The sequence below is a fragment of the Pedobacter sp. B4419 genome (assembly GCF_059693725.1).
This window is the reverse complement of the sequence record NZ_JCASSL010000002.1, coordinates 1-115,343: the sequence shown is the minus strand read 5'-3', so window position 1 is coordinate 115,343 and position 115,343 is coordinate 1. Positions and strand designations below refer to the sequence as shown.

Genomic DNA, 115,343 nt, shown 5'->3' with positions numbered 1-115,343 from the left:
TCCATTTTGTAAACTCGTTAAAATCGGCAATGTTTTTGTAAATCACCGTATCTGGTGCATTAATTACCGTACTGCGGGTTACGGTATAGGTTTTTGGCAGAAACAAACCGCCAACAACAATGATAATAATGAATACGGCGATAATCGCCACAAGAACTTTAAGAAATTTCATATTTGTATTTGTTTGGTTTACTTAAAGTTAATGATAATGCAATTTAAAATGCAATCTTTTTTCGAAGCAGATAAAGCCGTTTATTTCTTTACAGGAGCGCCTTTTAAATTTAAATCTTCAAGTTCGGTTCTTATGTTTTTCATGAAAGTTCGGCCTGGATCTCGTTTGTCTGAATGATAATAAGGATCGGATTCTCGCCAAACAGGAGTGTTCTTAAACCAGGTATGCTCATAATGGCCAATGAGGTATTGGATCTTGTATTTCTTGCAAAGATAGCGCACCAGGCTTTCATTTGCCTTTAATTGGGCTGCGGTGAGCGGGTGATTATCGCTTCCCACATTTTCTACCCCAATTGCACAGTAGTTGAGGCCAATAACATGGCGTGCAAAAACGGTATCTGGCAATAATTGATAAATAGTGCCGTCGCGATCTACGAGGTAATGCGAAGAAACATTAAGCCTACTGGCATTTGCTAAGGCCTTACGTCCAGTTAAGATAGACTTATTGAATGCATTATAAGTGCCCATTAGGCTGGTAGAGGCCGTCCAATGAAGCACGATCATGCTGGGCTTGATGCTTGGCGTAATCTGGTTTAGCAGATGTCTTTTCTTGAGGTATTCCAATGACAGCTGCGTCCGTGTCTGATCAAATACAATTGGCTTTTGGATGATCTTGATCTGTTGGCCAAAAGCCAAAAAAGGCGTTAAAAAGAAAAAGAATAAAAGTCTTCGGATAAGTTGCATGCAGAATTTGGGAGCGGTTTATTTGTAAAACCTCAATAGTCTTTTTTGGTAGTCGATTTTGGTTTGGTACTCCATTAAAATATCGCCACCAATAATGCCTACAATAGCAGGATGCCCTAATTGCAGGTAAGTATCATTTACGCTTTGCAGGTCTAAAGCTACGCTTGGATAGGATTTTAAGGTAAGTCCACCAATTTTAAGTTTTGGAATAACTCCCAACAGCGTAGTAGAGGTGCTAAATATAGTAGCGGCCTGCGTCTCTTCGCTAACCGATAGGTCTTTGATGTTTTTTTCCATCAGGCCTTTATCAAACACGCTTCGCGAGGCGCCGGTATCTACTACGGCAAATTGCTTTTCTCCAAAAACAACAATTTCCACCAAAAGGTGGAAACCGTCGTCTTGTAAATTGATTAAGGTCAAGGGAACCGTGATTGTTCTCATATTTTTGTTTGTCATTCAGCGCGAAGAACCTATAGAGATAGGTTCCTCGTTCCTCGGAATGACAAAATGTTGGTGACGGTAAAAAATTAGATCAAATTCATTTCTGCCAATACATTGTTCATGTTGCGAACGGCATCGGCACTTTTGTTAAAAGCGGCTTGCTCGGCATCGTTTAGTTTGTAATCGATGATTTTTTCCCAGCCATTACGGCCAACAATTACCGGAACACCTAAACAAATATCTTTCTGGCCATACTCGCCATCTAAAGCTACGCAGCAAGTGAATAGTTTTTTCTCGTCGCGTACAATGGCCTCTACTAAAGCTGCACCTGCCGCACCTGGAGCATACCAGGCTGAAGTACCCAATAAGCCGGTTAAGGTAGCGCCGCCCACCATGGTATCGGCAGCCACTTTGGCTAAGGTAGCCTCATCCAATAATTCGCTAACTGGCAAACTTTGGTAAGTGGCGTAACGGGTTAGGGGGATCATAGTCGTATCGCCATGGCCACCAATTACAAAGCCTTGCAAATCGTTAGAATTGCAGCCTAAGGCAACGCTTAAATAATATTTGAAACGTGAGCTATCTAAGGTGCCGCCCATACCGATGATACGGTTTTTAGGAAGTCCCAAAGATTTGAGCGCCAAGTAGGTCATGGTATCCATTGGATTGCTGATCACCACAATAATGGCATCAGGAGAGTATTTTAAGATATTCTCAGCTACACCTTTTACAATGCCCGCATTAATGCCGATCAGCTCTTCGCGGGTCATCCCAGGTTTGCGGGGCAAGCCCGAAGTGATTACGGCAACTGCCGAACCAGCTGTTTGGCTGTAATCGTTGGTTACTCCTTTAATTTTAGTGTCGAAACCTAATAAAGTCGCAGTTTGCATCATGTCGATGGCCTTGCCTTCTGCAAATCCTTCTTTGATGTCTAATAATACTAACTCTTCGGCTAATTCTTTTCTCGCAATGTTGTCTGCACAGGTGGCCCCAACGGCGCCAGCACCTACTACCGTTATCTTCATTTTTTTATTTATATTTTGGATAGAAAATGTTTATATGCCGAAGTTATAGAATTGCATCAGTTTAAAAAAGGCTTTAATGAATTTAGTTGCGTTTTGATGAGGTATTAATGTGGGAATAATTTAATTTTAGTTAACGAATATTTTAGGTCTTAATCTATTGCGAACGATTGATCACCAACAAAAATTCGGCCTTAATGCTTAGGTATATGATTTTAAAAAGAATTGCTTGGTTAAGTTTTTGGTCTATCTGCTGTTTTGGCATCATCACCCTTGCAACCGCTAGTTTAGAGGCTGATGTTGATGGAACCGACGATTATGGCTTTCCTTTGCAGTTTTCAAGAACCGGAGGGAACTTTCGGAATGAAATAACCGGAGAACATCAAGGTGCTAATGATTTTAACCTATTGCCTTTAATTGTGGACGTATTGTTTGCTGTTTTTCTAGTCTTAATCATTCGGTTCATTGTGATCAGATACAAGCGCTCCAGAAAAGTAAAGGACGCCTAAAGAAAGTAAATTTCTAAAACTTCTGTACATCCCAATGGTTAAACTTACATGGAAAATGTAACAGAAAATCAGCCGATTACTCGGATCGACTATTCGGCTTATGCTGGAAAATGGTATTCATTGTATTCTATTCCAACCATGTTAGACAAACATTGGAAGCAGACCATAGAAAATTACACCTTGGTAGACGATGAACATTTTGAAGTGCTCACCACATATCATAAAGACGGAAAGCCGGAAGAAAAATCAATCACTTCGAAATTGTTCTTCGATGTGCACAAGCCAGATGGCGATATGAAGGCGCAGTTTTGGTGGCCCTTTAAAATCGGCTATTGGGTAATAGAACTGGCCGATGATTACAGTTATGTGGTGGTAGGACACCCCGATAAAAAGTATCTCTTTATCATGAGCAGGGAGCCTCAGATAGATGAAGACTTACTGGCTGCTATCGTTGAGCGCTGCAGGCAAATGGGCTATGAAACCGATAAATTGGTGAGTCAGGAGCATTCCTAAGAGTCTTTAAGTGCGCAGTTAGGTAATCATTGCCATCAATATTTAATTAGCCCATTTGTGTACTTACCGCCCAATAATTGCCGGCAACATCTTCAAAAGCACCACGTTTGTCAGGGTCACCGTCCTTGTTCAGTGGTTCTTCAATGGCTTCGCAACCATTTTCAAGGGCTAGTTGATAGGTTTTCAGCACATCGGGTACATATAGATGTAACATCGTGGTATGTGCCGGATAATCTTCGGTACTGTCTGAAATCATAATTACACTGTCGTCAATGCGCAGTTCTGCATGCATGATGCTACCATCAAGACGCTCGTATTTTCTAAGTTCTTTGGCATTGAAAATCGCTTTCAGCTGAGCAATCAATTTTTGGGCATCATCTACAATTAAGTAGGGCGATAGGCTATTGTAGTGTTGTGGCTTAAATTCCATGGCTTGTTTTTTAGGTTCGAGCTTGCCTTGCCCAAAGATAAAGAACCGCGCAGCCGTATCCAATTAATATTTTGGCTGTCCCATCTCCCCAAAACCTGATTGAAACGAAAAGCCCGCATCCCAAATTGCGATTGCTATCAGGAATCTCAGGAGAGGACTTGCTTAGGCTCAACCCTCAACTCCCTCTGCCATTTTACCTCTTCCATCTTCCATTTTTCTATGGATGTTGATAATTACCTGACACGTTAGGCCGTTAAATTTTCTTATTTTTGATGTCCACCATTTCCCCAACTATGTACCTTATTTTTGATACCGAAACAACGGGTTTGCCACGTAATTACAATGCGCCAATTACTGATACGGATAATTGGCCGCGCTGTATCCAAATTGCATGGCAATTGCATGATGAAATGGGGCGCTTGATAGAGCACCAGGATTATTTGGTGAAGCCAGAAGGTTTTAACATTCCCTATGATGCAGAGCGCATCCACGGTATTTCTACAGAATTAGCCGCTGAGCAGGGCATTGGCTTGGCCGAGGTTTTAGAGAAATTTAATATTGCCCTAAGCAAAGCCAAGTTTGTAGTTGGACAGAATATTGGTTTCGATATCAATATTATGGGCTGCGAGTTTCACCGCTTTGGGGTAGAGAGTACGATGGCTTCTTTGCCAGTGCTCGATACTTGTACGGAAATTACGGCCGATTTATTGAAAATACCTGGTGGCAGGGGTGGCAGATTCAAGTTGCCAACCTTAACCGAACTGCACCAATACCTGTTTGGGGTTCCTTTTGCAGAGGCGCATAATGCCACTGCCGATGTGGAAGCGACCACGCGTTGCTTTTTAGAGCTGATCAGGAAAGGCGTTTTTACCAAAGAAGAACTATTAGTAGATACCGATTATTACCTGCGTTTTCAGGAAATTAATCCAGGTATGGTTGAAACTGCTGGGTTAAGGCACATTAACCTTAAAGCGGCTTCAGACGAGATCAGGAAAAAACAGCAGGGCAGCGGCGGTATTACCAAGGTATCAACAGCAGCCAAAGAAGAGCTGGCCAACGCCGTTTTTGTACACCTGCACAACCACACGCAATTTTCGGTACTGCAAAGTACCATCAGTATACCCGATTTGGTAAAGGCGGCAGCCGCGCAAAACATGCCGGCCGTGGCCTTAACCGATCATGCCAACATGATGGGGGCCTTTCACTTTGTAAACCAGGTTTTGAACCATAACAAAGGTGCCGAGGCAAAAATTGCTGAAGCTTTAGAAAAGGGCGAAACCCCAACTGCAAGCATTATCAAGCCCATTGTAGGGGTAGAGTTTTTTGTATGCGATAACCATACCGATAAAACCCGCAAAGACGATGGCTACCAAGTGGTGTTGTTGGCCAAAAACAAAAAAGGCTATCATAACTTAGCCAAAATGTCGTCTATTGCCTATACCAAGGGCTTTTACTACGTGCCAAGGATTGATAGGCAGGTAATAGAGCAGTATAAAGATGATATCATGGTGCTCTCTGGAAACCTTTACGGGGAAATTCCGAGCAAGCTCCTTAACATGGGTGAAAAGCAGGCAGAAGATGCCCTCATTTGGTGGAAGGAAAAATTCGGTGACGATTTTTATATCGAGCTGATGCGCCATAACCAGGAAAATGAGGACCGTGTAAACGTAAACCTGATCGAGCTAGCCAGAAAGCACAATGTTAAACTCATTGCGACCAACAATACCTATTACATTAATAAGAAAGATGCCAATGCGCACGATATTTTACTTTGCGTAAAAGACGGCGAGAAGCAGGCTACACCAATTGGCCGTGGCCGTGGTTTTAGGTATGGCATGCCGAATCAGGAATATTATTTCAAGTCGGGTGAAGAGATGAAGGCGCTTTTTGCCGATTTGCCAGAAGCCATTATTAATATTCAGGAAATTGTAGACAAGATAGAAATCTATAAACTGGCCCGTGAGGTGCTTTTGCCTAAGTTCGATATTCCAGAAGAATTTATGGTAGCCGAAGACGAGCAGGACGGCGGCAAACGCGGAGAGAACAAATACCTGAAGCACCTGAGCTATGAAGGAGCCAAACGCAGGTATGGAGAACTTAGCCAAGAAGTAATAGATCGTTTAGATTTTGAACTGGCTACCATCGAGCGTACGGGTTATCCGGGTTATTTCTTAATTGTACAGGATTTTATTGCCGAAGCGCGCAACCGCGATGTATCGGTAGGGCCGGGCAGGGGTTCGGCAGCGGGATCGGTAGTAGCCTATTGCTTGGGCATTACCAACATCGACCCGATGAAATACGACTTGCTTTTTGAGCGTTTTCTTAACCCAGACCGTGTTTCCATGCCCGATATCGATATCGATTTCGATGATGAGGGCCGTGGCCGGGTAATGGATTACGTAATTAACAAGTACGGATCAAGCCAAGTGGCGCAGATCATCACCTATGGTACCATGGCCGCCAAATCGTCTATCCGCGATACGGCAAGGGTACTTGATTTGCCACTTTTTGAAGCAGACAAAATTGCCAAGCTCATTCCCAACATGAAGCTGGCCAAAATATTTAACCTCGAAGAAAAAGCATTAAAATCGGCTTTAAGGCCTGATGAATACGAACGGGTTAACGAACTAAAGGCCATGGCATTGGCCAAAAACCTGAGTGCCGAAACTATTGAACAGGCTATCGTTTTAGAAGGATCCTTGCGCAATACGGGTATCCATGCCTGTGGGGTAATTATTACGCCAGACGATATTACTAATTTCGTTCCGGTAGCTACGGCTAAGGATTCTGATCTGTATGTTACCCAGTTCGACAACTCGGTGGTAGAAAGCGCCGGTTTGCTCAAAATGGACTTTTTGGGGCTAAAAACACTGACCCTGATTAAAGATACCGTCAAGCTGGTGAAGAAAAGACATGGCATCACCCTCGATCCGGATGCATTTCCGATTGATGACGTGAAGACTTATGAGCTCTTCCAACGAGGCGAAACGGTTGGTATTTTCCAGTACGAGAGTCCGGGTATGCAGAAATACATGAAAGAGCTGAAGCCTACGGTTTTTGGTGATTTGATTGCGATGAATGCGCTGTACCGTCCAGGCCCGATTGCCTACATCCCGAGTTTTGTACGCAGGAAAAACGGCGATGAAGAAATTAAATACGATTTAGAGGCCTGCGAAGAGCTGTTAAAGGAAACTTACGGAATTACCGTTTACCAAGAGCAGGTGATGCTTTTGTCGCAGAAACTGGCCGATTTTACCAAAGGCGAGGCCGATGTTTTGCGTAAGGCAATGGGTAAGAAACAGCGCGACGTACTGGACAAGATGAAGCCTAAATTCATCAGCCAGGCGGCCGCAAAAGGTCATGATGCCCAGGTTTTGGAAAAAATCTGGAAAGACTGGGAAGCTTTTGCCGAATATGCCTTCAACAAATCGCACTCTACCTGTTATGCATGGATTGCCTACCAAACAGCTTATTTAAAAGCCAATTATCCAGCCGAATATATGGCTGCGGTACTTTCCAACAACATGAGCGACATCAAACAGGTAGCCTTCTTTATGGAAGAGTGCCGGCAAATGGGTGTGACCGTTCTGGGCCCAGATGTAAATGAGTCTGAACTCAAATTCTCGGTAAATGCCAAAGGCGAAGTTCGTTTTGGGATGAATGCCGTAAAAGGAGTAGGTGAGAAAGCGGTAGAAAGCATTATCGAAGAAAGAGAGGCCAATGGTCCTTTTGTGAGCGTATACGATTTTGCCAAGCGCTCTAATACCCGTATCGTTAATAAAAAAGCCTACGAAAGCTTTGTTTACAGTGGTGCTTTTGATGCTTTTGGCAACCACAGGGCACAGTATTTTTATATCGGACCTAATGATAAGCTGAACGGTATTGAGAAGCTGATCAAATATGCCAACGACTTTCAGAACAACCAAAATTCATCACAGTCATCATTGTTTGGAGGCTCAAAGGCCGATTTGATCCTCGAACCTGCCTTCCCTGTTTCGCCGGAATGGGGTTTGATCGACAGGCTGAAATACGAAAAAGATGCAATCGGGATTTTCTTATCGGGACACCCTTTGGATGATTACCGTTTTGAACTGAAAAACTTCTGCCAACATGCCGTAAAACACCTAAGTGTGGTGAATAAAATACGCAGCGGCGACAGTAATGAAGAACTTTTGGCAGAGTTCGAAACCATTAAAAACCGCGACTTGGTGGTGGGTGGCTTGGTGGTAAGTGCTGCACAGCGGATCACCAAAACAGGTAAGCCGTTTGGAGTATTCGTTTTTGAAGATTACGACGACAGTTGCGAGATTGCCTTGTTTGGCGACGACTTTATGAAGTTTAAACAGTACTTAACCGAAGGCTATTTCCTGCAGATTAGAGGCAGGGTAGGCGAACGCTTCAAAAAAGAAGGAGATTGGGAGTTTAAGGTAACTTCTATTGATTTATTGGCCGAATTGCGCGATAAACTGACTAAATGCATTACCATTCAGGTTCCAATCGAAGAAATAAACGAGGAATTGATGCAAAAGATAAATATGATTTTGCAGGAAAACCAAGAAAATAGCGAGCGCCATAATTGTAAATTGAACTTTGAGGTTTATGATCGGGAAGAAAACCTGAAACTGGATTTGCCTTCCAAATCGTTAAAAATAAATCCGAACAATGTGTTTTTAGAACAATTAGCTAGTTTAAATGTTGTAGATTACAAACTCAATTAAGGTAGGAGGAAAGAGGTTTAAGGCATAAGGTAAATAATCCCCAAACCTTAGGCCAGCGGTCTTCAACCATAAAAGTGTCAAATTGACAGCACGCTATTGATGGCATCACAATTGATAATATATTTGTATATAAATTAAATTTTAAGTTATGGCTGTAGAAATAACAGATGCAAACTTCGAGGAAGTTGTATTAAAATCAGATAAACCAGTTTTGGTAGATTTTTGGGCTGAATGGTGTGGTCCATGTCGTATGGTAGGTCCTGTTGTAGACGAGATCTCTAAAGAGTACGAAGGAAAAGCACTGGTAGGTAAAGTTAACGTAGATAACAACCCTCAAATTTCAACGCAATTTGGTATCCGCAACATCCCTGCTTTGTTGTATTTCAAAAACGGAGAAGTTGTTGACAAACAAGTTGGTGCAGTTCCAAAATCAATTTTGGCTGGCAAGCTAGATAAACAATTGTAAAATTGAAGCCATTTATAATGGCAAACACATATAAACAAAGCCCTGAAATCATAACGATTTCAGGGCTTTGCGTTTTAAAGGGTATTTTTTGCTCTTTAAAGACCTTTTTGTTTACGTTGTTGAGGGCGATGCCTGTACAACTATTAAAAGCAAGATGTTTTTTGGGATAGTGCAACCGGGCCTAGCAGCAGAGGCTTTTATGCGCTAAACCTGATGGAAGCGGACACGAAGTAAAGCGGACAGCAGGAAACATTGCCAAAGCACTCCAACCGCTGCTTTCCTTCCCATCTTCACTCTTCCATCCTCCCTCTTCCATTTTCCCTCTACCATTAAATACCATCCGTTGGTAGGCTTATCAGCATCTTTGTTTCTCGTTGGATTGAACGCCTCTGCAAAATCCTTTGCAGTCGAAAAACGCGAAGCCCACAAACACTACCTTAAACGAATGGCATGCTGTTAACAGTTTGTTTGATTAATCAATGAAAAAGACAGGAAAGATCACCTAACGTTGCACAGCGCATAGGATAAGTCTATGCTTGTAAAAAGAGAGATTTTTTAAATGACTGATAGCCAAATATATGTGTGTTGGTTATTGCAATGGGTAACACCTTTGTGATAAAGCTTTTCAAAACCAATTATCACTGGTTTGTGTTTTTGATTACAGATATTTTTTCGTTTTTTTAAACAAACAAAACAATTCACATGAACCTTTCCACTCGTCAAGTGCGTAACCTGCTGTTAGTGGGTCTCCTCATTAATGGTTTAAGCAGTACAGCGCTTTTTGCGCAAAATTCTGTAGAAACACAAAAGCCATCGGCTGATTACAAGCCTGCTTTTGCCGGACAAACCCGAATTAGTGCCGTAAAAACAAAAACACCTTTAAACATTGCAGTGATCAACAGCAAGCTCGAAAATCCATGGGGAATTTCGGTAATGCCTGATGGCCGCTTTTTTATCACCCAAAAAGCTGGAGATATGGTTATCCTTCAGGCAAATGGTACGCTTGCAAAGAAAATTACTGGTTTGCCTAAGGTTGACGATTCTGGTCAGGGTGGCTTATTGGATGTAACCCTTGCTCCAGATTTTGCAAAGAGCAGAATGGTGTATTGGGCTTATTCGGAACCTCAAGACAAAGGCGTGTTATTGGCAATTGCCAAAGGAAAGCTTTCGGCCAGTGAAACGGCTATCGAAAACCAAACGATCATTTATAGGGCAACACCGGCTTATGGGGGCAAACTGCAATATGGATCGAGGATTGTATTTGACAAAAACGGAAACTTGTTTGTAAGTACAGGAGAACGCTCAGGAAACGATATCAGGATCCAGGCTCAATACCTTAATTCTTCTTTAGGTAAGATCCTGCATTTAACTCCAGCCGGAAAGCCAGTACCAAATGGCCCTTTCGCCAAGCAGGCCAATGCCCGACCAGAAATCTATGCCTATGGGCTGCGTAATCCAGATGGTTTAGCTATCAATCCTTTAACAGGTGAGTTATGGGAGGCCGAATTTGGGCCTAAAGGCGGCGATGAAGTAAATATTATCAAACCTGGAAAAAACTATGGCTGGCCAATTATTACCTATGGTACCGAGTACAGTGGCAAAAAAGTTGGTGATGGCATTCAGCAGAAAGAAGGAATGGAACAGCCGGTGTACTATTGGAACCCAAGTATTTCGCCAGGCAGCATCGCCTTTTATAACAGCGCTAAAATTGCCGAGTGGAAGGGAAATTTATTTGTAGGCGCCCTAAGTGGTTCACACATTATCCGTTTGGTGATTAAAGGCAATAAAATTGTAGGCGAAGAAAGGTTATTGGCCGATAAAGGCGAGCGTTTTAGAGACTTGGTTGAAGGCAAGGATGGTGCATTGTATGCTGTTACCGATGGCGGAAACCTCTATCGCATCAGCAAGAAATAAACGATAATTTCAAATGAAAAGCCCTAGTTCGATCAAACTAGGGCTTTTTTGTTTAGTACTTTTAAATGTCGGTTTGGGTTTAGCTAAGATCTTGCCCAAATGCTTCGATGGGCTCAGCATGACAATAAATTCTAGGGTTTTTTCAATACCCTTTTTTAGAGAGGGTGGTCGGGGGAAGGAAATTTCTAATATTTTCCAAACTTGTAGGTTAAACCAACACCTAAGGTTTCCTTTAACTGTAATTTGCCAATCTGGTTGTCGTCATAAAACAAATCTGCTGTAATCTGGGTAGAAATAAACTTGTTTACTTTCATGTCTAAAATAGCAGAATAGGCCAATACCATATTTTGAGGTTTCTCTAAATAATTGGTAAAGACACCAAACCGATTGTCGAGCAGTATGTTTTCCATCAACTTTACTTTGTACCGGCCACCCACATAGGCACCAAACTGATACACAAAATTTTCTCCGGGTTTTGCACCAAAGGCTTCGGTTAAAACGCCATCGTGATCTGGATCGAAAACAGCTTTGTCGCCTATAAAGGTTAAACGAGAGGTGAGGGGATGAAAGCTGACCTGAAAGTTATCGTTCGGAATATAATCTACTCCAAAGCCAATGGTTACGTAGCCAGGAGCCATAAAATTGGAGATATAGCCCTGTTCGGGTTTGCTGTAGTCATAACCCTTGCTGAACTGGGTTTTTAAATTCAATGCCGCCGCCGCGTACCAGTTGCTTTGTTTAATCTGATGGCCGTATTTAGAGGTAAGGTCTATCACGTCTTCTACTTTGGTTACATCGCTTTTTTGCTCCGATCTTAAGCCATAGCCCATTAAAATGCGGTTTTCCCAAAGTGTTTTGCCTCTTTTAAGGTTAAATTCATAATCGCCACGGGCGGTTAAGGCTACAGAGTTGATGCCGCCGGCAACCCAATTGGAAAAGGCAGCCTGGTTTAATAACAGCACGTTGGTACCTCTAACCGTCCAGCCTTCCTGCTTTTTGGCGGTGTCGAGCTTGTTGAGGATTTTGTTGCTTTCGGTATTTACCTTGCCACCTTGTACGGTTTGTGCGTGGCCATAAAGGCCGATTAATACTAATACAGCCGGTAAAAAGGATCGTTTTTTCATAATCAGGATTTAGTGTAGACTAAAAATAATAAAAAATCTTTTGTTAGCTTTACGCTATGGCAACAATTAATCCGTACGAAAACCTGCAGCTGCATACCAACCTCGAGCTATTGGCACGTCAGGTGGTAGAAGGTTTTATTACCGGGCTGCACAAGAGTCCCTTTCACGGATTTTCGGTCGAATTTGCCGAACATCGCCTGTACAACAGCGGCGATACCGTAAAAAACATCGACTGGAAGCTGTTTGCCAAAACCGATAAGCTGTTTAGCAAGCGCTACGAAGAAGAAACCAATTTGCGTTGCCAGTTTGTGATCGATACTTCGTCGTCTATGTATTTTCCCGACGAGCAATACAACAAGCTAACTTTTGCGGTGCAAAGCACAGCCGTACTTATGCAGTTGCTCAAACAGCAGCGAGATGCCTTTGGCTTAAGTTTGTTTACCGATCAGTTGGGCTTGAATACCCAAGCCAAATCGACCAATACACACCAGAAATATCTGTTTGCGCAACTGGAACAGGTATTAAAAGCGCCAAAAATGAATATAACTACCAATTTGGCTGTGGCATTGCATCAAGTGGCCGATTTAATCCATAAACGTTCTTTGGTTATTGTTTTTAGCGATATGTTGCAAACGGTACATGATGAAGACAAGGTTTCGGCGCTGTTTTCGGCATTGCAACACCTTAAATTCAATAAGCACGAAGTGGTAGTTTTTAACGTGACCGATAAAAGCAAGGAAGTGGCCTTCGATTTTGCGAACAGGCCTTATGAATTTATCGACATGGAGACCGGTGCAACTTTAAAAGCACATACCTCACGCGTAAAAGAGGCTTACCTGGAACAAATGGGTAGTTACCGTCAGCAGCTCGCCCTCAGGTGCGCCCAATATAAAATTGATATGGTTGATGCGGATATCAAAGCTGGATTCGACCAGGTACTGGAGGCCTATCTCATCAAGCGGCAAAAGATGGGTTAATACACCAACACGTCATGCTGAACCTCATAAGTTTAGTGATCATTTCTTTTGAAGCGCAATAGCCCTACCACAAATTAAAGGCAGTCCGGCTTTCCGCTGTATCTTTTTTGCTTTTGGCAAAAAAGGATGACGCTTCAATCCGGGCTATTTTACTTGGACCGCGGTGCAACGGAACCTTCATTTCTAAACCTGATTGAAACGGAAAACCCGCATCCCGAACTTGTTTCGGGAGAGGATTTGTAGTGGAAAGCAGGACTAACAATCAAATGGAATGCCTTCTTTGCTTTTCTGTTAAAAACAGAGAAATCTTCTTGAGAATAAAAGATGTATTCCGTTTAAAAGAAAAAACCTTCATGTATTTTACAATACATAAAGGTTCAGATAAGGGTAACCGGAAAACTAAAAAACTATTGATGAGTTTTTAGATAACAAAACGGAAATCGCTTCTGGTGTTTTGTTATTCAAAGATGCCTTTCGATTATGAAGATTTTATGAAGAATTTGTTTCGCTGGCCAAAACTGTTTATCAAGGTTAGGCAATTGGAAATTGAATGGTAAAAACTGTGCCTTTGCCTTTTTCAGATTGGATGTTGATCTCAAGCTGGTGGAACTTGGCGATACTGTTTACAATGGCCAATCCCAGTCCAAAACCTTCTTCATTATCATCGTTTTCTCTTTCAAAGCGCTTGAAGGCATTGTCGATGATCTTTTTATCCATGCCTATTCCCGTATCGGCAATGCTGAGCAAATAGTGCTGGCCCTCAAATCTGTCCTTAATGGTAATTGCACCCTTGGATACATTATACTTAATGGCATTGTTAATGATGTTGATGAGCAGGGTGTGAAACAAGGCCTGGTTGCCGATCAATTTGAAATTTTCCCTTACTTCATTCGAGTAGCTGAGTTGCTTGGCCTGTATACGGTCTTCCAGATCCTCATAGATCTCCTCCAGTTCATCTTTAACACTGATCTGGTCTGTTTTAAGGTACTGTTCGTTTTCGACCTTAGAGATGAGCAAAAGGCTATTGATAATTACTTTTAGCCGATTGAGGGTTTTTAGCGAAGCCAATAATTTATTTTCATGCTCTTGTGGCAGGTTATCTGCAGTTAGGATATTCTCTAGCCTTCCCGTCAAAATGGAGATGGGGGTAAGCAATTCGTGCGAAACATTGGCGATAAACTGCTTTTCGAGCGAAAACAAGGTCGCAATTTTACGCATCAGCGAGTTGATGCTGTTGTCTAGGAACTTGAAATCGGTGGTATGGGTAGGAATATTCTGGTAATTATAGGAGGTGGGATCGTTTACCTTGTTCAGCTTCTGGTCTATGATCTTATAGAATGGCTTTAAAATGAACTTGGTAAAGGCAAAATCGGTAATTAGGGTAACCAGCAAGGCAATAACCAGCACAATGAGCATGTAGAACCTGATGGTGGTCTTTACGGATTCCATGGCTGTCATGGTTTCGCCCAGCTCGAGTTTGTAGCGCTTGTTGTTGTATTCGAATTGCTCGTTTAAAATGCGGTAGATTTCAATGTCGCCTTCAATTTCCCTACGTTCAGTCGTAAACGAAAGGGTAGTATCCAGCTTATTTGTTTTGGGAATGGCGTTGAGCACCACAAATTCGTCTTTTAAAATATTGTAATCGGTAAAAGAATGCTGGATTCTCAATAAGCTGTCGATCTCGCTGTCGCTGATGTTATTGAGCACCTTGAACCTTTTTTTGGTTAATCGGCTGTCTAGGTGATGAGAAGAAATGGTTTCTAGCGAAAGCAAGATAATAAGCCCCAACACCAAAATGACTGCGATCTTGGTAATGGCATTATAAAGGGCAAATTTTGCTTGAAGGTTCATTTTTATGGAGTAAAGATAAAGGATCAGAGAACAAAGAGGCAGGTCTTTTATCTTTGTTCCTTAGTCCTTGTTCTAAGCTAGCAATTGATCCTATACCCAATGCTTCTTACGGTTTCGAACCAATCGGTTTTGGTGCATTGGCTCAATTTTTTTCGCAGGTTTTTAACGTGTACATCTACAAAATTCGAATCAGAGTTCACTTCTAAAATATCACCCCATACATGTTCTGTCAGGCTCATTCTGGATACAACCCTGTTTTTATTAAGAACCAGGTAGTTAAAGATCTCAAATTCTTTTTTGGTGAGTGGCACTCTCTCTTCCTTATAGGAAACGGTACGGTTTTGGATGTTGAGCACGAACTCGTGGATACTGAATTCGTTCTTTTCGAGCTTATGTTTGCGGCGAATGATGGCATGCATCCTGGCCAACAATTCGTTTAGCGAAAACGGTTTGGGCAGGTAATCGTCGGCGCCACCATCTAAGCCTTTGATACGATCGTCAACAGCGCTTCTGGCAGTTAAAATAATTACCGCATCATCACGGTCTTTCAGGTTTTTCAGCTGTTTGAGTACTTCAAAGCCATCGCCATCTGGCAAGCCTAAATCCAATAGAATAAAATCATACTGGTTCACAAAGATTTTTTCTTCGGCAGACGATTTTTTCCATGCATGCTCTACAATATACCCCTCCCTGCTTAGGAATTCGTCCATTTCGAGGGCTAGGCCTTTTTCGTCTTCTACGATCAATACGTTCATTTCAGTTATCAGTTGTTCGTTATCAGTTGGCAGTTGTCAGTTACTAGTTACTCGTTGTTCGTTATCAGTTGTTCGTTACTGGTTGACTAGTCGGCACTTATCATTTAGCTCCTTGTTACCAAGTTAATGTTTTTTATAATAATTGCGCAGGCTTCTTCAATTTCGGCATTGCTGATGATTAATGGAGGGGCGATACGCATGGAATTGCTGCAGTGCAGAAACCAATCGGTAATGATGCCATCGGCAATACAAGCATCGATAATGGCTTTATTGGTTTCGTAGCTGTCAAACTCAACAGCCAACATTAATCCCTTGCCCCTAATTTCCTTAATGGCCGGATGGTTTAACAATTTTTTGAAGAGCTGGCCCTTTGCTTCCACATCGGCAACCAGGTTTTCTTCCAAAATGGTGTTCAGGGTAGCCAAACCTGCGGCACAGCTTACCGGATGGCCACCAAATGTGGTTATGTGTCCCAAAATTGGATTGTCTGTAAACACCGACATGATTTCTTGCGAAGACACAAAAGCACCAATTGGCATGCCGCCGCCAATGCCTTTGGCCAAAAGCAAAATATCAGGAACTACGTTATAGTGTTCGAAGCCAAACATTTTGCCCGTTCGGCCAAATCCACATTGGATCTCATCAAAAACCAATAAGGTTCCTGTTTGGTTACATTTCTCCCGAAGAGCTTGGAGATAAGTCGCTTCCGGTACGCGAATTCCGGCCTCGCCCTGTATCGTTTCAATAAAAACGGCTGCGGTTTGCCGGTCTATCTTTTCTAAATCAGCAAGTTGGTTAAATTCGATGAATTCGATGGTTGGCAATAAGGGACGATAAGCCTGCTTAAACTCTTCGTTGCCCATTAAGCTTAATGCGCCTTGTGTACTGCCATGATAGCTGTTTTTGCAGGCTACCAGTTTTGTTCTTCCAGTGTAACGTTTGGCGAGTTTCATGGCGCCTTCTACTGCCTCTGCACCTGAGTTTACAAAATAGGTACAGTTGAGGTTGGCAGGCAGCACTTTTGCTAAAGCCTCGGCAAAATTTACCTGTGGACTTTGCACATATTCGCCATAAACCATGAGATGCATATAGGTTTCGGCTTGTTGCTGAATGGCTTTCACTACAGCCGGATGGCAGTGGCCAACGTTGCTTACGCCAATTCCGGCAATGAGGTCCATGTATTTTTTGTCGGCGACATCATACATATAAAGGCCTTTTGCCTTTACAAATTCTAATAAAAGGGGGGTAGCGGAAGTTTGTGCATTGTGCTTTAAAAAAAGCTCACGTTGTGTTAACATGATGCAAAAATACGGAAAAAACGAATTGGAAAACCTGAATAAAAATTACTAAAAATCAGGATCGAATTTATTTGTAAATTACGATAATGTCGTATATTTACGTCGGTTTAGTAATTTTTTCCGAAATGAAGACCAAGCACCACTAAGCAAAAAAAATCCCATGGAACTGGTGCGCCATGGGATTTTTAAAAAAATTATTAATTATTTACTGTTTTTGTGGTTGTTGCTGTCCCCGGTAACGGTTAAGCAATTCTTTTTTGAAGGCTTCTTGGGCCCTGTAGAATTTACCTACTATTTTTATGGGCAGGCTGGTTTTGAACTTATTGTAGTATTTGCGTTCGATGTTCAGGTCTTTTTGCTTGAAGTCGAAGTCGTTTAAAATAAGGCTTTGGATTTCGGTATCAGAAAGGTCATCTATTTCCTTGATTTTCCTGAAGCTGATCATCTGTTGCATGCGTTCTTTTCTGAGCGTATTTTGCTCTCTGGTGTAATCGTTATAGATTGGCCAGAAGATTTTTGCCTCATCAGCCGAAAGATCTAGCTTGGTGGTAAGCCAGGTTACTTTGTAAGCCTCCATTTTCTCATCCATTCTTGGCCCTCCTTGTGCAAAGGCTAATGTTGGTAGGATAAATAAAGCGATAAATAGGTTTTTCATCTGTTATATTTTGTTTTTTCAGTAGCTTCTTCAGGGCTACCTTTGGCGTTAAGTGGCGATGAAACACAGGCTGCAGCTGCAGGTATCATGGTCTAAGGATCAATTTCCTTCGATCCAAGTAACCAAGATGGGTTTCATCCTTAATTTTTATAAGTTATTCGATAAATCACTCGATGAAAAATGATTTAAGATATAGTTTTCCATTTCTGTATCTGACGCAGAAGTGTTGGCAGTTTGGCCTTCTTGCAAATGCTCGATGATTACACTTTCATCAATGTCATACAGCATCTGTTCGCTGGCTAATTCAATTTTACGGTCTTGCTTAAGGGTATACTGTTGGTTCAGATATAATCCAGAAGCGGTTAATACGATAAAGCAGGCGGCCGAAACATATTTCATGAAATCAGACTGCCATAACTTGAATACTTTTGGCTTTGGTTGGCTTGCTCCTGTAGTTTGACTCAGGATATTGGCCTGCAGTTTTTCAAAATAGCCTTCTGGTGTTTTAAAGCCATCTGCTGCTGCCAAGGTTTGGAGCTGATCTACTGCAATACGATCTTCGATCTGCATGGCCAAATCCTCAAAATAATTTTGAGGAACGGTAAAGCCCTGATCTTCTTTTTGCATCAAACCATCTACAAAAACCGATTGGTTGATATGCAATTGCAAGTGGTCAAAATAATTATCCGGCACACGATATGGCGTAGTTCTAGGCAAGCTGGCTAAAAATGCTGCTTCCTTTTCCCATTCCATATTTTCATTGTCTTTCATTGTCTTTTCTCGGTTATGAATCTATCATGTGTTTTAATCGAAATTCATGATAATTTCATCATTTTTATTCATCACGTATTATTGATGGTTTTTATTGCAAAAGGTTTAATGCCTTAATCTTCATTTAATAAAATAGTTTCTATTTTTTTTACGGCGATGTGGAAAGATGCTTTCAAAGCCCCAACGCTGGTGCCCAAAACTTCCGATATTTCGTCGTATTTCATGTCATCGAAATACTTCATGTTAAAAATAAGGCGTTGTTTTTCTGGTAGTCTTAAAACGGCTTCCTGTAGCTTGCGCTGGATTTTATCGCCATCAAAATAACTAGATGAGGCCAGGCTTTCTGCCAATTCGCTGCCCACTTCGTCTAAAGAGACGTTGTTTTTCAGTTTTTTCTTATTCAGAAAGGTAATGCATTCGTTGGTAGCAATTCTGTAGATCCAAGTGTAGAGCTGGGAATCGCTGCGGAAGTTGCCCAGGTTCTTCCATACCTTTACAAAGGATTCCTGTACCAGGTCATCGGCATCATCATGGTCTATAATCAGTCTGCGGATGTGCCAGTATATTTTTTGCTGATATTTTTGGAGGAGCAAGTTGAAAGCCTCATTCCGTGTTTTTTCAACACCAAACTTTTGCAGTATTTCTGAGTCTTCAACTTGTTTCATTCAATGCTATAATTGACGGTTCGGTATTTGGCAAATGTGTTAATTTGTTTAATTTACCATAAAGGCACAAAGTTCACAAAGATTATTTTCTTTATGCGCTTTGTGCCTTCACCAAATCTTTATAATTAGGCTTTTCTTTTGATTACTTTTTGAGCAGCAGCTACGATATCAGCTGGATCCAATTTGTACTTGGTCATTAACTGATCTGGCGTAGCACTTTCGCCAAAACTATCGTTTACGGCAACAAACTCTTGTGGCGTTGGCAACTCGGTAGTTAACAAACGGGCAACGCTTTCGCCTAAGCCTCCATATTTGTTGTGTTCTTCGCAGGTTACCACACATCCGGTTTTCTTTACCGATTTTAGAATGGCTTCTTCGTCTAAAGGTTTAATGGTGTGGATATTTATAATTTCCGCATCAATGCCCAATTCGGCCAATTTCTCGCCAGCTTCAATTGCTCTCCAAACCATATGGCCGGTAGCGATGATCGTAACGTCTGTACCTTCGTTTACCATCCAGGCTTTTCCGATTTCGAATTTCTGATCGGCAGGAGTAAAAACAGGAATAACCGGACGACCGAAACGCAGGTAAACCGGACCTTCATGCTCCATGATGGCTAAAGTTGCTGCTTTGGTTTGGTTGTAATCGCAAGGATTGATCACGACCATGCCCGGCAACATTTTCATCAGGCCAATATCTTCTAAAATCTGGTGGGTTGCGCCGTCTTCGCCTAAAGTTAGGCCAGCGTGCGAAGCACAGATTTTTACGTTTTTACCCGAATAGGCAATAGATTGACGAATTTGGTCGTAAACCCTGCCGGTAGAAAAGTTGGCAAAAGTGCCGGTAAAAGGAATTTTGCCTCCAATGGTCATGCCTGCGGCAATGCCCATCATATTGGCTTCTGCAATACCTACTTGTACAAATCGCTCAGGGAAATCATTGGCGAAATCGTCCATTTTTAGCGAGCCTTTTAAATCGGCACAAAGGGCAACTACATTTTCATTGCGTTTGCCTGCTTCATGCAGTCCTGCTCCAAAACCTGAACGTGTATCTTTTTTTTCGGTGTATGTGTATTTTTTCATTTTATGAGTATAGTGTTCGGCGTATTGCGTATTGCGATTTAATCTCTCTACGCATTTCTCAATACGCCATACGAATTAATAATCTCCAAGAGTTTCTTTTAACTGGGCCAAAGCAACTTCTAACTGTGCATCGCTTGGCGCAGAACCGTGCCATTTGTGGGTGCCCACCATAAAATCAACGCCATAGCCCATTTGGGTACTCATTAAGTTTAAGATTGGCTTGCCTTTTCCGGTTAGGGATTTGGCATAATGCAAGGCTTTGGTAATCTGCTCCATGTCGTTGCCGTCGGAAGTAATTACATGCCAGCCAAAGGCTTCGAATTTTGCTTGAAGATTTTCTAATGAAAGTACTTTCTCGGTCGGACCATCAATTTGTTGGCCGTTGTAATCGATACTGGCAATCAGGTTGTCTACTTTGTGGAAAGGAGCAAACATGAACGCTTCCCAGTTTTGTCCCTCTTGAAGCTCGCCATCGCCTTGCAACGTGTAAACCAATGATTTATCGCCATCTAGTTTTTTGCTTAGGGCTGCACCGATTGCTACAGATAAGCCTTGGCCTAAAGAGCCAGAAGCTACGCGAATGCCAGGCAGGCCTTCGTGGGTAGTGGGGTGACCTTGTAACCTAGAGTCTAGTTTTCTGAAAGTTGCCAGTTCGCTTACTTCAAAGTAACCAGATCTTGCCAACACGCTATACCAAACAGGCGAAATATGCCCGTTTGAAAGGAAAAATAAATCTTCGCCAGCACCATCCATGCTAAACTTTGGCGAGTGGTTCAATACCTCATAATATAATGCGGTAAAGAAATCGGCACAGCCCAATGAGGCGCCCGGGTGGCCAGATTGAACGGCATGTACCATTCTAAGCACATCTCTTCTTACTTGCGAGGCAATGTCTTCTAGTTCACTAATTGTATGTTTCATTAAAGTATAATTGTTATTGTAACAAAGGTAATGGGATTTATGGTTGCTAAGGTAAAAATCTTTAGCTAAATAACAGGAGTTGAGGGTTAAAAGTTAGGGGTTAAAAGTTTAAAGTTCAAAGTCGAAAATTTGAAACCGAGAACTGTAAACTATTTCTCTAGCAGGGCCAGCACTTGTGCTGTTGGACTCTTGGTATCTACCTTGGCAATCACATGTTCGATTTTGCCTTCTTCGTCTATTACAAAGGTAGTACGGTTGGTGCCCATATACTTTTTGCCGTACATGTTTTTCTCGCCCCAAACGCCATAAGCCTCTACAATTGCTTTGTCGGTATCGGCCAATAAGGTAAATGGCAGGCTGTGTTTGTTGATGAATTTTTGGTGCGATTTTTCATCGTCTACACTTACGCCAAGCACCTCGATGCCCTTGGCTTTTAAACCTTGGTAGTTGTCCCTAAAATCGCAGGCCTCGGCCGTACAGCCTGGCGTATCATCTTTCGGATAAAAATAAAGCACTACTTTTTGTCCTTTAAACTGATCTAGAGAAACCGTGTTTCCGTTTTGGTCTTTCGAAGTAAATTGTGGAGCTTGATCTCCAGTTTGAAGTGTAGCCATTTTTTTATTATTAGTTGTCAGTTACCAGTTGTGAATTTTTAGTTACTAGTTTTCAGTTACTAGTTATCAGTTACCAGTTTTCAGTTGTCAGTTGTGAGTTTTCGGTTAACAATTTAGCAATTAACCCATGCACTCACTTATCATCCTGAACGCAGTGAAGGATCTATATTCGAAACAGATTCCTCCTTCGTGGGAATGACAAACTTGCTATCTCGTAAATTCACTCGCATAACGTTTCACGTTGCCTTTCATATCTTCAACAAGCAGTTCGAAACTATGTTTGCCGGGAGCTGTTCTTTCGTCGAAGCTATGCCAGAGGCTTGCCGATTTGGTATCAAATTCCATCAATATCCATTTGCCGTCAATATAGCCATTAAAACTTTTAATTCCCGAAAGGTTGTCGCTAATCCTGAAGCTCATTTTACTTAACTCAGACATATTCTTGCCATTGGCGATATTTACCGGAATGATGTTAGGGGCAATGGTATCGATGGCGATAAAGAAGCTGCCAAAGTTGCGTGGCGTTGCTTTCACATAGCCGTTTTCAAAAAAGCCACCTTGCGATGAGCGGTTGGCGTTAACAATCAGGGCCTTGTTTTGGTATTTGTTCAGGCTGCTATCGGCTTTGATCCAAATTTCAAAACCAATATGCAATGGCGTTTGGTTATTCTGTACCTGATGAATAGCCGAGAATGCATTTTGCTGTGGCCTAGGCAGTTTTTTATAGCTAAAATTCAAGTCGTTATACAAGGTGCCTTTTGGCAGGATGATCTTCACTTCATCGCCATTGTATTCGTTTGTTTTGTTATAGGGAAACTGGATGCCAGCCGGCAGGGCAGGAGTGTTGATTACCGCTTTGGCATCGGCCAATACATTAAACAGCAAAGTGCTTTTATTGCCTTTCGAATCGGTAATGGTATACTTCATTTCGTGGAGTTTGCCATCATTAAAAGTAATACGACCATTGTTCACCAAGTTGCTATAAATCTGTAGCGGGTTTCCCGGATCGACAAAGCTTTTTTGGATGCTTTTCTTTAGGTTGAGAAATGCCGGATAGTCTATATGCGAATTAATGGCTTTACTGTTATCGAAGCTGAACCTTTCTAGGGCTGAAGTGTAGATCAGGCTGCCATCTAATTCCAGCTGGATGGAATAAACGCCATTAAGACCCGAAGCGCCATTGTGCTTGTCGGTGGTGATGATGCCAAAGCCTACTTCGCCATTGAGGTGGATGGTGCTTACTTTGTTGAGGTTATATTTGCCGTTGCCACCTACTACCTGAAAATATTGCTTGGGCGTAAATTCGTTAAAAGGCTTCCCGTTCAGGCGGTATACGTACATGGAATAGATTACCGGAGGGATGTCATCTGGGATTTGGATGCCCAGCAACTGGGGATTGATGGTGGCTTCGGTTTTGCTGTCGCGCAGCTCAAAATGCAGGTGAGGGCCTCCAGAGCTTCCGGTATTGCCAGAGTAGGCTATGATTTCGCCTTTGCGTACCGGAATGAAATCTGCATTAGGGAATTCGTCTATTTCGTAGGATTTGTTTTTGTATTGGATGGTTTTTACCTGTTGGGCAATTTTAGGGCTGAAACGCGACAAGTGTCCATAAACAGAAGTGAAGCCATTGGGATGGTTAATGTACAAGGCCAATCCAAAACCGCTGTTCTGCACACGCAACCTCGAAATGTAGCCATCGGCAGTGGCATAAACCGGATAGCCAATGCGTTGATTGGTGCGGAAATCGATGCCCGAATGAAAGTGGTTTGCCCTGAGCTCGCCAAAAGAACCTGCCAAAGCGGGAGGCACAATATCCAACGGTGGCCTGAAATCGGTTAAGGTATAAACGTTGTTGCTAAAAATCTGTTGCGCGTTAGTGTGTAGACCCAAACAACTGCATAAAAGTATAAAATAGAATGATTTGGGGCCATTCAGGCCAAATAGGTTTTTCAAAGGAAGCATCGGTCTTATTTGATTTGGAAATTGAGTAATTGTTTGCCTTGGAGCCAGGCTTCCAGCTGGTCGCCTTGCTTAACCTGGCCAACGCCCTCGGGTGTCCCCGTAAAAATCAGATCGCCTTTTTTGAGGGTAATGTACTGCGATACAAAGGAAATAATCCGCTCAAAAGAAAACAGCAAATTGCTGGTATGGCCATTTTGACGGGTTTCTTTGTTGATTTGCAACTCAAATTGCAATTGGTATAGGTCGCCAAAATCGGCTTTTGGCATAAATTGACTAATGGCTGCAGAGTTGTCGAAGGCTTTGGCCAATTCCCAAGGCAGTCCTTTTTCTTTATGTTCGCTTTGGATGTCGCGTGCAGTAAAATCAATACCCAAACCAATTTCGTCGTAATAGTTCGCCGCAAACTTTTCGGCAATGTGCTTGCCTTCCTTGCAGATTTTTAAAACCACTTCAAGCTCGTAATGGATGTCTGACGAAAAATCGGGAATATAAAATGGTTTATTGTCTTTTAAAACAGCCGTATCGGGTTTCAAGAATATAATGGGCTTTGTTGGAACGGCATTGTTCAATTCCTTGGCGTGTGCGGCATAATTGCGGCCAATGGCAATAATCTTCATAAAAATATGTTTTGTTTTATCGATTACAAATTTGCACAAGCATTTGATGGTAAACAGGTGCAAGTTTCACTTAATTTATTTTTGATGTCCAAATTTTGAGTTTCTCCAGGTTGCTAACAACGCTTTTTCCTTGGCGGTATCAATGGTTATGATATTAACAGTAAATGCTTTTTGGTCAAAAAGCCTGCTATAGATCAACCAATGCATAACGGTGCCATTTCGGTAGTCGACACTAATTTTGAAGGTATGAAATTTAAGTTCATCAATCGTTTCTTCAGTACTAGCCGAATCCAATATATTGCCTGGAGGATTTTTAAGGGTTTCAAATATCATTTTGTTCACTGCTGTAAATGATTTCGAATAATCGCCTTTAAGGGTATGGTCATATGGTTCGTAAAGCGCTTCAAAATAATTAAACTGGTCGTTTTTAAACAGGAAAATGTTTTCGCCTTTAAATTCAACCCCGTCTTTGTATTTTTCTCTGAGCTTGCTTGCGGCTTGTTCCTGCTTGCTCATTCTTTCAGTTTTGCCTACCTCCTCAAATTGATCAGGAATGGCAATGGTCCAGTCGAATTCTTTATTGTAGACTTCTCTCTTTTTGGCCTGTTCGGTTTGCTTAGGGGGCGGAGGCGATGGTTGGTTGCAGCTGAGCAGTACCAATGAAATTATAAGCAATGATAGAAGTTTCATTTTGTCGCTTTTGGATATAAGTATATGATTAGACCAGCGAGAACGGCTATTGCTTCAAAAGTAAGAAAGAATAGAGAATTATAATACCGAAATCTTTTTAACAACCTGTTCGCCGCTAACCACTATCCTCAAAAAATAGATGCCGGCATTTAATTTGTTCGGAATGGTATAGGTTTTGGTCTGTTCGCCAGCAGTGGTACGTTCATTGGCCAATACCAATACATCATTGCCCAAAAGGTCGGTAATCTTAATCGAAAGCATGGTTTCGCGGTCTAAACGCAAGCTGATGTTCAATTGTTCATTAACCGGATTTGGATATACTTTGAGTACCGTCAGGATTTTTCCGCCCGATTTTATAGCGGCAGCTGGACTTGAATTGTTACTTGAAATGTTGAAAGATGGCTTGTAAGGCTGGATATTAGCCTTGATTTGGGGTACACGGCTTACCGCTTTGGTTTTAGGCTTTAGCGTAATTCGGGTGCTGTCTATTTTTTGGGCAAAAGCAGCATTACTCATCAACGCTACTATGCAAAAGGTACATAGTACGCTCAGGGAGAACGCTATTTTTGTCTTCAAATTCATCTTAACTGCTGGCAAAAATATAAATAATTAAACAAAGAAATCAAACATTTTGTTGAGTAAATCAATATTTAACAATATTTAACACCCTTGTTTTTTGATATTTTTTTGACTTTTCACTGTGTGGGATTTGGCTGAAAAATATTATGGAGTTAATCACAATTATTTAATTAATTTTGCGTCTCAATTTTGCAAGTATCAAGTCATAAAATTTAGCAAGTGTCAAGTCATAAAAATGTGAATGCCCTTACCGCGGGCGGTGTTTTGGTTAGTTTAGGGATTGTGTTCGGCGATATAGGAACGTCTCCATTATATACCCTAAAAGCTATTTTTAAAATCGCAAAGGAAATTGCAACAAGACAGGAGACACCGTTTGTAATCGATTCGGGCCTGGTGCTGGGCGCTCTGTCCTGTATCATTTGGACATTGACCTTGCAAACTACCATAAAGTATGTAATCATTACCTTAAGGGCAGACAATAAAGGGGAGGGTGGTATATTTTCGCTCTACTCGTTGGTAAGGAAAAAGGCCAAATGGCTGGTTATTCCGGCCATTATCGGAGGAGCAGCATTGTTGGCCGATGGGATGATTACACCCAGTATTACGGTAACGTCGGCCATCGAAGGATTGAAACTCCAGTTTCCTTCCGTTCAGGTCGTTCCTATTGTATTGGCCATTATTACCGCACTTTTTATCATTCAGCAATTTGGAACCAACCTGGTAGGCAGGCTTTTCGGACCTATTATGTTTTTATGGTTCGCTGCCTTGGGCGTATGTGGCTTGGGACAAATTATCCACGATCCCACCATTTTTAAGGCTTTAAATCCTTATTATGCCATCAGGTTATTAATTGACCATCCAGAGGCCTTGGCATTGCTAGGTGGTGTATTTCTGTGTACAACTGGGGCCGAAGCCTTGTATTCTGATTTGGGCCATTGTGGCAAGAACAATATTCGTGTGAGCTGGATTTTTGTGAAGCTGATGCTCATTTTTAACTATTTGGGACAAGGCGTATGGATCTTGAAAAACCCTAATTACGATCCTCATATCATCAACCCGTTTTTCCAGTTGGTACCAGAAAGCCTGGTCATTTATATGGTGGCATTGGCAACAACCGCTGCCGTAATTGCTTCGCAGGCCATGATCAGTGGCTCTTTTACGCTGATATCAGAAGCTGTGAGGCTAAACTTATGGCCGAAAGTGAGGATCAACTATCCAAGTGTACAAAAAGGGCAGTTGTACGTTCCTTCTATCAATTGGTTGCTTTGCGTTGGTTGTATCGTCATTGTGTTGGTTTTCCGAAGATCGGATGATATGGAAGGTGCCTATGGTTTGGCCATTAACCTCACCTTTTTAATGACCACCGTTTTGGTTGCCGTTTACATGCTAAGGAAGAAGTTTCCTAAATATATCATTGTGATATTTGTTTCGGTTTATGCCTTGATTGAGCTGTCGTTCCTAGTGGGCAACATGTCTAAATTTATACATGGAGGTTGGGTAACCTTGTTAATCAGTATGGCATTGCTCAGCGTAATGTGGACTTGGTACAACTCTAGAAAAATCAAAAACAGATTTGTAAAATACGTTGAGATTGAGGATTACTATACCATCCTTAACGAGCTGAGCAATGACGAATCTGTTCCCAAATATTCATCGCAATTGGTGTACCTAACCAGTGCAAACTTCAAGACAGAAATCGAGTCGAAGATCATTTACTCCATCATCCAAAAAGAACCAAAACGTGCCGATGTGTATTGGCTGGTGCACGTTGACGTAATGGATGAGCCTTATACCATGGATTACAAGGTAGAGTTCTTGATCCCGGGTAAGCTGATCAGGATAGATTTCAAACTCGGATTTAGGATTGAGCAACGCGTAAATCTGCTTTACCGCAAAGTGGTAGAAGAATTGGTGAAGAATGGCGAGGTAGATATTACCAGCCAATACAAATCATTAAACAGGCATAAAATAGCGGGCGATTTCCGTTTCGTACTTTTAGAAAAACACTTGTCTAAATTCAGCAACTTGAGTTTTTACGAGCAAACCATTATGGATTACTACTTTATCCTAAAGCGTTTAAGCTTGTCGGAAGAAAGCAGTTTTGGTTTGGATTCAAGCTATGTAGATGTGGAAAAAGTACCGCTGATCTTTGTAACGCCAGATGACATCGAACTGAACCGATTGGCGGTTTAACGTTTTTCAGTTGTCAGTTTGCATGCGACCAGGCCTAACAGAAGAGGCAGTTGTTTATAAACCCGATAGGATTGATCCCGATTTTACATCGGGAGAAAGGACAGCGGGGACTAACAATCAAATGGAACACTGCCTTTGCTTTCCCATAAAACAACCTGGTGCAACTGTGCAAAAATACTTGTCTTTTTTTGAGCGCAATGTTTGCTGCCACTATTAAAGGCAGTCCAGCTTTTCGCTATATCTTTTTGGCCTTTGATGGGCAAAAAAGGATGTCGCTTCAATCTGGGCTATTTGACTTAGGCTTTGTGAACAAGTTGACAGGGACTAAGCCATTTTCCTTAAATATTTGCTGAAAACGTTGGTGTAGTTGTCGTCAAAGCCAACTGACGTGATCTCCTTGAACCTGATTTTTGTGGGTTCTTCATCAAGGTAGCCTTCAGGATTAAAATTATTGATGAGCACGCTCTTCTTTTTTACTTTGATGACGGGGCCAATTTTAAAGAAGAAATGTTTATCACTTTCGTTCTCCACCTTACAGTTCAAGCCAATTTCTCGAATAGAATTAAAGATGGTTTGCAAACTGTCTAGGTCTATTTTAAATGTATTTTTAACTTGGTCTTTCAGCCCCTCTGCCTCTAACATGTAATCCATGTATTTATCGTAATCATTATTCCTTATTTTGACGATCGATCTGATTGGAAGTACGCATAGGCCATCTAACGTAATATCTCCAACTTCTCTTACCAATACAAAATCGTCTGAATAGTCTAAAACATAACCATCGGTCAGCTGGTAGGGCTTTTTGTCAATTAGTCTTTTGATCCTGCAAAGGGCTTTTTCTTTTTTATGAAAGGCAAGTTTTTCAAAGATGGTCATAGGCTAGGTGGTTGTGGCTTTGCCCAATTTACTGTGCCTAAAGCCATAAGCAAAATACACGATTAACCCTACTACCAACCAAATTCCAAAGCCAATCCAGTTAGAGATACCCAGCTCGCACATCATGTACAAACAGCTGATCAGTCCCAATACGGGGATAAGGGAAAGGTTTTTGGTTACGCAAAGATAAGCGATAACAACGCAGATGATCAAGAAAATCCACATCGGAATCTTATGCTTGAACAATGACCAGCCGCTTTCGTATTTCTTCTCGAAAGAAATAGAAGATTTGGCCATAAAATCGGTGTATTGTGCAGGCGTTAAACTGTTTAAATAAGCTTCGGCATCAATTTTTTTACCCTGCAATACTACTGGGCTTGCGCTGATTTCTTTTTTAACCGTCTCTAGTTCCTGTTCGGTTAATGAGGTAATAAAGGCAACAGGCCCGTTTACTTTTGTTTCATTGGTTACAAAAGCCATGGTTTCTGGCTTAAACTTGGTAAAAGCCAAAGCCAAAACGGCAATAAAAGCCAAAGGGATAATAAATTTAGAGTTCACATAAGGAATTCTGAATTTGCCACGCTGTACATCGGGTTTATTCTGCAATACCAAAACACCTGCACAAACCAACACAAAGGCAAACAACGTACCTATAGAGCACAGATCGGTTACGATAGTGAGGTTCATGAACAAGGATGGAATGGCTACCACAAAACCTACTACAATAGTGGCAAACGAAGGCGTTTTATATTTAGGGTGGATTTTAGAAAATGATTTTGGCAACAAGCCGTCGCGGCTCATGCTCATCCAGATGCGTGGCTGGCCCATTTGAAATACCAACAGCACACTCGCCATGGCAAAAACAGCACTTACGGCAATGATTCCGCTCATGAGCTTCAGGTCGATCTGATCAAAAACAAAGGCCAGAGGATCGCCAACGGCTAAAGTATCAGACCTTACAATACCGGTGAGCACCAAGGCAATGGCAATGTAAAGAATGGTACAGATGATGATGGCCCACATCATGCCTCGCGGCAAATCCCGTTGCGGATTTTTGCATTCTTCAGCCGTGGTTGAAATGGCATCGAAACCTATATAGGCAAAGAAAACCGCCGAAACACCTTTCAATACGCCCGATACGCCATTAGGTGCAAAAGGGTTCCAATTTTTAGTATCGACATAAAACACGCCTACGGCTAAAACCAATAAGATAACAGCTAGTTTAACTACCACCATGGCATTGCTGGCGTTTCTTGATTCTTTCATACCGCGGTAAATCAGCCAGGTGATGAAGATGATAATGCCTAATGCCGGTAAATCAGCTACCAAATGAAAACCTCCGATTTGTGGCGCTGTAGTCCATGCATGGCTGGCAATACGGGTGGCATCGTCTAAATTGGCCAAGCTTTTGCCTGCTCCCAAGAGCGCCTCGGCATGTTTGTGGCCATTCAAAGCTGATAGGTAATCCATAGTAGCCCAATCTGGAATATTGATGCCGTTTTCTATGCCCAAGGCCGGTATTCGTATGGAGGAGAGGAGACCCGTAAAATAATCTGACCAGGAAATGGCTACGGTAATATTGCCAATGGCATATTCCATAATGAGCGACCAGCCGATGATCCAAGCGACCAGCTCGCCAAAAGCTACGTAAGAATAAGTATAAGCGCTGCCCGAAACCGGCACCATCGAAGCGAACTCGGCATAGGCAAAAGCTGCAAAACTACAGGCAACTGCGGTAAAAATAAACAAGAAGATCACTGCGGGACCACCATCGGCACTAGCCTTGCCAATGGTACTAAAAATGCCTGCACCAATAATGGCTGCGATACCAAAGGCAGTTAAATCTCTTACACCTAAGGTTTTGTGGAGCGAATCGCCATGATCGCCGTAGCCTTTTGCCGCATCTTCTAGAATTTTACTAATAGACTTCTTCCTGAATAGTTTTTCGAACATTTGTTGCTAGTTGTTTTCCCAAACATAAAAAAATATGCCTTAAATAAGAAGGGTTTGTACAATAAGGTTACACTAAACCTTTGCCTTGCTATTTTATGTTGCCTTTCTGTGGTACAGATGCCCTATTTGAGGCATAGCTCTGGTTTATTAATGCGAATAAATACAATTGGTTTAAAAGGGCCGACTATAAATTTTCTGGTAAAAAAATTAGTTAATTTAAAGTATTGTTATAACTTTATAAGAACAAAAATTATCCGATAATTAAAGTCTTAGGGTAAAATGGGCCTAACTGCGGGTATGGCACTTCATAACCAATTTAAATTATAGCACATAGATGACTTAGCAAGCTGATATGTAACATAATTGTTTATTGTTTATAAAACCAAATTTAAAAAAGATGAGAAAATCGGATTCAAAATTCCATGCCTTGAAGCAAGGCGAATTACTTACCCGCAATCAAATGAAAAACGTATTAGGTGGAGCCAACAACGAATCGGTGATTTGCATGATTGCCCTATGCTCAGGCACCGATCAAAATGGTGACTATTTTGACGGATTATGCGAGAGGAACTGCGACTGTGTATCTGGAAGCCAGGTTGCGCCTAATGCATGCGGTGGATGGTAATCCTACTTAAAATCCAACCAACAAAAATCTAAAACATTAAGAAAGCAGCGTGAGTAATCATGTTGCTTTTTTCATTGGCTTATTGAGGATTAGTTGATTGTCAAATTGAATTGCTAACTCATAACAGACAGCTCACAACTGGTAACTAAAAACTCACCTGATCCTGCCTTCTTCTGCAGTAGCGCCAGTCTGCCTGTCTCTGGCCGATTTCACGTTGCTATTGCCAAAAACATAGTTCAAACTCAACCTGAATATATTGCTTTCCTATTTTTAACAAGATTTTGCAAATGACCAATTTGGCTTTGTGTTGCAGGGCTATTTTGTAAACTGGTAAAGCTGATGACGCAACAAGTAGCTCGCCGATTGATAGTAGGAAATGGCTTCGTTGGTTAAAACGGGCGAAGACTTTAATGGAGTGGTAGCAAAGGTAACAGTATCTACTTTAAATGCTTCTACCTTTTGCTGAGGCGATAAGATGATCAGTTGGTCTCCCTTTAAATAGCCCAGGTTCTGATAAGTGCTGATAAATGCCCTGCGCTGTTCGGTGGGTGTATGGAATAGGTCAAAGCCAAAGAATTTAGAGGTGTAGCTTACATTTAAAAGCCCCAACAAGGTTGGCGGAATATCTATTTGTGAACTTAGTCCCTTAAAAGTAGCAGGTTTGATGATGGCAGGTGCATAAACGATCATCGGAATGCGGTAATTTTTAATGGGAAGTTCGGTTTTTCCGGCACTTGAGGCACAATGGTCGGCCACGATTACAAATATGGTATTCTTGAACCAAGGCTTGTTTCTGCTGTCGTTAATGAACTTACCAATGGCATAATCGGTATATTTTACCGCACCTTCTCTACCTATATGTGATGGAATATCGATCCTGCCGTCAGGATAGGTAAAGGGCCTGTGGTTGGAGGTCGTCATCACCTGACTAAAGAATGGTTTATGGAGCTTGTAATCGGCATCGAAGGTTTTGCCAGCTAGGGTAAAAAGATCTTCATCGGCAACACCCCAGATGTTTTCGTAATGAATGTCTTTTTTATTGGTAATGGCCGAACGATCGATCACCTGATAGCCATTGTTACCAAAGAAATAGTTCATATTGTCGAAATAGCCATAACCGCCATAAATAAATTGCGTAGTGTAGCCTTTGCTTTTGAGGATGCTGCCCAAAGAAAACTTATCCTCGTTATTGGGCCTTTTTACTACCGATTGGCCTGGAGTAGGAGGCAAACTGATAGATAATGCTTCTAGCCCACGCACGGTTCTGGTACCGGTTGCAAAAAGATGATCGAAAAATAGCCCTCGATTGGCCAAGCTGTCGAGGTTTGGGGTAATGTGTTGGGTATTGCCAAACCTGGATAAGAAATCGCCACTTAGGCTCTCTACGCTGATCAAAACCAGGTTGTAGTTGTTAGGCACGCCCGGGTAATTGATTTTTCTGGTAACGGATACTGTCGAATCATTCAAGAATTGGCTGTTTTCGCTAGCCAATGCTTTTCTCACCGTGCTGAAGATTTCTTTAACCGATTCCTTGGCATAGAACTGATCATAATCCAATTCGTTATGGAAAAAGGCGGCGCCAAAATCATAAATCCCATTGCCCGAAAGCTCTGAAGCATATTGGTTTTTGCTGAATTTTTTAGCGCCATTGCTCCCCAGCAACCAAACAAATACTGGTAATAGCAATAAAATAAGTGTAATCAGGCTTCTTTTTTTAAAGCGATAGCTTTCGGTACCGTTGTTTTTGATGTGTTTCTTGTTAAAAATCAGTACCAAGCTGCTGCAAACAAAAATGCCGATGAGCAAAGGAACGATTGGGTAGGATTGCCAGATGTTACCGATCACCTCTGTGGTATAGATGAGGTAATCTACCGCAATAAAATTGTAACGGGTTGAAAACTCGTCCCAAAAAAGCCATTCAGAAACCGCATTGAACAATAATAAGTTAATGGTTAAGAAACAGAGACCATAATTGATCAAACGGAACCACTTTTTAGAATAGAGCTTATTCGGAACCAGCCAAAGGTAAAGCACGAAAGGAATTAAAAAGAAGGTGCTCATTAGCGTGTCGTTCAGCCATCCGATTATGAAAATCCCCAAAAACTGAAAAGGATTGGCATCTAATTGGCGAAAGGACGCAATCAGCAAAGCCAATCGGGTTAAAAACGAAACAGAAAGGATAAACAGGTAAATAAAAACCAATAGTCGGTACCGACTGGCCAACAGCTTTTTAAGCATGAATACAATGCATTTGGTAATTGATGCATCAAAACTACCTTTCAATTCTGAAGAAATTCTGAACATAAAAAAGCAGGACGGTCAATCGCCCTGCTTTTTTTTTGATACAATCGTCCTGCTGAATCCAGTCAGGATGACGCGTCGTTATTATCCCAGCTTATTCAATTCGTCTTTTACAAAATTGGCCAATTCCTTCACGTAGCTTGCGCTAAAGTCGAATTTAATACCAGCGGTTTCGTAAATCTCGTTCATCGGTTTGGTATAGCCCAAAGCCAATGCATCGAGGTATTGTGCTAAAGCCTTTTCTGGATTTTCCTTGTAGTTTTTCCAAACGGCAATGGCACCTAATTGGGCAATAGCGTATTCGATGTAGTAAAATGGCACTTCGAACAAATGTAATTGCTTTTGCCACAGGTTGCCAAACTGCTGATCGAAACCTGTCCAATCGGCAAAACCGGCACCAAAGCGGGCATAAATTTGTTTAAAGGCAGTTTCTCTATCGGCAGCATTATGACCCGGATTGGTATAGATCCAATGCTGAAACTGATCGATTACCGCAACCCAAGGCAAGGTTTTCAATACATCGGCTAATTGTTCTTTCTTGGCACGAAGTAGGTCTTCTTCATTGTCGAAATAAACGTCCCAATTGTCCATAGAAATCAATTCCATGCTCATCGATGCCAGTTCGGCCACCTCTGCCGGACAATGCTTAAAATCGTTCAGTTCTAAATCGGCTGTTAAAAAGGTATGGATGGCATGGCCACCTTCGTGTACCATCGTTGTCAAATCTCTCAGCGAGTTGGCCGAGTTCATGAAGATAAACGGCGCCCCAGTTTCGGCCAAAGGATAGTTGTAGCCACCTGGAGCCTTGCCCATTCTGCTTTCAACATCAAAAAGCTTGTTGGCTTTCATAATAGCCAATTTTTCGCCCAGTGATGGGTTGATGGCTGCAAAACAGTCGATACTTTTGTCAATGAGCTCCTGGCCATTGTTGAACGGCTTAAGCGCAGGCTTGCCACTGGTGCTTACCTCCATATCCCATGGCTTAAGTTCGTCTAAACCTAGGGCATCGCGTCTTTTATCGGCCTGTTCTCTCAAAACAGGCACCACTTCTTGCTCAATGGCTTCGGCAAAATCGTAGCAGTCTTTTGGCGTATAGTCAAAACGTCCCAAAGCTTGGAACATGTAGTCGCGGTAGTTTTCAAAACCAGCATTCAGCGCTACCTTATGACGCATGGCTACCAGTTCGTCAAAAAGAATGTTCAACTCGTCTTTGGCTACCAGGCGACGTTGCTGGATAGTTTCCCAGGCATTTTGCCTCACCTCGCGGTTAGTGTCTTTCAAGAAATTGGCCGCTTGCTCCAACGTATACTCCTGATCGTTGATCTGTACGCTCATCGCTCCGGTAATGCCTTGATATTTTTGTTGCGTTACCTGCAATTGGGTAAAAAGCTCGATATTTTCTTCTCTAAAAAGCTCAAGCGCCTTTTTTACCGCACGGATGTAAACGAAGTACTTGTCTTTATCTAATTGATCAATAAAAGGGCTGTCGTTAAATTTTTTGTTCAGCTCGTTGGCAATAGGCGAAATCTTAGGCTCGATTTCGGTGGCAAAATATTGGAAATCCTTCACCAGGCCTTCATTGGCCGTATCGCAGCTCATTTTAATGTAGCGCCAGGCAAAATCTTCTTCCAAAGCGGCCTCAAGCTCGCTTTTATCGCGCAGCCACTGCTCCAATTCCTCTTCATTGTTGATTTCCCTTTTTAAAAGTTCATCAAATAGGGGTGCAAGATTGTCCCATTCGATTTTTAAATCTTGGGGAATATATGTTCTAGTTTTTTTGTTTATTGTTAAATCTTTCATTTCAGATTTGATTAGGTAATGTTGTGGTTTCTATTTAAGCCCGAAAATATTTTCATAGCTCACATAGTCTTTTCGGCCAATTGCAAATAGCAGATTGCCGTTTTCGTCTTTGATCACGCCCAGGCTTTCGTTGCTTGCTATCGGAAAATGGATTTCGTATTTCCTGCCGTCGCCAAGTACGATGCCATAGGTTTCTACTCCGTTTTCGGTTTTAACCGAGTTTTGGGTATAGTCGAACTTTTTGCTTTTTCCGGTACTGTCGCTTATCGTGAAACTTTTGGCTTCAAAATTTATTTTAGCTTTTTCTCCTTGTGTATCAGTGGCTTTCCATTCGCCTCTGTAGGTATCAGATCCGCTGCAGGCAATCAGTATGCTTACAAAGAATGCGATCGATAAAAGAACAAGTTTTTTCATGTTTTAGTATGGCTTATTTTAGAAGGCTGCGTTATGATCTGGTTCTCAAAAATGCGTCAAGCAAAAAGCAAAGCGCAAAAATTACCGATGCAAATCCATTGGTAGTGGCAAATGCACGGTCTACCTTGCTGATATCCGTTGGCTTAACCAACAGGTGCTGATAGATGAGCATCGCACAGAAAAACACAACGCCAATGTAATATACCCAGCTCAGCTCAGCATAAAACAAAGGCATAATTACACAGGCAGCCGATAGCACATGCAGTACCACCGATAAACTCAATGCATTTTTGATGCCAATTGCGGCAGGGATGGAGTGTAGTTTTTGTTCGCGGTCGAAATCTTCGTCTTGCAGGGCATAAATAATGTCGAATCCGCTTACCCAAAACAATACAGCAAACGAATAAAACAAGGGTACGATATTAAATTGACCGGTTACTGCAATATAGGCGCCAATAGGGGCGAGGGATAGGCCTAAACCCAAAACCAAGTGGCACAAGGCCGTAAAACGCTTGGTATAGCTATAAAAAAGCACCACAAATAAAGCTACTGGCGATAAATAGAAGCACAATTTATTGATGAAAAACGTAGCTGCGATAAAGAGCACGCAATTGATGATCACAAACAAGAAAGCTTCGTTTGCCGAAACACGTCCGGCAGGGATGTCCCGCATTTGCGTACGTGGATTTTTGGCATCGATGTTTCTGTCGAGGTAACGGTTAAAGGCCATGGCCGCGTTGCGGGCAAATACCATGCATAAGATAACCAATGCCAACAAGTACCAGTGAAATGGATTTTGGGTGGTAGTTACGCCCAAAAAGAAGCCGATCATGGCAAAAGGCATTGCAAAAATAGAGTGGGCAAATAAAACAAGCGAAAAATATTTTTTCATTTTTAGGGTATACTTGTAAAGTCAGGCGATTAATCTAGCCGTTAATTATTGGTTTTTTTAAGGTTAATTTTTAGTAATTTGTTGAATTTCAATTAGTTGATTTTTAATTAAAATCTATTCAAAAATAAGGTTTTATTTTCGAAGAATGCAGAAAATTATCTTCCGAAATGACTGAGGTAATTTTAATATCTTTGCTTTCGTTTCTGCTGCTGATTAAAATGAATTTAATAAGAAAAACCCTAAGCTTTGGCTTGCTTGCTGTGCTATTGTTGACCAGCTGTACAAAAAAAATCGACTTCAGTGTAATTGATGGATCTAAGAAACCTGAAAACGGAGACAAGGAGCCCACTGTAACCTATTACCTTACTTATAAGGTAGATGGCGTTGCAGTTAGTGCCAAAGAAGTTACGGCTGTTCGAGACATCGCTTCAACACCTCGAGCATTGGTCATCACCGCAAATGCAGGGAGCGGAAAGAATCCAAAATTTAAGTTCAGCTCTAAGGAATCGTTTATTGGATTTGTAGCTGGATTGAATATGGGCCTTGACTCTTACAGCTATGATACAAACTATATAGAATTTACTGATGCATCAGGTAAGCTTTTTTCAACAGAAAATGAAGATGAAGGAATGCATCTTTTCTTTTCAAGTGTGTCCTATACCAATGGGGGGACGATCACTGGTATATTCAGTGGCCAAGTCAAAAACGACAAAGGTTCAATTGTACAGCTTACCGAAGGAAAATTTAATGTGAAATTCAGCAATTAATATTTAGCCTTCCTTAGGTTCAAATATTGGCATCACAAAATCCTGGTTCACTTCGTCTATAAAGCCCAGCACCATTTCCCTGCCCTGTTTTTTCTCTGATGAGGTAATAAAAAACGAAGGCAGTTCTTCGAACCATTGCTGCAAAGCCTTGTTGAACTTGGCTACATTTTGATCTGTTTTTGGTGCAGATTGCTTATCGGCCTTGGTATAAACCAATGCAAACGGAATGCCACACTCGCCCAGCCAGCAACAGAATTCAAGATCGATCTGTTGTGGATCCAACCTGCTGTCTATCAGTACAAAAACACATTGCAGGTTTTCTCTTTTGGTCAAGTAGTTCCTGATGAATTTTTCCCATTTTTCCCTGCTGCTTTTCGATACTTTGGCATAGCCGTAACCCGGTAAATCTACAATATACCATTTCTCATTAATCAAAAAGTGGTTGATGAGTTGGGTTTTTCCTGGTCTTTGAGAGGTTTTGGCAAGTCCGGGTTGGCTTACCAGCATATTGATCAATGACGATTTGCCTACGTTAGAACGCCCAATAAAAGCATATTCGGGTCTATCTGGAGCAGGCAGGGCCGAAACCTTGGTATTGCTAACAACAAATGTGGCTGATTTTATAATCATGCTACAAAGGTAAGAATTAAAGATTGGAGTTGATGCGTTTTGTGTTTGGCGTTTGGATTCATCGCCATAAGCTATACCCAATGCGCCCTACGCTATGTTGATGTAAGATTTCAATCTTCAACTTTAAAACCTAGGAACATTACACTATCTTTGGGGCAATGACAAATCAAGAAGTTACTCCTTACGCTGGTACCGCTACCAAAAAAGAACAGGTAGCTACCATGTTCAACAATATTTCGCATACCTACGATTTTCTGAACCATTTTCTTTCGTTGGGCATTGATATCATTTGGAGGCGCAAGGCGATCAGAGAACTATCGAGTATCCAGCCCAGAAAAATTTTGGATGTGGCTACCGGAACAGGCGATTTTGCATTCGAATCCATTAAAATCCTTCATCCCGATAAGATCATTGGGGTTGATATTTCTGAAGGAATGCTAGACGTTGCCCGCAAAAAGATTGCAGAACGCAACCTGGGCCATGTTTTTACGGTGCAGTTGGGCGATTCTGAAGGCCTTCACTTCGAAGACAATACTTTTGATGCGATTACCGTTGCTTTTGGCGTAAGAAACTACGAGAACCTGGAAAAAGGATTGGCAGATATGCTTCGCGTGTTAAAGCCCGAAGGAAAAATCGTCATTTTGGAATTTTCTAAACCAAAAGCTTTTCCTGTTAAGCAGGGCTATAACTTTTACTTTAAATACATTACCCCGTTTTTCGGCCGACTTTTTTCTAAAGACAAGAGAGCATATACCTATTTGCCTGAATCGGTAGCCGCTTTTCCCGATGGCAAATCTTTTACCCAGCTGATGGAAAAAGTAGGCTATAAAAATACCAAACACCGATCTTTAACGTTTGGTATTAGTGCTATTTACACCGGTATTAAATGAGACCGTCGTGAGCAAACATTTAAGCATTGTGCTCATGATAGCTTCATAACAGAAGAAAACAAATAGATATTGATGAAAAAAAAATTAACTCTCTTTATCACGCTAATTCTATCTACGTTCAGTTTGGCAAAAGCCCAAAACTGGGGTGGTGGCATTGATGAAGAGCGTTTCAATTGGGGATTTAGTTTTCAATACATTTCTTCGGAGCTGAAGCTTTGGAAGAACCAAAACTGGCGGGCACCTTATTACGATCCAACGTTGCCAGGTTATGCTACCGATCAGCTAGCTTCCATTTCATCACCAACTTCGGTCGGGTTTGGTATTGGCTTCGTAGTTAATGGCCAAATTACCAGCAATGTTGATGCACGTTTTACCCCAACCTTGGTTTTTAACGACCGATTGATCCAATACACCTATGTACAGCCTGCAGTATATAATGTAGGTACAAGCATGATCGAAAAAAAGGTACAGGCAACCGTAATTGATCTGCCTATTGGATTAAAAATAAAATCAGACCGTTTGAAGAACTTCAGGGGCTATATGATTGGCGGCCTTAAATATTCGATGGATTTGGCATCAGGCAAGAAAACCAACGACGAAGCGGCAGCGCCGATAGACAAACTGATCAAAAACAAGAAGAGCTTCCTTTCTTATGAAGCAGGCATTGGCTTCGATATTTATTTCGAGTACTTCAAAATGTCGCCAGAATTTAAGCTATCTTACTCTTTTAAAGATATTATGAAGCATGAAAGCAATCCTTTCATGGACCCTATACAAAAGGCGAAACTGAGACATTTTACTTTCAGCTTATTTTTTGAATAGCTAGGGGCGTAAAAAAATAATACCTTTGTTGATCATCATCACTTCATACAATGGCTAAAATCGCATTAATTACAGGTGCAAGCTCAGGTATTGGCGAGGCTTGTGCACATACTTTTGCCCAGCAGGGATATCACCTCATCCTGATAGGGCGCCGAGAAAATCTACTGGAAAAAATAGCCCATCACTTGGCAGATAAATATGCCATTGAGGTGAAAAAGATCCAGGCTGATGTGCGCGACAAGGAAAATATCAACTACGTGCTCGAAACCTTGCCAAACCATTGGAAAAATGTAGATGTACTGGTTAACAATGCCGGATTGAGCCAAGGCTTGGATCCGATTGACAAAGGCAACACCGACGATTGGGATACCATGATCGATACCAATGTAAAAGGACTTTTATATGTTTCTAAAGTGGTTTCGGGCTGGATGGTTGAACAAAAGAAAGGCCATATCATCAACATCGGTTCTATTGCGGGAAAGGAAGTGTATGCCAACGGAAATGTGTATTGTGCCACCAAACATGCGGTTGATGCCCTTAATAAAGGCATGCGCATTGACCTGTTGCCTCATGGCATTAAGGTTACTGCCATAAATCCGGGTATGGTAGAAACAGAGTTTTCTGTGGTGCGTTTTAAGGGAGACGAAGCCAGGGCAAAAAAGGTTTATGATGGATTGGAGCCTTTAATGGCGCAGGATATTGCAGAAGCGATTTGGTTTGTAGTAAGCCGTCCGCCACATGTGAACATCAACGATATGCTGATTATGCCTACAGCACAGGCTACCGCAACGATGGTAAACAGGAAATAAGCTGGCTAGTCCGAAGTCTAAGAGTTTGAAGTAGCAGTTAGCAGTGGCAGTTAATTCAACAGTATAACAATTAAGCAATACAACAATTGGGCATTTAAGAATAGGCACAATTGAACAATAAGGAAATAAAATGATAGCAAACACGATAGATCAAGAAATCAAACAAGCCATGTTGGCTAAAGATCAGGCCAAATTAAGAGGGCTGAGGGCAATTAAAGCCGCATTGTTGTTGGCAAAAACAGAAAAGGGACATGCCGAAGAAATCAATGAAGAGGCAGAGATCAAAATCCTTCAAAAGTTGGTGAAACAACGTAAGGAATCTGCTACGATCTACAAAGAACAAGGTCGCGAAGATTTATATGCGGTAGAACAAGAAGAGATTGATGTGATCAGCCAATTTTTGCCAAAGCAGTTAGACCGTGCCGATATCGAAACGATCGTATCCCGTATTATATCAGAATCAGGAGCTACTTCTGTGAAAGAGATGGGCAAAGTAATGGGCTTGGCCAATAAGGAACTGGCTGGCAAAGCAGACGGTAAGCTGATCGGAGAGATTGTAAAAGCGCAGTTGGGCCAATAAAAAAGAGCCCTGTTTTTGCATTATCACCGAAAAAAAATGATATTAATTACGGTAATTTAATTTTACTCTATTAACTTAGTAGCACATACCAAACAGCACAATATACTATATGAATTACGAAGTAATTGAAGAAGATGGGTTTAAATACATTGAGGCGGGTGAAGGTGAACCGTTGGTATTACTTCATGGGCTAATGGGCGAACTGAGCAATTGGGAGCCTACTTTAGATCATTTTAAGGCGAGTTATAGGGTTATCGTGCCTATCTTGCCTATTTACGATCTGCCTTTGCTAACCTTGGGCGTAAAGAGCTTGTCTAAATACCTGCTCCGTTTCCTTAAGTTTAAAAAACTAAATCAAGCCGTGCTTATTGGTAACTCTTTGGGTGGCCATGTGGGATTGGTATTTACCGTTGCACACCAGGAATATGTAAAAGCCTTGGTGCTAACCGGTAGTTCTGGTCTCTATGAAAATGCATTTGGTGGCTCTTTCCCACGAAGAGAGAGTTATGACTATGTACGCGAGAAAGTAGAATTTACATTTTACGATCCAGCTACAGCCACTAAAGAACTGGTTGACGAAGTGTTCAAGTCAATTAACGACCGCTCTAAAGTAATCCGTATCCTGGCTTTGGCTAAATCGGCTATTCGCCACAACATGTCTAAGGAGTTGCCGAAGATTACCATACCTGTTTCATTGATTTGGGGCAAACAAGATAAGATTACCCCTCCAGATGTGGCTGAAGAGTTCCATCAGTTGTTGCCTAATTCTGAACTGAACTGGGTTGATCAATGTGGCCATGCCCCAATGATGGAAAGACCAGCCGTTTTTAACGAATTTTTGAATACATTTTTAAATAGGATTTTATTAAAGTAATGTTTGCTTCAGAGCTCATATCGAACGTAATACCACCGCTAAAGACTTCAGACACCGCGCAGAAGGCTTTGGAGCGTATGAGCGAGTTCAAGCTTTACCATTTGCCTATCGTAAACGAAACCCAGTTTTTGGGTTTGATATCTGAAGACGAACTGATAGAAGTAAGGGATCAGCAGACGCCAATAGGCAGTTTGTCTTTAACCATCTTAAATCCGTTCGTTTTCGAAAATGCGCACATATACGATGTGATCCGCTTGTTTAACCAATTGCAATTGTCGTTGGTGCCGGTACTCGATGCCAATAAAAATTACCTAGGGGTAATTTCGATCAACAATCTCTTGGAATATGCCGCAGAAACCTATGCGGTGAAGGAACCTGGAGGCATTATCGTATTGTCGATCAGCAACAGAAACAATTCTTTGGCACACATGGCGCAGATTGTAGAGGCAGACAACGCACAAATTCTTTCTTCCTACGTAAGTTCTTTCCCAGATTCTACTCGTTTGGAAGTTACCCTCAAGATCAACAAAACCGAGCTTTCGAGTATCATCGCTTCTTTTGAGCGTTATGATTACGAAGTTAAAGCTGTTTTTAACAATACACAGGATGATAACGGTACCGAAGATAGGTTCAATTCTTTTATGAACTATTTAAACGTATAAAACCTGCATGAAAATAGCAATTTACGGTAGAGATTTTAACGATAGTGTTTTGCCTTTTGTGCAAGAGGTATTTGATGCCTTGGTACAGCACCCCGTTGAAATCTCGGTGTTTTTAAAGTTCAACAACTTTATCAAGCACAAAATCAATATCCCACACCATGTCCAAACCTTTAGCACCCATGCAGAGCTGGTTAACCAGGTTGATGTATTGCTGAGTTTAGGTGGCGATGGTACATTGTTGGATACCTTGTCGCTGGTGCGCGATTCTCAAATCCCCGTAATCGGGATCAACTTTGGTCGACTGGGTTTTTTGGCCAGTATCAATAAAAACGAAATCAAAACGGCCATCGAGGCCTTGGTAAACGGCAATTATTCGCTGGATAAAAGGGGAGTGCTCAATCTCGAATCAAAGAACAATTTGTTCGACGAGGAAAATTTTGCACTGAACGATATCACGATCCACCGCAGGGACAACTCTGCCATGATGATTATTCATGCCTATCTGAATGGCGAATTCCTAAACTCATACTGGGCTGATGGATTGATCATTGCAACCCCAACAGGTTCTACGGCCTATTCGCTCAGCTGTGGCGGCCCAATTATCTCGCCCAATGCACAAAACTTTGTCATTACACCAGTAGCCCCACATAACCTCAATGTGAGGCCTATTATTGTGCCTGATGACGTAGAGCTTACCTTTGAAGTAGAAGCAAGAAGCACCAAGTTCCTGCTCACTTGCGACTCGAGGACAGAAACCGTAGACAGGTCGGTAAAAATCACCATCAATAAAGCCAAGTTTAATATTAATCTGATCCGCCTTAACAATGAAAGTTACCTAACAACGTTAAGGAATAAATTACTCTGGGGCATAGATACACGGAACTACTAAAATGAGGTACAAAAAGACATTCCTGCTTCTTGTTGGTCTACTATCTTTTGGCTTTGCCTCTTTTGCCCAGCGCTTTGAGGTGGGTGGGCACGTTGGCGGTTCGTCCTATCTGGGCGATTTAAACCAGTACAACCCTTTAAAAATCAGTGGTATCGAAGCTGGAGCTTTTGTAAAACTCAATTTTAATCCGCATTGGGCCCTCGGCCTCCATTATAACTATGGAAAAGTAAAGGGCAATGATGCCAGCTCCAACAATGCACAATTAAGGGAACGTAACCTGAGCTTTTTTACGCCTTTGAACGAAATTAGCCTAATGGTCGATTTCAATCTCTTCGATATGTTTGCCTACAATGGCAGAAGGCGGTTTTCGCCCTTTTTATTTGCTGGGGTAGGTACCGTATTGTTCGAACCAAAGGCAAAGTATGAAGGCGAAACCTACAAATTAAGGCTCTATGACACAGAAGGACAGAGCCAAAACTATAAAGGCTACACCCTTACCTTTCCATATGGAGCAGGTACAAAATACAAGATCAACGACAGTTGGACCTTTTTCTCGCAGATAGGTTTCAGAACTCCTTTAACGGATTATATCGATGATGTAAGCGGTCTTTATCCAGATCCCAGTGTGTGGACCCGAAACCAGGGGCTAAGCAGCGCACTTTCAGATCGCTCTGGAGAAAAAACAGGGACATATATCGGCGAACCTGGTACCCAAAGAGGCGATTTTAGAAAAAGGGATACATACATGTTTGTAGGTATTGGTATATCTTATACCTTTGTGAGCCAAAAATGTTTTACTTTTTAGGGCGCCGACAAAGCAGAAATGGGATTTAAAGAACAAATTGATATCAACCGCTTGCCTCAACACATCGCTATTATTATGGATGGCAATGGTCGTTGGGCAAAAAATCAGGGTAAGTTTCGTGTTTTCGGTCACGAAAGCGGAGTACTGTCTGTAAAAGATATTGTAGAAGGATGTGTAGAGATTGGAATTAAGCACCTTACCGTTTATGCCTTCTCTACCGAAAACTGGAACCGCCCCATAGAAGAAGTAAATGCCCTAATGGAGCTGCTCATTGCAACCATTAACCAGGAAGTAGAAACGCTTAACAAGAACAACGTAAGGTTAAATGCCATTGGCGATCTGAAGTCTTTGCCGCAAAAATGCATCGACGATTTGGCCAATGCAATGGAAATAACCAGTAAGAATAATAAATGTACGCTCACCCTTGCCCTCAGCTACAGCGCCAAATGGGAAATTGTAGAAGCTGCAAAAAAAATAGCAGCCGAGGTAAAGGAAGGAAAAATAAATATTGATGAAATTAACGAAACCAGTTTTGCTGCTCAGCTGACCACTACCAATATTCCTGATCCCGAACTGATGATACGCACCAGCGGCGAACATCGGATCAGTAATTTCCTGCTTTGGCAGATGGCTTATACCGAATTGTATTTTACCGAAACGCTGTGGCCGGACTTCAGAAGAGAAGATCTTTTTGAGGCCATAGTTGACTACCAAAAACGCGAACGTCGCTTCGGAAAAATTAGTGAACAATTGAACTAATTTTACTTTTAACACTTTTTAACATGTGTTTAAATTAACTTAGCAACGTTTTTTAGATTGTAAATGAAAAGAATATACCAACTTATTTTCTTGCTGTTGATCGGCTTGCCAACAATGGCACAAATTCGTAACCAACCCACGCAAGCAACACCTTCCTTAAAAGTTAACGGTTCAAGTTTAGACTATTTCAACCCCAAAGAATACATCATTGGCGGAACAACTTTGTCTGGTGCCAAATACCTGATCGAAGATGTAATTATCACCTTGTCTAAATTGACCAAGGGCGAACGTATCGTGCTTCCTGGAGAGGCTACTTCAAATGCAATCAAAAACTTATGGGCACAAGGCCTTTTTGATGATGTGCAACTGAACATCACCAAAATTGATTTGGATACCGTTTACTTTGACATCCACGTAGTAGAGCGCCCTCGTTTGAGCGCTTTCGAAATTGTGGGTGTAAGCAAGTCGCAAAAGACAGATTTGAATGAGAAATTGGCCGATAAAGCGGGCAGGACCATCATTAACGACAATCTTTATAACACTACAAGATCAATTATCAACAAGTATATGTATGATAAGGGGTTTTTCTATACGGCTATCGATTTCGTATCGAAACCAGATCCTAACCAGGAGAACAGCGTAATCTTGCAGGTCAACATCAATAAAGGAAAACGTGTAAAGGTTCACGAAATCAATTTTACCGGCAACAAGGAATTCAAATCGGCCAAGCTGAGAAAATTCCTTAAAAAGACCAAGCAACAAGCTTTCTACAAGATTTTCGGCAGTGGCAAGTTCAACAAGGAAAAATACGAAGAAGACAAGCTCAAACTGGTTGCTAAAATGCAGGAGAAAGGTTACAGAGATGCAACCATTTTAAAAGACAGCGTTTACAGGTATAGCGATAAGGCCATTGGCATCAAGATCGATCTTTACGAAGGCCCTAAATATTACTTCGGCAACATCAACTGGATTGGTAATGCCAGGTATACGACCGAATTCTTGGAAAAAGTTTTTGGTATCGAAAAAGGCGAAGTATTTAGTGAAGAAAAACTAGAAAAGAAATTAAGAGGCAGTGCCAACGGCGATGACGTTTCAAGTGTTTACCTAAACGATGGTTACCTTACTTTTAACATCGATCCGGTACAGACCAAAATCCATAACGATACCGTAGACGTAGAGATGCGTATCTATGAAGGTCCACAGTACACCAATAACAAAATCACCGTTGTAGGTAACACCATTACCAACGATAGGGTAGTATTGCGCGAGATCCGTACCAAACCGGGAGATAAATTCTCTAAAGAGCTTTTGGTACGAAGCGTACGTGAGATTGGTGCATTAGGTAACTTCGACGAATCTAAAACCAATCCAATTCCTAAGCCAAACCCGGCAGATGGAACAGTGGATATCGAATATCACGTAGAAGAGAAGCCTTCAGATCAGATTGAACTATCGGGTGGTTTTGGTGGTGGCCGTGTAATCGGTACCCTAGGTTTAACCTTTAACAACTTCTCGCTAAAAAATATTTTCAACGGCGACGCTTATAAACCACTGCCAAAAGGCGATGGTCAAAAACTGAGCCTACGCGGACAGACCAATGGTAAATACTACCAGTCTTACAGTTTCTCTTTCTCTGAACCTTGGTTCGGCGGTAAAAAACCAGTAAGCTTTGGCTTGAGTGCATTTACCTCTTTGCAGTCTAACGGTTTATCGGCAAGCGATGGCGATAGGTTCCAAAAAATTCGTTTAAATGGTGTTTCGGTTAGTTTGGGTAGAAAACTAAACTGGCCTGATAACTGGTTCTCTTTGGTACATACCATTAACTTAAACCAGTACATCTTAAATAACTACCCAGGCTACTTGTTTAGCACAGGTACTTCTTACAACTTGAACTTAACCCAAGAGATTGCCCGAGATTCGAGAAATCACAATATTTTCCCTACTGGCGGTTCATACATCAGGTTTACCATTCAGGCTACGCCACCCTACTCGTTGCTGAACAAGATCAACTACTCTACCGCATCTGATAAGCAACGCTATAAATTTACCGAGTACCACAAATGGAAATTCGAAGCGCAATGGTTCGAAACCGTGGTTGGCAAATTGGTATTTAAAGGTCAGGCCCAGTTCGGTTTCTTAGGCCAATACAACAAAGCAGTTGGTCAATCGGCATTCGAGCGTTTTAAATTGGGTGGTGATGGTATGCAAGGCTTCGACTTTTTACAAGGCTCTGAGCTGATTGCCATGCGCGGTTACTCAAACAACTCGGTTGTTCCGGTAGGTGCAAACGTAAATATTGCGCAAAGCTCAGGTAGTCCGATCTTTAACAAATATGTAATGGAGCTAAGGTATCCGGTGATCTCTAAACAAGAAGCTACTGCATTTGTTACGGCATTTGCCGAGGGTGGTAACACTTGGAATAAGTTTAGCGAATTTAATCCGTTTAATATTAGGCGCTCGGTAGGTGTTGGAGCTAAGATATTTTTACCGATATTTGGTCTATTGGGAATCGATTATGGTTATGGATTTGATAAAATCCCAGGTCTTCCTGATGCCAACAAAGGTCAGTTCCACTTTAGTATTGCCCAACAGCTTGGCGGATTTAACTAAATTAGAAACACACAAACAGATGAGAAAATATATTTTAATCAGCTTTTTGCTCCTCCTAGGTTTGGGAGCATCAGCACAAAGGTTTGCCTACGTAGATACCGAATATATTCTAAAGCATTTGCCCGAATATAAATCGGCACTAAGCCAAGTTGACGGCTTATCTAAGCAATACCAGGCACAGATTGATGAAAGCTTTAGCGAAATCGACAAAATGTACAAGGCCTATCAGGCAGATCAGGTTTTGTTGACAGACGATATGCGTAAGCGTAGAGAAAACGACATCATCGAAAAAGAGAAAAAAGCAAAAGAATTGCAAAGACAAAAGTTTGGTCCAGAGGGAGAGCTTTTCCAAATGCGTAACAAGCTGTTAAAGCCTATCCAAGAAAAAGTAACTACAGTAGTTGGAGAAACGGCAAAGAATAAAACAATAGATTTTGTTTTCGATAAAAGCAGCGAATCGACGATGATGATTTACGCCAGTAGCAATTATGACATCAGTAACGACGTTATCATTAGACTAGGCTATAAACCAGGAACGCTAGTTAAATAAACACATATAGATTTTAAAAACAATTATTAAGTAAAATAGAAAAATGAGAAAGTTAATTAACGTATTTTTTGTTGCGGCGGGATTAGTGCTCACTGCCAATGTTGCAAATGCGCAGCAAAAATTAGGTCACCTGAATTCAGATGACATTTTTGCTAATCTACCTGAAGCAAAAACTGTTTCGGCAACTATCGAAAGTTTGGCTAAAACTAAACAAGCTGAAATCGATAAAATGATTGGCGAATACCAAACTAAACTTAAAGCTGCTCAAGACAAAGAAAAAACTTTAAGTGAGGCTAATAAAGAAGTGGTTGGTAAAGAATTGCAAACAGCTGCCCAAGAGATCCAAGATTTACAAAAAAGAATTGAGGATGCACGTAATAAAGCAACTAAAGATGTAACCGATAAACAAAATGAGCTTTTCCCTCCATTGCAACAAAAAGTAGGCAATGCAATTTCGGCTGTTGCCAAAGAAAAAGGATTGGCTTATGTATTCGATACTTCTGTAAACCAAGGTTTCAATAATCTGGTTTATTCTGAAGGTGGCGAAGATATCACAGCTTCGGTTAAAACCAAATTAGGTATTTCTGCTACGGCTACTCCAGCAGCTAATAAACCAGCAGCAGGCGGTGCAAAACCTAAACAATAATTTAAGATAATTACTATCTTGTGCGGAATTGGAAGATAAATCCAATTCCGCTTTTTTTTTGCCATGAATAATCAACCAGCCATAGGTGTATTCGATTCTGGTTACGGCGGATTGACCGTTTTCAAATCGATAGCCCAAAAATTGCCCCAATACGATTACCTGTATTTGGGAGATAATGCCCGCTCGCCCTATGGCGACCATTCTTTCGAAACGGTTTACCAATATACCTTAGAATGTGTAGAATGGTTGTTTGCCCAAGGTTGTCCATTGGTTATTTTGGCCTGCAATACTGCATCGGCAAAAGCATTGCGAAGCATCCAGCAATTGGATTTGCCAAAAAAATATCCTGATAGGAGGGTGTTGGGCGTGATCAGGCCCACTGCAGAAGTGGTAGGCAATTATACCAAAAGCAAAAACATTGGTGTAATGGGCACTAGGGGAACGGTTAATTCTCAATCTTACCTGATGGAGATCGGCCATTTTTTTCCTGAAGTAAAAGTGCACCAGCAAAGCTGCCCGATGTGGGTACCGCTGATCGAAAACGGAGAGCATTTAGACGCAGGGGCTGATTTTTTTGTAGATAAATACATCAAACAGCTGATGCAACAAGCGCCAGCTATAGATTGCATATTGCTGGCCTGTACACATTACCCCTTATTGATCCCTAAGATGCAACAATACCTGAGTAGCGATGTCGAGTTGCTTTCGCAGGGAGAAATCGTGGCTGACAGCCTGATTGATTACCTGAGCAGGCATCCAGAGATGGAAAGCCGATTAGCGAAAAACGGATCGAGGGCCTATTACACTTCTGGGGATGTAAGATCTTTTAACGAGCATGCTTCTTTGTTTTTGGGAGAAGAAGTGAGCTCGAAGAAGGTTGGTCTTTAGTCAGTAGTTATCAATTGCTAGTTTTTAGTTGCCAGTTATCAGTTTCCAGTGGGCAGTTGCTAGTTATCAGTTGCCAGTTGCTAGTTATCAATTTGCAGCAATTTTACAATTAGCAAATCCTCTAATCAGCTAATAAACCAATGCCAGCAATAAACTAATGAGCTAATAAACGAGTTCCCGAACCATTTTTCCTCTTCCATTTTACCTCTTCCATCATCCGTCTTAGATATTACGATAATCTGTCAATTCATACCATTTCTTTCTAGGTTTTGAATTTTTAAAAGGGTAAATTTGCGGCTCAATCACAATCAATGAGCGATCAGATCAAGCACGAATGTGGGATAGCCTTTATCCGCCTGTTAAAACCTCTCTCATACTACCAAGAAAAATACGGTACTGCACTCTACGGCCTCAACAAATTATACTTGTTGATGGAAAAGCAGCACAATCGCGGTCAGGATGGAGCTGGTATTGCAACTATTAAACTCGACATGAAACCAGGGAGCCGCTACATCAGCCGCTACCGTTCTATGGCGCAAAATGCAGTTGCAGATATCTTTGGGTATGTCCAAAACAAATTTGTCGACATTCAGAACGAAACGCCTGAGTTGATGAAAGACACAGAGTTTCTGAAACAGAACGTAAGCTTTATCGGCGAAGTTTTGTTAGGTCACCTGCGTTACGGTACACATGGCAAAAACAGCATCGAAAACTGTCACCCGTTTTTGCGCCAAAACAACTGGATGACCAGGAACCTGGTGATTGCCGGGAACTTTAACATGACCAACGTTGACGAGTTGCTGGAGCAATTGTACGAGTTGGGCCAGCATCCGAAAGAGAAGGCAGATACGGTAACGGTGTTGGAAAAAATTGGTCATTTCTTAGACGATGAGAACCAAGAGTTGTTCGACGAGTACAAGAAAGAAGGTTTAAGCAATGTAGAGATCACTCAAAAAATCTCGAAGAACTTGAATATGGCTAATATTCTTCGTCGTTCTGCCAAAAACTGGGATGGTGGTTATGCCATTTCGGGTATTGTAGGCAATGGCGATGCTTTTGTATTGCGCGATCCTTCGGGCATTCGTCCAGCATTTTATTATGCGGATGATGAGATTGTGGTGGCCGCTTCAGAAAGGCCAGCTATTCAAACGGCATTCAATGTGCAAATTAAACAGGTAAAGGAAATTGAGCCTGGCCATGCCCTAATTGTAAAGAAAGACGGCACGGTAACCCAAGAAATGTTCCGCGAACCTGCAGAAAAGAGAGCCTGTTCATTTGAACGCATCTATTTCTCGAGAGGCAGCGATGCAGATATTTATAAAGAACGCAAAAAACTAGGTCATTTGCTTATTCCGCAAGTATTGGAATCGGTTAAGAAAGACCTGAAAAATACAGTATTCTCTTTTATACCTAATACAGCTGAGGTTTCTTTCTACGGAATGGTAGAAGGCCTGCACGATTATATCAGGGAAGTACAAAAAGATACCTTGCTGAACCGCAAAGAGCAGTTAAACGATACAGAGCTAGACGAACTATTGTCCATGGCGCCTCGTGTAGAAAAACTCGCCATTAAAGATGTAAAGCTGCGTACGTTTATTACGCAAGATGCAGACAGGGGAGAAATGGTGGCTCACGTTTACGACACCACTTATGGTGTAATCAAAAACCATACTGATACGCTGATTGCAGTAGATGATTCTATTGTTCGAGGCACCACCTTAAAGCAAAGCATTATCAAGATCATTGATAGGTTGCACCCTAAAAAAATTGTGATCGTTTCATCGGCTCCACAAATACGTTATCCGGATTGCTATGGGATCGACATGTCTAAAATGGGACAATTCGTTGCCTTTGATGCAGCCATACAACTGTTAAAGGAGCGTGGCATGGATCATATCATTGAAGAAGTATACCAAAAATGTAAAGCTTCGTTGCTCTTGCCTAAAGAAGAAATCATTAATCATGTTAAAGAAATCTACAGGCCGTTTAAGCAACAGGAGATTTCAGATAAAATTGCAGAAATCATCACGCCAAAAGGCACGGTGGCAGAAGTGGAGGTCATCTATCAAACTTTAGATAACCTGCATGTAGCCTGTCCTAACCACAGCGGCGATTGGTATTTCTCAGGAAACTATCCAACCCCAGGAGGAAACAAGGTCGTTAACAAGGCTTTCGTTAACTGGAAAGAAGGAAATAATCAAAGGGCTTACTAGAAATAGTAGGCCTTTTGGCTTTTAGGGCCACGTTGATCGGGATCTGCAACCTAGATTCCAATTGCGTTGCGGACAAATAGCAAAATCAGAAAGCATTTCCGACTAAATGAGATTTTAGAAAACAGTGCTAATACTTATCGGCAATTGTGGTCCTTCTTTCGGCTTTACTTCATTGCATTTCGTGTTCGCTCCAATAAGGTTTAAGGAACTTCGGTCTCTACAGCTAGGTTAGGTTGCATTGTCTCGGGTTTATAGCCCAGATTGGAGCGGCATCCTTTTTTGCCGCTATAGGCAAAAAAGATACAGCGCAAAGCTGGACTGCCTTTAAACTATGGCAGGAACACTGCGCTTCAAAAGCAATTCGCAAACCCAATACGCGCTACGCAATACTCACTACGTAATACCCAATACGCGCTACGCAATACTCACTACGTAATACCTAATACGCACTACGCTCTACGCAAGACCCTATACTAATAAAACTTGATATAAGTCTTCGTAACCAGCCAAATGGCAAAAAGGATAATAATGACGCCGGCAATCTTGTTGAGCTTAATCAAGGAACTCTCTTTGATCCTATAGCGCAGCTTGCTCGAATAATAGCTTTTCAATCCATCAATGGTAAGCTGGGTAGCCATGGCGATAAAGAAGCACAACAGCTTCTCGTTAAACCTGTTGTTGAGCTTGATGGAGATGATATTGGTTACGATAATCCAGAACATGAGTGTTGATGGTGTTAAAATACACATCAAAAAGCCTTTGAGGAGGTAGCCCCGTTTGCTTACCTTAACCAGTTTATTTTCTTCGTAATTGATAGAAACCTTGGCAAAAAGATAGTAGATGCCCACGGCAAATAGAAAAATGCCCCCAATTATGCCAACATATTTGTCAAAGCTGGCTTGGTATTCTAAAAACTGGCTACCAAAAAGCACCAGTCCTATTAAGATTACATCACTAAAAATTACACCTACCGCTAATGAAAACCCTGCTTTAAATCCACGTTCGATACTGGTCTTTATCATCGCAAAAAAAACGGGACCAGTTAAGAATGAGGAAATTAGCCCGGCACCCATGCCCAATAAAATCGCTTCAAACATTAGCCTATCATATATTTTACGCTAATATGCGATTTTTATAGTTAAATTCTTATCATTTTTACCTTAGTTTTTCGCCAATTGGCAGCACTATTTACTTAATTCAGACAGCTGTTTTTGGTGTGTAAAAATTACACTTTAGTAAGCAATAAATTTTATTTATGTTTAACAAACTAAATTTAAATTGAATTAATCCTAACCAAACTCATGGAACAACAATCGCAAAAAAACTACGGAACAGCACTGTACACAATCATCACTGTGTTCTTTTTCTGGGGTTTCGTAGCTGCATCGAATGGTATTTTCATCCCATTCTGTAAAACGCACTTTAACCTTACACAATTCGAATCCCAATTAGTCGATTTTACCTTTTATGGTGGCTATTTTATCGGCTCGCTGATTTTGTATTTTTTATCTCAGGCAAGTAAGGTCGATATCCTAAATAAAATCGGTTATAAAAAGGGTATTATAGCAGGTTTGGTTATTTCGGCCGGGGGTGCTTTATTAATGATCCCTGCAGTGCATTCTGGTTCATTTGGGTTTATTTTATTGGTGTTCTTTGTAATTGCGATTGGTTTTTCGCTGCAACAAACCGCTGCACAGCCTTTTGTGGTGGCTTTAGGTGCGCCAGAAAGCGGTACGCACCGTTTGAACCTGGCGGGTGGTATCAATAACTTTGGCGGTTTGATGGGCCCTGTAATTGTAAGTGTGCTTCTTTTTGGTACTGCTGCGGGCGCTGATGCTTCAAAAGTTGAAATTACTTCTATTAATAACCTATATTATATCCTGGCTGGCTTGTTCTTAGCCGTAGCTGTTTTCTTTGCTATCTCTAAATTGCCAGATGTGACCAGCAACGAAAAGATCGAATCCAGCTCTAAATCAAATGGTCCATTGGTGATTATGATCATCGGGTTCTTAATGATTTTGGCCGCGCCTTCGTTAACCAAATGGACTGGCATATCGGAAGAGATTTTTGTATATTCTTCTTTGGCCATCATTTTAGTTGCACTGATCTATGCCTATTCTGCTAAAAAAGAGGTTCCGGCTAAATGGGGCGCAATGCAATACCCGCAATTGATTTTAGGTATGCTGGCTATCTTTGTATATGTAGGTACAGAGGTAACTATTCAGAGTAATTTAGGTGCATTATTGAAATTGCCTTCTTTTGGCGGCTTTGAAGAATCTGCCATCAAGCAATATATCTCTCTATACTGGGGCAGCATGATGATTGGTAGATGGACGGGTGCTGTAAGTGCTTTTAATTTAACAAAAACTGCCCGCAACATTCTGACTATTGTTGTTCCTTTTGTTGCATTTGCCATTGTATTATTGGTTAATCACGCAACCGGAACCGATGTAAGCAATTTATATGTTTATGCAATTAGTATTGCCGTAATGGTAGTTGCATTTTATATTGGTCAGGAAAAGCCGGCAAAAACATTGGCTATTTTTGGCGCATTAGGCGTGATTGCCATGCTAGTTGGTCTATTTACTACTGGCGAGGTAGCGATATTTGCATTTGTGAGCGGTGGTTTATGCTGCTCAATTATGTGGCCGTCTATTTTTGCATTATCGATTACAGGTTTGGGCAAATATACTAGCCAAGGTTCTTCATTCTTGATCATGATGATTTTGGGTGGCGCAATTATTCCTCCAATCCAGGGTAAGTTAGCCGATAGTCAAGGTATCCACATGTCTTATATTGTGCCTGTTTTAGGTTTTGCTTACCTGATTTTCTTCGCATGGAGAGTAAGCGGTATTTTAAAAAGCCAAGGTATTGACGTTGAAAAGATAGAAGCCGAAGGCGGACACTAGTCGATAATCATCTTATAAAAAAGCTCCTCCATATTTATGGGGGAGCTTTTTCTGTTTAAAGTGCTTTAGCAAGCAAAATTTTACCTTAAATATGGCCCATTGGGTTGGCAGAGCAATTTATTAATTGCATATTAGGCGCCACAAACTAATCTACCTACCAATGACAAACAAAAACCAACAAGACAGCAATGTCAAGGCCATTGCTATTATCGGCGCCCTCTTCTTTATTTTTGGCTTCGTAACCTGGGCAAACAGTACCTTAATTCCCTTTCTTAAACTAGCTTGTGGCCTAAAAACCGATCTGGAGGCTTTCTTCGTAACCTTTGCTTCTTACATCGCCTATTTCTTTTTGGCGCTGCCCTCATCTTGGCTATTGAAAAAGATGGGCTTTAAAAACGGAATTGTAGTTGGCCTGCTCGTATTGGGCATCGGCTCACTTGTTTTTATTCCAGCAGCAAGCAGCAGAAGCTTTGGTCTATTTTTAACCGGCATTTTCATTCAGGGTGCAGCGTTGTCTTTGTTGCAAACGGCTTCAAACCCTTACATCAGCATTATTGGTCCAATAGAAAGCGCGGCCAAGCGGATCAGCATCATGGGGCTCTGTAATAAATTTGCTGGTATCATCGTGCCGATCATTATGGGGTCTATCTTCTTAAAAAATGCCTCTGGTATCGAAGCCAAAATCAGCAATGCAGCAACTACTCTTGCAGAAAAAGAAGCGCTCCTTGGCGAAGTACTCAATAGGGTATACACACCTTACATTGTTTTGGCTGTTGTATTCTCTTTATTTGCCTTGTTTATTAAGTTTTCAAGTCTGCCCGAAATTGATGTAGACAAAGAAGAAGTAGTAGAAGACAAGCTTAATCACGTAGCCAAAACCAGTATCTTTCAGTTTCCGCACTTGTTTCTGGGCGCCTTCTGTATCTTTGTGTATGTAGCCGCCGAAGTAATGGCAGGAGATATTATCGGAACCTATGGCAAGCAATTGGGCATCAGTGCCGATGTAAGCAAATACCTCACCACACTTACGCTCAGTGGCATGTTGGTGGGCTATGTAATCGGGATCATTGCCATTCCCAAATACATTAGTCAACAAGCGGCTTTAAAGATCTGTGCATTTTTAGGACTGTTGTTTACAGCCGCTGCTTATTTATCAAGTGGCTATACCTCTGTTATATTTGTAGCCCTATTGGGATTGGCAAACTCGCTGATGTGGCCAGCTATATTTCCGTTGGGCATTAAGGGCTTGGGCAAGTTTACCAAAACCGGATCGGCCATTATGATTATGGGCATTGCCGGTGGGGCAATCTGGCCTTTGTTGTATGGCTATTTAAAAGATGTGGCAGGTATGCATTTTCAACTTGCGTTTTTCGTAAGCATGATGCCTTGTTATTTCTACATCTTGTATTTTTCGGCGTACGGACATAAGGTAGGCCAAAGCAAGTAATTTTAATATTGTATTTAAATCATGGATAAACCGTCTTTTAATCAAATCTTTATGAATTTAGCTTCAGACCTGGCTGCCCGCTCACATTGTGTACGGGCCCATGTTGGGGCTGTGCTTACCAAAGATACCCGGATTATCTCTATAGGCTATAACGGGCCACCATCGGGTACCCATAACTGCGACGAAGAGTGGCCGGAAACCGGTTGCGCGCGCGATAGCAAGGGTTCTTGCTCATTGGCTTTGCATGCTGAGGAGAATGCCATTCTCTATGCCATCAAAAACGGCTCTAAATTGGAAGGAGCTACCCTGTATACCACTTTGTCTCCTTGTATTGCCTGTGCCCGTCTTATCCTTTCTTCGGGTATAAAAAGAGTGTATTTTAAAGATTCTTATGCAGCCTATAAAGGCCTGCCTAGCGATGAGGGCGTAGATTTTCTAAATCGCTTTGGTGTAAAAACCGAAGTGCTGCAACACGATTTTCCATTAAGTTAATTTTATTAGCTTAGAATTTCTTATTTTTCGAGAATAATTATCCCCAGATAGTAAATCTTGATTAAGCTCATCAAATATTACATGGCATTTTTTGTGCTATGCGCCTTGGCGTGCGAAGACAAAAAAAATGTTGATTCCACTAAAAATTCTATTGATTCGATCATTAGCCTTTCTTCGTGGACCTATGCAAATGATAAAGACAAGGAAAAGAGCATTCAAAAACTGGAGCATATCCTCAGAAACAATCCAAAATTAGATGCCAGTGCACGCTTTAAGATCTATGGCAACCTGTGCTCTTACTATTACCTGCATAAAAAAAACATGGCCAAAGCCCTCAATTATGCCGACAGCATGATTTTGGTGATCGAGAAATCAGATAACTACGAAAATTACATCAGGGAACTGGCATTGGGGTACTATTCTAAGGGAGATGTATTGTTTGCCATGGGGCGATATGACGATTCGTATAAAAACTATTATCGTGCAAAGCAGATCCTGGCCCTCAAAAAAGATGATTGTACAAGTAGCGACTACAGTTACCGAATGGGAATGGTTTTATACCGACAGGCCAAATATGCCGATGCAGCCTATTTCTTTAACCAAGGCTTTGAAGAATCGGAAAGTTGCGTACAAGACTTTTTTCAGATCTACAGGAAGCAGGAACTCCTTAATAACATCGCACTTTGCTATGCCAAGCGAAACCAAACAGATAGTGCGCTCCTTGCCTATAACAGGGCATTGGCCTACATCAATAAAAACGATACGTTAACCGAAAAGAAGAAGCTTTTTAGTGTGGCAAGGGGAGTAGTTTACGGAAATATTGGGGGCGAATATTTTAAAAAAGGCGATTACAAAAAAGCCGAAAAACTGCTCAAAAAGAGCATTGACATTAATGGGAGGCCTGGCTACGAAAATGCAGATGCCGCGTTGACCAAGATCAAACTGATTAAGCTCTACCTCAAAACCAACAGGAGACAAGAAGTCAAAAAGTTGTTGTACGAACTTCAAGTTAGCATTGGCCGTATCAATGCAGAGGAAGTAACCCGGGAATACCACCACCTCAATGCGCAATACCTAGATAAGATAGGGGAGAAAGCCCAAGCCTATGCGCAATTGTCGAGGTATGTAGCCATGACAGATTCGGTGCAGGACGAGTTGGATAAGCTAAGGGCAACAGACATTAGCGAACGCTTTAGGAATCTGGATAGCCAAAGCGAAATCAGCTACCTGAAACGAGAGAAGCAATTGCAGGGCATTTATTTGTATGTAACGGTGGTATTTTCTGTAATGGCCATCGTGATCATTATCCTGATCATTTCTTATTGGAAAAAATCGAGAAACAGCGTAAGCGAACTTACCAGTTTAAACAACGAAGTGCTGCTCCAAAAGCAGAAACTGGAAGAAGCCCTCATAGAACTCAAAACAAGCAATGCCACCAAAGACAATATCTTGCGTGCCGTAGCGCACGACCTGCGCAATCCTATTGCCGGTATCTCTACCCTTATCGAGCTGATTATGCTTGATAACAAAGACGAGATGGATAAGGAAAAGCATTTGCTGATTAAAGAAACCTGCGTAAATGCCCTCAAACTGATCAATGAATTGATAGAAGCTGCCGAAATCCAAAGTAAAAAACAGATCATAGATAAAAGAGAGCAAAGCAATTTAGTGGAACTCATTACCAATGCAATAGAGCTGTTGCAATTTAAGGCCAGCGAAAAGCAACAGGTTATCCATTTTCAGTGCGAGTTCAAAAACATTCCATTAAAGATCGATCAAGAAAAGATCATCAGAGTGATCAATAACCTCATCAGCAATGCCATCAAGTTCAGCGATGAAAAAACACGGATAGCGGTTGAGGTTCAATTGTCTGAAACAGAAGTGCTGGTTGAAGTAAAAGACCAGGGGCTGGGCATTCCGGAAAGTCTTAAGGATGAAGTTTTTCAATTGTTTACCAGTGCGAAGCGTCCAGGCACCAAAGGCGAAAAGTCATATGGTTTGGGATTGTCGATAGCCAGGCAGATTATCCAGGCCCATGAAGGCAAAATATGGTTCGAATCCAATATCGATGGCGGTACCACCTTCTATTTTTCGCTTCCTAATAGCTAAGGCTATAAATTAAATTAGTGTTCGATTTTTAGCTGTGAAAATCAACTAAAAAGCCTATCTTTGCCCATGCTAGAAAAAATCATCATACTCGATTTTGGTTCTCAGTTTACCCAGCTTATTGCACGTCGTGTTCGCGAACTAAATGTTTACTGTGAAATCCATCCCTTCAACCATCTTCCAGAGCTAGACTCTACTGTAAAAGGAATTATCCTTTCAGGCAGTCCTTATTCGGTTCGCCAAGAAGATGCGCCTTATGTAGACCTCAATTTATTCAAGGCCTATCCATTATTGGCAGTTTGCTACGGAGCGCAATTTATTGCACAGCAAAGCGGAGGCGATGTTCAAGCATCATCTACCAGAGAGTATGGCAGGGCCAACTTGAGCTTTGTAAATCAGGAGAACAAGTTGTTCAAAGGTGTAAACATCGATTCACAGGTATGGATGAGCCACGGCGATACCATTACCAGAGTGCCCGATAATTTCGAAATTATTGCCAGCACAGCCGAAGTAAAGGTAGCAGGCTACCATGTAAAAGATACCCAAACCTATGCCATCCAGTTCCACCCGGAAGTAACACATAGCACAGACGGGAAAATCCTATTGGAAAATTTCTTGGTAGATATTTGTGGTTGCGCCCAAGACTGGACTCCAGATGCATTTGTGGAAACAACCATCGAAACGCTGAAAAAACAATTGGGCAATGACAAAGTAGTATTGGGCTTGTCTGGCGGTGTAGATTCTAGCGTGGCTGCCATTTTATTGCATAAGGCAATTGGTGCCAACCTCCACTGTATTTTTGTAGACAACGGCTTGTTGCGCAAAGGCGAATTCGAAAGCGTTTTGGAGCAATACCAGCATATGGGCCTTAACATTAAAGGCATTGATGCCAAAGATCGTTTCTTGAGCCAATTGGCTGGTGTGAAAGATCCTGAGCAAAAACGCAAGATCATTGGCCGTGTATTTATCGAGGTTTTTGATGATGCTGCGCATGAAGTGAAAGATGTGACCTGGCTGGCACAAGGTACCATTTACCCAGATGTAATCGAATCTGTTTCGGTAAAAGGACCATCGGCAACCATTAAATCGCACCATAACGTAGGTGGCTTGCCAGATTTTATGAAGCTTAAAGTGGTAGAGCCACTCAATACCTTGTTTAAAGACGAAGTAAGAAGAGTAGGCAAAACCTTAGGCATAGAAGGCTTTATTTTGGGTCGTCACCCTTTCCCCGGTCCAGGTTTGGCCATTAGGATTTTGGGCGATGTAACCGCAGAAAAAGTGGCTATTTTGCAAGAAGCCGATGCCATTTACATCAATAATTTAAAAGAAGCCGGATTATACGACAATGTATGGCAGGCTGGCGCTATTTTCTTGCCTGTACAATCGGTAGGGGTAATGGGCGACGAGCGTACCTACGAAAACGTAATCTGCCTTCGTGCAGTAGAATCTGTTGATGGCATGACGGCCGACTGGTGCCATTTGCCTTATAATGTATTGGCTAAAATTTCGAACGAAATCATCAATAAGGTAAAAGGAATTAATCGCGTTGTTTATGATATCAGTTCGAAACCACCAGCAACTATTGAGTGGGAATAGGTTAAATTAACAGTTTTCAGTTAGCAGTTCTCGGTTTTTCCTGTCGGAATAGATAGGAAATTTTATCCTAATCAAACTTATGACCAAATACTTAAGACTGATTTGTGCGTTGTTTCTCCTGGCTGTAGTTGGTTGTTCGCCCAAGGTAAACAATACAGTTAAAAAGCCAACTACTGATCCAAAGGTGCCTAAAACGGAAAAGCCTGTAAAGAAATTTACACAGGGTGATATTGCCTTGCTCATTCCTTTCAAGCTGAATGAGGTAAATTTGAAAACGGCTACCAAAGCGCAATTGGATAGGTCTAATATGGCCATTGATTTTTATCAAGGGGTAAAGTTGGGGATTGACTCGGCTACTGCTTTGGGTCTCAATTTTAAGCTGAACGTATACGATACGCGAGATGACAATAGCCAATTGGCCAACCTGGTAAAAAAGGGAAGCTTAAAAGGCAGCAACCTGATTATCGGACCGGTTTTTCCGGAAGGCGTAAAGTATTTGTCTACTTACTCCATGACCAACGATTTGACCATGGTATCGCCTTTGGCCGCTTCTAAGCCCAGCGAATTTAATAACCCAAAACTGATTTCTATTGTGAACAATATTGATCAGCATGCTGGTAAAATAGCCGATTACATTGCCGATCATTACCAGGCCAATGCTAGCATCGTGGTATTGATCAATCCCAAGAAAACTGCTGACGAACAATTTGCGGCACCATTAAGGGCACGTTTTAAGGAAAAGTACCCTAACTATATTGTACAGGAATTTACATCGGCCTATGCCTTCGAAACAAGGATGATCAAAGGCAAAAAATATGCTGTGGTGATCTGTTCTTCAGAATTGGCTTTTGTAGCGCCTAGCGTCGACAAATTGGCTAAGCTTAAAAACTTGAGGACTGGCGGCTATGACCTTAACCTTTTTGGCCATCCGAATTGGGCCAAGCAGAATTACAATATAGAGCAGCTGCAAAACCTCAATACCATTATCAGTTCTTCCTACTACATCGATTATAAAAGTGCGGCTACAGTGAATTTCATTAAAAAGTACCGTGCCGAATTTAATTTTGAACCTAGCGAATACTCTTTTAAAGGTTTCGATATCGGGTTTTACTTTGCAAAGCTCTTGGCCAAACATGGCGAAGACTACCTGGATTACCTGGTTAAAGAAAAATACAAGGGGCTGCATAATAGTTTCGAGTTTGAATATAACCCACAGTATGGTTATGTGAATAAAGATTTGATGTTAGTACAGTTCAAAAACCTTAACTTAATTGTGGTAGATTAATCCGCATAAATGAGAGTAGAACATCAGATCAGAGCCTTTGAACAATTATTAGACAGTTATGATGGCGTATTGCCATTGCACCGTTATTTGTTTGCCTATTTTAAGCAGAATAAACAAATGGGCTCTTCAGATAGGCGATGGGCAACTCGCTACATCTACAGCTATTTCAGGTTGGGAAAAGCCTTGGGCAAATTGAAGACCATTGAAAGATTGGCAATTGCCGATTTTCTTTGCAACGATACGCCAAGCCTCATCAGTACCAGCCAATTGCCTGAACTCGAAAATTCATTTTCGCTTCCGGTGGCAGACAAGATTTCAATTATTCAAAAGGCTTATCCTGCATTTAAACTTTCGGATGTTTTTGTTTTTGCGCAAGAGCTGTCTAAAAATATTGACCAACACGCTTTTGATGCCTCGTTTTTTGTGCAGCCCGATTTGTTTATCCGAGTTAAGGAAACACATATCCAAGCTGTTATTAATCAATTAAAAGCTCAGGATGTAATAGCAAGAGTTGTAAGCCCAACAACCTTAGCTTTGCCTAATGGCACTAAATTGGAACAGCTAATCAGCGATCAGCGTCTCTATCAGGTACAAGACCTTTCATCGCAGCAAACAGGGGATTATTTTGAACCCCAAGCTGGCGATTATTGGTGGGACTGCTGTGCGGCATCTGGCGGAAAATCATTATTGCTGCATAGCCTAGAACCGCAGATTGAGCTTTTGGTAAGTGATGTGCGGGCAACCAGCCTGGGCAATTTGCAGGAACGTTTTCAATTGGCCGGAATTAAGAAATACCACCAAAAAGTGATCGATCTGCTCCAGAACAACGATCAGGTATTGCACCATTACGAATTCGATGGCATTTTGGTTGATGCGCCATGTTCGGGCTCAGGCACTTGGGACCGTACGCCAGAAATGCTCTGCTTTTTTGAAAACTATAAAGTAGAAAATTACAATAAACTACAAAAGACAATTGCCGGAAGCGTGGTAAAATATCTTAAAAAAGGCAAACCGCTTATCTACATGACCTGTTCTGTGTTCAAGGCTGAAAATGAAGATATGGTTGAATACCTGACCAAAAACTTCGACCTCAAACTTGAAAAAATGGAATTGATTAAAGGTTATGAACACAAAGCCGACAGCATGTTTGTTGCCAGATTGATCAAGACATAAAATTTAAGCTTTAGTTGATCCCCTTTTTATTTGCGGTTTTATCAAGATGTTATTTATTATTCTATAATTTGGATTACTCAACCAAAATATAGTTAATTAAAGGATGCTTATAAAGATGATATGAAGATGCAAAATCACCTAGCCAAAAATATAATGCTCTTAGTGCTATTATGTGCCAACATGGTAGTTAATGCTCAATCTTCAGTAGATTTAAGGTCCTATAAAAAAACGGATCTACTGTTAGCATTGATCAAAAAAAAATAACGATTAATTGGCCAGCGGGTAAAGCCGGAAACGGAAAAATGATCCTTGATCTTGATAGAGCTAAACCTTTATTTAAGAGTATTCAGCTCCAAAAAGCGAAAGTTTTCAAAGAAATCGCTTCAAACCTAGATCCCGTATTTGTGTTAAGAGTGGGAAAAAGAACATTGAGCCCTTCGAGCGGAGGTTGGGATGTTTTTTTTGACAGAGTGCCAACTAGGCCATATACCACAAGCCTTATTGGCTTTGACAAATTAAAAACCAAAGTATTTACGTCAGGCTCGCAAACCATTGTTCAGATTTCTGAAATGAACGCTACCCCATTTAGCGGTTACTTAGAAATTACGATGTACAATGGTAGCCCATTATTTAATGTTGCGGCCGTGATGACTACTAAAAATGATTCAACAGCCATCCTATATGATGCTGGACTTGTTAATCAGCAGCAGCTATGGGAAAACATTGGATGGGCAGATGTGCATGATAAAATGCAAATAGAAAAAGCTTCAATAAATGACAACAGTGAAAATTTAGAGGTTAAATATCGGACGGTAATAGGCGAAAGCAAAGTAGGAAGCCTTGCAGTTTTTCCGGCACCACATCAATATTTTTATCCCTTGGATGAAGCCTTTAACCTTAAGTTTACTTGGCGAGGAAAAAATTACTTATCTCTTATTCCAGGTTATGGGATAGGAATACGCCAAGATCCAATGGGAGACAAACGTTATGTGCCATGGTTTAATGCACCTCCGCAAACCAAACAGCGTTTAAACTTTTTCTGCTTGCTAAGTACCAATAAAGCAGATTTGACATTGATGGAGGTGAAAAAGTATACGCATGGAGACGCTTATGTGCCAATTCCAGGCTATAAAACAATGGCAACTCATTTTCATAATGAATTTATATCAGATGTAGTATTAAAAGGCAAACCTATTCCAGAACGTCCGGAGTTTGTTGAGGTGTTAAAAAAAGCAGGACTTGATATTGTAAAGCTTGCAGAATTTCATGGGCCTGGGCATCCAAAAGGACCAGATACTATCCGTCTTAAAGAGTTAAAAGCTTTATTTGATCAATCTAAAAGACTTTCTGATTCTACATTTCTTTTGCTTCCTGGAGAAGAAGCCAATAATTTTTACGGTGGCCATTGGCTGGCTTTCTTTCCGAAACCAATTTACTGGGTAATGTCTAGAGACAAAGAAACCCCATTCGTAACCACTGATCTACAATATGGTAAAGTTTACCATGTTGGTAGTAAGGAAGAAATGCTCAAATTACTTGAAGATGAAAAAGGCTTGGCTTGGACTGCTCATGCCAGAACAAAGGCTTCCACAGGTTATCCTGATAAATATAAAGACGAAGATTTTTTTAAATCAAAAACCTTTTTAGGTGCGGCTTGGAAGCCCATACCAGCAGATCTTTCCTTGCCTACACTCAGCAAGCGCGTGCTTAACCTAATGGATGATATGGCAAACTGGGGCCTAAGAAAACATGTAATTTCTGAAGCCGATATTTTTACTATTACCCACCAGAATGAAATGTATGCGCATTTGAATGTAAATTACCTGCAAATGGATAAGCTGCCAGTTTATGATAAAGGTTGGAAGCCTGTGCTGGATGCAATTAGCAATGGGAAATTTTTCGTTTCGACAGGAGAAGTTTTAATTCCTTCTTTTAATATAAATGGAAAAGGTGCCGGAGAGACACTGAAACTTAAAAAAAGGAAAAAACAACAGTTAGAATGACACTTGATTGGACCTTTCCGCTAAATTTTGTTGAGATCGTATCTGGTGATGGTCATAAAGTTTATCGTCATCGAATTAACTTAAACCAGACACAGTCTTTCGGTAAGCAGTCTTTTAGCTGGCCCGTAAATCTCGCAAACAGAAAATGGGTTAGGGTAGAAGTATGGGATATTGCTGCCAATGGGGCATTTACACAGATGATTTGGCTTAATTAAATTACCAGTGTAACTCATTTAAGGATGTGTTTGTAGCTCGGCTAATTAAGCAATAGTGTTAGTGGCTATGCTTTCGGCCAAAGAGCTTATCTTTCAAATGCCTGATGGCTTCGAAGATAACGGCAAGAACGCCGATAATCACTGTAAATTGCTCAAAATTGTTCATTTCAGTGGTACTTGATTTACTCTTTGACTAATATAATCAAAAAAGGTTACATTTTTACCTTTGATTTTATCATCAACTGAAAGTTTATCAAAAAGATTGCTTCATGCCTCGCAATGACGGGTCTTCGATTTCGGACGCCTGACTAAAGACTTCCAACTAAGTCTACAATCCTGTATTTGTCCTAAACAACTTAATCGCAATAGCCAAAAGAATAATCCCGAAAGCCTTTCTTAATATGTTCAGGCCTGTTTTGCCGAATAGCTTTTCTAGGCGATTGGTGTTCTTCAGCACAAAATAAACGAAGAGCATGTTCAGGATAATGCCCACAATGATGTTTTGGGTAGCGTATTCGGTTTTGAGCGACAGAAGGGTGGTCATGGTTCCGGCACCGGCAATTAACGGAAAGGCCAGCGGTACGATAGAAACCGTATCTGGAGATTCTTCTTTAAACAAGGTAAGGCCCAAGACCATTTCCATGGCCAGGGCAAAGATTACAAAAGAGCCCGCAATAGCAAATGATTCTACATCTACCCCAATTACGTTAAGCAAGGTTTTGCCAGCGAATAAAAAGATAATCATTAAAGCTGTGGCCACGATTGCTGCCTTTTCAGATTGGATGTGGCCAGCTTTCTTTCGCAACTCGATAATGATCGGAATGGAACCCAAAATATCGATAATGGCAAAAAGAACCATCGTGGTAGAAAGGATTTGGCTGAAGTCGAATTGCATGGCGGTAATGATTTTGTAACAAAGTTAAGGCTTTATGTGAGAATATAAGGTAAACTTTATAACAACAAAAAAGCCTTCCGATTTAAAATCGGAAGGCTTTTTATAGCTCATTCTAAATAATTATCCTTTAGGACCTATTTTAGGCTGAACATTATTTACAGTAGTTAATCTATAAATATAAATGAGTACATGCAATACCGCAAAGGCTAACGAGAAGTAGTACAAGCCTACATCTGCAGTAGCTGTAGCATCAACTGCCATTGCCTCTAACGACAAGTGGTGGTGCAAGATGGCTACAATGATGAGCATAATGGCTAATGCCAAACCTACGTAAGAAACGGTTCTGCTGCTCTTCATCATGGTTGCTTTCACATTATCAGATAGCAAACTGTTTTTGATACCGTAGAACAAGTACACATTGATACCGATAATCATCCATACCAATAAACGTACCCAAGTATCAAGTGGCAAGAATACCATCATGCCCAAACATACGGCTACACCTAAGATAGGAACCAAAGGAACCAAAGGCACTTTGAATGCTCTTGGCAAGTCTGGCATGCGTTTTCTTAAGATCATGATACCGATACACACCAAGATAAAGGCGAAAAGTGTTCCGATACTGGTCATTTCGCCTACTACACGAGCAGGAACGAAAGCCGCGAACAAACTCACAAATACCATGAACAACAAGTTGCTTTTTGCAGGAGTGCTGAATTTAGGGTGTACGCTAGAGAATACTTTTGGCAATAAACCATCTTTACTCATCGAGAAGAATACCCTCGATTGGCCCATCAACATCACCAGGATTACTGAAGCATAACCACCCAAGATAGCTAGGATAATCGCTTTGTTTAACCAAGGATAAGCAGGAGCAACAACACCAGCTGCATTTTTAACGCCCATGTTATCGATCGCTACGGCAACCGGAGCAATACCGTCTTGACCTTTAAACAACTCATAATTGGCTACACCTGTCATTACGTGTGCAAACAAGATATAAAGGATAGTACAGATGAACAAGGATACCAAGATACCGATAGGCATATCTTTCTTAGGGTTTTTCGCTTCTTGAGCTGCAGTGGAAACCGCATCAAAACCAATATAGGCGAAGAATACGATACCAGCTGCCCTAATGATACCTGAGATACCATATTCGCCAAATTTGCCAGTATTGTTAGGGATATAAGGAGTGAAGTTTTCTGTGTTGATGTATTTCCATCCCAAGAAGATGAAAATCATTACGATAACTACTTTAACGGCAACAATTATACCATTGATCACGGCTGATTCTTTAGTTCCTTTGATCAAGATTAAAGACATCAATACCACAATAAATACCGCAGGCAAGTTGATTACGCCAGATACGATTGAACCATCCGCCAAAGTTGCGGTATCAAATGGCGACATTACCATCTGCGCGGGCAGGTGTATGTCGAAATACTGCAGGAATTTGACTAGGTAACGGCTCCAGCTGATCGATACGGTAGCTGCACCAACGGCGTATTCCAATACCAAATCCCAGCCAATGATCCAAGCGATAAACTCGCCCATGGTAGCATAAGAATAGGTGTAGGCACTACCTGCAACCGGAATCATTGATGCAAATTCTGCATAACACAAACCGGCAAAGGCACAACCAATGGCTGCAATAATAAATGAAATGGTAATCGCCGGACCTGCATTGTTTGCAGCTGCAGAACCAGTGATTGAGAACAGACCAGCACCGATAATGGCACCAATACCCAAAGCAACCAGGTTTACTGGTCCCAGGGTCCGCTTCAGCGTGCCTTCTCCACTTTCTTCTGCTTCTTTTGTAAGTAAGTCGATTGACTTTCTAAAATTCATAGTTTAAGTTTAGTTAAAGTGTTTCAATAAGTTTTTCAGTTTATTACAAGGTTCAAACCTAAATAAAAATAATGTAAAAATAAAGGGGATTTTTCTTCAAAACCCCCTTTAATGGTAATATTAATGATGTGTAGTGGTATCTACACTATTTTTTATCGTGTCTAGCTTTTCGTTGCCTAGCGAATCTACGCTCTTTCTCACTTCGATCTGCTTAATCACTTCTGTATGCGGTGCATCGTTTGTACTGCTTACCGCAATGTAAGGTGCAATTACCAAGGAAACGATAGACATCAGCTTGATCAAAATGTTCATTGACGGACCTGAAGTATCTTTGAATGGATCACCCACGGTATCACCAGTTACAGAAGCCTTGTGCGGTTCTGATTTTTTATAGTGCATTTCGCCATTGATCTCTACACCTTTTTCGAAAGATTTTTTGGCATTGTCCCATGCGCCACCTGCGTTAGATTGGAAAATACCCATTAAAACGCCAGATACGGTAACACCGGCCAACAAACCACCCAATACCTCTGGGCCAAATATGAAACCTACAATTACCGGAGTAATCAAGGCAATACCACCTGGCAATAACATCTCGCGGATAGAAGCCTTGGTAGAAATAGCCACACACTTTTCGTATTCTGGTTTGGCTTTATATTCCATAATGCCAGGAATTTCGCGAAACTGGCGACGAACTTCTTGTACCATGTCCATGGCTGCTTTACCAACCGCTTGGATACATAAGGCGGAGAAGATAAAAGGAATCATACCGCCCACAAACAGACCTGCCAATACTGGAGCCTTGTAAATATCGATAGCAGTGATGCCTGCAATACCCACAAAGGCAGCAAATAGAGCCAATGAAGTTAGCGCGGCAGAAGCAATGGCAAAACCTTTTCCAGTAGCAGCAGTTGTATTGCCTACCGCATCCAAGTTATCTGTACGCTCGCGTACTTCTGGAGGTAATTGGCTCATTTCGGCAATACCACCGGCGTTGTCGGCAATAGGGCCGAAAGCATCAATAGCCAACTGCATCGCTGTTGTAGCCATCATACCTGCGGCAGCAATCGCTACACCATATAAGCCAGCAAAATGATAAGAAGCCATGATACCGCCAGCCAAAACCAAAATTGGAATTACAGTTGATTTCATACCTACTGATAAACCACCAATAATATTAGTCGCATGACCAGTTGAAGACTGTTGAATGATTGAATTTACTGGTCCTTTGCCCATCGCGGTATAATATTCGGTTACAACACTCATAATTGTGCCTACCACTAAACCAACCAAAATGGAGTAAAATACGTTGATGCTCGAAAATTCATAACCACGTAAAGACATGGTAGCAGGCAACATCCATTTTACGATAAAGAATGAGGCTATCGCCGTAATCACAATCGAAGACCAGTTGCCCAGGTTTAATGCGTTCTGAACATTAGATTTTTCGTCTTTAATGGTAACGAACCAAGTTCCGATGATCGAGAAGATAATACCCAATCCGCAAATTACCATTGGCAATAAGATTGGAGACATCCCACCGAAAGAATCTGTTCTGGCATCAATTTCTTGTCCCAAAACCATGGTAGCCAAAATAGTAGCCACATAAGAACCGAACAAGTCGGCGCCCATACCGGCTACGTCACCTACGTTATCACCTACGTTGTCGGCAATGGTGGCAGGGTTACGCACGTCATCCTCAGGAATACCTGCTTCAACTTTACCTACCAAATCGGCACCCACATCGGCAGCCTTAGTATAAATACCGCCACCTACGCGTGCAAACAAGGCGATCGATTCGGCACCTAAAGAGAAACCTGTCAACACCTCGATGGCTGTTTTCATGTTTACAACACTTACGCCATCAGATCCAATTACGTTAAAGTGCGAAAGGAAAATAATAAACAATCCACCTAAGCCCAGTATAGCCAAACCAGCTACGCCCAAACCCATTACGGTACCGCCTGTAAAACTCACTTTTAACGCTTGTTTCAAACTGGTTCTAGCGGCTTGTGTTGTACGAACGTTTGCTTTTGTTGCAGCCTTCATACCGATATAGCCTGCAGTTGCAGAAAAAACAGCACCTACCAAAAAGGAAATCGAAATGATCCAGCTTGAATGGATGGGTTTTCCATTAATTTCATGTACAGTACCCGAATAGGCCAATAAAGCAGCGGCAAAAACGGCAAAAATGCTCAATACCTTCCATTCAGCTTTTAAAAATGCCATGGCACCATCGGCAATATAGCCTGCAAGTTCTTTCATGTTGGCATCGCCAGCATCTTGTTTGTTCACCCAGGCGCTTTTAATGGCCATCACCAAGATGCCTATTACGCCAAGGAGTGGAATAGCATAGATTAAATTGTTTTGTAAAAAATCCATAGTTTAATTTATATTTTGGTTGTTTAGTTGTGAACCTTTAGCTTCCATCTGACATAAAAAATAAAATGTAGCCAGATGAAATAAAAATAATACAAGGGATGCAAAAATAATCGTGTTTAGCTAATAACCAAATTTTTATGAAAATGATTGTCAACATTTTCCGATTACTACTTATCAGCCGAGTTGGCCATTGCCCGCGCCCATTTGTTTTATGTCTTTTTTATATATATTAGCCCAATATAAGCTAAACTTAAACCAAAACAAACTAAAACTGAACATGGAAATCCAAAAAGAAGAAGGCGCCTTTAAGCGCGAACTCGGGCTATTCGACGGCACAATGCTTGTAGTGGGCTCGATGATAGGCTCAGGTATATTTATTGTAAGCTCTGAAATGACCAGATATGTTGGTTCTACAGGCTGGCTGATTTTAATCTGGGTGCTTACAGCTTTGGTAACCATGATCGCCGCGGTAAGCTATGGCGAATTAAGCGCCATGTTTCCAAAAGCAGGCGGACAGTACGTTTACCTCAAAGAAGCCTACAATAAACTGATCGCCTTTTTATATGGCTGGAGCTTCTTTGCAGTGATCCAAACCGGAACCATTGCAGCAGTGGGAGTAGCCTTTTCCAAATTTGCGGCCTACCTTATTCCGTCTTTTAGCGATCAAAATATTTTGTACGAAATTGGTTCGTTTAAGTTAAACGCTGCACAACTGGTTTCGATAGTAACCATTGTCTTGTTAACTTTTATCAATAGCAGGGGCGTTAAGAATGGGAAGATGCTGCAGACCTTCTTAACCATTATCAAGATCCTTTCTCTGTTCGGACTGATCATATTTGGATTAAGCTTGGCTGCCAAGGCTGAAGTATGGAATGCCAACTGGACCAATGCCTGGGATTCTAAAAAATTCGTCATGGAAACCGGTTCTTGGGTTAATATTGGTGGCAGTGCGCTGTTTGCCGGTATTGTATCGGCCATGGTGGGTTCTTTGTTTAGCAGCGATGCCTGGAACGGAGTAACCTTTATTGCCGGAGAGATCAAAAATCCACAACGCAACGTGGGCTTGAGCTTGTTCTTGGGTACTTTAATTGTAAGCGTAATTTATATTTTGGCCAATATCATGTATGTGGCTGTTGTGCCTCTCGATGAAATTGCGCATGCACCATCAGACCGCGTAGCCATTGTGGCCGCCCAATATATTTTCGGTGATATCGGAACAAAGATTATCGCCATTATGATCATGATTTCTACTTTCGCTTGTAACAACGGTTTGATCATGGCTGGAGCCAGGGTATATTACACCATGGCCAAAGACGGTCTGTTCTTTAAAAAAGCAAGCAACCTTAACCGTTTCGATGTGCCTGAGTGGGCACTTTGGGCACAATGTATTTGGACCTCGGCTTTGTGTTTGACCGGAAAATACGGTGATTTATTAGATTTTGTGATCATCATTGTACTGATATTTTATATCCTGACCATTTTGGGGATCTTCATTTTAAGAAAAAAAATGCCAAATGCAGAACGTCCCTATAAGGCTTTTGGCTATCCGGTACTGCCTTTCTTGTATGTAATCATCGCTTCGGCCATTTCTATAGGATTATTGATCACCAAAACCAGCACTTGTGGCTGGGGTGTACTCATCATGCTGGTGGGTATTCCGGTATATTATTTCACCAAGCCTAAAGAGTAGTATAGCATTGGAAGTTTGGAGTAGAAAATGAGTTTCTGCTCTGAACTTCTTCTTTCAAAACAGCAAAGACTCAACGTCTTTTTTGAAAAGCAGGGACAATTCAGCTCTTTAACGTTAGCACCTGCTATCCTTCCAAGTCCTCGCCTCGTGCCTTGGCTCCGGGCTTTCCATCCTATCAGGTTTAGGAGAGAACGGATCTGCTACTATGTTCTTTGCGCTAGCCCAAGTCAAATAGCCCGGATTGGTACGGCATCCTTTTTTGTCGTTCGTGGCAAAAAAGATATAGCGGAAAGCCGGACTGCCTTTGATCTGTTGCAAGAAAATTGCGCTTCAATATGCTCAAGCCCACATTCACTACTCCATACGCATTACGTACTACGCAATACGCAATACGCTCTACTCCATACGCAATACGCAATACCCAATACTCAATCCGCACTACGCCACACTCAAAACTATTCCGTACCTTTGCAGTCCAATGGGAACAGCATTAGATTTAGGATTCAAAAGCTATAACAATTACGGTACTCACCTCAAGGAAAAGTACGAGGGACAACGTGTATTCAAAGTAATCGTTGATGGGGGTTTTACCTGTCCCAACCGCGACGGCAGCAAAGGCTTTGGCGGCTGTACCTATTGCAATGTTGATTCCTTTACTCCAGAGCTTTCCAGAAAACTGCCCACCATTAGAGAGCAGGTAGAGCAGGGGATAGAAAGAGCAAAGAATTTTTATCGCGCAGATAAAGTAATCATCTATTTTCAGCCCAATACCAATACCTATGCGCCAACGCATTACCTTAAAATGATGTACGACGAGGCACTGTCGGTAAATACCACAGACGTAGTTGGCTTTGCCGTAGGCACCAGACCAGATTGTATTGATGCCGAGAAAATCAAGCTGCTCGAAAGCTATACCGATAGATATGATGTAGATTTAGAAATGGGCATGGAATCCATTTACGATGAAACATTAAACCAGATCAACAGGGGCTGCAGCCACCAAGAGTTCGTTGATGCGATCAGCCTGGTTCAAAACAGCAAGCTCAACCTTTGCGTGCATACCATTTTTGGCTTCCCTTGGGAAACCCGCGAAATGATGAAAGGCTATATCGATGAGATCAACCGTTTCCCGCAGATCAAGTTCATCAAATTTCACCACCTGCATATTGTAGAAGGCTCTATCATGGGCGTAAAGTACAAACGCGATCCTTTTAAGCTTTTTTCTTTAGAAGAATACACCGATTTGTTGTGCGAATTCATACCTTTATTAAGACCTGATGTAGTGATACAGCGTCTTTTTGGTATTTCGGACTGGGACTTGTTGATTGCACCAAACTGGGGCCTGAACAAATCTGCCATTCAAACCTACATGGATAAGGAAATCGAGCGTAGGGGAGTGGTGCAAGGTTCGAAATTCAGCGCATAAGCTACAACTAAAAACATCTTAACCTATTTAAAATGAAGATAAAATTTTTTATCGCGCTACTGCTATGCGTTAAACTGGCCAGTGCGCAACAAGTTCCCTACGCTATTATTCCCAAGCCTTTAAAAATGAGCAGTGTTCCCGGAAGTTTCCTGTGGAGCAGTTCGACAAAGATTACATCAGCAAATGCGGAATTTGCGCCTGCGCTTAACGAATTAAAGGCCATTTCCAACACTGTAAAAATAAAAGGTGCACAGGCCAATTCAATTGTCATTAGCAAGGATGCTTCGATTACAGCAACAGAAGGCTATAAATTGTCAATTAGTCCTAATCGAATAGAAATAAAGGTAGCTGGTTTGCCAGGAGCTTTTTGGGCCATTTCCAGCTTGAAACAATTGCTTGGCGAACAGGCATTGCGTACCAGCGATAAAATTTTGAAGGTGCCTTGCGCTGTGGTAGAAGATCAGCCCCGCTTTGTCTGGCGTGGAATGCACCTCGATGTTTCACGACACTTCTTCGATTTAGCCTACCTACGCAAAATGATCGATCGAATGGCCTATTATAAATTCAATAAATTTCATTTACACCTTACCGACGACCAGGGCTGGCGTATTGAAATCAAAAAATACCCTGAGCTAACCGCTAAGGGAGCTTGGAGAACCTTAAATAACCAGGACTCCTCTTGTTTGGAACTGGCCAAATCAAACCCAGATTTTGCATTGCCCGAAAAACATTTCAAAATCATTGAAGGCAAAAGAATGTATGGCGGTTTCTATACGCAGGAAGAAATGCGGGCACTCATTGCCTACGCTTCAAATAAGGGGATAGAAATCATTCCAGAAATTGATATGCCCGGACACATGATGGCGGCTACCCAGCTTATGCCTTGGCTTACCTCGCAAGGCAAAAGTGGTTTTGGCAAAAACTTTACCGAACCCCTTTGTCCGTGTAAAGAAACCACTTTCGAATTTGCAGAAAATGTATTCTCAGAAATAGCGGCCTTGTTTCCGAGCCAATATATCCATTTGGGTGCCGATGAGGTAGAAAAAGAAAGCTGGAAGCATTTGCCGGCATGCGAAGAACTGATGAAAAGAGAAGGACTAAAAAGCGTGGATGAGCTACAGAGCTATTTTGTGCGCAGAATGGAGAAGTTTTTCAATAGCAAAGGCAAAAAACTGATTGGCTGGGATGAGATTCTAGACGGAGGAGTATCTCCAACCGCTACAGTGATGTATTGGCGTTCTTGGGTTAAAGATGCACCCAAAATTGCGGCAGCCAAAGGAAACCGATTGATCATGACGCCTTCGGGCTTTTGCTATTTCGATTACAAGCAAGACGATGAAACCGTAAAAGCCTTGTATGGATTTGATCCTTTGGCCTATGGGCTCAATTCCAAAGAGCAGGAAAACGTAATCGGCGTTCAGGCCAATGTCTGGACAGAGTATATTCCTACGGAGAAAAGACTGGAATACATGATTTTTCCGAGGATGCTGGCTTTGGCAGAAGTAGGCTGGGGCACGGCTAACGGCGATTGGACAAATTTTGATGGTCGCTTGAAGGCCCATACCCGCCTAATGGATGCGATGAACATCAATTACAGGATGCCTGATATTTCTGGTTTTATCGAAAAGAGCGTATTTGTTGATAGTGCCTACCTGTTTGTGAAAAAGCCTTTTGCCGATATGGCAGTTCATTATACTACAGATGGTACAGCGCCAAGCAAATTTTCGAAGATATTGCCGGCAAAGCTTTGGGTGAAGAATTCTACCCAATTTAAAATCGCTGGTTTTAGCAAAAGCGGAAATCGTGGAGATGTGTATACGGTTGATTATGAAAAGCAAAGCTATTTAAAGCCAGAAAAACTGAACAACCTCCAAAAAGGACTGCGTTTTTATTATTACCCACTGTTTTACAAGACCACAAAAGATATCAACGAAAAAGACCTGGCGGCAGAAAAGGTGACCAAATCCGTTGAGATCCCTGTTGATCAAACTGCGCCTAGTTTTGCTACGCGCCACGTTGGCTATTTTTATGCACCAGAAACAGGTATTTATTCCTTTGCGCTACGCTCTGATGATGGCAGTGTATTAAAAATCGCGAATAAAATATTGGTAGATAACGATGGCATGCATTCTTCCGTTGAAAAGTCTGCTCAAATTGCTTTAGAAAAAGGCTATCACCCCTTGGAGCTCCTGTTTATTGAAGGTGGTGGAGGCTATACGCTAAAGCTACAGTGTAAAACGCCAAGCGGCAAATTGGAAGAGATCAATCCAGCGCTATTGTTTCATTGATATAATTAGTAGATGAAGAAAGCGCTCACTTTTAATTTTCTGTTGATCTTTTCTATGGTTATTGCGGGCTTGTATGGCGTATTGCATGATCAGCTAACTTATACGATTTCTCCAGAATATTATACCAATTTTAAATTCATTCAATTTGAATTGCTCGAAGAAGGCCAAAAGGTAGATGCGGAAACTGTAAGGATGCAGGTGGCTGTGGTAGGTTTTCTGGCAACTTGGTGGATGGGTATTCCCATTGGCGTAATCCTCGGCTTAGTTGGATTTATTCACAGCAAATGGAATCAAATGTTGAAAATAACTGTTCGGGCATTTGGAATTACGATGCTTGTCGCTTTTATTATTGGACTTTTAGGTCTTGCCTATGGATATTTTTATTTGTCGAACCTTCCCGTCGAAATCTTCAAGGCGAAGGGATGGTTTATTCCTGAACAATTAGCGAACCACAAAAATTTCATTATGGTGGGGAGCATGCATAACTTTAGCTATATAGGCGGGGTGGTTGGATTGCTTTGCGGTGTTGGCTATAGCTTAAGGATAGGGTTTAGGGCAAGACGTAATCGTTTGCTTGAATAATGTAAATGGTGGTAATAGGTTGTAATCCGTGGCTCACTAGTTTTGTTAGCCGGATTGCAAATCCGGAGTTAGCTCAGTCGGGAAAGTATTTCCCGACTAGCAAATGCGCTGGTCGAGACAGATCCGTTAAATGCTTAGGGCATCTCGCCAAAGAGTTCGATTGTTTTCTCTCTTCTAAAATCAAAAATCTCTTGTAGTTTCTTCTTTACAAAGAGGCCATGCGCCATTTGTCCAAAAACTCCCATCGGAAGGCCATAAGTTAAAATATCTGTCATTTCAACCCCATTAGAAATGGCTTTAAAGTGGTGCTGGTGGTGCCAGAACCTGAAAGGCCCGAAACGCTGTTCGTCTATAAAATACTTTTCAGGTACAACTTGGGTAATTTCTGTCATCCAATTCAGTTTGATGCCCAGCATCGGCGATACCTTATAAGTAATAATCATTCCCGGATACATTTTCTCGTTAGGATCTAGTTCAGAAGTTACGATAAAAGCCATGTCGCTTGGGGTAATCTGCGCCAAATTGAGTGGCGATGAAAAGAAATCCCAGGCAGTGGCAAGTGGAATTGGGAACTGTTGTTTGAAAATTAATTGATAAGGTTTCATGATAAAGCAAAGATACTATTAAATTTTTGATGCTTGTTTTGGTGATTTTTATGAAAAACTTAAAAATATTGGTGATTTTAAGTTTAAAATTGATTGATTTTTAAAATTTAATCGTAAAAAATGATTTTTATATAAATTATTTGATGTTTTTTATGTTTTAAATTGTGTTTTGTAGTAATTTATTTAGTTAATTTTGATTATTTGCTTTCTTTTTAGCTAAAAAAGTGAAAATTTATTACTAATTTTAGATAATTATTAAAAAAATCAAACACTAAACTTGAAAATTCATGGCAAAAGTTCTATTTAAACAGTGGGCTCCATTTGCAATTTTAATCTTAATTGCAGTTTTATCTCTTTTTGTTCCCTTGCTTCCCAATTTTGATGAAGGAAAATATAGTGCGGCAGATATTGCATTTATATTGGTAGCTGCGGCGCTTGTATTTTTAATGACGCCAGGCTTGGCCTTTTTCTATGGTGGTATGGTACATCGCAAAAATGTGCTATCAACCATGATCAAAAGCGTTGTTGCTGCTGGGGTAATTACCGTACTTTGGGTGGTAGTAGGTTTCAGTCTTGCTTTCGGCGATAGCATTGGTGGCTTTATAGGGAATCCCAAAACATTCTTGTTTTTTCAAGGCGTAAACTCTGGGCCTGCATGGGGAACTATTCCGCTTTCTTTATTTGCGGTTTTCCAACTCATGTTTGCTATTATCACTCCTGGATTAGTAGTAGGTGCAGTTGCAGAGCGTATCCGTTTTACTTCATATATTTTGTTCATCGTATTGTTTGCACTTTTTGTGTATTCGCCATTGGCGCACATGACTTGGTCGCCAAGTGGTTTCTTGTTAAAAATGGGCGTGCTCGATTTTGCTGGAGGTACCGTAGTGCATATTTCTGCGGGTATGGCAGCTTTGGCAGGAGCCTTGGTCTTAAAAAGAAGAAAATCGCACTTGGAGCACAAAGAGGTTCCGCCAGCAAATATCCCTTATGTATTAATAGGTACAGGTTTGTTATGGTTCGGCTGGTTCGGTTTTAACGCGGGTTCTGCCTTAAGTGCAAATGCCTTGGCAGTTTCGGCCTTTTTAACCACCAACACGGCTGCAGGTGCGGCAGGTTTATCTTGGATGTTCTTCGATGTGGCCAGGGGCAAAAAGCCTTCGGTTTTAGGTTTCTGTATCGGTGCCGTAGTAGGTTTGGTTGCCATTACCCCGGGTGCAGGCTTTGTAAGCATTCCATCAAGTATTTTTATCGGTGTAGTTGCTGCGGTTGTCTCAAACCTTGTGGTTTCATGGAAACAGAAAACCAGCTTGGATGATACTTTAGATGTATTTCCTTGTCATGGTGTGGGTGGTATCGTAGGGATGTTGCTAACAGGCGTTTTCGCTACCAAAACTGTAAACAGTGCTGGTGCCGATGGCTTGTTGTATGGCAATGTAGATTTCTTCTTCATACAGTTAAAAGGCGCGTTGATCGTGATTGTATTCAGCTTTGTAGTGTCATTTGTCATCTTCAAACTGATTAACCTTATTCAGCCGATCCGTGTAACCGAGGCAGAAGAAGAAGAAGGCTTGGATGCTTCTCAGCATGATGAGAAATATACGCAAGGCACGTTGATCGTGGCAGGAAAAGAAGTTCCAAACATTTAGGCAAACCAAATAATTTCGGGCTATCTACAAAATTGAACCACATTATTTGTGGATAGCTCGGGTATTGCCTTTTAATTTTTCAGCTAATGGACTAATAAATAAACCTCACAAACTAGAAATTATGAAAATTAAAACTCTACTCTCTACTTTCACTGCCTTAGGATTTACCGCTGCTGCTTATGCCCAGGAAACAACGGGCTCGCCCCTACAGATCTCTGGATCGGTAGATACCTATTACAAGTATGACCTGAATAAAGCAAGCAACATCAATACCTATTTTGCCAACGAGCAGAATTCCATTTCTCTGGGAATGATAGATCTTGCCTTAAAAAAATCCACCGGAAAAGCCTCTTTTGTTGGAGAGCTTTCTTTCGGTCCACGCGGACAATCACAGTCCATCCCGAATGCAGCTGGTGCCTACGATGAAAATACCAACAGCTTCAACATTCAGAATTTATATGTGAGTTATGCTTTTACCGACAAATTTACCATGACGGCTGGCTATATGGGCACTTTTGTAGGTTATGAGGTAATTTCTCCTTCTGCGAACTTTAACTATTCAACTTCTTACCTGTTCGGTTCCGGTCCGTTTCAAAATGCCGGTATCAAGGCCAGCTATACTTTTTCAGACAAGATCAGTTTAATGGCTGGCTTGTTTAACGATTGGAATGTTTACCAGGATTTTAATGGTGTATCTCATATTGGTGCTCAGTTAACAGTAACCCCAATCGAAGGCTGGACCGCTTATTTGAACGTGCTTTCTGGCCATTCGGCTGGTGCTCCGGGTACAGGTACGATCCTCGATTTGACCACAGCCTATCAGATTACAGATAAGTTTAAGTTGGGCTTAAATGCAGCCGATTATACCATCTCTGGCGACAATGGCGGTTATTCTGGCGTGGCTTTATATCCGCAATATGCTTTTACAAAAGCAGTGGCATTGGGCATCAGGGGCGAGTATTTTAACTATAAAGGCGTCGCAGGTGCGCCAGATGCAGCCGTGGCTTCGTTTACCTTGTCTGGCAATATCAAATCTGGCGGACTTACCTTTATTCCTGAGGTACGCTTAGATAGCGATAAAGATTTTTCACAAGGCTTTTTAAAGAGGAATGGCTTAACGGCATCTAAAACTGCTTCGCAATTCTCTTTGGCCGCTGTATATACTTTTTAATCAACTCCTAAACCAAACGCCGGGCAATATGTCCGGCGTTTTTTGCAACCCTTACCAGAAAAAGTAAATGATAAACAGATGAAGATTATACAATTGATGGCCCTTTTTTTCTTTGTTGCAAGTGCAGCATTGGCGCAAAGCGATAATTTGTCGGTTGACGAAAACGGCAAGCTCATTTATTATGAAGTGGTGGAATTAAAGGGGGCAGCTAAGGATTCGCTCAAAGCCAAGCTCAATTCCTATCTGAAAAAACAAAAGGATTTAAAGGTGAAAACTACACAGGCAGACAGTACGGTTTTAGCTGGCGGAAAATTGGTAATCAATAAAACGTTGTTGGTCATGTCTCATCCCTCGGGAGAAATCTTGTATAATTTTAATGCAGAGGTAAAAGAAGGAAAGTATCGTTTTTGGCTTACCGATTTTGGATTTATTCCTTATCAAAGAGACCGATATGGAAATTTTGTAGCCACTACGAATAAAAGTACGCCTTTAGAAAGCGATCCTGGAAAATTAAATGCGGGGCAATGGAAGGAATACCAATCGCAAACCGCTAAATATGCCCAAAATTTTGCAACAAAGCTGAAACAGCACATGGCCAGTGAAAAGCCGGTAACAGTTCCTGCACCAGAAAAAAAAGTGGTGGGTAAATCTTGGTAAAAGAAGTGGAAAGTTTAAAGTTATAGGGAGTTTAAAGTAAAAGGTTAAAAGCCAAAACTATGAACCTCTAAGCCATAACTTTCAACTCTGAACTCCCAACTATTAATGTACCATCTTATCGGCGCAGGTAGAGCTGGCAAAAGCTTCGGGTTTAGCCTTAAAAATAAAGCCCATGCTTAAGATATAGCCCATCGCCTCGTTCAATGCCTTGTTAGATTTAAACATCGGATTGGTATTGATGTCTGCATGTACTTCCAAATCTACATCGTAAACGTCTAGCAAATCGCAAACGGAATAAGCAGTTTCGATAGACTTCTGTACTTCGACCAACATTCTTTCCTTGATGCCCATTTTTTGGGTGGTTTTCTCTTGGCTAATGTACATGAAACCGCCATGGTGCTCCCTAAGCAATACAATTACAGTGGCAAAATCGGTAATAGCACCCTTAACTTGAGAATCTGTGCCGATGCACACCTTTAATTTGAAGCCGTTTCCGGTTTCTCTGATAATCGCTTGTTCAACTTCTTCTAAGATAGACGAATGGATCACTTCGCCACTAAATTTTTTCCAGCTCATACGTTAATGGTGTTAAGGTTAACAACCCGTAATCAGGTTTCCTAAATTTAAGCCCTTAATGTGAAATTGCAGTTAACGGGATGTTGTTTATTTGCTAACATTTAATTGGTTATCAACAAGATAAGGTTTTTAGGGAAGATGTAAGATGAGAAATGTAAAAAGAGTGGAGGGAGTGAAGGCAGACGCTAGAAAGGCAAGAGACCAAAGGAGCTAAAAATAGAATATAAGATGGATAAAATGGAAGATTTATGGCTAAAGCTAAATATCTTCCGACTTTCGGACTATGGACTCCGGACTATGGACTCCGGACCTCTGACTCCAGACTTCTAGCTCTGAACTAAGAACTCTTTCCCCTCTTCCATTATCCATCTTACCTTTTACATCTAAATAACTACCTTTGGCCCATGATTTCACAGTCGATACTCGATAGCCTTAAAATTACGGCGCTTAACCAAATTCAGCAAGAAGCCATTACAGCCAGTAAAAAAGGCAAGGATGTGGTTATTCTGGCACCTACAGGATCGGGTAAGACTCTCGCTTTTTTATTGCCGGTTTTAAATAGGCTCAAAAAAGAAGCTAAAGGCATCCAATGCTTGATTTTGGTGCCTTCAAGAGAATTGGCTTTGCAAATCGAATTGGTTTTTAAGCAAATGGCCACCGGCTTTAAAATTACTTGTTGCTATGGTGGGCATGAAGTAAAGACCGAGCTCAACAGCTTGAAAGAGGCACCTGCTATTTTGATCGGCACACCCGGTCGCATTGCCTTTCATCTAGATGCACAAAATTTTGATGAATCAACCATAACGACTTTAGTGCTTGATGAATTTGATAAGGCACTAGAATTTGGCTTTCAGGCCGATATGGGCTATATCGTTGGGGCTTTGCGTTCGTTGGAACAACGTATTTTGACCTCGGCTACGGATATGGAAGAAATCCCCGCTTTTACAGGATTGAAGGAGCCAATTACCCTCAATTTTTTAAAAGATGATGCCATTGCACCAGCCCTTACCTTAAAGAAGATCAACAGCAAGGCAGAGGACAAGTTAGATACGCTCTTCGAATTGATTTGTAGCATTGGAAACGAGGCCATGCTGATTTTTTGCAATCATCGCGAAACGGTAGACCGAATTAGCGATTTACTGATCGAAAAAGACCTCATCCACGATGTTTTTCACGGAGGCATGGAACAGGATGAAAGAGAGCGTTCCTTGCTCAAGTTTAGAAACGGGAGCAACCTGATTTTAATTACAACAGATTTGGCTGCTCGCGGGTTGGATATTCCGGCAGTAGAACACATTATACATTACCAATTGCCCCATACCGAAGATGCATTTGTGCACCGCAATGGGCGTACTGCCAGGATGAATGCAAAAGGAACAGCCTATCTGATTGTGTCGCCTGAAGAGAAATATCCCTTTTTAACAGAAGGAATAGAAACGTTAAATTTAAAAGGACCTTATGCCTTGCCGCAAGATAGTGCCTGGCAAACTTTGTATATTAGCGCCGGCAAAAAGGATAAAGTAAACAAAGTAGATATTGTAGGCTTGTTGCTCAAAAAGGCCGGCCTGCAAAAAGAAGATGTAGGACTGATCGAAGTGAAAGATCAGGCGGCTTATGTTGCCATTAAAAGAACCTTAACAAGCCAAGTGCTGAAAAAATTGGCTAATGAGAAAATCAAAAACAAAAAAGTTAAGATAGAAGCGGCCTTTTAAGCAGTAATTTTTAGGCCAACTTTACTGATCACCAAACAACAAAAGAATATGAGTAATAACGATATCATGAAAAAGCTAAGGGTAGCCTTATCCTTAAATAGCGACCAGATTATAGAAATTTGCAAGTTGGTTGGTTTTGTGGTTACCAAGAGCGAATTGGGAGATATCTTTAGAAAAGACGACCATCCCAATTTTAAAAAGTGTGGCGATCAGATTTTAAGGAACTTCCTAAACGGTTTGGTCATTTACAAACGTGGTCCACGAGAAGCAACTACTAGTGATAATTCATAGTTCATTGGTGTCATTAGTTCATTAGGTTGATTGGCTTATGCTGTATCAACTGAAAACTATTAATCGTCATTCCGCACCAGATGAGCTGTTAGAAAGCAATTTGTTTAATAGATTCTTCGCTTCGCTTTGTTCTTTATAGCGGTAATTGTTTATTTGGTGAGTTCAATTTAACTATCAACCAGCATTAACGGTTAACCAACTTTTCGATCTTATCTAATAAAACATCCATTTTGAATGGCTTTGGCATGAAACCGTCTGGAGCACATTCCATGTCCTCTACCTCTTGCGCATCGTATAGTCCTGACATCATTAAAATAGGAATGCTACTGGTATCTTCGTGCGATTTGAGCTGTCCGCAGATTACCCTGCCATCGATTTTGCCCAAAACAATATCTAGCAAAATAAGGTCGGGCTCGAATTCGGCAATGCGCTCGAAAACAATTTCCGCATCATTTAAGGGCTCTACATCATACCCACCAATTTCTAAGATCACTGTAATTGTGTCTAACACATCGTCATCATCATCAACAACTAGGATTTTTTTCATAGGTCAAATATAAAATATTGTACAGCTTTGTTAAATGTTATAACAACAAAAATCTGCGCAAGTTTCTTAAAGTTTGATATAGATGTGCAGAAGGGGCAAATTTTGGCTATTAAACTAGTGTAATGCAATCCTAGATAGGAAATTAATTATAACTTAAAAATATATTTCAATTATTTTTGAAAGTTTGAAAATTAATTCTACATTTGGTTATGGAATTCGAAGCCGCTAAAAATAAATTTCTGCAAACATGGGGCGCATTGGGCTCGCAATGGGGCATTAATAAAACGATGGCGCAGATCCATGCCTTGCTAATGGTTTCTAACGAAGCTATTTCTATGGAAGACATTATGCAAGAACTGCAGATTTCGAGAGGCAATGCCAGCATGAACCTAAGGGCCTTAATGGATTGGGGCATTGTATACAAAGACAATAAGCCCGGAGAAAGAAGGGAGTTTTTTATAGCAGAGAAGGATTTAGATGAGCTGGCTACCAAAATTGCCAAAGAAAGAAGCAAAAGGGAGATCAAGCCTGCTTTAAAAATGCTCAAAGAAGTTTCCTCAATCGACGCCAAAGAAACGGCTGCGGAAAGACATTTTGTAGAACAGACCAAAAAGCTGTATGAGTTTGTAGGCAAGGCCGATGAGATGATCGACAAGGTAACCACCTATAAAGACAATTGGCTTGGTAAACTGATGATCAAACTTTTGAGGTAAGAAAATTTTTTAAATATAATTTTCAATATTTTCTGAAATTTTAATAATTAAAAAAACATGAATTACAATCTGCTTGGTTACGCCATCTTCATCTCACTAATTGTGCTCATCATTGTTTTCGTAGGGAGGAGCTGCTATAGGAACGGCAACCTGTTTGTGGCCGAGCTCTTACCGGGGCATTTGGCACTTTGCCAACAGATCAACAAGCTGTTATTGATTGGCTATTATCTGGTTAACATTGGTTATTGCGCCCTTACCTTGGTTAACTGGGAGCAAATTACGGCCATGTCTAAATTGGTGGAAGTAATTGCTGTTAAAATGGCCATTATTATAGGGATCATTTCGGTGCTGCACTACCTCAACATCCTTTTATTAACTACCCAAGTTCAAAAATTAATCCGCTAACAATTCAACACTCAATATTATGGAAACGACAAAAATTCTGATCGGTTATGCAATTTATGTTCCAGTAGCGCTCTTCTTGACCTTTTATGTATCAAGAACGCTCTTTAAAAACAGCAAGGTTTACATGCTCGATATATTTAAGGGCAGGGAAGAGATTGCCCTTGCCACCAACAAGCTCTTCGAAACCGGATTTTACCTGCTCAATTTGGGATTTGCCTTAATGATACTACAAATTACGCTCTACAAAAACGACTACCAATCTTTGGTGGAGGCCCTGAGTTATAAAATAGGGACTTTCTCTATTTACTTAGGTGTCATGCTTTTTATTAACCTCTATTTCTTTTTCAGGGGAAAAAGGAAAGCGAAAGAAAACAGCATGCCTAAGCCAGGGCCAATACCGCCAAAATTTGTAGCCTAAATAAAAAGGCTCCTAAAACAGGAGCCTTTTTATTTGAACAATTCTATTGTTGGTGTTCTTCACCAACGAGGGCTAGGAATGCTACCCTAGTTTTTTATACTTGATGCGGTGAGGGGTTACATCGCCCAAGCGTTTCTTGCGATTTTCTTCGTAATCTGAATAGTTGCCTTCGAAGAAGTAAACTTCTGAGTTTCCTTCGAAAGCTAAAATATGCGTACAGATACGGTCTAAAAACCATCTATCGTGACTGATCACTACTGCGCAGCCACCAAAATTCTCCAAAGCTTCTTCTAGCGAACGTAAAGTGTTTACGTCGATATCGTTGGTCGGCTCATCCAGTAGCAATACGTTTGCGCCTTTTTTGAGCGTAATGGCCAAGTGTACACGGTTTCTTTCTCCACCTGATAAAATACCTACTTTCTTTTGCTGATCTGCACCGTTAAAGTTGAATTTCGATACATAGGCACGGCCGTTAACTGCCTTGTTGCCGAGTTGGATATTGTCTAAGCCATCGGTGATGTTTTCGTAAACGGTTTTGTTGGCATCAAGGTCGTTGTGCATTTGGTCTACATAACCTAAGGCAACGGTTTCGCCTACCCTAAAAGTACCGGCGTCAGGTTGTTCCTGTCCGGTAATTAACCTGAACAAAGTGGTTTTACCCGCACCGTTTGGTCCGATAATACCTACAATACCCGCTGGAGGAAGGGAGAAGCTCAGGTTTTCGAATAAGATTTTATCGCCGTAAGCCTTGGTCACATCAGTCGCTTCGATCACTACATTACCCAAACGAGGTCCGGCAGGAATGAAAAGCTCCAATTTTTCTTCGCGTTCCCTTCCGTCTTCCGATGCCAATTTATCATAGTTGGCCAAACGTGCCTTTGATTTGGCATGACGTGCCTTCGGTGCCATACGTACCCATTCCAACTCGCGTTCCAATGTTTTTTGACGCTTGCTCTCGGTTTTTTCTTCTTGCGACAGGCGCTTGGCTTTTTGATCGAGCCATGAAGAGTAATTGCCTTTCCATGGAATACCTTCGCCACGGTCGAGCTCTAAAATCCAGCCAGCTACATTATCTAAGAAATACCTATCGTGGGTAACTGCAATTACGGTTCCTTTATAGTTTTGCAAGAATTGCTCTAGCCAATCGATACTTTCGGCATCCAAGTGGTTGGTTGGCTCATCTAGCAATAATACATCTGGCTCTTGCAACAACAGGCGGCACATGGCCACACGGCGGCGCTCGCCTCCAGATAGCACTCCGATTTTGGTTTCAGGATCAGGACAACGAAGTGCATCCATAGCTCTTTCTAATTTATTGTCAAGCTCCCAAGCGTTAACCGCATCGATTTTGTCTTGCAGTTCGCCTTGGCGCTGCATGAGCTTATCCATTTTGTCGGCATCAGAATAATATTCTTCTAAGCCGAATTTCTCGTTGATATCCTCGTATTCCTTTAAGATGGCAGTAATTTCCGACACACCTTCTTCCACTACTTCGCGTACGGTTTTTTCAGGATCAAGCTCTGGCTCTTGTGCCAAATAGCCAACCGTATAACCGGGAGAAAATACCACTTCGCCTTGGAAAGATTTATCTAGACCGGCAATGATCTTTAACAAAGATGATTTACCAGAGCCATTTAAACCGATCACGCCGATTTTGGCTCCGTAAAAGAAAGAAAGATAGATATTTTTGAGAACCTGTTTTTGTGGCGGATAGATCTTGCTTACCCCCGCCATCGAAAAGATTATTTTTTCGTCTGACATAATTTATAACATTTGTGCAAAGATGGGTAAAATGATGGAAGATGTAAAATGGTAGATGGAAGAGGGCTTGCGATATTCCATTCCCTCTTGAGGGGTGCACGAAGGGCGGGGTGGTTAAAGCACTAAGGTTGGAGCTGGAATTATAATTGACTAATGAACCAATCAACGATACTCGCTACTTGAAACTAACAAAAGTGTATTGAAAAAGGCAGGCGCTTTAGCAAAGGCCTGCCCAGTTCATCATTATGAGATGTTAACTATTGAAAATACTGCGATAGATCGGTAATTGCTCCAGTAAGAAAGGTCGCTCTTGGAACCGTTGTTTTGGAGGTCTTGTTGTCTTTAATCAAGATCATCATAGATTTTCCAGCTTCGAATTCAATTGGGCTGCCATTTTGACCTTCATTCTGCTTAAACGGAAGTACTGCCGAAATAAATGGCGCAACCGTGGAAGTATAAGGAACAGTGTTGGTGCCTTTTTCAAAAATATCAAAAGTGTACACATATTGAGGAGAAGGGCCAGGCAGGGGTGGAAGTTCTAGTTTAGCGAACTGGCCCATAGGTATGGTAAACCTGATTTCGGGACTGGTTTTGGTACTGATGCCGGTCGTTGTGTTTTTGATATAGAATACGAGGTCTACATCTACATTTTTGAAATAGGCAGTAAATATAGTCTCAAACTTTGCATTGATAAGCATATTGGCGGGATTGGCTGGGGGGTCGAGCTTTACATTATTCACCAAATTGGTTCCATCGAAAAAGAAATTGATCGATTGTTTTGGGTCTGAAGTAACAACTTTTGTAGCCAACACGGTAGTTCCGCCTTTTTGACGAATGATAATTTCTCTTGTGGTTCCCTTATCGATAGGGATCACTGTCGGACTGCCCGAATTGTTAATCACCCCGGTTCCCGAATAGATTACTGCTCCATCAAGCACAAATTCAAGTTCGCCCGAAAGAACATAGCCCTTCATCGTGATGGCTGTAGAGCTATCGTAAAATTTATTGCCGTCATAATACAGGCTAAACTCCTGGTTATAGGGTGCAGGCGACAGTTTTTTGCGCTGCAGGATTTCGGTAGTTCCCTTTTTTCTGATCTGGATCTCAGTATCTTCTCCAGCCACAGACAAAAGCGCTTTGATTACAATTTGCCCGGGATTTTGGGTACTGGCCACAACTTTATCATTGTAGATAAACTCTAAGTCTGCGGTAGTGGCGCCCGTAATGCTCAGTTCAATAATTTTTCCAGGATCTGGATTGGCAAGTTCTTGCTTGCTGCAGCCAAGAGAAAGCGACAATAGCAAAAAGGCCATGATTGCTTTAGATATAAATTTTGCTTTCATAATTGTTATTTTTAATTCTTCTGCTGTTCAATCTTTTAAAATTTATAGGTTAATGAGGTGCTATAAGTACGGCCAAATCGTTGTTTGTACCTGATCTGGTCTCCATCCTCATATTTATTGGTAAAGCCTTCCTTCAAACGGATGTCGTCTGTTGGATCGCCGTTTATCACACCGTTGGGATCGGCCTCATAACTTCCAGTGTTAACGAAGAAGGTCGATGCCTTGTTGAGCAAGTTCCCGGCATTGAATTTGAGCTCCAATCTGTTTCTGTTGAATTTATAGCTCAGTTGCACATCAATCTGTGCACGTGGCATCTCATATTCGATCTGGTTAAGGAGAGAGCTAACGAGATAGGTTTTATAGCCAGATTTATTGTAGCTCAGGTTCATGCCCAAGCGAGAGCCAGTATATTGCAGGCCCGCATTGATGAGGTAAGGCGATTGGCCATACATCGATCTGCTTTGCTTAACCTCCACATCAATATCATTAGATTTTTTTGGATCTGGATTTTTTACCCGATAGGTTGCCACTACGCTTGAACGTTGCAAGGTAAGGTTGCCAAATGCGGTGAGGTTCTCCAGTATTTTGTTATTGGCAATAAAGCCAAAGTTTTTCCGAAGCTCAAACTCAAAACCATAGACTTTGGCCCTGCTGGCATTTCTTAGGTAATAATTGATGTTTCCGTTTACCATAATAAAACTCAGTTCGGTTGGCCTGTCAAATTTTTTGTAAAAGACAGCGGCAGAGATCAATTCGCCAAGCCCCGGAAACCACTCGGTTTTGAAATCGTAGCTGTCTATTTTAGTGCTTGAAAGACCTTGATTGCCAAATAAGGCACCCAAATTTGGGTTGTACTTGAAGAACTGACTATTGTCCATCAGTTCGGGGCGGACAACACTGCTAGAAAGTGCAGTTCTAATATTGATGGTATTGGTTGGACTATACGTAAGGTTGGCCGAAGGCAACCATTTCCAAGCCTTCTCTTGTGGCAGCTTAAATTCACTTGCCCCCTTAGTGTTCATGCCGTTTTTAATTTCGGTGTATTTATAGTATTCGGCCCTTACGCCCCATACCAAACGCAATTTTTCCAATAGCTTATTGTCGAGCATGACATAAGCAGCATGGCTTTTGCTTTTGCCTTCGTAGCCATCTAAAAAAAGAGAGCTTATCGAATAATTGTATCCATGTGCACCCAGATTTTCTGGACTGATCATTTCGCTTATTGGCAAATAAAATAAACGAGGGTCTATATTTCTACTGGTAACTAATGAAGCAATCTGCCAATCGAATGTTGCCTTTCGGCTCGTGCCGAAATAACCTCCTTTTACTGTATTTCGAAGGTTGCCGATGGTAAAGGGGTAACTTGCATCCAAGCTCCATGAATAATGGCCTTCGCTGTTGTGGTAATTATGACGGGAAGTAGGCTCAACCCTTACTTCGGTTTCTTGAGAGGTGTAATAGAAATACTTGTATTCTCCGCCAATTAGTCTTGGACCGCTTGTGGCAATGGCCAGGTCTTTCTCTTTTCTGTCGATGGATGTTTTTGCAATGTTCCACTCGATTTTTGCCTTCCCAAGCTGGTGTTGCCCGTTCAGTTTGTTTTGTAAAAGAGTAATAAAGGTTGGGTCATCATATTCCTGTATGCGGTTGGGCGGTACGCCATTCACCATGTCGTCGGTTCCGGTAGAATTGTCATAGCCAATAGTCCTAACCAATGAATTGTCGTACATGTGCGTATAAGTATTGCGCATGCTGAAGCGGTTTTTGCCTAATTGCAACCCAATGTTTAGGAGCGCACCAATAGTGGCGTTGTAACTGTAAGTAGCTCCCTGGTTATTCGAATTGTAGTTCCAATCGCTTCTTCGCTGTTGCTCAAATTCATTGATGCCCTGCGTATTGCGGAAGCTAACCGATCCCGTAAAGCCAAATTTGTTTCCTTTTGTAGTATCTAACGAGAGTATTCGGCCAATTACAAACTGATAATTTTGAGAAGGAGCGGTTTTGTTTTTGTAAAGGGTAAAATTATCATGCGTAAAGCGCTTGCTCTGATCGTCTACTTTCTTTTGGTATGCTTCATTTGATAAGGTGGTATTGGGAAGTGTACCGCGATCGGTATGCTCCAGCCCCGTTGGAAATTTTCTGTTGCCGTCGTCAAAACCCAGAAAATCATATTTCCCTTGTTTATGGCTTAGGAAATCTTTTCCGGTACTTTGGTCATTATAAGAAGCCCCAGCGGTAAAGCTCATGAAATTTTCGTTCGGAACATCTTTTGTATTGATTTGAACCAATCCTCCTCCAAAGCTGGCGTTCATATCTGGAGTGGCGCTTTTGCTTACCACTACATTATCTACCATGTTTGAGGGAATAAGGTCAAAAGAAAAATTCCTGGTTTGTGCTTCTGTACTGGGCAAAACAACGCCATCGAGCATCGCCGAATTGTAACGTTCTCCAATTCCTCTAACAATCACGAATTTATTATCAATGGTACTTACGCCGCTGATTCGCTTTAAACTTTCTCCAATGTTTTTGTCTGGAGTACGTGAAATTTGTTCGGCGCTGATGCCATTGCTGATTTCCGAAGCATTTTTTTGTTTGCTGAGCAAGCCTGCGGTCGACGCTTTTTTGTAATCGGATATGACTACTACCTGTTTCAGCGACTTTGAATCTGCTTTTAGCGAAACACTCAGGGAAGTGCTTTTATCTTCGGCAACCACTACACTGGTAACTCGCTGCGTTTGGTAGGAGAGGTAGCTAAACTCCAGCGTAAAAGTTCCCGGCTGAAGGCTCAAGGTATAGTTGCCATTAACATCAGATTGTGCCACGCTTCCGGTTTCGATTACCCGTACAGAAGCACCGGGAAGTGGTTGACCTTTGTCATCCAATATTTTGCCGGTAATATGGCCCGGTTTTTTAGAGATGGGTTGCTCAGGGGCTTTGAGAACGGCAATCAGGTAGTTTTCCTGATTAAACACCAATCTTTTCTGCTTTGCGATTTCCTCCAATACAGTATATAAGGTATTGCTTTTGCCAGATAACCTGATGTTGGAGATGTTCCCGATCTCCGGAGAGTAGACAAAGCTGAAATTGGATTTTTTTTCGAGGTCATCCAGGATTTCTCGGAGTATCGTTTCTTTATTGTCAACAGTAACCCTAACCCTTTTAAGGTCTTGTGATTTAGCGCCAGCAGCCAAAATCACACCTGTACAGGTTAATGTGATTACGGTGATGAGAAAGGCCAGCCTGGACATAAAATATAATAGTTTAATTGCACTTCTTTTTGTAGAATTGTACATAGTTTTTAATGATTATTTTGTGTTCGTACGCAATGATTATGAAAGCTTATCGGAGCGGAGGTGGTGAGATACTTCCGTTCCTTCTTTCTGTTTATGGAATGGGTGTTTTGATTAACGATTCATATATTCCTTTCTTTTTTTGAGCTTAATTGAGTGGTTACTGCCAAACCGATACGGTTTTGTCTTTGATTTCATATTTAAAATCGCCTACCATAGCCAGCATTTTAAATACGGTCTGCAAACTTTCGTTTTTCAGTTTTAGGCGGATAGGCTTGCTTCTTAATGAGCTGCTTTTGATGGTGATCTTGATGTTATACCATTTCTCCAGGCGCTTGAAAATATGTTCCAGCGACTCGTTTTTGAAAATCAGCTCGCCATTTTGCCAAGCGGTATAATCGGCCGGGTTGACCAGTGACTGAACTGTTTTTCCTGATAAAGTGTTATAGCTTAACAGGTTTCCTGGGGTAAGCATCCAGGTTTTTTGACTATTCTTGGCCCTTACGCCAACTTTTCCTGTTGCAACTACTACATCGATGTTTGGGTCGGTGCCATCATGGCGCACATTAAAAGAGGTGCCGAGTACCTGGATGTTCAGTTTTCCGGCTATTACCCTAAACGGTTTGGCTTCGTTGTGCACGATATCAAAAAAAGCCTCACCCTCTAAAAACACTTCTCTTAAACTATCTGGGAAAACGCTCGGGTATTTGAGCCGACTGGAATTGCTGAGTGTAATCTTTGACCCATCTGAAAGTGTAATAACCTTCCGTTGGCCCCTGCCGGTATAGGTTTGACTAAAAATAACCTTCTCCTTGTTTTTTGATGATGGTATGAACAATAGAGAAGCGGTTGCGATCAGCAATATTGCGGCAGCTGCGGACCAAACAAAAGGAAACTGGGATATTTTGACAGGAGCAGATTTTGGATAAAAATGATCGGCCAGATTTTGTGCAATCTTTTTTTCTATTTCTTGTTCTTCCTGCTCATTAGAGAATATTTTTCCCTGAGAAAGATCTAGCTGTCCGAACCAGCGGGCAAAGCGCTCTTTTTGCTGTCGGTCTGCGCCTTTTCGAAAAAGTCTTCTGAAAGTGGCGGTGAGTTTTTTTCTGTTCTGCATTCCTATACATTATCCACAAAAGCAGAAAAGTACCATAGGAAAGAAGTTAAGTTTACGTTAAGGTTGTGTTAACCAAAGAATAGCCATTACCTGAGCCATCGGAATACCGCTTTGCGCCGCCGCCAGCCTTATTTTTTTGAAGGCATTTCCGATTTGGTTTTTTACGGTTTGGGGCGAAAGGCCAAGCTGATCGGCAATTTCGGCGATGGAGTATTTTTCGCTTCGGCTCAACAGAAATACTTCCTTCATTTTATCAGGCATTTCTTCGATGGTTTGGTAAACGAGCTCCACCATTTCTTCAAAGGCAATTTCTGTTTCTTTGCTGCTTAAGCTATCAAACGAATGGTCTGCTTCGTGGGCCTGGTTTAGAAAATGCTGAAAATTTTGAAGATGTTTTTCTTGGAAACCCCGGGTTCTAAAATATTTGGCAAGCTTATAAAGGACAGCCGTACGCAGAAAATTTTTAACGGGAATGTTGATGACGAGCGTTTCGCGCTTATCGTAAAACTCTAGGAATACGTTCTGGGTAATATCGGTTGCCTCGTCTTTGTCGGCAATTTTTTTGTAGGCTATGCCATAAATGTATTTCCAGTAGCGAAGGTAAAGTTCGTTGAATGCAGGATAGCTTGACTGTTTGATCAATTCAAACAATTCGCTATCTGTAGTTGCTTTCATCGATGCAAAACTACACTCTTCATATTAATAAAATGTTAAGGATGAGGGCGTGAAGAAGTTATTCTTGCATTTGGGAAGAATACCTATAAAAAACAAAAGCCACTTCAATTTTCTTGAAGTGGCCTTAAAAGAGATTTAGACTAAAAGTCGATCCCCGGATCAATGGTCGGACCGCAAGGATCTGGATCTGTTGGAGTTGGGTTTACCGGCCTTGCGCAAGGATTTGGCTCGCAAAGGTTAGCTGCCGCATAGCTTAAATAAGCAGCAGTGTAAGGCCAGTCGCACGAACAGATTGGACATAAAGGATGTACCGGATCACCGCCTCCGCCTACCAAAACTTGTTTCAGCTCATTTCTTGTGAGTTTTGATGTTTTCATATTTATTTAATGGTTAAGGTTGATCCGGCTTTGATAAATATAAAAAAAGCGAACTTTTTGGGTTCGCTTTTTAAAGAGGTTGAGTTGCTTAAATCTCTATGCTTTCTACAGCTTTCTCTAGCGCTGTTTCCTGAAGATCGGGCATGGCCAATCCTTCGGCTCTATAAACGGTAATATCGGTCATGCCCATAAAACCTAAAATGGTTCTCAAATAAGGTTCGGTAGAATCATAGGCTTTCATTGGGCCATCGCTGTACACGCCACCAGTGGCAATGGCCAGGTAAACTTTTTTGCCTTTGATCAATCCTTCTGGCCCATTGGCCGAATAGCTAAAGGTTTCTCCGCTACGGGCCACATGGTCTATCCATGCTTTTAGCGAAGAATGGATGCTGAAATTGTACATGCCCAGACCAATTACAATTGCATCGGCTTCTCTCAGTTCGGCAATGGCTTCATCAGAATTTTTAACCGCTGCCAGCAATTCCGGACTCCTATTTTCGGCAGGGGTGAAGAAGGAGTTCAGATGTACTTCTTCCAAATGCGGGAAAGGGTTTTTCGTTAAATCGCGCACTTTTACGCTGCTGCCTGGATTGGCTTGTTGCAATTTTTTGATAATGGCATTGCCTAATTTGATGCTAACGGATGCCTCGCCACGTGGGCTTGATATTAAATGTAATATTTTCATTTTTTCTTTATTTTGAATTGAACACAAACATATTTATGTTTGGTATGAAAAAGATACTACTATCCAAAAGGATACCGGTATCCTTTTGGATAGCTTAGAGAAAAACCATGTTTAACAAAGAAATTCCAACCAAAGAAGCTTGTGTAGCGAGTATCTCATCCGTAAAAGATGCCTTATATGTGCTGAACGGCAAATGGAAGCTGCCATTGATTGCCTCGCTTGCCGAAGGACCGCGGCGTTTTAAGGAAATACAGCGTGCTTTAGAAGAAATTACGCCAAAAGTGCTGTCTAAAGAACTGCGCGAACTGGAACTGAACGAACTGGTAGAGCGCAAGGTTTTTAATACCGTTCCGGTAACGGTTACCTACGAACTTACCCTATATGGCGAATCGTTGAGCTCGGTAATAGAGCCTTTGAGGGCCTGGGGCGAGGCACATCGCAAGCGTATTGTGGCTTCGAGGAGGACGAATAAAGCTGAGGTTGGCGTTGAGGGTTAAGCGATAAGCGTTTTGTGAAAACTGACAACTGAAAACTGCCAACTGAAAACTGTTGACTGTGAACTGTTTTGAAGCGCAATGTCTCTGACACAGATTTAAGCCGGTCCGGCTTTCCGTTATATCTTTTTTGCCATTCTCGGCAAAAAAAGGATGCCATTCCAATCCGGGCTATTTAACTGAGGCCAGTACAGGGAAGCTAGCAGCAGGAACCTTACCACCTAAACCCGATAGGATGAAAAGCCCAGAGCCGAGACACGAGGCGAGGACTTGTAAGGATAGCGGGACTAACGCTCAAATGGAATGCTGTATTTGCTTTTCGAAAAAGAACTGGGAATAGGTAAATATTGCGTATGGCGATAAGCATTACGTTTAACCTAAGTCGGTAGTTTTTTGAAAATACTGTCAAAACTGCTCGTTTATAGAAAAAAGGAGTAACAATTTGTCAGTTTTCTACTGTAGCCAAAACCTTACAAAAAACCGACAATATCACCGTTCTTAGCCTTTAAATTAGAGTTATTGTAATAAAAACCTATTTTCTATCGGCTTACGTATATACTAAAAACAAAAAATACCTTGCGCTATTCGAGGTTTTTTATTTAAGCTTGAGGAAACTATTGTTATTATCCACCAAAATGGCGTAATTGTTGATAAAATATAAAAATCTGGAGGCCGTATTTATAAAACAAATTTATAGTTTAGAGTCGCCCAGATTACACACATATTATGGAAGCTAAATTTTCACCACAGGTAAAAGATGTGATTTCTTTCAGCAGGGAAGAGGCCCTGAGGTTAGGACACGATTATATAGGCGCTGAGCATTTGTTGCTGGGCCTTATTCGCGAAGGTGACGGTATGGCCATAAAGATTTTAAAATCGTTATCGGTTGATACCTCTAAACTTCGCCGCTCCATTGAGGAGGCCGTTCGCGGTACCTCGAGCGTTACGGTTAATTTGGGAAATATTCCATTGACCAAACAAGCTGAGAAAGTACTAAAGATAACTTATCTAGAAGCAAAAATATTCAAAAGCGATTTAATTGGCACAGAGCACCTGTTGCTGTCTATCTTAAGAGACGACGACAATATTGCTTCGCAGATTTTATTGCAATACGGCATTACCTACGAAATCTTTAAACAAGAGGTTGAGGTAAACAAAAACGGTTTTAGAGACGAGGCACAGGGAGGTGGTACTTCTAGTGGCGGCGATGACGATTACCAAGAAGAGGAAAGCTTTAGTGCGCCTAAAAAGGTTTCGGACATCAAATCTAAAACGCCTGTGTTGGATAATTTTGGTCGCGATTTAACCCGTGCTGCAGAAGAAGGCCGTTTAGACCCAATTGTAGGCAGGGAAAAAGAAATTGAGCGTGTTTCTCAAATTCTTTCTCGTCGCAAAAAGAACAATCCGATTTTGATTGGCGAGCCAGGTGTTGGTAAATCAGCCATTGCCGAGGGCTTGGCTTTGAGAATTGTGCAACGCAAGGTATCAAGGGTACTCTTTAACAAAAGGGTAGTTACCTTGGATTTGGCTTCGCTGGTTGCCGGTACCAAATACCGTGGCCAGTTTGAAGAGCGCATGAAAGCAGTGATGAACGAGTTGGAAAAATCGACCGACGTTATTCTGTTTATCGACGAGATCCATACCATTGTTGGGGCGGGTGGTGCTTCGGGCTCATTAGATGCTTCGAACATGTTTAAACCTGCATTAGCCAGGGGCGAAATCCAATGTATCGGTGCCACTACTTTAGACGAATACCGTCAGTACATTGAAAAAGATGGTGCTTTAGACCGTCGTTTTCAAAAGGTAATGATCGAGCCGGCTACACCAGATGAAACCGTAGAGATTTTGAACCGAATTAAAGAGAAGTACGAAGAACACCATGGCGTTACTTATACGCCAGAAGCAATTAATGCTTGCGTGGCTTTGACTTCGAGATATATTACAGACCGTTTCTTGCCTGATAAAGCCATTGATGCTTTAGACGAGGCAGGTTCAAGGGTGCATTTGACCAATATCCATGTTCCTGAAAACATTATCGCTATCGAAAGTAAGATAGAAGATATCAAGGTTGAAAAGAACAAGGTGGTGAAAAGCCAGAAATATGAAGAGGCCGCTAAATTGCGCGACACTGAGAAAAACCTGTTGGAGGAATTGGATCGTGCGAAGGCAGAATGGGAAGCTGAAACCAAAACCAAGCGTTATGAAGTGACCGAAGACAATGTGGCCGAGGTGGTTTCGATGATGACTGGTATTCCTTTGCAACGTGTTGGACAAACCGATAGCGTAAAACTATTGAACATGTACGATACGGTTGCCGAGAAAATTATTGGCCAGGATGATGCAATCAAGAAATTGACTAAAGCCATTCAGCGCACCAGGGCTGGATTGAAAGATCCTAAAAAACCAATTGGTTCGTTTATTTTCTTAGGTCCAACTGGCGTTGGTAAAACCGAATTGGCCAAAGAGCTAGCTCGTTTTATGTTTGACAGCGACGATTCGCTGATCCAGATTGATATGAGCGAATACATGGAGAAATTTGCGGTTTCGCGTTTGGTAGGAGCGCCTCCGGGATACGTAGGTTACGAAGAAGGTGGCCAATTAACCGAGAAAGTGCGCAGAAAACCTTATGCCGTAATCTTGTTGGATGAGATCGAAAAAGCGCACCCTGACGTATTTAATATCTTGTTGCAAGTATTAGACGAAGGCCAGTTGACAGACAGCTTGGGACGCAAGGTTGATTTTAGAAACACCATCATTATTATGACTTCTAACATCGGCGCACGCCAATTGAAAGATTTCGGTGCGGGTGTAGGTTTCTCTACTTCGGCAAAAATCAGCCAAAATGATGCGCATAGCCGTGGCGTAATTGAAAACGCCTTGAAACGTGCTTTTGCTCCCGAGTTTTTGAACAGGGTTGACGATGTGGTAGTGTTTAACAGCTTGGGCAAAGAAGAAATCTTTAGAATTATTGATATCGAATTGAAATCTTTGTTTGGCCGTGTACATAACTTGGGTTACGAAGTTAAATTGACCGATGGTGCCAAAGATTTTATCGCCGAAAAAGGCTTTGACAGTAATTTTGGTGCCCGTCCGTTAAAACGTGCCATCCAGAAATATTTGGAAGATCCGATTGCAGAAGAAATCCTAAAAGGAGAAATCCATGATGGAGATACTTTAGAAATCGACTACAATAAAGAAAAAGAAGAAATTACCGTAGTAAACAAAAGCAACGGTAAGAAAAAGAAAAAAGAAGAGGGCGCTTAATACTATATTAAGAGAGCAAATCGTTAAACACCTATCATTCACATGGTAGGTGTTTTTTTATGCGCCAGCCAAAGAAATTCATCCTATGAAAAGAATTGCTGTTTTATTGATAGGCTTTTTTTACCTATCGCTCGGTTGCAAAGACAATAAGGCCGAGGCCAGTCCTGATGAGAACGAGGATACTGAAATTGTGGCCACCAACCTAAATAACGGGCTTTTGTTGAATCTGGTTAACCAGGTTCGGGCAAGTGGCTGCAATTGTGGCGCAACAGCCATGCCACCGGTGCCGGCTTTAACCTGGAGCAACCTGATTGCCAAAGCGGCAGCAAGCCATAGCAAAGACATGAACAAGAATAATTTTTTTGATCATGTTTCTTCTGACGGCAAAAACCTGGCCGATCGTTTTAATGCCGTAGGTTATAAATGGAAAGCCATTGCAGAGAATATTGCCAAGGGACAAAAAGACGAACAGGCCGTAATGAACTCCTGGCTAAACAGCGAAGGCCATTGCAAAAATATAATGAGTGCGAGCTACAAAGAAATGGGAGCGGCCAAAGAGGGTGCTTATTGGACGCAGGATTTTGGCGCACAGCGTTAAATACTGTAGCCACAGCTTAGCAGGTTTTTGGTTGATATGCTGTGGCTTTTTATCTTTGGTTTGGCGGTGATGGCACACTAGAAGTTTTATGCCTTGCTTGCCAGTTTCATTAAAGCTTGGTAATAGCGTTCGCAGGCAGCGGGATCTGTAGCAAGAAACAGGAAGGGTTCAATGAGTTCCAGTTCCATTAACAAGAATTGGCCGTTTACCACTGTGCCATCAACCCGGGCATATAGACAATTGCCAGCAAACTGATCCACATATTGTTGCGCGCTTTGAAGCAGTGTGGCTGGTGGTACTTGCGGGTGTATGGTTCCGCCGTGGGCATGTTGCACCCTAAAATCGCCAGTTTTTGCTTTTTTGAGCAAGGCATGGCTAAACTGCTGATCAAAGAACAGGAAAGACCATTCGCCCTCTTCCTCAATTTCGGTTAAAAAAGGTTGTGCGATGAAGGCTTCGTCCTTTATCAATGGTTCAAGCTTGGCACTGATTTCGTCAACATTAGCCTTGGTTACTTTAAAGGTATTTTTGGAACCGCCACTTACACAAGGCTTAACAATGAATTTTTCGGTCTTGAACTCTTCAAAGTAAGTCTGAAGGTCGATTTGACTTGCTTTTTCTAAAAAGATACTTGGCGTAACCAATAATCCTTTTGCTTTGATATCTTCAAGGTAATGCTTATCCGCGTTCCATTTTACGGTATCGATGGGATTAAGCAATTTGATGTGCTTGGCCTTTAGTGTTTCCAGCCAATTATAAAAATCTTCGATGAGGTCAAAATAATCCCAAGGCGATTTGAGTAAAGCCAAATCGTAATTTTCCCATTGCACCTGTGGGTCGTTCCAAATTGCTTTTTCTACATTTAGACCTTTTTGCCGTAAAAATTCCAGCAATATATCATCTTCGTTTGCTACGGTTGGAGAGGCATAGGCTCCTTTGTCTTGATAGGTTACTAAAGCAATGTTCATGTAATTTGGTTGAGCTTCAAAAGTAATAAATCGGCTGATGAAGCCAAAGCTAGGTTTGTAAAGGAATTGCGAAAGTACAATTTTTGGTTATGGTGGATTGAGAATCCAATTACAGCGGTCGGGAAATTATTTCTCGATCAAATTTAGAACAGACTCAACTGGCTTTTGGGAATCTTAAATTGGCTGCTGTCCAAATGGATTTGTTCCTGGTTTAATCCGTTTAATCTGCAGTGCAGTTTAAAGGTATCTCTAATCATTTGGGCAAAATTGCCTTCTCCGCGCATGCGCATGCCAAATCGGCTGTCGTTTACACCGCCACTATGGCAACTCTGAATGGCATGCCACACTTTTTCAAAACGATCGGGGAAATTCTTTTGGAGCCAGTCCTCAAAAATGCTGCTGATGGCCCCGTTGAGCCGAACCACCGTATAGCCTGCAGATTTGGCGCCGTTATCGGCAACGGCCTTTAAAATAGCAGGCATTTCGTGGTTGTTTAATCCTGGAATCATCGGGGCGACCATTGAGCCGGTTGGCAAGCCGACTTTGCTGAGCTCTTCGATAATTTTGAGGCGCTGTTTGGCCGTAGTGGTGCGCGGTTCGAGCTTGAGCCGCAGTTTTTCGTTTAAACTGGTAATAGAAACAAAGACCATGGCTAAGTTCAGTTTGGCCATTTCCTGTAAAATATCAATATCTCTCAAGATGAGGGAATTTTTGGTAATCATAGATATCGGTTGCTTGTATTCTAGCGCGATCTCCAGCAGCTGCCGGGTTAACCTGAACTTGCGTTCGGCAGGCTGGTAGCAATCGGTATTGCCCGAAAGGGAAATTGGGTAGGCATCCCATGATTTTTTCTCCAGGAATTTTTTGAACAGTTCTGGCGCATCTTTTTTGACAATGATTTTTCTTTCAAAATCCAGCCCTGCGCTAAAGCCCCAATATTCATGAGAATTACGTGCATAACAATAAATGCAGCCATGCTCGCAACCTTGGTAGGGATTAAGCGAGTAGGCCATGCCTACATCTGGACTTTCTACTTTGTTTACTACAGATTTGGAGGTGCCAATAATGAAGCTGGTTTTTTCATTGGTCTCTTCCCAGTCGTCTATCGCCTCCACATGTGCCTTGCTTAATGAATTTTTAAGAAATTTATTAACTGTGTTGATTTGGGCGCCACGGCCATTTAGGTAATCGTCTTTGTTTTCTTCTCCGCTAATCATATTTAAAATTACTAAAAATATTAGCAAAATTAAATTATTGTTTTCAACATGAATGGGTGAATAAATTTGAGTTGTAGGCGAAGGACAATAGCAAAAGCAATGAAAAAGTCTTTTTGATGTTGAAAAGCAAATGCAGTATTTTATGGCGAATGCAGTCCCGCTTTTTGCTTTACTGAGCCTCATGCTTCGGCTCTGTGTTCGCTACAATCGGGTTTAGGAAATAGTGGCCGCTGTTGCTAGGCTGGTTTCGTTAACTTGAATCCCCTTCAAAGGGGGGCAAATATTTCTCGAGCTTAGGGTTGGGGTGGCATCCTTTTTTCGTTCAAGGCAAAAAGATAGAAGGGAAAGCTAGGCTGGCTTTAGGCTAGCAGAAGCATTTGTGCTTTAGAGCTACTTCCTGTTCCTTCTTCCTCTGAAAGGGAGCAAATAATTCGTCATGCTAAACCTGATCCAACATTTATGTATGGCTTTTTATTCCTTTTTGATAGTAGAGATGTAATCCATGGGAACCAAGTCGGCTATTTTTTCATAGGCCCAATAACCTTTATATAGCATGCTTCGCGGATCAACCGTACCTCCATTGGCATAAAAACGCACTGGTGGCTCTAGCATGCTGATGATGGATATCTGATAGTTGGGCATATCCATGGGCCTGTTTTGTCTGTTTCCAGAAAAATCGTATTCTGCCGTTTCGCGCTCGTTTTTATAGATGATGTACAACTCGTCTTTAAAGTTCATTGTTTTAATATCGTTGTTGTAGGTTTTTACCAAGGTATCTATCAATACGTCGGCTCGGTTCAGAATGCTCATGGTTTGTGGTTCGCGCCTTTGTTTGAGCCAGTAAGAAAGCGAATCGCCACTGGTAAAAGTAAGTGCCCGGGTGAGGCCGTTTTGTCCGGCGGTTAGCCTTTTGATATTGGCATTGATCAGGCTATCAGGTTTGCGGTTGGGGTTAGGCATGGGAATCAGCTTATTGATTACAAAACCCTCTTCGGCCACTTTATTATGGTACAGAGCCTTGAAGAAATGCTGTGCAGAACCATTATAGGCAATTTCTCTGGCCTGTTGCCATTTCTTTTGCTTGGATTTGCTGCCTTTCATCTCTTCAAAATAGGGGTGACCGGCATAGAAAATAATCTTGGTCTTGTAATTCCATTCAAAATATTCCAATAAATATTTGAGCCTGTAGCCCAGTGCCTTGTTTTCGATGATCAAAAACTCGTTGGTCCGAACGGTGAGCATCCCGTTTTCTTTGTCGTCGTTAATAATCAGCACATCGGTATTCAATATTTTGCACTGCGCAGCATTTGGCGATTTGCCGATAAAAAAGTCCTTGAACAATGCAATATGGGCCATCCGGTTGGGATCTGGCTTAATTACCACTTCTTTGAGCATTACGGTATTTTCTTGTAGCAAGGCCTCTATGCTTACCGATTTATCAGAAATGACGACATTTTTCGAAAAAGGCAGGTAGCCGATCATCTGTACCAGAACATCATAGCTGCCTGGCGCCAGATTAGGGATTGCAAACTTGCCATCGTTATTGGTTACGGTAGAAATCTTATAGCCACTAATGTAAACAGCAGCGCCGGGTAATGTTTCTTTATTGTCTTTTACGGTTCCACTAATGGTATAAGTTTTTTGGGCAAAAACACAGCTAAAGCAACTGATGAACAGGATCAAACTAAGCAGGGACTTTCTAATCATAAACGTAAATATAACTAATATTTTAGGTGCTTAAAATAAAAATGAATGTGTTCATATTTAATCAGGTAACATTTTAATGTCTTTTTTTGATGCTCAATTCCCTTACATTACAGCTACAAGGTAAAAAGCAAAGCGATTGGCAACAATGGCAATGATACAGGTGGTTTAATCCAAGCTACTACGGTGCATTATAATTCACAAAAATTGATGCCACCCAATAATGTAATTGCTTTGGCACAAACAGAAGGCATTGCTTTGTCTTAGAACAACCTGCTGGGTATTCCATTAACCAAGGTTAGGATTTATAAGGGCAAGGCAAACGGCGAGTTGCAATTGCTCAAAGAGTTGAGTGCCAGTGAGAAAAATTATACCGATGCAACAACTGAAACAGGCACCACCTATTTCTATACCATTAGCATTGTCGATTCGCGAGGCAAAGAAAGCATACAAACAGAACCTTTGGTTGTAAGGAGCAGATAGCTAAGTCTTAGCCCAATAATTCTCTAGCGTTTTGCATGGCCGATTCGCCTGGGTTTTTGCCACTCAGCATTTCGGCAATGGCAGCAATTCTTTCTTGAGGGGTTAGTTTACGAATGCCGGTGGTTGTTTTATCACTGGCTTCGTTTTTATATACGAAATAGTGGGATTCGCCTTTGGCTGCAATCTGTGGCAAGTGCGTAATAGAAAGCACCTGCATATTTTGGCCTAAATCGGCAATAACTTCACCCACTTTTAAAGCGGTTTCTCCAGAAATTCCTGTATCGATCTCATCAAAAATCAAAGTTGGCAATGAAGTGTGTTTGGCCAATAAAGCCTTAATGGCCAACATCAGCCTAGAAAGCTCTCCACCAGAGGCAATTTTATTTACAGGACCAGGGGCTTGTCCGGCATTGGCCGTAAAGAGCAAGGCAATTGCATCAAGTCCATCTTTATTGAGCTCCTCAAGCGCTTGCTGACTTAGGGCCAGTTTTGCATTGGGCATACCCACAAGTTTTAGGGTTTTGGTCGTTTCGGTTTCAACAAGCTGAATAGCCTTTTTCCTATTTTGGCTTAACTCCTTGGCCTGTTTTTGAAGGGTAGCGGTCAATTGCTCAATGTCTTTTTTCAAACCTTCAATTTGTTCATCAGAAGAAAGCAATTGGTTCAGGTTGTTTTCCAATTCCTGCTGAATGGCTAATAATTCGGCATTGCTGGCTACCCTGTGTTTCTGTTGCAAACCGTAAAGCACGTCTAAACGTTGCTGTACCTGCTCCAGTCTTTCGGCACTATGCAAAGTATTTTCTTCAATCGTTGTTGTTTCTGCCGCAATATCTTTCAACTCTATAATGCTCGATTTGAGACGCTCATAAAGGGCGTTAATGGCAGGATCATATTTTTCTACATGGCCTAGCTGCAAAGATGCTTCTTTCAGCAGTTCCAAGGCATTGCCTTCGTTTTCAGTTAAGAGGGCGGTAGTTGTAAGCAAGCTCCTTTTAATGCCCTCTGCATGGTTTAAGCGTTCCAGTTCCTGTTCCAATTCTTCCTGCTCATCGGCTTTCAGCTGGGCCTGTTCCAATTCATTAAACAGAAACTGCTCATAATCTTGTTTGCTGCGGGCTTCGTTGGCATTTTTGATAAGCTCCTTCAGCTGCTGTTGGGTTTGCTTCAGCTGTTTAAAACCAGTTCTATAGCTTGTCAAAAGCGAAGCATGATTGGCCAATGAGTCTACAATCAACAACTGAAAATCTGCATCATTGATTTCTTGGGTGGCATGCTGGGAATGGATGTCGATCAGCGCTTCGCCAATCTGTTTTAAAATGCCCAGGTTAACAGGCGTATCGTTTACAAAAGCCCTCGATTTTCCATCAATCGAAATTTCCCTGCGCAAAATGCTTTCCTTAAAAAAGTCGAGGTCGTTTTCTTCAAACAAGCCTTTCAGTTTTTCATCACCCAATAAAAAAGTGCCTTCTATTACGCATTTCTTATCCTGGTTAAAAAAATACCTGCTTTCTGCCCGTTGGCCCAAAATGAGCGATAGGGCCCCTAAAATAATAGACTTTCCAGCACCGGTTTCGCCAGTGATAATGTTTAATCCCTTGTCAAATTCGATGTCGAGGCTGTCAATCAGCGCGTAATTGCGTATAGAAAGTTTTTGTAGCATACCGTTGCTAAATTAAGCAAAAGCCTGTGGTTTTCAAGAAACCACAGGCTTTTAATTCAAAAGAAACGATTTGGAAATAGGCTTACTTTTCGTTCATGATTTTGCTTACATATTCAACCCATTTGTAGGTTGGAACGCTCCTGTCTATAAAATAATCAGGCTGTATGCCTTTGGCATCAATGGTAAAATCGGGAATCCTCATACTCCTGGTCAACGAATAGCCCAATTCAAATTCCTTGCATGGAGAATCTACAAAATACATATTCGAAATGTCGAGCACGCCAAAAGTAGTGGTGCCAAACAGTTTTACTTTTCTGCTTTGCTTGGCCGCCAGCAAAAACTGCTCGTCTGTACTTCCATTGCCACCGTTAATAATGATGCCTACATTTTTAGGATAAATTCCGGCAGGCTTTACGGTATCGATCCCTACAACAGACGATTGAAGATTTACAAACTTGCCCAGTTGCTTATTCAGTTTTTCGTATGATTCTTTTGCCCACTTTTTATCCTCTTCGCTAAAGCCATATTCGGCTTTGTTAATGAAATCGAGCATTCTTTGGTTGTTCAGCTTGGTAGAAAGATACTCAACGCCAACCGTGCGAATCGGATTGGTGTAGATTAACGGAAGCAGGCTGTTGTAACTATTGTCGCTACCACCAGTTCCGCTCCTGATATCGATAATCAGGTTAGGGGTTTTGATTATCCTTGCCTTGTTGGCCTTAACCACGCTGTCGATCGCTTTTTTCTGTTCAGGCTGGAAAGAAGGAATTCTCAAATAAAGGGTAGTGGCATTCAATTGCTCCAAATAGGGCTTTCTGGCACTTAACAGTTTGAAATAAGCCGTATATATTTTTTCGTCCTGCAACTCTGGATAAGAACGTTTCAGGGAGAAATTGCCAATTTGCAAGTTGTTCTTTCCCATTAAGCTAATGCTTGACGATTTGATGGCCGAGTGGTCCCTTACATAAAAAACCGTGCTGGTAGAATCCGCTCCCGGAGTAATTTTAAGCTTCACCTGTCCCTTGGTCCAACTTGTTGCTCCAGATTCGATAATAAAACCAACATACTCGTTGTTTATCTTTTTGATGCCGACCTTGTAGGGCGGCGTTTCCCAAATCCCTTCGTAGTCCGTTTCCTTTTTGTTTTTTAGGTAAGTTTTAAAACTTTCCAGGTCTACAGCTACGGTTTCCCAATCTGGAAATTGCTTTTCTTGCACGGCTGGGGCAGGAGCGGCGGTGTTGCCTTGGTTTTTCAGTCTAATGGCGATATGGCCAGAACGGAAAAAGGTGAGCCATTCGTATAAAATAGGAGTACAATCCATTAGCGTATTGGCGGCTTTGATTTTGGCCAATATCCTTTTGTTGTGGTCTTCGTAGGCTTGTTTGCCTTTGCTGTCGATTACATATTTAAAGCCGGCATCGTTTTCTTCGAAGGTCTTTTTTACCCATTCGAAATTGGTTTCGCAATTGCAGGTTTGTGCGCTAGCCAAATTACCAGTGAATAAGGCCAAAATTAAGAGGAAATAGAATTTTGTCATTTGAGTTAATAGTTATAGAAATTGCCTTAAAGACGTAAGTGCTTTGTAAAGGTTGCACCATTAACTAAATTAATAAAAAAGCCTATTATTTTGTTACAAACATCAGATTTGTAGTGTTTTTAAGACCAACTAAAGGCTTATTATTAACAGTTGTTTTTGGAAAGCAAAGACAGCATTTCAACTAATAGTTAGTCCCGCTATCCTTCCAAGTCCTCGCTTCGTGCCTCAGCTCCGGGCTTTTCATACTATCGGGTTTAGAAACAACGGTTTTTGCAAATGGGTTGCTTGCACTGCCAAAGTAAATAGCCCAGATTGGAGCGGCATCCTTTTTTGCCTTTTGGGGCAAAAAAGATATAGCGTAAAGCCGGACTGCCTTTAATCTGTGAGAAAGGTGTTGCGCTTCTAAATAAATGTTGCTTTGTACACTTTGTCTTTATCGATTACATAACTTTATTGGTGAAGAACACCAACAAGAGCGGAGGAGTTATATCAATTACCGTTTGCCTTTTTATAGGCTTCCACATCCCACTTCATTTGAAAGCTCTTTTCGAGGTATTCGGCCAAGGGTTGCAGACCCATTGCTTTTCTTCTCTGGTCTACACCATCAGGATCGGCTAGGGGCTGCAGGCTTTTCTCGCCGGTTTTGGCGTCAACCTTAAGCTGGCTGCCATAAATTTGTTTTTTGCCCTGCCTTAGCGCCACCCGGTCTTCTAAAATAGCCAAGTTGCTAGATAAGATGCGTCCGTCTTTTTCAGCCTGCCTAATCATGGGCAGGTATTTCTCCTGCATGGGCAGGTTGGCATGTTGGATCACCAAGAACAAGGCCTGACTGGCGTTAAAGCCAACATCCTGTGGCCCCAGCCATCCATGTTTGACCAATATGCGCTCTACAAAAAGCTGATTGAGCGAATCGGTTTTTTTCCATTTGGCCAACATGGCTTTCCCCTCGGGCGAATCTTGTTGCTTGGCTGCGCTTATTTTGCTATAGGCATAACGAATGTCTTGATCTTCCTTATAAATCGAATCCAATTGTTTGGAAAGGGCTAGGTTAAACTTGCTGCTGTCGATGTTAAAAGAAGTAACCTGTGCTTTGGTGGCCATTGCCGAGCAAAGCAGTAGTGAAAATAAAATGGTCTGCAGTTTCATTGTTATGATTGTTTTGTTGGAGCGGTTGATCAATTTCTTTTGCCAAAAATAAACTCGGTTTATGGTAATACACAACATTTAGGGCGAAGGTATTGCATAAAGCTTGTCAAAAAGAGCCTATAAAAAAGGCAGGAAAATCCTGCCCTTAATTGTTTGTTTGGTTTGATACTTAACTCAATTTGTTAAAAGAAGCGCCAGTTGTGACGCTCTTTAGGTTTTATTTGTGCTCTGTTTTCGTGTCGTATTTGATGGTACCTTCCATTTTGAAGGTATTGCTTTTGAATGCGTCATTAAATTTGATGGTAACTGGGGCAGCTTCAAACTTAAAAGTATTTTTAGTGTCGATCACGATTGGCTGTGTGGCTGTATAAGCAAAGTAAGTATCAAAAGCTTTGGTGTTAGGCAAAAATGATAGGTCTACCGCATTATTGCTGTCGAACAATAAGAAAGCTTTATCGCTTTTAATACCTTGCTTTTTTTTCAGTTCTTCTATATCGTTCTCGTATTTTTTTCTCAGCTCTTTATACTCTGGCGACTCCTGCAGTTTTTTGTATTGCTCAATTTTTTCTTTCCATTCTGGAGAGTTGAATTGTTTTTTAAGCTCTTCGCCATTTTTTCTGATGGCGTCCATTTGTGCTTTCCACTCGGGCGAGTTGAATTTTTTCCTCATCTCCTCGCTTTGCTTTTTAACATTGGCCATTTGCTCTTTCCACTCTGTTGAGTTGAACTTTGCCCTCAATTCTTCGCTTTGTTTCCTGAGATCTTCCTGTTGTTTCTTCCATTCAGGCGAGTTGAATTGCTTTCTGATTTCTTCGCTGTTTTTTCTCACGGCTTCCATCTGGGCTTTCCATTCTGGAGAACTGAATTTAGCCCTCAATTCTTCGCTTTGCTTCCTAATATCTTCCTGTTGTTTTTTCCATTCTGGCGAGTTGAATTGCTTTCTGATTTCTTCGCTGTTTTTCCTCACGGCTTCCATTTGGGCTTTCCACTCAGGCGAATTGAATTTTTTTCTGATCTCTTCGCCTTGTTTCCTGATGGCTTCCTGCTGTTTTTTCCAATCGGCAGAGTGGAAGTAGGCGAATGACGAATCGCCTTCTAAACCATTGATGTAAATGCGCGATCTCAAGCTGTCTGGCAGTTCTTTAATTGAATGGTATTCTTTTTTCTTGCCGTTTTCATCAACGGTGATGATCATTTTAACGGTTTTTCTTTTCGATTTGGTAGTGTCGGTATCCGAACACACCTTTAAATGGCTGTTTAGGCTTTTGCCTTCGGTAGCTACTACCCGCACGCTAATCAGCGCTCTGGCTTTTTTGGTTTTGGCAGCTACAGATTTGCTTGGGTTCATCCAGGCCAAAGATACTACGGTTGCAATGGCTAAGGTAAGGATGAAAAACTGCTGTTTGGCATTGATATAATTGGTCTTCATAGCGGTTATTCGTTTAATACGTTGATACAAATGTTGATTATTGCCCGTAGCCGCAAGTGCTAGCGAAGGCGATTGTTTGTCTTTTAACAGCTCAAGCTTTAAGAGGGCATGGGCATAAGTTATCGGACTGCCTGTGAAATTAACCACCAAGTCATCGCAGGCATGTTCTCTTTCTATGTGTATGAATTTGGTGGTAAGCCATACAAACGGATTGAAGAACAATAAGGTTTCTATAAAGGTTTTGGCCAGGTTGATCAGGTAGTCGTTTCTGCGGATATGAGAAAGTTCATGGATCAGGATGGCTTCTACTTGTTGTGCATCTAATTGGGTAGCCAAGGCAATCGGAAACAATACTACTGGCTTAAAGAAACCAATAACTAATGGTACGTTTACCCTCGACGATAGGTAGAACTGGACTTTTTTCTTGATTTTTAATTGAGCCAAGGTCAGTTCGAATATAGCTTTCCAGGTTGCTGGTACTGCATCTACACTTGCTTCTTTAAGCTTTTTCAGTTTGGTGTAACTTGATGAAAGTACAACCAGTTGAAAAAAGATGCCGATGATGTAAACAACAACTACAATTGGAAAATAGGCTTCGGTTTTAACGTTGATGCTATTGCCTAGGCCTGTTAAACGTTGGTAAACATCAGGCGAAATAACGATGTTTTTTACCGCCGGACCTGTGCTTGGCCACTCGAAAATAGAACCAAAAGTGAAACAAAAGCTTGCAAAGATCAAAAACAGCGAGCCGAAAGCCAGGTTATGCTTAATACGCGCACTCATTTTTGGCCAAATCATTAATACTGCAAATAATAAGGCATAAATGATGGCGCCTTGCCATAAAGAGTGGAGAATGCTCCAGCCAATTGCCTTAACGAGATTGTTTATGATAGCTTCCATAGCCTATTTGTTTTCGAGTTTGCTTAAATATTCTTTAATCAAATCTATCTCCTCCTTGCTCGCGGTCTTGTTACCTAGTGCCTGCATTACCAAACGGGCTGCAGAACCGTTAAATACATTGTCGATCATTTTGTTCACCAGCTGCTGCTGGGTTTTCTCGCGGTTGATCAACGCCCTGTAGATATGTGTTTTTGAACTGGTGTCACGGTCAACCAAACCTTTTTCATGCATAATCTGCATTAATTTAAGGGTGGTGGTATAGCCCGAATCCTTTTTGTCCAAGGCCTCGTGAACCTCGCGTACCGTGCAGTGGCCTTTTTGCCAAAGCACCTGTAGGATTTCCATTTCGCCTTCTGTTGGTTTGATGTTGTTGCTGCTCATTTTGTTACACTACGAATTTTTTCGTATTCAAATGTACGAACATATTCGTATAATCAAAATGTTTTAACAAAATTTTAACAAAAAAAAATTAAAAAAGCCCTTAAAGTGTATTTAAAGGCTTTGGATTTCTTTAGAAGAGAATGGCTACTTGCCTTTTAGCGCTTCGTATTTGCCAATATTTGCCGGATCGATTTCGCTCAAAAGATTATAGGCTTTGATCTTGTCTTGAGGCAGGCAGTTAGAAAGGACATTGGTAATTTCTTCGGCTTTGCTGGCAAAATATACGTTGGGGAATATCGAACCCAATTTTTGCTTGTCCATTTGTTGCAGGGCAGGCAGTAAGGCGATAATGGCTTTGGCGCCATCGGGCACGTTGTCCTGCAATTTATCAAGGCCATTGCGATGGTAATCGTAGATAAATACCCTTAACTCCTTAAACACGTTGTTTAGCAGGTTTTCGTTTAGCCAATAGCGGTTGCGCAAGCCATCAAAGGCTTTCCAGCCCTTGCTGCCCGAAGTTTGGGCCACGTTCAATACATTTTGTGCCTTTAAGTACATTGGCGTGCCATTTAACCTGCTAAAACTATCCCGGTCTAAACCGATAATGGTATAGGCATAATAGCCCAAGAGTGAGCTGAGGTTGCCAATGAAATTCTGATCGGAAAAATCCAAAGATTGTCCGTCGTTATAGTTAAAGTCAAAATCCTTGTCGCTAATGTTAAGCAGGGTGCTGGTGTAGGAACTGGCAAAAACTGGCCTGCTCGATTGGATCTGGGCCTCGGCGCTGTAGCCGGCACTGCCATCCCAATTGGTAACCGTAATTACAAAATTGCATTCGATCCTTTCCTGTGGCAGGTAGGTTTCGCTGGTCCATTTGTTGTTGTTCAAAAAATCGCGAATGGTATTTTGCAACAGCTCCAGGTTCTTTTTATTGATGTTGGAAATATTCGGAGCCAACACTTGTACGCGTGCATTGAGCTCTTGCGCCTGTACCCAGGTGCCCAGCATCATTAAAAGAACAACAGCGATAATTTTCTTCATTACTTCAGCAATTTGATAATTTGTGCACAAATGTCTTTGGCCACTTCGGTTTTAGATTTGGTTTCGAAACTGATCTTGTCCAAATTTTTATGGAAGATAGTAATTTTATTGGTAGCGATTTTAAAACCGGCACCTTTATCATTGAGCGAATTTAATACAATAAAATCTAAATTCTTTTTCGCCAGCTTTTCTTTGGCATAAGCTTCTTCCTGATCGGTTTCTAAGGCAAAGCCCACCAATAACTGACGTTCTTGTTTGAGTTTGCCCAGTTGCGCCAGTATATCCGTTGTTTTTTTGAGTTGGATGCTAAAGCCTTCGTCCTTCTTCTTTATTTTTTGTGTGGCTACGTCGATAGGCGTATAATCTGCAACGGCAGCACTCATAACGGTGATGTCGCTTTCGGCAAAATGAGCCAGGCAGGTTTCCAGCATATCGGCAGCACTTACTACATCGATGCGTTGCAAGGGAGCATTGGTCTGCTCGGCAGTTGGACCTGCAATAAGGGTTACGTTGGCGCCCAAGGCTGCCATTTCGTTGGCCAGGGCAAATCCCATTTTTCCAGAAGAGTGGTTGCCGATAAAACGGACCGGATCAATGGCTTCGTAAGTTGGACCCGCAGTAACCATTACTTTTTTTCCAAGCAGGGGTAGGTTGTTCCTGATTTCTTCGTTCAGAAAGGCCACAATCTCCTCGGGCTCTGCCATGCGTCCTTCGCCATAAAGTCCGCTAGCCAATTCGCCTTTGTTTGGTGCAATAATGGTGTTGCCAAACTCTTTTAGTCGGGCAATGTTTTCTTGGGTGCTTTCGTGCTTCCACATATCAAGGTCCATAGCTGGCGCTAAAAACACAGGACATTTGGCCGAAAGGTAAACAGCAGTAAGCAGGTTGTCGCAAAGCCCATTAGCCATTTTTCCGATGGTGTTGGCGCTGGCAGGAGCAATAATCATATAGTCGGCCCAAAGACCAAGTTCTACGTGGTTGCTCCAAACGCCGGTTTCGGCTTCGAAATATTGGGTATAAACAGGATTTTTAGAAAGCGTTGCCAATGTAAGGGGCGTAATAAAATTACTGGCATCGGCTGTAAGAATAACCTTGACGTTTGCGCCAGCTTTGATAAGTGCTCTTACCAGCAGGGCCGATTTGTAGGCGGCAATACTGCCACAAACGCCAAGGATAATGTTTTTGTTGCTAAGCATAGTACCTTTGTGCAATTACAAGGTGCAAGTTACGCAAAGCCTTTATTATTTTTGCTCTTTTGAGGGATTTCTGTGGTAAACTTTACCATTCAAGAACTCGTCGATTGCGATCAAGCTAGGCTTAGGCAAACGCTCGTAGTGCTTGCTGATTTCGATCTGCTCTCTGTTCTCAAAAATTTCTTCCAGGTTGTCGTTAGATGAAGCAAACTCGGCCAATTTACCGTGAAGCTCTTCTTTCATATTGTTAGAAATCTGATTAGCTCTTTTAGAAATAACCACTAGAGACTCATAGATGTTATCTGTAGCTCTGTCTAAATCGTGCACATTTCTTGTTACCGTTGTGTTCGGTATGGCCGGTTTTGGTGTATTCATTATGATTTGTTTTTAATATCGATTTTATTATTTGTACTGTCTTTGCGTTTTTCGCTTTTCTTTTCTAACGCATTGAATTTAGCTATTGCAGCCGCTTCTTCGGCGATGGCTTTCTTGGCACCAACAATGCCCGCTTCGCTATCGTCTTTCAATTGCTTCACTTCTTTTGCGTATTTGCTGTTCGGGTAAGCCTCTATAAATTCGTTGTAATAGCCAATTGCTTCGTTAAAACGATCTTCCTGTCTTTGAGGAATACTGTTTTTGGCATACATGTATTGTGACTTTACAATTAACAGGTTCATTTCTTCGGCAAATTTAATGTCGGGAAACTCAATCTGTGCATTTTTCAAGGCAATTACCGCCGATTTATAATTGCTGATGTCATATCCTCCCAAATCGTAAAACAATTTGGCATTGTCAAAAGCCTTGGTTTCTAGTTTGTTACGCAAGTTGGCGATGTATTGTGCTGCCTGCGTCGCGCGATCGCTCTTTGGATACAAGTTGATGAACAATTGTAATGCATCGATTGCTTTGTAGGTATTCTCTTGGTCTAATGAAGATTTTGGAGAATCCAAATAGTAGCAATAAGCGCCCATATAGCGACACTCTTCAGCGTTTTTACTTGCGGGATAAGTATCTGCAAATTCTTTGAACTTATAGCGTGCCGTAGTATAGTCTTTTAAGCGATATAGCGTAAAAGCATAGTAATAGTTCAAGTCTTCGGCCTCTGCAGTACCCCTGTATTTCTGGGCCAAACCCTCGAATAAAATGAGGGCTTTAGAGTAGTCCTTTTTGTTATATAGCCTGATCCCTTCTTGGTATTTTCGGCCCACATCGTTACTTAAACGCAATTTTTCAAAACTGCTTTTGCAACCGGCGGTACCTAATAAAAGGGCAGTAAAACTTAAAATGAGTAGGTGTTTAATTTTAAACATTTTGCAAAGATAATCAATAATATAAATAACATCAATAAAAAACAAATCTCTGCTAAGCTATACAAAGGAAACAGCATGCTGAAATGCTTAACAAATTTTAACATTTATCAGTTCATTGGCCGATTAGAAGGTTGGTTCATTGGTCAGCTGAAAACTATTGGCGCATTTATATTTTATACCACACGATCATCAACTATGGACTATTGTCGACAATGTACCGACCTTAACAGTCAGGATTCGGATGCTATCCTCAATTTGGTATAAGCGATACCTTCAATTGATGCCAAGGCTACAGCCAGTTCTAGGCTTACCTATATATATGTAGCAATCCGGCCGTTGCCAGTGTAGATGCCAACGTAGCTCTACTGGTTTTGTAAACGGAGAAAACATACTATAATATATATAGGTGTTAGCTTGCAGGTTTAGGCCAAAACATGAGGCATTGTTGCTGATGGTAAAAGCATGCTTGCTTTTATAGCAACTGGTTGATTGGCGCCGATGCCATGGCGGGAAGCTTAAGTCGAGCAACCGGTGAAAACTCGAGAACCTATGCCATTACTCAGGGCACGCTTAATGCAGGAAATAATTATACTACAATATATATAATATATAGGTACTAATTTACTATTGCAAAGGCAATGCTAATCGTATTGCCATCAATCACGGTGCTTTGGTTAAGCATTGCCAATAGAGGTAGCCAAAGTATGAGTTGTAGCGTAGAATTAAACGAGGATTGCCAGACGCTAACCGCAACAAATATCCTTTAGCCAAATGGTGATGGTGTTAAGGATGCCTGGGTAGTTAGTAATATAGATATGTATCCGAACAACCAAGTAAAGATATTTGATAAGGCAGGACGGATACTATATACTAAAGAAAGGATACGACAACAGTTGGGATGGAATCCTTAACGGAAGCTTTTTGAAGCAGATGCTTATTATGGTATGATCGATTATGGTACGAGCAAGCTTAATTAAAAGGCTTTATTAACCCTGATTAGGCAGTAACTGTTTTAGATGATTTAATTTTTCTCTAACATTTACAGCGAGTTAGCAGTTCCAAACAACTAATTACTATAAATTGTTTTGCAAACATGAAAAACTTTTCTACTTTTGCATCCCGCTTCGGAAGGAAGGGGACACGGTTAAAAGGCAGAAAAGAGAAGAAATAGAGCGAGAAAAGCCTAAACCATTGAAAGACAGAAAGGGAAAATAAATTTTAAAATTTATTTTCGGGAAACGAAAAACTTTTCTACCTTTGCAACCCGCTTCGGAAGGAACGGAAAGCCCGAAAGGGCGATGCTGAAAGGCCGGAAGGAAAGAGAAAAAAAATAAAATTTTTTTCTTGGAAATTAAAAAGAAGTTTCTACCTTTGCAGTCCCAAACAAAAGGGAGCTTAATTACGGATGTAACGAAAGCACAAACAAGATTGAAGTAAGCGAGAAGAATTGAGGAACATTAAGACCGATACGAAACAAGCTTAAAGATATAAAATGACCGCCGAGAGGTGAGGTCGAGAAGTTCTTAAAAGAGATATCAAATGTAGCGCAAGCGAGGTATAAAAGTACTAATCAAAGTACATGATACAAGTAGCTTGAATTTTAAGTCTAAATCCAACAGACAAATTTTATTAACAAAGACTAGTGTTAACATTAGTTAACTTAGTCAGGAAAACAAACTTTACAATGGAGAGTTTGATCCTGGCTCAGGATGAACGCTAGCGGCAGGCCTAATACATGCAAGTCGAGGGGTATAG

At 41.5% G+C, this 115,343-nt stretch carries 100 protein-coding genes, 1 rRNA gene and 1 pseudogene (1 of these 102 running past the window's edge); 50 read left to right on the top strand and 52 right to left on the bottom strand.

The genetic code is table 11. The annotated features are described in order from the left end of the window. The 4 genes from AC570H_RS12110 to mdh form a co-directional block, all read right to left on the bottom strand. Positions 1-172, bottom strand: partial view of an SRPBCC family protein gene (locus AC570H_RS12110; protein WP_497355133.1) — the beginning only. The gene continues 365 nt to the left of window position 1, outside the view; only the first 172 of its 537 coding nucleotides appear in the window; its start codon is at positions 170-172; its stop codon lies off the left edge, out of view. 80 nt (positions 173-252) lie between these two features. After that, positions 253-915 carry a peptidoglycan recognition protein family protein gene (locus AC570H_RS12105; protein ID WP_497355131.1) on the bottom strand — a complete coding sequence of 221 codons (663 nt, stop codon included), beginning with the start codon at positions 913-915 and terminating at the stop codon, positions 253-255. 18 nt (positions 916-933) lie between these two features. Continuing rightward, positions 934-1,356: a retropepsin-like aspartic protease gene (locus tag AC570H_RS12100; protein WP_497355129.1), complete on the bottom strand. Its 423-nt coding sequence runs from the start codon at positions 1,354-1,356 to the stop codon at positions 934-936. 86 nt (positions 1,357-1,442) lie between these two features. Then, a complete protein-coding gene (mdh, locus tag AC570H_RS12095; protein ID WP_497355127.1) occupies positions 1,443-2,381 on the bottom strand; it encodes a malate dehydrogenase in 939 nt (312 codons plus the stop codon). Positions 2,382-2,587: 206 nt separating this feature from the next. Between mdh and AC570H_RS12090 the strand changes: the two genes are divergently transcribed. Together AC570H_RS12090 and AC570H_RS12085 are read left to right on the top strand one after the other, a co-directional pair. Then, positions 2,588-2,887, top strand: coding sequence for a hypothetical protein (locus tag AC570H_RS12090; protein WP_497355125.1), 300 nt, complete (start codon positions 2,588-2,590; stop codon positions 2,885-2,887). 48 nt (positions 2,888-2,935) lie between these two features. Continuing rightward, entirely contained in the window at positions 2,936-3,400 is a 465-nt protein-coding gene (locus tag AC570H_RS12085) for a lipocalin family protein (RefSeq protein ID WP_497355123.1), read from the top strand. A 46-nt stretch (positions 3,401-3,446) separates the two neighbouring features. Here AC570H_RS12085 and AC570H_RS12080 read toward each other — a convergent pair whose 3' ends face one another. Continuing rightward, positions 3,447-3,830 (bottom strand): VOC family protein, encoded by a 384-nt coding sequence (locus AC570H_RS12080; RefSeq protein WP_497355121.1) that lies wholly within the window; start codon positions 3,828-3,830, stop codon positions 3,447-3,449. A 293-nt stretch (positions 3,831-4,123) separates the two neighbouring features. Here AC570H_RS12080 and dnaE point away from each other — a divergent pair, with 293 nt between their 5' ends. From dnaE to AC570H_RS12065, 3 genes are all read left to right on the top strand, one after another. Then, positions 4,124-8,548, top strand: a complete 4,425-nt coding sequence (gene dnaE / locus AC570H_RS12075; protein ID WP_497355119.1) for a DNA polymerase III subunit alpha — start codon at positions 4,124-4,126, stop codon at positions 8,546-8,548. Between the two features lie 148 nt (positions 8,549-8,696). After that, on the top strand, positions 8,697-9,014 hold the full coding sequence (trxA, locus tag AC570H_RS12070; RefSeq protein ID WP_497355117.1) for a thioredoxin: 318 nt from the start codon (positions 8,697-8,699) through the stop codon (positions 9,012-9,014). 702 nt (positions 9,015-9,716) lie between these two features. After that, positions 9,717-10,928 carry a PQQ-dependent sugar dehydrogenase gene (locus AC570H_RS12065; protein ID WP_497355115.1) on the top strand — a complete coding sequence of 404 codons (1,212 nt, stop codon included), beginning with the start codon at positions 9,717-9,719 and terminating at the stop codon, positions 10,926-10,928. 185 nt (positions 10,929-11,113) lie between these two features. Here AC570H_RS12065 and AC570H_RS12060 read toward each other — a convergent pair whose 3' ends face one another. Further along, positions 11,114-12,052: a DUF3078 domain-containing protein gene (locus AC570H_RS12060; protein WP_497355113.1), complete on the bottom strand. Its 939-nt coding sequence runs from the start codon at positions 12,050-12,052 to the stop codon at positions 11,114-11,116. A 56-nt stretch (positions 12,053-12,108) separates the two neighbouring features. On the opposite strand from AC570H_RS12060, the gene AC570H_RS12055 reads away from it, so the two are divergent. Beyond that, a complete protein-coding gene (locus AC570H_RS12055; RefSeq protein WP_497355111.1) occupies positions 12,109-13,029 on the top strand; it encodes a DUF58 domain-containing protein in 921 nt (306 codons plus the stop codon). Positions 13,030-13,560: 531 nt separating this feature from the next. Here the strand turns inward: AC570H_RS12055 and AC570H_RS12050 are convergent. The 13 genes from AC570H_RS12050 to AC570H_RS11990 form a co-directional block, all read right to left on the bottom strand. Next, positions 13,561-14,880 (bottom strand): sensor histidine kinase, encoded by a 1,320-nt coding sequence (locus AC570H_RS12050; protein WP_497355109.1) that lies wholly within the window; start codon positions 14,878-14,880, stop codon positions 13,561-13,563. Between the two features lie 77 nt (positions 14,881-14,957). After that, positions 14,958-15,635 (bottom strand): response regulator transcription factor, encoded by a 678-nt coding sequence (locus AC570H_RS12045; protein ID WP_497355107.1) that lies wholly within the window; start codon positions 15,633-15,635, stop codon positions 14,958-14,960. A 104-nt stretch (positions 15,636-15,739) separates the two neighbouring features. Further along, a complete protein-coding gene (locus AC570H_RS12040; protein ID WP_497355105.1) occupies positions 15,740-16,933 on the bottom strand; it encodes an aspartate aminotransferase family protein in 1,194 nt (397 codons plus the stop codon). A 205-nt stretch (positions 16,934-17,138) separates the two neighbouring features. Then, positions 17,139-17,588 carry a hypothetical protein gene (locus tag AC570H_RS12035; RefSeq protein ID WP_497355103.1) on the bottom strand — a complete coding sequence of 150 codons (450 nt, stop codon included), beginning with the start codon at positions 17,586-17,588 and terminating at the stop codon, positions 17,139-17,141. A 147-nt stretch (positions 17,589-17,735) separates the two neighbouring features. Further along, complete coding sequence (locus AC570H_RS12030; protein ID WP_497355101.1) at positions 17,736-18,359, bottom strand: hypothetical protein; 624 nt, start codon at positions 18,357-18,359, stop codon at positions 17,736-17,738. A gap of 113 nt (positions 18,360-18,472) precedes the next feature. Continuing rightward, the gene (locus AC570H_RS12025; protein ID WP_497355099.1) at positions 18,473-19,024 is read right to left on the bottom strand and encodes an RNA polymerase sigma factor; all 552 of its coding nucleotides are present in this window, start codon (positions 19,022-19,024) and stop codon (positions 18,473-18,475) included. Between the two features lie 125 nt (positions 19,025-19,149). After that, complete coding sequence (locus AC570H_RS12020; protein ID WP_497355097.1) at positions 19,150-20,106, bottom strand: transketolase family protein; 957 nt, start codon at positions 20,104-20,106, stop codon at positions 19,150-19,152. Between the two features lie 75 nt (positions 20,107-20,181). Then, positions 20,182-21,027, bottom strand: coding sequence for a transketolase (locus tag AC570H_RS12015; RefSeq protein WP_497355095.1), 846 nt, complete (start codon positions 21,025-21,027; stop codon positions 20,182-20,184). A 149-nt stretch (positions 21,028-21,176) separates the two neighbouring features. Then, positions 21,177-21,641 carry a thioredoxin-dependent thiol peroxidase gene (bcp, locus tag AC570H_RS12010; RefSeq protein WP_497355093.1) on the bottom strand — a complete coding sequence of 155 codons (465 nt, stop codon included), beginning with the start codon at positions 21,639-21,641 and terminating at the stop codon, positions 21,177-21,179. Positions 21,642-21,848: 207 nt separating this feature from the next. After that, on the bottom strand, positions 21,849-23,603 hold the full coding sequence (locus tag AC570H_RS12005) for a M23 family metallopeptidase (RefSeq protein WP_497355091.1): 1,755 nt from the start codon (positions 23,601-23,603) through the stop codon (positions 21,849-21,851). A gap of 5 nt (positions 23,604-23,608) precedes the next feature. Next, positions 23,609-24,220, bottom strand: coding sequence for a fumarylacetoacetate hydrolase family protein (locus tag AC570H_RS12000; protein ID WP_497355089.1), 612 nt, complete (start codon positions 24,218-24,220; stop codon positions 23,609-23,611). A gap of 75 nt (positions 24,221-24,295) precedes the next feature. Next, the gene (locus tag AC570H_RS11995) at positions 24,296-24,910 is read right to left on the bottom strand and encodes a hypothetical protein (protein WP_497355087.1); all 615 of its coding nucleotides are present in this window, start codon (positions 24,908-24,910) and stop codon (positions 24,296-24,298) included. Between the two features lie 78 nt (positions 24,911-24,988). Beyond that, complete coding sequence (locus AC570H_RS11990; RefSeq protein ID WP_497355085.1) at positions 24,989-25,426, bottom strand: T9SS type A sorting domain-containing protein; 438 nt, start codon at positions 25,424-25,426, stop codon at positions 24,989-24,991. Between the two features lie 282 nt (positions 25,427-25,708). Here AC570H_RS11990 and AC570H_RS11985 point away from each other — a divergent pair, with 282 nt between their 5' ends. Further along, positions 25,709-27,682 (top strand): KUP/HAK/KT family potassium transporter, encoded by a 1,974-nt coding sequence (locus AC570H_RS11985; RefSeq protein ID WP_497355083.1) that lies wholly within the window; start codon positions 25,709-25,711, stop codon positions 27,680-27,682. Between the two features lie 324 nt (positions 27,683-28,006). Here AC570H_RS11985 and AC570H_RS11980 read toward each other — a convergent pair whose 3' ends face one another. Next, positions 28,007-28,558, bottom strand: coding sequence for a hypothetical protein (locus tag AC570H_RS11980; protein WP_497355081.1), 552 nt, complete (start codon positions 28,556-28,558; stop codon positions 28,007-28,009). Between the two features lie 3 nt (positions 28,559-28,561). Next, the gene (locus AC570H_RS11975; protein ID WP_497355079.1) at positions 28,562-30,511 is read right to left on the bottom strand and encodes an amino acid permease; all 1,950 of its coding nucleotides are present in this window, start codon (positions 30,509-30,511) and stop codon (positions 28,562-28,564) included. A 397-nt stretch (positions 30,512-30,908) separates the two neighbouring features. Between AC570H_RS11975 and AC570H_RS11970 the strand changes: the two genes are divergently transcribed. After that, entirely contained in the window at positions 30,909-31,136 is a 228-nt protein-coding gene (locus tag AC570H_RS11970; RefSeq protein ID WP_497355077.1) for a hypothetical protein, read from the top strand. 315 nt (positions 31,137-31,451) lie between these two features. On the opposite strand, the gene AC570H_RS11965 is transcribed toward AC570H_RS11970, so the two are convergent. From AC570H_RS11965 to AC570H_RS11950, 4 genes are all read right to left on the bottom strand, one after another. Then, on the bottom strand, positions 31,452-33,440 hold the full coding sequence (locus AC570H_RS11965; RefSeq protein WP_497355075.1) for an LTA synthase family protein: 1,989 nt from the start codon (positions 33,438-33,440) through the stop codon (positions 31,452-31,454). 81 nt (positions 33,441-33,521) lie between these two features. Continuing rightward, positions 33,522-35,237, bottom strand: coding sequence for a M3 family oligoendopeptidase (locus AC570H_RS11960; protein ID WP_497355073.1), 1,716 nt, complete (start codon positions 35,235-35,237; stop codon positions 33,522-33,524). A gap of 30 nt (positions 35,238-35,267) precedes the next feature. Then, the gene (locus AC570H_RS11955; protein WP_497355071.1) at positions 35,268-35,651 is read right to left on the bottom strand and encodes a hypothetical protein; all 384 of its coding nucleotides are present in this window, start codon (positions 35,649-35,651) and stop codon (positions 35,268-35,270) included. A gap of 31 nt (positions 35,652-35,682) precedes the next feature. Then, the gene (locus AC570H_RS11950; RefSeq protein ID WP_497355069.1) at positions 35,683-36,543 is read right to left on the bottom strand and encodes a UbiA-like polyprenyltransferase; all 861 of its coding nucleotides are present in this window, start codon (positions 36,541-36,543) and stop codon (positions 35,683-35,685) included. A gap of 218 nt (positions 36,544-36,761) precedes the next feature. On the opposite strand from AC570H_RS11950, the gene AC570H_RS11945 reads away from it, so the two are divergent. Further along, the gene (locus tag AC570H_RS11945; RefSeq protein ID WP_497355067.1) at positions 36,762-37,310 is read left to right on the top strand and encodes a hypothetical protein; all 549 of its coding nucleotides are present in this window, start codon (positions 36,762-36,764) and stop codon (positions 37,308-37,310) included. 3 nt (positions 37,311-37,313) lie between these two features. Here AC570H_RS11945 and yihA read toward each other — a convergent pair whose 3' ends face one another. Next, positions 37,314-37,940, bottom strand: a complete 627-nt coding sequence (gene yihA / locus AC570H_RS11940; RefSeq protein WP_497355065.1) for a ribosome biogenesis GTP-binding protein YihA/YsxC — start codon at positions 37,938-37,940, stop codon at positions 37,314-37,316. A gap of 158 nt (positions 37,941-38,098) precedes the next feature. On the opposite strand from yihA, the gene ubiE reads away from it, so the two are divergent. The 14 genes from ubiE to AC570H_RS11870 all read left to right on the top strand — a co-directional run bounded on the left by ubiE (position 38,099) and on the right by AC570H_RS11870 (position 51,937). Further along, positions 38,099-38,830 carry a bifunctional demethylmenaquinone methyltransferase/2-methoxy-6-polyprenyl-1,4-benzoquinol methylase UbiE gene (gene ubiE / locus AC570H_RS11935; RefSeq protein ID WP_497355063.1) on the top strand — a complete coding sequence of 244 codons (732 nt, stop codon included), beginning with the start codon at positions 38,099-38,101 and terminating at the stop codon, positions 38,828-38,830. 72 nt (positions 38,831-38,902) lie between these two features. After that, positions 38,903-39,652 (top strand): type IX secretion/gliding motility protein PorT/SprT, encoded by a 750-nt coding sequence (gene porT / locus AC570H_RS11930; RefSeq protein ID WP_497355061.1) that lies wholly within the window; start codon positions 38,903-38,905, stop codon positions 39,650-39,652. A gap of 50 nt (positions 39,653-39,702) precedes the next feature. Next, positions 39,703-40,461, top strand: coding sequence for an SDR family NAD(P)-dependent oxidoreductase (locus tag AC570H_RS11925; RefSeq protein WP_497355059.1), 759 nt, complete (start codon positions 39,703-39,705; stop codon positions 40,459-40,461). A 130-nt stretch (positions 40,462-40,591) separates the two neighbouring features. After that, positions 40,592-41,041 carry a GatB/YqeY domain-containing protein gene (locus AC570H_RS11920; RefSeq protein WP_497355057.1) on the top strand — a complete coding sequence of 150 codons (450 nt, stop codon included), beginning with the start codon at positions 40,592-40,594 and terminating at the stop codon, positions 41,039-41,041. A gap of 109 nt (positions 41,042-41,150) precedes the next feature. Next, a complete protein-coding gene (locus AC570H_RS11915; RefSeq protein WP_497355055.1) occupies positions 41,151-41,915 on the top strand; it encodes an alpha/beta fold hydrolase in 765 nt (254 codons plus the stop codon). After that, entirely contained in the window at positions 41,915-42,577 is a 663-nt protein-coding gene (locus tag AC570H_RS11910; RefSeq protein WP_497355053.1) for a CBS domain-containing protein, read from the top strand. Before AC570H_RS11915 ends, AC570H_RS11910 begins: the two co-directional genes overlap by 1 nt. Before the next feature lie 7 nt (positions 42,578-42,584). After that, positions 42,585-43,466 carry an NAD kinase gene (locus tag AC570H_RS11905; protein ID WP_497355051.1) on the top strand — a complete coding sequence of 294 codons (882 nt, stop codon included), beginning with the start codon at positions 42,585-42,587 and terminating at the stop codon, positions 43,464-43,466. A gap of 1 nt (position 43,467) precedes the next feature. Continuing rightward, complete coding sequence (porG, locus tag AC570H_RS11900; protein WP_497355049.1) at positions 43,468-44,271, top strand: type IX secretion system protein PorG; 804 nt, start codon at positions 43,468-43,470, stop codon at positions 44,269-44,271. Between the two features lie 18 nt (positions 44,272-44,289). Then, on the top strand, positions 44,290-45,030 hold the full coding sequence (uppS, locus tag AC570H_RS11895; RefSeq protein WP_497355047.1) for an undecaprenyl pyrophosphate synthase: 741 nt from the start codon (positions 44,290-44,292) through the stop codon (positions 45,028-45,030). Positions 45,031-45,093: 63 nt separating this feature from the next. Further along, the gene (gene bamA / locus AC570H_RS11890) at positions 45,094-47,640 is read left to right on the top strand and encodes an outer membrane protein assembly factor BamA (protein ID WP_497355045.1); all 2,547 of its coding nucleotides are present in this window, start codon (positions 45,094-45,096) and stop codon (positions 47,638-47,640) included. A gap of 19 nt (positions 47,641-47,659) precedes the next feature. Next, the gene (locus AC570H_RS11885; protein ID WP_497355043.1) at positions 47,660-48,190 is read left to right on the top strand and encodes an OmpH/Skp family outer membrane protein; all 531 of its coding nucleotides are present in this window, start codon (positions 47,660-47,662) and stop codon (positions 48,188-48,190) included. 43 nt (positions 48,191-48,233) lie between these two features. Then, entirely contained in the window at positions 48,234-48,836 is a 603-nt protein-coding gene (locus tag AC570H_RS11880; RefSeq protein ID WP_497355041.1) for an OmpH/Skp family outer membrane protein, read from the top strand. A 63-nt stretch (positions 48,837-48,899) separates the two neighbouring features. Then, positions 48,900-49,724 carry a glutamate racemase gene (gene murI / locus AC570H_RS11875; protein WP_497355039.1) on the top strand — a complete coding sequence of 275 codons (825 nt, stop codon included), beginning with the start codon at positions 48,900-48,902 and terminating at the stop codon, positions 49,722-49,724. A 311-nt stretch (positions 49,725-50,035) separates the two neighbouring features. Beyond that, positions 50,036-51,937: an amidophosphoribosyltransferase gene (locus tag AC570H_RS11870; protein WP_497355037.1), complete on the top strand. Its 1,902-nt coding sequence runs from the start codon at positions 50,036-50,038 to the stop codon at positions 51,935-51,937. Positions 51,938-52,410: 473 nt separating this feature from the next. Here the strand turns inward: AC570H_RS11870 and AC570H_RS11865 are convergent, their stop codons facing one another. Then, complete coding sequence (locus tag AC570H_RS11865) at positions 52,411-53,034, bottom strand: LysE family translocator (RefSeq protein WP_497355035.1); 624 nt, start codon at positions 53,032-53,034, stop codon at positions 52,411-52,413. A 204-nt stretch (positions 53,035-53,238) separates the two neighbouring features. Between AC570H_RS11865 and AC570H_RS11860 the strand changes: the two genes are divergently transcribed. The 8 genes from AC570H_RS11860 (at position 53,239) to AC570H_RS11825 (ending at position 64,948) form a co-directional block, all read left to right on the top strand. Continuing rightward, positions 53,239-54,846: an MFS transporter gene (locus AC570H_RS11860; protein WP_497355034.1), complete on the top strand. Its 1,608-nt coding sequence runs from the start codon at positions 53,239-53,241 to the stop codon at positions 54,844-54,846. Positions 54,847-55,006: 160 nt separating this feature from the next. Then, positions 55,007-56,293: a sugar MFS transporter gene (locus tag AC570H_RS11855; protein WP_497355032.1), complete on the top strand. Its 1,287-nt coding sequence runs from the start codon at positions 55,007-55,009 to the stop codon at positions 56,291-56,293. 51 nt (positions 56,294-56,344) lie between these two features. After that, a complete protein-coding gene (locus tag AC570H_RS11850; protein WP_497355030.1) occupies positions 56,345-56,785 on the top strand; it encodes a deoxycytidylate deaminase in 441 nt (146 codons plus the stop codon). Between the two features lie 57 nt (positions 56,786-56,842). Next, on the top strand, positions 56,843-58,894 hold the full coding sequence (locus AC570H_RS11845) for a tetratricopeptide repeat-containing sensor histidine kinase (RefSeq protein ID WP_497355028.1): 2,052 nt from the start codon (positions 56,843-56,845) through the stop codon (positions 58,892-58,894). 66 nt (positions 58,895-58,960) lie between these two features. Further along, positions 58,961-60,487: a glutamine-hydrolyzing GMP synthase gene (gene guaA / locus AC570H_RS11840; protein ID WP_497355026.1), complete on the top strand. Its 1,527-nt coding sequence runs from the start codon at positions 58,961-58,963 to the stop codon at positions 60,485-60,487. Between the two features lie 79 nt (positions 60,488-60,566). Continuing rightward, positions 60,567-61,772, top strand: coding sequence for an ABC transporter substrate-binding protein (locus tag AC570H_RS11835; protein ID WP_497355024.1), 1,206 nt, complete (start codon positions 60,567-60,569; stop codon positions 61,770-61,772). Between the two features lie 9 nt (positions 61,773-61,781). Further along, positions 61,782-62,945 (top strand): RsmB/NOP family class I SAM-dependent RNA methyltransferase, encoded by a 1,164-nt coding sequence (locus AC570H_RS11830; RefSeq protein WP_497355022.1) that lies wholly within the window; start codon positions 61,782-61,784, stop codon positions 62,943-62,945. 302 nt (positions 62,946-63,247) lie between these two features. Further along, on the top strand, positions 63,248-64,948 hold the full coding sequence (locus tag AC570H_RS11825) for a CehA/McbA family metallohydrolase domain-containing protein (protein ID WP_497355020.1): 1,701 nt from the start codon (positions 63,248-63,250) through the stop codon (positions 64,946-64,948). A gap of 543 nt (positions 64,949-65,491) precedes the next feature. Here the strand turns inward: AC570H_RS11825 and AC570H_RS11820 are convergent. From AC570H_RS11820 to AC570H_RS11810, 3 genes are all read right to left on the bottom strand, one after another. Beyond that, the gene (locus tag AC570H_RS11820) at positions 65,492-66,058 is read right to left on the bottom strand and encodes a MarC family protein (protein ID WP_497355018.1); all 567 of its coding nucleotides are present in this window, start codon (positions 66,056-66,058) and stop codon (positions 65,492-65,494) included. A 120-nt stretch (positions 66,059-66,178) separates the two neighbouring features. Then, positions 66,179-67,906 (bottom strand): amino acid permease, encoded by a 1,728-nt coding sequence (locus tag AC570H_RS11815; protein WP_497355016.1) that lies wholly within the window; start codon positions 67,904-67,906, stop codon positions 66,179-66,181. Positions 67,907-68,026: 120 nt separating this feature from the next. After that, on the bottom strand, positions 68,027-70,288 hold the full coding sequence (locus AC570H_RS11810) for a sodium-translocating pyrophosphatase (protein WP_497355014.1): 2,262 nt from the start codon (positions 70,286-70,288) through the stop codon (positions 68,027-68,029). 277 nt (positions 70,289-70,565) lie between these two features. On the opposite strand from AC570H_RS11810, the gene AC570H_RS11805 reads away from it, so the two are divergent. The 4 genes from AC570H_RS11805 to AC570H_RS11790 all read left to right on the top strand — a co-directional run bounded on the left by AC570H_RS11805 (position 70,566) and on the right by AC570H_RS11790 (position 76,274). Further along, the gene (locus tag AC570H_RS11805; protein ID WP_497355012.1) at positions 70,566-71,978 is read left to right on the top strand and encodes an APC family permease; all 1,413 of its coding nucleotides are present in this window, start codon (positions 70,566-70,568) and stop codon (positions 71,976-71,978) included. A 478-nt stretch (positions 71,979-72,456) separates the two neighbouring features. Further along, positions 72,457-73,404 (top strand): tRNA modification radical SAM protein MnmL/YtqA, encoded by a 948-nt coding sequence (gene mnmL / locus AC570H_RS11800; protein WP_497355010.1) that lies wholly within the window; start codon positions 72,457-72,459, stop codon positions 73,402-73,404. A gap of 32 nt (positions 73,405-73,436) precedes the next feature. Beyond that, positions 73,437-75,692, top strand: coding sequence for a family 20 glycosylhydrolase (locus AC570H_RS11795; RefSeq protein ID WP_497355008.1), 2,256 nt, complete (start codon positions 73,437-73,439; stop codon positions 75,690-75,692). Positions 75,693-75,704: 12 nt separating this feature from the next. Beyond that, the gene (locus AC570H_RS11790) at positions 75,705-76,274 is read left to right on the top strand and encodes a hypothetical protein (RefSeq protein ID WP_497355006.1); all 570 of its coding nucleotides are present in this window, start codon (positions 75,705-75,707) and stop codon (positions 76,272-76,274) included. Positions 76,275-76,408: 134 nt separating this feature from the next. Here the strand turns inward: AC570H_RS11790 and AC570H_RS11785 are convergent, their stop codons facing one another. Then, positions 76,409-76,879, bottom strand: coding sequence for an SRPBCC family protein (locus tag AC570H_RS11785; protein ID WP_497355004.1), 471 nt, complete (start codon positions 76,877-76,879; stop codon positions 76,409-76,411). 287 nt (positions 76,880-77,166) lie between these two features. Here AC570H_RS11785 and AC570H_RS11780 point away from each other — a divergent pair, with 287 nt between their 5' ends. The 3 genes from AC570H_RS11780 (at position 77,167) to AC570H_RS11770 (ending at position 80,353) form a co-directional block, all read left to right on the top strand. After that, the gene (locus AC570H_RS11780) at positions 77,167-78,525 is read left to right on the top strand and encodes an ammonium transporter (protein WP_497355002.1); all 1,359 of its coding nucleotides are present in this window, start codon (positions 77,167-77,169) and stop codon (positions 78,523-78,525) included. A gap of 121 nt (positions 78,526-78,646) precedes the next feature. Continuing rightward, positions 78,647-79,696: a porin gene (locus AC570H_RS11775; protein WP_497355000.1), complete on the top strand. Its 1,050-nt coding sequence runs from the start codon at positions 78,647-78,649 to the stop codon at positions 79,694-79,696. 78 nt (positions 79,697-79,774) lie between these two features. Continuing rightward, positions 79,775-80,353, top strand: coding sequence for a DUF4468 domain-containing protein (locus AC570H_RS11770; RefSeq protein ID WP_497354998.1), 579 nt, complete (start codon positions 79,775-79,777; stop codon positions 80,351-80,353). 102 nt (positions 80,354-80,455) lie between these two features. On the opposite strand, the gene AC570H_RS11765 is transcribed toward AC570H_RS11770, so the two are convergent. Beyond that, entirely contained in the window at positions 80,456-80,929 is a 474-nt protein-coding gene (locus tag AC570H_RS11765; protein WP_330107792.1) for a ribonuclease H-like YkuK family protein, read from the bottom strand. Positions 80,930-81,333: 404 nt separating this feature from the next. Between AC570H_RS11765 and AC570H_RS11760 the strand changes: the two genes are divergently transcribed. Both AC570H_RS11760 and AC570H_RS11755 read left to right on the top strand, forming a co-directional pair. Then, positions 81,334-82,641: a DEAD/DEAH box helicase gene (locus AC570H_RS11760; protein ID WP_497354996.1), complete on the top strand. Its 1,308-nt coding sequence runs from the start codon at positions 81,334-81,336 to the stop codon at positions 82,639-82,641. A gap of 48 nt (positions 82,642-82,689) precedes the next feature. Further along, positions 82,690-82,932 (top strand): DUF1456 family protein, encoded by a 243-nt coding sequence (locus tag AC570H_RS11755; RefSeq protein ID WP_497354994.1) that lies wholly within the window; start codon positions 82,690-82,692, stop codon positions 82,930-82,932. A gap of 184 nt (positions 82,933-83,116) precedes the next feature. On the opposite strand, the gene AC570H_RS11750 is transcribed toward AC570H_RS11755, so the two are convergent. Next, positions 83,117-83,479, bottom strand: a complete 363-nt coding sequence (locus AC570H_RS11750) for a response regulator (RefSeq protein ID WP_497354992.1) — start codon at positions 83,477-83,479, stop codon at positions 83,117-83,119. A 209-nt stretch (positions 83,480-83,688) separates the two neighbouring features. On the opposite strand from AC570H_RS11750, the gene AC570H_RS11745 reads away from it, so the two are divergent. The 3 genes from AC570H_RS11745 to AC570H_RS11735 are packed head-to-tail and all read left to right on the top strand — an operon-like array spanning position 83,689 to position 85,015. Then, positions 83,689-84,192 carry a GbsR/MarR family transcriptional regulator gene (locus tag AC570H_RS11745; RefSeq protein WP_497354990.1) on the top strand — a complete coding sequence of 168 codons (504 nt, stop codon included), beginning with the start codon at positions 83,689-83,691 and terminating at the stop codon, positions 84,190-84,192. A gap of 57 nt (positions 84,193-84,249) precedes the next feature. Then, positions 84,250-84,597, top strand: coding sequence for a hypothetical protein (locus tag AC570H_RS11740; RefSeq protein ID WP_497354988.1), 348 nt, complete (start codon positions 84,250-84,252; stop codon positions 84,595-84,597). Between the two features lie 19 nt (positions 84,598-84,616). Then, a complete protein-coding gene (locus AC570H_RS11735) occupies positions 84,617-85,015 on the top strand; it encodes a hypothetical protein (RefSeq protein WP_497354986.1) in 399 nt (132 codons plus the stop codon). 81 nt (positions 85,016-85,096) lie between these two features. Here AC570H_RS11735 and ettA read toward each other — a convergent pair whose 3' ends face one another. The 7 genes from ettA to AC570H_RS11700 form a co-directional block, all read right to left on the bottom strand. After that, entirely contained in the window at positions 85,097-86,776 is a 1,680-nt protein-coding gene (gene ettA / locus AC570H_RS11730) for an energy-dependent translational throttle protein EttA (RefSeq protein WP_497354984.1), read from the bottom strand. 257 nt (positions 86,777-87,033) lie between these two features. Further along, positions 87,034-88,119, bottom strand: coding sequence for a hypothetical protein (locus tag AC570H_RS11725; protein ID WP_497354982.1), 1,086 nt, complete (start codon positions 88,117-88,119; stop codon positions 87,034-87,036). A 35-nt stretch (positions 88,120-88,154) separates the two neighbouring features. Further along, positions 88,155-91,367 (bottom strand): TonB-dependent receptor, encoded by a 3,213-nt coding sequence (locus AC570H_RS11720; protein WP_497354980.1) that lies wholly within the window; start codon positions 91,365-91,367, stop codon positions 88,155-88,157. 202 nt (positions 91,368-91,569) lie between these two features. Further along, positions 91,570-92,526: a FecR family protein gene (locus tag AC570H_RS11715; protein ID WP_497354978.1), complete on the bottom strand. Its 957-nt coding sequence runs from the start codon at positions 92,524-92,526 to the stop codon at positions 91,570-91,572. Between the two features lie 57 nt (positions 92,527-92,583). Continuing rightward, positions 92,584-93,201 carry a sigma-70 family RNA polymerase sigma factor gene (locus AC570H_RS11710; protein ID WP_497354976.1) on the bottom strand — a complete coding sequence of 206 codons (618 nt, stop codon included), beginning with the start codon at positions 93,199-93,201 and terminating at the stop codon, positions 92,584-92,586. Positions 93,202-93,341: 140 nt separating this feature from the next. Next, positions 93,342-93,578, bottom strand: a complete 237-nt coding sequence (locus AC570H_RS11705) for a hypothetical protein (RefSeq protein WP_497354974.1) — start codon at positions 93,576-93,578, stop codon at positions 93,342-93,344. Between the two features lie 88 nt (positions 93,579-93,666). After that, complete coding sequence (locus tag AC570H_RS11700) at positions 93,667-94,263, bottom strand: FMN-dependent NADH-azoreductase (protein WP_497354972.1); 597 nt, start codon at positions 94,261-94,263, stop codon at positions 93,667-93,669. Between the two features lie 107 nt (positions 94,264-94,370). On the opposite strand from AC570H_RS11700, the gene AC570H_RS11695 reads away from it, so the two are divergent. The 3 genes from AC570H_RS11695 to AC570H_RS11685 all read left to right on the top strand — a co-directional run bounded on the left by AC570H_RS11695 (position 94,371) and on the right by AC570H_RS11685 (position 98,619). Continuing rightward, the gene (locus tag AC570H_RS11695) at positions 94,371-94,760 is read left to right on the top strand and encodes a winged helix-turn-helix transcriptional regulator (RefSeq protein ID WP_497354970.1); all 390 of its coding nucleotides are present in this window, start codon (positions 94,371-94,373) and stop codon (positions 94,758-94,760) included. Positions 94,761-95,483: 723 nt separating this feature from the next. Continuing rightward, positions 95,484-98,021, top strand: coding sequence for an ATP-dependent Clp protease ATP-binding subunit (locus AC570H_RS11690; RefSeq protein ID WP_497354968.1), 2,538 nt, complete (start codon positions 95,484-95,486; stop codon positions 98,019-98,021). Between the two features lie 85 nt (positions 98,022-98,106). Further along, complete coding sequence (locus tag AC570H_RS11685; RefSeq protein WP_497354966.1) at positions 98,107-98,619, top strand: CAP domain-containing protein; 513 nt, start codon at positions 98,107-98,109, stop codon at positions 98,617-98,619. Between the two features lie 86 nt (positions 98,620-98,705). Here the strand turns inward: AC570H_RS11685 and AC570H_RS11680 are convergent, their stop codons facing one another. The 3 genes from AC570H_RS11680 to AC570H_RS11670 form a co-directional block, all read right to left on the bottom strand. Further along, positions 98,706-99,587, bottom strand: coding sequence for an ATP-grasp domain-containing protein (locus AC570H_RS11680; protein ID WP_497354964.1), 882 nt, complete (start codon positions 99,585-99,587; stop codon positions 98,706-98,708). Between the two features lie 143 nt (positions 99,588-99,730). Further along, complete coding sequence (locus tag AC570H_RS11675) at positions 99,731-100,804, bottom strand: PA0069 family radical SAM protein (RefSeq protein WP_497354962.1); 1,074 nt, start codon at positions 100,802-100,804, stop codon at positions 99,731-99,733. A 471-nt stretch (positions 100,805-101,275) separates the two neighbouring features. Next, positions 101,276-102,511, bottom strand: a complete 1,236-nt coding sequence (locus AC570H_RS11670; protein ID WP_497354960.1) for a carboxypeptidase-like regulatory domain-containing protein — start codon at positions 102,509-102,511, stop codon at positions 101,276-101,278. Positions 102,512-102,838: 327 nt separating this feature from the next. On the opposite strand from AC570H_RS11670, the gene AC570H_RS11665 reads away from it, so the two are divergent. Continuing rightward, entirely contained in the window at positions 102,839-102,991 is a 153-nt protein-coding gene (locus AC570H_RS11665) for a hypothetical protein (RefSeq protein ID WP_497354958.1), read from the top strand. A gap of 7 nt (positions 102,992-102,998) precedes the next feature. On the opposite strand, the gene recN is transcribed toward AC570H_RS11665, so the two are convergent. From recN to AC570H_RS11620, 9 genes are all read right to left on the bottom strand, one after another. Continuing rightward, the gene (gene recN / locus AC570H_RS11660; RefSeq protein WP_497354956.1) at positions 102,999-104,651 is read right to left on the bottom strand and encodes a DNA repair protein RecN; all 1,653 of its coding nucleotides are present in this window, start codon (positions 104,649-104,651) and stop codon (positions 102,999-103,001) included. Between the two features lie 82 nt (positions 104,652-104,733). After that, on the bottom strand, positions 104,734-106,188 hold the full coding sequence (locus AC570H_RS11655; protein WP_497354954.1) for a S41 family peptidase: 1,455 nt from the start codon (positions 106,186-106,188) through the stop codon (positions 104,734-104,736). A 489-nt stretch (positions 106,189-106,677) separates the two neighbouring features. Further along, positions 106,678-107,334 (bottom strand): DUF6624 domain-containing protein, encoded by a 657-nt coding sequence (locus AC570H_RS11650; protein ID WP_497354952.1) that lies wholly within the window; start codon positions 107,332-107,334, stop codon positions 106,678-106,680. Between the two features lie 217 nt (positions 107,335-107,551). Continuing rightward, positions 107,552-109,663: a M56 family metallopeptidase gene (locus AC570H_RS11645; protein ID WP_497354950.1), complete on the bottom strand. Its 2,112-nt coding sequence runs from the start codon at positions 109,661-109,663 to the stop codon at positions 107,552-107,554. A gap of 3 nt (positions 109,664-109,666) precedes the next feature. Further along, the gene (locus AC570H_RS11640; protein WP_497354948.1) at positions 109,667-110,044 is read right to left on the bottom strand and encodes a BlaI/MecI/CopY family transcriptional regulator; all 378 of its coding nucleotides are present in this window, start codon (positions 110,042-110,044) and stop codon (positions 109,667-109,669) included. Between the two features lie 144 nt (positions 110,045-110,188). Then, entirely contained in the window at positions 110,189-111,085 is an 897-nt protein-coding gene (porD, locus tag AC570H_RS11635; RefSeq protein WP_497354946.1) for a type IX secretion system protein PorD, read from the bottom strand. Next, entirely contained in the window at positions 111,085-112,281 is a 1,197-nt protein-coding gene (gene coaBC / locus AC570H_RS11630; protein ID WP_497354944.1) for a bifunctional phosphopantothenoylcysteine decarboxylase/phosphopantothenate--cysteine ligase CoaBC, read from the bottom strand. The genes porD and coaBC overlap by 1 nt, the downstream gene beginning before the upstream one ends. Positions 112,282-112,326: 45 nt before the next feature. Next, the gene (locus AC570H_RS11625; protein ID WP_497354942.1) at positions 112,327-112,653 is read right to left on the bottom strand and encodes a DNA-directed RNA polymerase subunit omega; all 327 of its coding nucleotides are present in this window, start codon (positions 112,651-112,653) and stop codon (positions 112,327-112,329) included. Beyond that, a complete protein-coding gene (locus AC570H_RS11620; protein ID WP_497354940.1) occupies positions 112,653-113,588 on the bottom strand; it encodes an outer membrane protein assembly factor BamD in 936 nt (311 codons plus the stop codon). The genes AC570H_RS11625 and AC570H_RS11620 overlap by 1 nt, the downstream gene beginning before the upstream one ends. Before the next feature lie 485 nt (positions 113,589-114,073). Between AC570H_RS11620 and AC570H_RS11615 the strand changes: the two genes are divergently transcribed. From AC570H_RS11615 to AC570H_RS11605, 3 genes and pseudogenes are all read left to right on the top strand, one after another. Further along, positions 114,074-114,208, top strand: coding sequence for an MBG domain-containing protein (locus tag AC570H_RS11615; RefSeq protein WP_497354938.1), 135 nt, complete (start codon positions 114,074-114,076; stop codon positions 114,206-114,208). Between the two features lie 159 nt (positions 114,209-114,367). Then, positions 114,368-114,499 (top strand): annotated as a pseudogene (locus tag AC570H_RS11610) (T9SS type B sorting domain-containing protein); the annotation flags it as partial. 770 nt (positions 114,500-115,269) lie between these two features. Further along, a 16S ribosomal RNA gene (locus AC570H_RS11605) occupies positions 115,270-115,343 on the top strand; the annotation flags it as partial.

Excerpts from the sequence above, each read along its gene's own strand:
- AC570H_RS12105 (WP_497355131.1), bottom strand. The coding sequence starts at position 915 with ATGCAACTTATCCGAAGACTTTTATTCTTTTTCTTTTTAACGCCTTTT.
- AC570H_RS12100 (WP_497355129.1), bottom strand. The coding sequence starts at position 1,356 with ATGAGAACAATCACGGTTCCCTTGACCTTAATCAATTTACAAGACGAC.
- mdh (WP_497355127.1), bottom strand. The coding sequence starts at position 2,381 with ATGAAGATAACGGTAGTAGGTGCTGGCGCCGTTGGGGCCACCTGTGCA.
- AC570H_RS12090 (WP_497355125.1), top strand. The coding sequence starts at position 2,588 with ATGATTTTAAAAAGAATTGCTTGGTTAAGTTTTTGGTCTATCTGCTGT.
- AC570H_RS12085 (WP_497355123.1), top strand. The coding sequence starts at position 2,936 with ATGGAAAATGTAACAGAAAATCAGCCGATTACTCGGATCGACTATTCG.
- AC570H_RS12080 (WP_497355121.1), bottom strand. The coding sequence starts at position 3,830 with ATGGAATTTAAGCCACAACACTACAATAGCCTATCGCCCTACTTAATT.
- dnaE (WP_497355119.1), top strand. The coding sequence starts at position 4,124 with ATGTACCTTATTTTTGATACCGAAACAACGGGTTTGCCACGTAATTAC.
- trxA (WP_497355117.1), top strand. The coding sequence starts at position 8,697 with ATGGCTGTAGAAATAACAGATGCAAACTTCGAGGAAGTTGTATTAAAA.
- AC570H_RS12065 (WP_497355115.1), top strand. The coding sequence starts at position 9,717 with ATGAACCTTTCCACTCGTCAAGTGCGTAACCTGCTGTTAGTGGGTCTC.
- AC570H_RS12060 (WP_497355113.1), bottom strand. The coding sequence starts at position 12,052 with ATGAAAAAACGATCCTTTTTACCGGCTGTATTAGTATTAATCGGCCTT.
- AC570H_RS12055 (WP_497355111.1), top strand. The coding sequence starts at position 12,109 with ATGGCAACAATTAATCCGTACGAAAACCTGCAGCTGCATACCAACCTC.
- AC570H_RS12050 (WP_497355109.1), bottom strand. The coding sequence starts at position 14,880 with ATGAACCTTCAAGCAAAATTTGCCCTTTATAATGCCATTACCAAGATC.
- AC570H_RS12045 (WP_497355107.1), bottom strand. The coding sequence starts at position 15,635 with ATGAACGTATTGATCGTAGAAGACGAAAAAGGCCTAGCCCTCGAAATG.
- AC570H_RS12040 (WP_497355105.1), bottom strand. The coding sequence starts at position 16,933 with ATGTTAACACAACGTGAGCTTTTTTTAAAGCACAATGCACAAACTTCC.
- AC570H_RS12035 (WP_497355103.1), bottom strand. The coding sequence starts at position 17,588 with ATGAAAAACCTATTTATCGCTTTATTTATCCTACCAACATTAGCCTTT.
- AC570H_RS12030 (WP_497355101.1), bottom strand. The coding sequence starts at position 18,359 with ATGAAAGACAATGAAAATATGGAATGGGAAAAGGAAGCAGCATTTTTA.
- AC570H_RS12025 (WP_497355099.1), bottom strand. The coding sequence starts at position 19,024 with ATGAAACAAGTTGAAGACTCAGAAATACTGCAAAAGTTTGGTGTTGAA.
- AC570H_RS12020 (WP_497355097.1), bottom strand. The coding sequence starts at position 20,106 with ATGAAAAAATACACATACACCGAAAAAAAAGATACACGTTCAGGTTTT.
- AC570H_RS12015 (WP_497355095.1), bottom strand. The coding sequence starts at position 21,027 with ATGAAACATACAATTAGTGAACTAGAAGACATTGCCTCGCAAGTAAGA.
- bcp (WP_497355093.1), bottom strand. The coding sequence starts at position 21,641 with ATGGCTACACTTCAAACTGGAGATCAAGCTCCACAATTTACTTCGAAA.
- AC570H_RS12005 (WP_497355091.1), bottom strand. The coding sequence starts at position 23,603 with ATGCTTCCTTTGAAAAACCTATTTGGCCTGAATGGCCCCAAATCATTC.
- AC570H_RS12000 (WP_497355089.1), bottom strand. The coding sequence starts at position 24,220 with ATGAAGATTATTGCCATTGGCCGCAATTATGCCGCACACGCCAAGGAA.
- AC570H_RS11995 (WP_497355087.1), bottom strand. The coding sequence starts at position 24,910 with ATGAAACTTCTATCATTGCTTATAATTTCATTGGTACTGCTCAGCTGC.
- AC570H_RS11990 (WP_497355085.1), bottom strand. The coding sequence starts at position 25,426 with ATGAGTAATGCTGCTTTTGCCCAAAAAATAGACAGCACCCGAATTACG.
- AC570H_RS11980 (WP_497355081.1), bottom strand. The coding sequence starts at position 28,558 with ATGACCATCTTTGAAAAACTTGCCTTTCATAAAAAAGAAAAAGCCCTT.
- AC570H_RS11975 (WP_497355079.1), bottom strand. The coding sequence starts at position 30,511 with ATGTTCGAAAAACTATTCAGGAAGAAGTCTATTAGTAAAATTCTAGAA.
- AC570H_RS11970 (WP_497355077.1), top strand. The coding sequence starts at position 30,909 with ATGAGAAAATCGGATTCAAAATTCCATGCCTTGAAGCAAGGCGAATTA.
- AC570H_RS11965 (WP_497355075.1), bottom strand. The coding sequence starts at position 33,440 with ATGTTCAGAATTTCTTCAGAATTGAAAGGTAGTTTTGATGCATCAATT.
- AC570H_RS11960 (WP_497355073.1), bottom strand. The coding sequence starts at position 35,237 with ATGAAAGATTTAACAATAAACAAAAAAACTAGAACATATATTCCCCAA.
- AC570H_RS11955 (WP_497355071.1), bottom strand. The coding sequence starts at position 35,651 with ATGAAAAAACTTGTTCTTTTATCGATCGCATTCTTTGTAAGCATACTG.
- AC570H_RS11950 (WP_497355069.1), bottom strand. The coding sequence starts at position 36,543 with ATGAAAAAATATTTTTCGCTTGTTTTATTTGCCCACTCTATTTTTGCA.
- AC570H_RS11945 (WP_497355067.1), top strand. The coding sequence starts at position 36,762 with ATGAATTTAATAAGAAAAACCCTAAGCTTTGGCTTGCTTGCTGTGCTA.
- yihA (WP_497355065.1), bottom strand. The coding sequence starts at position 37,940 with ATGATTATAAAATCAGCCACATTTGTTGTTAGCAATACCAAGGTTTCG.
- ubiE (WP_497355063.1), top strand. The coding sequence starts at position 38,099 with ATGACAAATCAAGAAGTTACTCCTTACGCTGGTACCGCTACCAAAAAA.
- porT (WP_497355061.1), top strand. The coding sequence starts at position 38,903 with ATGAAAAAAAAATTAACTCTCTTTATCACGCTAATTCTATCTACGTTC.
- AC570H_RS11925 (WP_497355059.1), top strand. The coding sequence starts at position 39,703 with ATGGCTAAAATCGCATTAATTACAGGTGCAAGCTCAGGTATTGGCGAG.
- AC570H_RS11920 (WP_497355057.1), top strand. The coding sequence starts at position 40,592 with ATGATAGCAAACACGATAGATCAAGAAATCAAACAAGCCATGTTGGCT.
- AC570H_RS11915 (WP_497355055.1), top strand. The coding sequence starts at position 41,151 with ATGAATTACGAAGTAATTGAAGAAGATGGGTTTAAATACATTGAGGCG.
- AC570H_RS11910 (WP_497355053.1), top strand. The coding sequence starts at position 41,915 with ATGTTTGCTTCAGAGCTCATATCGAACGTAATACCACCGCTAAAGACT.
- AC570H_RS11905 (WP_497355051.1), top strand. The coding sequence starts at position 42,585 with ATGAAAATAGCAATTTACGGTAGAGATTTTAACGATAGTGTTTTGCCT.
- porG (WP_497355049.1), top strand. The coding sequence starts at position 43,468 with ATGAGGTACAAAAAGACATTCCTGCTTCTTGTTGGTCTACTATCTTTT.
- uppS (WP_497355047.1), top strand. The coding sequence starts at position 44,290 with ATGGGATTTAAAGAACAAATTGATATCAACCGCTTGCCTCAACACATC.
- bamA (WP_497355045.1), top strand. The coding sequence starts at position 45,094 with ATGAAAAGAATATACCAACTTATTTTCTTGCTGTTGATCGGCTTGCCA.
- AC570H_RS11885 (WP_497355043.1), top strand. The coding sequence starts at position 47,660 with ATGAGAAAATATATTTTAATCAGCTTTTTGCTCCTCCTAGGTTTGGGA.
- AC570H_RS11880 (WP_497355041.1), top strand. The coding sequence starts at position 48,234 with ATGAGAAAGTTAATTAACGTATTTTTTGTTGCGGCGGGATTAGTGCTC.
- murI (WP_497355039.1), top strand. The coding sequence starts at position 48,900 with ATGAATAATCAACCAGCCATAGGTGTATTCGATTCTGGTTACGGCGGA.
- AC570H_RS11870 (WP_497355037.1), top strand. The coding sequence starts at position 50,036 with ATGAGCGATCAGATCAAGCACGAATGTGGGATAGCCTTTATCCGCCTG.
- AC570H_RS11865 (WP_497355035.1), bottom strand. The coding sequence starts at position 53,034 with ATGTTTGAAGCGATTTTATTGGGCATGGGTGCCGGGCTAATTTCCTCA.
- AC570H_RS11860 (WP_497355034.1), top strand. The coding sequence starts at position 53,239 with ATGGAACAACAATCGCAAAAAAACTACGGAACAGCACTGTACACAATC.
- AC570H_RS11855 (WP_497355032.1), top strand. The coding sequence starts at position 55,007 with ATGACAAACAAAAACCAACAAGACAGCAATGTCAAGGCCATTGCTATT.
- AC570H_RS11850 (WP_497355030.1), top strand. The coding sequence starts at position 56,345 with ATGAATTTAGCTTCAGACCTGGCTGCCCGCTCACATTGTGTACGGGCC.
- guaA (WP_497355026.1), top strand. The coding sequence starts at position 58,961 with ATGCTAGAAAAAATCATCATACTCGATTTTGGTTCTCAGTTTACCCAG.
- AC570H_RS11835 (WP_497355024.1), top strand. The coding sequence starts at position 60,567 with ATGACCAAATACTTAAGACTGATTTGTGCGTTGTTTCTCCTGGCTGTA.
- AC570H_RS11830 (WP_497355022.1), top strand. The coding sequence starts at position 61,782 with ATGAGAGTAGAACATCAGATCAGAGCCTTTGAACAATTATTAGACAGT.
- AC570H_RS11825 (WP_497355020.1), top strand. The coding sequence starts at position 63,248 with ATGATCCTTGATCTTGATAGAGCTAAACCTTTATTTAAGAGTATTCAG.
- AC570H_RS11820 (WP_497355018.1), bottom strand. The coding sequence starts at position 66,058 with ATGCAATTCGACTTCAGCCAAATCCTTTCTACCACGATGGTTCTTTTT.
- AC570H_RS11815 (WP_497355016.1), bottom strand. The coding sequence starts at position 67,906 with ATGAATTTTAGAAAGTCAATCGACTTACTTACAAAAGAAGCAGAAGAA.
- AC570H_RS11810 (WP_497355014.1), bottom strand. The coding sequence starts at position 70,288 with ATGGATTTTTTACAAAACAATTTAATCTATGCTATTCCACTCCTTGGC.
- AC570H_RS11805 (WP_497355012.1), top strand. The coding sequence starts at position 70,566 with ATGGAAATCCAAAAAGAAGAAGGCGCCTTTAAGCGCGAACTCGGGCTA.
- mnmL (WP_497355010.1), top strand. The coding sequence starts at position 72,457 with ATGGGAACAGCATTAGATTTAGGATTCAAAAGCTATAACAATTACGGT.
- AC570H_RS11795 (WP_497355008.1), top strand. The coding sequence starts at position 73,437 with ATGAAGATAAAATTTTTTATCGCGCTACTGCTATGCGTTAAACTGGCC.
- AC570H_RS11790 (WP_497355006.1), top strand. The coding sequence starts at position 75,705 with ATGAAGAAAGCGCTCACTTTTAATTTTCTGTTGATCTTTTCTATGGTT.
- AC570H_RS11785 (WP_497355004.1), bottom strand. The coding sequence starts at position 76,879 with ATGAAACCTTATCAATTAATTTTCAAACAACAGTTCCCAATTCCACTT.
- AC570H_RS11780 (WP_497355002.1), top strand. The coding sequence starts at position 77,167 with ATGGCAAAAGTTCTATTTAAACAGTGGGCTCCATTTGCAATTTTAATC.
- AC570H_RS11775 (WP_497355000.1), top strand. The coding sequence starts at position 78,647 with ATGAAAATTAAAACTCTACTCTCTACTTTCACTGCCTTAGGATTTACC.
- AC570H_RS11770 (WP_497354998.1), top strand. The coding sequence starts at position 79,775 with ATGAAGATTATACAATTGATGGCCCTTTTTTTCTTTGTTGCAAGTGCA.
- AC570H_RS11765 (WP_330107792.1), bottom strand. The coding sequence starts at position 80,929 with ATGAGCTGGAAAAAATTTAGTGGCGAAGTGATCCATTCGTCTATCTTA.
- AC570H_RS11760 (WP_497354996.1), top strand. The coding sequence starts at position 81,334 with ATGATTTCACAGTCGATACTCGATAGCCTTAAAATTACGGCGCTTAAC.
- AC570H_RS11755 (WP_497354994.1), top strand. The coding sequence starts at position 82,690 with ATGAGTAATAACGATATCATGAAAAAGCTAAGGGTAGCCTTATCCTTA.
- AC570H_RS11750 (WP_497354992.1), bottom strand. The coding sequence starts at position 83,479 with ATGAAAAAAATCCTAGTTGTTGATGATGATGACGATGTGTTAGACACA.
- AC570H_RS11745 (WP_497354990.1), top strand. The coding sequence starts at position 83,689 with ATGGAATTCGAAGCCGCTAAAAATAAATTTCTGCAAACATGGGGCGCA.
- AC570H_RS11740 (WP_497354988.1), top strand. The coding sequence starts at position 84,250 with ATGAATTACAATCTGCTTGGTTACGCCATCTTCATCTCACTAATTGTG.
- AC570H_RS11735 (WP_497354986.1), top strand. The coding sequence starts at position 84,617 with ATGGAAACGACAAAAATTCTGATCGGTTATGCAATTTATGTTCCAGTA.
- ettA (WP_497354984.1), bottom strand. The coding sequence starts at position 86,776 with ATGTCAGACGAAAAAATAATCTTTTCGATGGCGGGGGTAAGCAAGATC.
- AC570H_RS11725 (WP_497354982.1), bottom strand. The coding sequence starts at position 88,119 with ATGAAAGCAAAATTTATATCTAAAGCAATCATGGCCTTTTTGCTATTG.
- AC570H_RS11720 (WP_497354980.1), bottom strand. The coding sequence starts at position 91,367 with ATGTCCAGGCTGGCCTTTCTCATCACCGTAATCACATTAACCTGTACA.
- AC570H_RS11715 (WP_497354978.1), bottom strand. The coding sequence starts at position 92,526 with ATGCAGAACAGAAAAAAACTCACCGCCACTTTCAGAAGACTTTTTCGA.
- AC570H_RS11710 (WP_497354976.1), bottom strand. The coding sequence starts at position 93,201 with ATGAAAGCAACTACAGATAGCGAATTGTTTGAATTGATCAAACAGTCA.
- AC570H_RS11705 (WP_497354974.1), bottom strand. The coding sequence starts at position 93,578 with ATGAAAACATCAAAACTCACAAGAAATGAGCTGAAACAAGTTTTGGTA.
- AC570H_RS11700 (WP_497354972.1), bottom strand. The coding sequence starts at position 94,263 with ATGAAAATATTACATTTAATATCAAGCCCACGTGGCGAGGCATCCGTT.
- AC570H_RS11695 (WP_497354970.1), top strand. The coding sequence starts at position 94,371 with ATGTTTAACAAAGAAATTCCAACCAAAGAAGCTTGTGTAGCGAGTATC.
- AC570H_RS11690 (WP_497354968.1), top strand. The coding sequence starts at position 95,484 with ATGGAAGCTAAATTTTCACCACAGGTAAAAGATGTGATTTCTTTCAGC.
- AC570H_RS11685 (WP_497354966.1), top strand. The coding sequence starts at position 98,107 with ATGAAAAGAATTGCTGTTTTATTGATAGGCTTTTTTTACCTATCGCTC.
- AC570H_RS11680 (WP_497354964.1), bottom strand. The coding sequence starts at position 99,587 with ATGAACATTGCTTTAGTAACCTATCAAGACAAAGGAGCCTATGCCTCT.
- AC570H_RS11675 (WP_497354962.1), bottom strand. The coding sequence starts at position 100,804 with ATGATTAGCGGAGAAGAAAACAAAGACGATTACCTAAATGGCCGTGGC.
- AC570H_RS11670 (WP_497354960.1), bottom strand. The coding sequence starts at position 102,511 with ATGATTAGAAAGTCCCTGCTTAGTTTGATCCTGTTCATCAGTTGCTTT.
- recN (WP_497354956.1), bottom strand. The coding sequence starts at position 104,651 with ATGCTACAAAAACTTTCTATACGCAATTACGCGCTGATTGACAGCCTC.
- AC570H_RS11655 (WP_497354954.1), bottom strand. The coding sequence starts at position 106,188 with ATGACAAAATTCTATTTCCTCTTAATTTTGGCCTTATTCACTGGTAAT.
- AC570H_RS11650 (WP_497354952.1), bottom strand. The coding sequence starts at position 107,334 with ATGAAACTGCAGACCATTTTATTTTCACTACTGCTTTGCTCGGCAATG.
- AC570H_RS11645 (WP_497354950.1), bottom strand. The coding sequence starts at position 109,663 with ATGGAAGCTATCATAAACAATCTCGTTAAGGCAATTGGCTGGAGCATT.
- AC570H_RS11640 (WP_497354948.1), bottom strand. The coding sequence starts at position 110,044 with ATGAGCAGCAACAACATCAAACCAACAGAAGGCGAAATGGAAATCCTA.
- porD (WP_497354946.1), bottom strand. The coding sequence starts at position 111,085 with ATGAAGAAAATTATCGCTGTTGTTCTTTTAATGATGCTGGGCACCTGG.
- coaBC (WP_497354944.1), bottom strand. The coding sequence starts at position 112,281 with ATGCTTAGCAACAAAAACATTATCCTTGGCGTTTGTGGCAGTATTGCC.
- AC570H_RS11625 (WP_497354942.1), bottom strand. The coding sequence starts at position 112,653 with ATGAATACACCAAAACCGGCCATACCGAACACAACGGTAACAAGAAAT.
- AC570H_RS11620 (WP_497354940.1), bottom strand. The coding sequence starts at position 113,588 with ATGTTTAAAATTAAACACCTACTCATTTTAAGTTTTACTGCCCTTTTA.